We start from the raw sequence: 115,343 nt of genomic DNA on the forward strand, positions 1-115,343 counted from the left end.
TACAAGATTTAAAAACCTTACATCAGTTTTTTAGACAACTAATACAATCGGAAAGTTTATCATTTCAAGGAGAACCTTTACAAGGGTTGCAGTTAATGGGAGTATTAGAAACACGTGTATTAGATTTTGAAAATGTTATTATAACTTCTGTGAATGAAGGAGTTTTGCCTGCCAATCAGCAACAAAACACGTTTATTCCTTTTGATGTAAAGATTGAATTTGGGTTGCCAACCTACAGAGAAAAAGATGCGCTATTCTCCTACCATTTTTTCCGATTGTTACAACGTGCTAAAAACATTTACATTTTGTACAATACAGAGCATGATGTATTTGGAAGCGGAGAAAAAAGTCGTTTTGTAACGCAGTTAGAAATGATGCGAGACGATATTACCGAAAAAATAGTTAGTCCTAAAGTAGTAACATCGCCTGTTCAATTAAAAGAAATTCAGAAGGATGAAAAAGTTCTTGAACGCTTACAAGAATTAGCTCAAAAAGGGATTTCTCCATCAGCATTAACCAATTATTTGTACAATCCGATTGCCTTTTACAAACAGAAAATTTTAAAAATTAATGAACTAGACGACGTTGAAGAAACAGTTGCTGCAAATACGATGGGGACTGTTGTGCATGATACCTTAGAAGAATTATATAAACCCTTTGAAGGAAAATATTTGCAATTAGGAGATGTTGAAAATATGCAGAAGAAAACCAAAGAACTCGTAACTTTTTATTTTTCAAAACATTTTAAAAACGGAGATTTAACTACAGGAAAGAATCGATTAATTTTTGAAGTTGCAAATCGTTTTGTAGAGAATTTTTTACTAAAGGAAAAACAATTGCTGAAAGATGAGAATAACCAACTAAAAATAATTGCTACTGAGCAGGAATTGTCTTCAGAAATAAAGGTTGAAGGAATTGATTTTCCAATAAAAATAAAAGGAATTGTCGATCGAATTGATGAACTCAACGGTGTTACTAGAATTATTGATTATAAAACAGGAATGGTTGATAGCACGAACTTAAAAGTACTCGACTTTGAAGTGATACGCGATTTAAAATACCACAAAGCCATTCAGGTAATGTTATATGCGTTTTTATATACTCAACACACACAATTTAATTTTGAGAAACGATTGGCAGCAGGAATTATCTCCTTCAAAAACTTAAAAAGTGGCTTTTTACAGATGAATTTCTCATCTAATTATCGAAAACCTGATAACGCTATTACAGAAGAAAGATTAGAAGAATTTATAGCAGAAATAAAGAATCTGTTAACGGAATTATACGACCCGACAATCAATTTTATTGAGCCTACCGATTTACCTTATTAAATCTTTAAATAAACAATTTTCCAATCTTGGTCGTTACTTGTGTAGGTTTTTAAAGTTCTAAAACCAATCGCTTTATGTGCATTGATAGATCGAGTGTTTTTCTTATCAATTTCAGTAATGATAGAATCGTATATTTCAGAGAATTCTTCTTTCATTTTAGTATATAAACCTCTAAAAATTCCCTTTCCTCGGTAATGCTTGTCTATACAAACTTGCCCCATTAAAATATAAGGTTTAGCACCCTCTGAAGTAGTGTCTATTTCATCAAACATAGGAATGAGAATAGGGATGTCATTTCTGAAAATTTTAGACATGGATAAAGCATAACCAACAACAAGTCCGTTACTTTTTGCAATAATATGCGGATGTACATCATTCATTTTTTGCAGTAATTCCAAATCATGATGAACGGTAACAAAACCTTGTTCTTTTTTGTCTATTTCTGATAAATTATCAGGCAAGTTCTGTTGTTGCAACTTCAATATTTGAAGCAATTCTGTTTGATTAGAAGCTGTGGTAAACTCAATCATAATTTTAAAAATAGTGGAGCATATCGGAGTCGAACCGATGACCTTTTGACTGCCAGTCAAACGCTCTAGCCAACTGAGCTAATGCCCCAATAAAGATTGTTATGCATTTACATTATTAGAAATGACTTATTACCAAATATAGTGTTTTTAAGGGTGCGCATTCACCCAAACTCCACCATCTTCAAAAAATTCTTTTTTCCAAATAGGAACTGCTTCTTTTAAGGTATCTATAGCATATTGGCAAGCTTCAAAAGCCGCTTTTCTATGTGGAGAAGAAACAGTAATAATTACAGGAACATCACCAATCGTTAACAAGCCTTCCGCATGGTGAATAGCAATTTTTGTTACACTAAACTTTCCCAAAGCAGCATTCGCAATTTTTTGCATTTCCTTAATTGCCATGGGCTTGTAGGTAGAAAAATCTAGTTGAGTTACTTTTTTGTTTTGTGTAGCATTTCTTACAGTACCTACAAAAACAGCGATTCCACCACAAGAGGGATTAGCTACAAAATCGTAACATTCTTGTAAATTAAGTTTTTCAGAAGTTATTTTTATAGATGTTGTGTTCATATTAATAAGCATGTAAGTTTAACAAAGATATAAGATTGAAAGCTCAAAAAGAATAGAAACCAATCAGATTTAAATAATTATTTTTGTTTGCAGAAACAGAACACAACTTAAAATGAAAACATTGAACGATTTCAATTTCGAAAATAAAAAAGCATTAATTCGCGTAGATTTTAATGTGCCTTTAAACGATAGTTTTGAAGTAACAGACGATACAAGAATCCAAGCAGCAAAACCAACGATTATTAAAATATTAGAAGATGGTGGTAGCTGTGTGTTAATGTCGCATTTAGGGCGTCCGAAAGGAAAAGAAGATCAATTTTCGTTACGTCATATTGTTAGCAAGGTAACAGAAGTGTTAGGTGTACAAGTGAAGTTTGTTGATGATTGTATTGGTTCAGTAGTTGAAGAAGCAGTAACTAATTTAAAAAGCGGAGAAGTTTTATTGTTAGAAAACTTACGTTTTTATACAGAAGAAAAAGCGGGAGATGTTGCTTTTGCTGAACAATTAGCCAAATGGGGAGATGCGTATGTAAATGATGCTTTTGGTACAGCACACAGAGCACATGCATCTACTGCGATTATCGCACAATTTTTTCCAGAAAATAAATGCTTCGGAAATTTATTAGCAACTGAGATTGAAAGCATCGATAAGGTATTAAACAATTCAGAGAAACCAGTGACCGCTATTTTAGGAGGGGCGAAAGTGTCGTCTAAAATTGGTGTGATTGAAAATATTATTGAAAAAGTAGATCACATTATTGTTGGTGGTGGTATGACGTTTACGTTTATCAAAGCTTTAGGAGGTAAGATAGGAAACTCATTAGTTGAAGAGGATAAATTAGAGTTAGCATTAGAAATTTTAGCGAAAGCAAAAGAGAATAATACAGAAATCCATTTACCAGTAGATGCTGTTATTGCAGATGCTTTTTCAAACGATGCGAATACGCAAGTAGTAGATACAAACGAAATTCCTGATGGATGGATGGGATTAGATTGTGGATCTAAAACTGTTGAAAAGTTTGCTGAAGTTATCGCAAAATCAAAAACAATTTTATGGAATGGTCCTTTAGGAGTTTTTGAAATGGAAAAGTTTGCACAAGGAACCATTGGTTTAGGACATGCTATTGAAGAAGCAACTAAAAATGGAGCGTTCTCACTTGTAGGTGGTGGAGATTCGGTTGCTGCGGTAAAACAATTCGGATTTGCTGATAAAGTGAGTTATGTATCTACAGGTGGAGGAGCAATGTTAGAAATGCTAGAAGGACAAACCTTACCAGGAATTGAAGCTATTTTAAAATAATTCGTCATTTCGAGTGTTAGCGAGAAATCTCATAAAGGAGTAACTTTTTAAATTAAAGATTTCTCAATTGTACCTCTTTCGAAATGATCATTGGTTTACAGTAAATCTTTAATAATTACAGAATAAATGAAATACACAACACTACCCAATACCGATGTAAAAGTTTCTAAAATTTGTTTAGGAACAATGACATGGGGTCGACAGAATACTGAAGCAGAAGGTCATGAACAAATGGATTACGCCTTAGAGAAAGGGGTAAACTTTTTTGATACCGCAGAATTGTATTCTGTACCAGCAACACCAGAAACATACGGAGCAACAGAAAAAATTATTGGTTCTTGGTTTAAGAAAACAGGAAACAGAGAAAAAGTAGTGTTAGCGTCTAAAATTGCTGGAGGAGGCGATTACACAGCTCATATTAGAACAGGTGGCTTCAATAGAAAAAATATATCAGAAGCTATAGAAGGTAGCTTGAAACGGTTACAAACAGATTACATCGATTTATATCAATTGCATTGGCCAGATCGTGGAGTAAACTGTTTTGGAGTACGTGATTATCCGTATAAAACTTCTGCAGAAGAAGCTGAAAAGTATTTAGAGATTTTAGAAACTTTGAATGACTTCGTAAAACAAGGAAAGATAAAACATGTAGGTTTGTCTAACGAAACTCCTTGGGGAACGATGAAATATCTGCAAACAGCAGAACAGCATGGTTTACCAAGAATGGTTACGATTCAAAACTCGTACTCGTTAATTCATAGAGGATATGAAGTGGGAATGTCTGAGGTTTCTATGAGAGAAAATATTGGCTTACTGGCTTACTCTCCTTTAGCACAAGGAGTATTAACAGGAAAATATATTGATGGAAAAACTCCAGAGGGAGCGAGAGGAACCTTATTTCCAAGGTTTATCGCTAGATATAAAAATGAAGGTTCAGAAAAAGCGGTTTTAGAGTATCAAAAAATAGCCAATAAATATGGGTTGACGTTAACGGAATTATCGTTGGCGTATATTAATCAGTTACCATTTGTAACGAGTAATATTATTGGAGCTACTAAAATGAGTCAGTTAAAAGAGAATATCAATTCTATTAATATTGAACTGTCTGATGAGATTTTAGCAGAGATTGAAGCGGTGCATACAATGATTCCTAATCCAGCACCGTAATGTAAATAGAATTAAGACAAAAAAATCCGAAGTAATCTTACTTCGGATTTTTTATTTTTTGTTTAAAACTATTCATCAACTATTTTAAAAGAAGAAGCTTTAAATCGGTTATTTTCGATTTTTCCAATAACTTCTGCTTTTCTAACTACATTACAAAAACCGATATTTTTATCATGGGCATCACCATAATCATCTATGTGTGCACCATCAATAAAATAGGCTTGTCCATCTATTTTTACAGCTAAATCACACCCATGTTGGCTGTCTAAACCAAACTTACATTGACCGCATGAAGCTTCTGCTATTTGTGTTTTTTCTTTTGAGGTACTGCAGGAAGCGATTCCTAAGAATACTAAAATTAATAATTTTTTCATGTTATGAATTTGTGAAAATAAGCATAAAAACCCAGAATATATATTCTGGGTTTAGTTATTATATTTGAATTTCCTAGCTTTCTTCTTCACCTACAAGTTCTCCTTGTGTGGTTACAGAGCCAGTAGTTGCGTTTCCATATACAGGAGTTTCATTTCTTAGAATGTCAATTACTCTAGCAAAATTATCTGCTGTCATATATGGAGTTTCCTGTCTTTTCCCCTGAAATGTCGTAAAGTAAAACTTACCCAAATCAATTTTAGGATCCCATAAAGCTTGATATTCTTTTAGTTTTGTCCATCCTGTTGTTCCTTGTGCATAATGTGGCATAATATGTTAGTTTGAGGTTAATAGTAGTGTAAAGCTATCAAAAAACACAACTAACAAAGGTTACCTATTCCCCGTTTTTCATAGGGGATATACTCCTAATTTTTTAAGGATAAAATGACTTATTTACTAGATGATATAATTAGTATCCTATTTTTCCTCTAACTCTCTGTAGCACATCTTTGGCAATTAAACGAGCTTTTTCTGCTCCTACAGCTAAAGCTTCGTCAATTTCATGACGGTTTTCCATATAGTGACTATACTTAGCACGTACATCATCAAATTTGTCTAGAATTAATTCATAAAGAGCTTGTTTTGCATGTCCGTAGCCATACCCTCCATTTTCATAATTAGCACGCATTTGAGCTATTTGTTCTTCCGAAGCTAACAATTTATATATAGCAAAAACATTGTCACTATCTGGATCTTTTGGATCTTCTAACGCTTTACTATCTGTTTGAATAGCCATAATCTGCTTACGTAACTTTTTGTCTGGTAAGAAAATATTGATGAAGTTATTTCGAGATTTACTCATTTTTTCACCATCAGCACCAGGTACTAGTTTTGTGTTTTCATTTATCTTGGCTTGAGGTGGAACTAAGGTTTCACCAACTATGTTATTAAATCTGTTAGCAACATCACGCGTCATTTCTAAATGCTGTAACTGATCTTTTCCTACTGGAACAATTTCAGCATCATACAATAAAATATCCGCAGCCATTAACATTGGATACGTAAATAAACCAGCATTAACATCTGCTAAACGATCAGCTTTATCTTTAAATCCGTGTGCTAAGGTTAAACGTTGGTACGGAAAAAAGCAGCTTAAATACCAAGTTAATTCAGTAACCTCAGGAATGTCACTTTGACGATAAAAAACAGTTTTATTAATATCAATACCACAAGCAAGCCAAGTAGCTGCAACACTATAAGTGTTTTCGCGCAATTCATTTCCATCTTTAATTTGGGTTAAAGAGTGCATATCTGCAATAAATATAAATGATTCGTTTTTAGAATCATTAGCCATTTCAATTGCAGGTAAAATTGCTCCTAATAAATTTCCTAAATGTGGGGTTCCTGTACTTTGTACTCCTGTTAAAATTCTTGACATAAGTCTGTTTTGAAATATTATTAATAAGTGCTTGCTTAAGTCAACAAAAATAAGCTTAAAATTTATCAAACAAAAGAAATTACTACTTTCGCATTTTAAGTGGGTTTGGGTTTTAAAACTCCCTAAAAAGAGAAAAAGAAATATAAGGTTAATTGGTCAATTATAAATTAAAAAATTTGAAATACATATATTTTCCTATTCGTTTTATTTGGCGTGTTTGGTTTTATACGTTAATAGTAGTTTCAATACTAATAATGTTACCTTTTTTACTAGTTTTAACTTCAGATGAGAAGTATTACCCTACTTTTTGGAAAATGGTTAGAGTTTGGGCTTTCTTTTTAATTTATGGAATGGGATTTCGATTAAATATAGAAAGAGAACAGGAAATAAACTGTAATGAGAGTTACATGTTTTGTAGTAATCATGCATCATTTATTGATCCGTGGGTGTTAATAGCAATGAGTAAAAATCCAATAGTTTTTGTAGGGAAGAAAGAATTAGCAAAATTTCCAATTTTTGGTTTTTTTTATAAAAAAGTCGTTATTGTAGTTGATAGGAGTGATTTAGAAAGTAGAAAAAAAGTATATGAAGAAGCCAATAAGAGATTAAAAAATGGAACAAGTATTGCTATTTTTCCTGAAGGTTTAGTGCCAACAGAAGATGTAGTTTTAGCACCTTTTAAAAATGGAGCATTCAGTTTGGCTATTGAGCATCAAATACCTATTGTACCTCAAGTTTATTATGACGGGAAGCGTTTATTTTCATGGGATTTCTTTAAAGGGTCACCAGGTGTACTACGAGTAAAACAATGTAAATTCATAGAGACAAAAAATTTAATTACTCAAGATAAGAACAAGTTAAGGGAGCAGACTTATAATATAATATACAATGAATTAATTAATGATGAGTTGTATATGAAAGACACAAATCGTTCCATTCATGAAAGAAAGTTTAAATAACCATTACAGCAAAAAAGAGGAAAGATTAAACATACTTACTCATGGTTTTGGGCTATTATTAAGTATTATAGCCTTACCTTTTCTGGTACATAAATCATTCAATTACGATGGCTTATGGCAGATGGTCAGTTTTTTAATTTATGGATTTAGTTTAATAATTCTATATGCAGCATCTACCTTTTATCATGCAGCTAAAAAACCTAAGCTAAGACGAAAACTAAATATTTTTGATCATGCAGCTATTTATGTGTTAATAGCAGGAACTTATACTCCCTTTTGTCTGGTTACTTTGTCAGGAGAATTAGGTTGGTATATGTTTATCTTTGTTTGGGTGTTTGCATTTATAGGTGTTATATTAAAATTCTTTTTTACAGGGAAGTTTGATAGGCTTTCTACAGCATTGTATTTATTAATGGGTTGGCAAGTAGTTTTTTTGATAAAACCATTAATGGAAAGGTTGCATGAAGATGGGGTAATGTATCTTTTTCTTGGAGGTGTTTTTTATACCGTTGGAGCTATCTTCTATTCTATAAAAAAATTGAGCTATAATCACGCAACATTTCATGTTTTTGTTTTGCTTGGAAGTTTATCTCATTTCACATGTGTTTTGTTTTTTATTTAGTTTTAATGTTAAAAAAATAAATAAAAAATCATTTTAAAGTTAAATTTATATTAATTGGTAATTTATTATTTATATTGGTTACTATTGTATTAATTTAATTTGTTTTGTAGTTGTAGGTTTGTTAAGTAATTTAAAATCAATCAATTATGAAACAAAAAAATATTTTGTTCCCCTTCTTCTTTTTGTTGTTTTTCTGTGTTGAGGTTATGTTGGCTCAAGACTGTAAAGTTACAATTGAAAATCAAAAGGTATTTTCAAAATACCCTGAATCAAAGAAAGAGTTTGAGAGGTTCAACCACTACACAAAAAAAGTAGTTAGTAAAAAGCAAATTTCGCAATCAAATAGAGCGGGAGAAACGTACATCATTCCAGTAGTAGTACATGTTTATGGTGCTACTCAGCATGGATTAACTGTAACTTACGATAAGATAAAAGTAGCATTAGATAAGTTAAATGAAGATTTTAATGGACTAAATGATGACTTTAATACGGTAGACCCTGTTTTTTCTGGTAGAAGAGGTACACTTAGTATACGGTTTGCATTAGCTAAGATAGATCCTAATGGAGGGAGCACTAATGGTGTTGTATTCCACCCAGAAAAGGCTGGTTATGGGAATGGAGGTGGTTATGATGCTCAAATAGCTGCAGATGCCTGGGATAATTATAAGTACATGAATGTATATATTATGGGAGACTTATATGCAGATGGAAGTTCGACAAACTCAGGAGTTGCATGGTATCCTAACACAGCAATGTCTAATAATAATACAGCAAGAGTAGTTTATAATGGACGTTATATTCATGGAAATACCAATAAAGAGTTTGCATCAGTATTAACCCATGAGTTTGGTCACTGGTTAAATCTTATTCATACATTTGAAGGGGGTTGTAATGATCCCAATGGAGATTATGTAGATGATACTCCAAAAGAAGACACTAACTCAGGAGATGATGGTTGTAATGTTGGTGCGAGTGATTGTGGTAATTTAATTAACTATGAAAACTATATGGGCTATGATTCCGCATCAGGTTGTGCAAAAATGTTTACACAAGGACAAATAAATAGAATGTTAGTAGCATTAGATCATCCAGCTCGTAAACCCTTATGGCAACCATCTAACTTAGTAGCTACAGGAGTTAATTTGTCAGGAGGTTCACTTGTGGTAGATAATAATAAAGTTGAAGAAGCACTAACAAATAACGGTACAATTGTTAATGAGGTAAAGCACATTACATTAGAGGGAGGAACATTTGCTGTTGGATCTGGAAACCTGTCTCTTGGTACTCATTTTGACTTAAATCTTCCACAAGGAATATCAGCACAAATTTCGGTAGTTAATAACAGAAAGTTAAGTGTAAATTTTACAGGTAAAGCTCTGAACCATGTAAAAGCAAATAATTCAACTGGAATTATAACATTTAAAGATGCTGCAATTTCGGGAGGTACAACAGCCTTAAACTCAAATAAAGTAGCTTTTGAGTTTAGTTTTTATGACCCTTACAAAATAGTATATGTAGATAACCAGGATTATACCGCGAACTCAGGTAGTACTTGGACGTTTTTTAGGATAGAAGGAGCAGAAAATGATAATGCTTTCGGAACTTTTTTTGAAAACAACGCACTAAAATTGGAAACGTATCAAAAAGCGTTGGTATGTCAACCAGGAACAAGAAACCCAATACCATTAACACTCGATACTGAAATTAACCAGCAAAGTTCATGGGTGTCAGGAGGGGCTTACCCCGATTTGCATGTGATTAGAGATGTAAATTATACAGCTTGGGATGGTAAAACGGCATATATAGGGTTTCAATTTCAACTATATCCAGGAAAGTTAAATTATGGGTGGTTTAGAGTACAAGTGAATAATAATGGTTCTTCCTATTCACTTCTAGATTATGCGTATAGTACAGAACCCTATGGAAAAATTAAAGCAGGAAGTAAAGTTTATGGAGGTCAACCAACGTGTAATGATGGTATTCAAAATGGAGATGAAACTGGTGTTGATTGTGGAGGTACTTGTGAGCCATGTAACGTAGCTATTACTTACTGTGATTCTAATGGTAAAAATGCTAACGATGAATTTATTAGTAGAGTACAATTACATACAATAGATAATAGTTCTTCTAGTTCAAGCAATGGGTATGCTGATTATACAGCTTCTATATCTACTAATTTATTAAGGGGAGATAGTTATTCAGTAACAATAACTCCGAGTTGGAGAACAACAAAATATTCTGAAGGTTATAGTGTTTGGATTGATTATAATAAAAATGGAGATTTTACAGATCCAGGTGAACTGGTTTGGAGTAAATCAGCGTCTAAAGATAATATAGTTTCTGGACAATTTACTGTGCCTAACTCGGCAGTATTAGGAGATACTAGAATGAGGGTCTCAATGAAGTATAATGGTATAGCAACATCTTGTGAGTCTTTTAGTTATGGAGAGGTTGAGGATTATAAAATAATAATATCTGAGAATTCTTTGCCAACATGTAATGATGGTGTTCAAAACGGTGATGAAACTGGTGTTGATTGTGGAGGTTCATGTTTGCCTTGTGATACAACAGATAATATTGTATATGTTGATATAGATGACCTTACAGTCAGATCAAATGATACTTGGAAATTTTTTAGAATCGAATCAGGTGATGATACAGATTATGGTGCTTGGTATACAGGTAATACTTTACGATTAGTAACTTACGGTAAAGAATTGGTATGTAATGGAGTGAGTAATGAAGTGTCGTATTTAGAAGAAGGAGTAGTAATTGGAAGTTCAAGTAATTTCGTAACAGATTCACATAGTTTTTTAGTTAGTTCTTCTGATTATACTCTATGGAATGGAAAAACAGGATTTATAGGTTTTTCTTTTAAAATAAATGGAAATACACATTATGGATGGTTTCATGTTTCAGTAGCAAGTAATGGGCAATCTTACACACTAACAGATTATGCCTATAATAAAGCGGCAAACTTGCCAATTACAACCGTAAATAGAATTGGAGCTGTTGGAGCTCGTTATAATGAGTTAAGTAAAAATGTTACGCTTTATGCTGCTCCAAACCCTTTTGAATCACAAACAAAAATTAACCTTTCAGGTTTTTCTAAAAAAGAGGATATACAATTACATGTATACGATTTATTGGGGAGACATATTTATACTGAAAAGGTTAACTCCTCCTCAACATATGTAGTGATTGATGAAAGCATCTTAAAAAAAGAGGGGATGTATTTGTTGAAAATACAATCAGGAGAAGAAATAAAAACACTTAGTATTTTAAAAAAATAAAAAGATTATTAAAATAAAAAATGGTAAAATCATCTATTTTTAGATGATTTTACCATTTTTTATAGGGTAATTTACTTAGGTTAGAATTATAGTATTTAGCATCTCCAGTAACTTCCTTACCTAACCACTCAGGTTTTGTAAAACTTTCATTTTCATTTTCTAACTCAACTTCAGCAATAAGCAATCCATCATTATCCCCTAAAAATTCATCTACTTCAAAAATATGATTGTCAATTTTTACTAAATATCTATATTTCTCAATACTACCTTTTTCACATAAATCAAAAAGACTCTCAGCTTCTTTCTTATCAATTTCTTTTTCCCATTCAAATCGAGTAGTTCCATTAGCACTTGATGCCCCTTTGATAGTTAAAAAACCAGTATTATCTTTTAAGCGAACTCGTACTACTCTTTTTTTATCTGAATTTAAAAAACCTTGTTTTATGTAGTTTTTTTGAAAAGCTTCTTGTTTAAAGTCTGTAGATTTTACCAAGAATTTTCGCTCTATCTCTGTTGCCATACTAAAGGAATCAATTTTACACGAATGTACTATTTTTGTTGGTATTATTGGTATATCTTTGATTAATGATTTTAATAGTTAAACTTGGTTAAATGGCAGTAGTTACTACAAAAGCCATTGTTTTGAGCTCTCTTAAATATGGAGATACTAGTTTGATAGTAAAATGTTTTACTTTACAAGAAGGAGTAAAATCGTACATGATAAAAGGAGTGCTAAAATCAAAAAAAGGAAAGTTAAAACCTGCGCACTTTCAACCATTAACACAGCTAAACCTTACGGCAAACCATAGTAATAAAAGCTCATTGCATTCTATTAAAGAAGTGCAAGTGATTCATCCTTATGAAACTATTTATACTTCTGTTGTTAAGCAAACAATTGTATTATTTTTATCTGAAGTGTTATCATATATTCTACAAGAAGAGGAAGAAAATAATCCTTTATACAGTTATATTGAAACTTCTATAATTTGGTTAGATACACATAATGAGGTTGCAAACTTTCATTTACTATTTTTATTAAATTTATCTAGGTATTTAGGTTTTTATCCAGATACAACCAATATTGATAAAACAGCATTTAATTTGTTAGAAGGAGGTTTTACTGATACGGAATATGAAAAGCTAACTCTATCGGGAAAAAAATTACTTCTTTTTAAAGGTATATTAGGCATAAATTTTGATGCAATAAATTCAATTTCTTATTCAAAAAAAGAAAGACAAATTATTCTCCGAATTATAGTTCAATATTATGAATTACATTTGGAAGGATTTAGAAAACCTAAATCATTAGATGTTTTAGAAACCGTGTTTAATTAATATGAAAAACATAATTACTGTATTTTTTTTACTTTTAACTGTTACAATCTTTTCTCAAACTATTACTGTAATTGATTCTGAAACAGGAAAACCTGTAGAAGCTGTGGCAGTTTTTAATAAAAACAAAACAACATCTGCAATAAGTAATGAATTAGGTAAAATTGATGTTTCTAATTTTAAAAAAAATGAATTGCTTACGTTTGCTCATGTATCTTATGCTGGATACCAAGAAAAAATATCTGTAATAAAAAAGAATAATTACCACGTATATTTATCAAAAAACTCAGAACAGTTAGATGAGGTAGTTGTTTCTGTTTTTAAGAACAGAGAAAAAACCAACCGTATAGCAGAGCAAATAGCAGTGGTGTCTTCAAAAGAAATAGAAAAACTATCTCCACAGACTTCAGCAGATTTATTAGCGAGTGTACCTGGAATTAAAGTTCAAAAATCACAATTTGGAGGAGGGAGTCCTGTTTTACGTGGAATGGAAAGTAATCGAGTTCTTTTGGTGGTTGACGGTGTTCGTATGAATAATGCAATTTATAGAAAAGGACACTTACAAAACTCAATTACAGTAGCTCCAAACTTATTAGATAGAACAGAGGTTGTTTTTGGTCCGTCATCAGTAATTTATGGTTCAGATGCATTAGGTGGTGTAATTCACTACTATACTAAAACCCCGAAGTTATCAGAAAAAGGAAGTGAAATTAAAGGAAATACATTTTTAAGATATAGTTCAGCAAACAATGAAATAACTAATGTAGCTTCTGCTGAATTAAGATTTAAAAAATGGGCGTCTTTTACAAGTGTAGCTCATAGTAATTTTGGAGATTTAAAGATGGGAGAAAACCGTTCTCATGGTTTTGAAAATTGGGGTAAATTGCCTTTTTACTCTAACAATACTAATACTTTTTATAACGAGACACCGGTTGTTAATTCTAATCAAAACTTACAAAGAAATACAGGCTATAGTCAAACAGATGTATTACAAAAGTTTTATGTTCCTTTTTCAAAAAACACAGACTTTAAACTAAACTTACAGTATTCAACCTCTTCAAACATTCCTCGTATTGATAAGTTAACAGAGTTAAAAAATGGAAATTTAAAGTTTGCTGAATGGTATTATGGTCCACAAGAACGTTTGTTAGTATCTCCACAGTTAATTATAAATCCTAAGAAAAAATGGATGGATAATGGAACTATTACTTTAGCATACCAAAATATAAAAGAAAGTCGCATACAAAGAAAGTTTGGAAGCTTAGATAGGTCTTACAGAGAAGAAAAAGTTGATGTTTTTAGTTTAAATGGAGACTTTACAATACCCTTAGCTAAAAGAAGGAATTTAGGGTATGGAGTAGAAGTTACTTACAATGATGTAGCATCAAACTCTTACGGAAAAACATTACGTGTTAATGGTAATAAAATTGTTGGTTTTGATAATGACTTTACTGTACAATCTCGATATCCTGATGGAGGAAGCAGTTACTTAAGTTCAGCTTTTTATGTAGATTATCGTCAAGATATCAATGATAAATCAACATTAAATACAGGAATTAGAGGCACTAATACAATATTGAAAGCAAAATGGTTAGATGAAACGTTTATAGATATTCCTCAAAATGATATAAGGCTAGATAATCAATCGCTAACAGCAACGATAGGGTATGTATATAAGCCAAATAAAACTTGGCAATTAAACACGGTGTTATCCTCTGGATTTAGATCACCAAATATTGATGATGTAGGAAAAATAAGAGAGAAGAACGGTAAGGTAACTATACCGAATACAAGTTTAAAACCAGAACATGCATACAATGCTGAAATTGGAGCTCAAAAATATTTTAACAATAGAAAATTTAGGGTTGGGGCAAATGTGTATTACACTTTGTTGAATAATTACATTTATAGAGAAAATTTTGAACTAAATGGAAGTTCAACTATTGAGTATGACGGAGAAGACGGAGCTATTGTAGCTAATGTTAATAAAGGAACAGCTTATGTTACGGGTGCTACAGTTAGTTATCAAGGAAAGTTACATAGAAATTGGAATACTTCAGGATTTGTTACTTATACGTATGGAAAAACTTATGATACCAACGAGCCAATGTCGTCTATTCCTCCATTATTTGGTCGTTTTGATGTAAGTTATGTAAGCAAGAAGTTAGAAGGTGGAGCCAACTTAGTTTTTAATGCAAAAAAAGATATTTCAGATTATAATATAACTGAGGGTATTGATAACCATGAACAAACACCAATTGTAAATGCAGATGCGACTGAGGATATTGATAAATACTACGGAAGCCCTAGTTGGATGACTGTTGGGTTGTATGGGAAATATCAGTTCACAAAAAACATTGCTTTGCAAGCGCAATTGTCTAATTTGTTTGATGAACATTATAAAGAATTTGCTTCAGGGGTTTCAGCTGCAGGACGTAATATTTCAGTATCTTTGCTAACCAATTTTTAAGTGAAAATCCAAATGATTAATTTTTTCAGATTAGTAAGTTTATTAGAAGGGATATCTTATATTTTATTACTTTTTATTGCTGTGCCAATTAAATATTTACAAGGAAATCCAGAGTATGTTAAAATGCTTGGTATGCCTCATGGATTACTATTTGTTGGCTATATTGTATTAGCTATTATGTTAAAGTACGAGCTAAATTGGAATGGTAAAACTTTCGGAATCGTTTGTTTATTGTCTATTCTACCTTTCGGAACATTTTTCGTTGGAAAATACTTAAAAAAGGCTAAGGCTTAATAGTTTCTTTTATTAGGAAGAAAATAATTATCCTCCACTTACTGGAGGAATAATTGCGATTACATCATTCTCTTTTATTAGTATGTTGTCAGTAGCGTAACTTTCGTTAATAGCTACCGCATACGAACTCATTTTTTGTAGTTCAGGGAATTCTGCCACAAGAAATTTTTTAAAACTAGCAACCGTACTTTTGTTAGGTAGTTCAATTTCTAATGAAGAATTATCAACTAAATCTGTTGATATACCGAAAAATAGTAGAGTTATTTTCATATAACAAATCTACAATTTTATACCGAAAACTACTCTATTTTCAGATTTTCCATTAAAGTAAGAGCGAGCAAAATCTACACGTAAAAAGCGCCATTTTCCAATACCAACATTATCTAAACCAATAGCAAACTCAGAATAAGGTTTGTTACCCGCTGTAAATAATCCTTTTGCACCAGTAACTAAATGAAAGTTAAGTTTATTTAACAAAGGAACTTTGCTTAATAATGCTCCTTTAAAGTTATATTCTCCATGAAGTTCAGCATATTTATCATTAGAACTTAGTTTATAATAAGGAAGCATATAAAAGTTGTTCAAATAGTTGTCTTTTGGAGCTATTAACAAGCGATTTCCATTAAAATGAGCATAATCTATAAACGGAATGTCTTTTTTCTCTAAAAACACACCTCCCTTTGCTTTGTAAGCAAATTCACCCCAATTACCTAAATTTATTTGTTGATACAATTGAGAAAAAACCACATCAGAGTTCCATTCAGAGTTTCCTGATCCAAAGTTTTTTTGATAACCAATATATAGCGATGGATACTTACGACTTGGTATATTATATTTTCCATCAGGATATGATAAGTACTTTTGACCAAAACTAATGTTTGCTCCTAAAGAAAAAGTCCACATTTGATGCGGCGTAAAACCTGTAGAGAAATCTGTAGGATCTTGCGGATTATTAGAAGTGTAGTCTACATCGTCTTGCGGAAACATTACATAATCGGTTGTATTAAATAGTGGCTTTCTGTCTGCAAATTCTAAAGAAGAGAACATGCGTATTCCGTTAGTTACTTCCTGTGAAAAGATTGCTTTAGCAAATGTCTTTTCATAAATTTTTAAATAGTTTCGTTCAAAACCAATAGAACTTATTGTGTTCCAAAATTTAGAAATGGGTTGTTTAGAGTTGAATTGTGGTGTGGCAACTCCTCCAGAAATTGTTAAAACTGGTCGCGTAGTATTGTTCCAACGATAGTTGAAGTTGGCTGTAGGACGCACTTTTTTCTCTGAAAAACCATAATTAACATTAGCCCCAATACTAAAACGTTTTCCTTTTTTGTTAAGTGATTTTCGATAGTTAACACCTAAAGAAGAATTCCACCCTTGCACCGTATTAAAGTTAAGGCTTTCAATGGGGGAAGAAGTGCTTAACGACCACTTGTTGTAAGAATCTCGGTAAGTGTACCCAGAAAGAATATCTAACGGTTTAAACTTATTATTTTTAGTGTCTATAGAGTCTAAATATTTCTTCGATTTTCGAATAGTTTTTATGCTGTCTTTTAATTTGTAATCTGATATTTCTTCAGAAGTTAAAGTCACGGGACGAATTTCATTCCAATATACCGAATCTTTTTCTGTAGCATTTTCAGCAAACGAAAGTACTTCGTTACCAAAAGTATCTTCGGTAAAGTTAGGGTTGAAATTATAGTTAGAATAAGCAGCAGAAAAACGTCCATTAAAATGAAATCCAAATAAACCAGCTTTAAAATCTATAGTTTGAGTAACAGGTACCCAAGCTTTGTTTTTAGTAGAGAAATTATAGTTTTGTTTAATGTGTAGTGAATCTACAATTGGTAGGCTTATTTGTGCACCAGTGACAATAACATCGGCACCATAAATAGCCCAATCATCTTCAACTATATAGATGAAGCCACTAAAAACACGATCGTTTTTACGTTTTGGTAAAAGTTGAATTTTGTTAATGAGTTTTCCGTTTTTATCATAAAAAACACCAGTGAGTTTATAGTTGTAGTATCCAAAAGCACCATTAGCAATAGGAGAAATAACTTTAACATCAGCTAAATCAAAAGAATTTTCATAGAAGTTAAAATTTACTTCTTCTGCTTGATTAAAACTAATTCCGTTGTCTTGTCCACTAACTTTTGAAGCTATAATATGCTCTTTAAAGTTTTTAGGTCTTTTTTGAAATGAGATTTTAGATACGGTTTCAGACAGGTAAACGATGCCTGTTCTAGTAGAATCCAATCCACCACCCATGTCACCAATATCTTGTCCTAAAAACTTCTTCGGTAAATCTTTTACTTTAAATAAACCACGAGAATAAAAATCGGCAGTATACTCAGCAAATTTATCAGTATTTTTTGCTTTACTAGCAATAGCATTTCTAATAATTTTGTTAGCAGGGTTTTCTTTAGAAGATACTAAGACTTCATCTAAGGAAACTTCTTCTTCAGTTAAAACAATATTTAAGATAAAAGGAAAAGAGTTAATTTCAACTGTTTTTTTAACAGTTTTATAACCTAACATTTGAAATACTAGAGTGTGCTGTCCTGTTGAGTTAAAAGCTAATTCATAGTTGCCGTTTGTGTTGGTTGTAGCACCTGTAATAGTATTTTCTAAATATACACTTACAAAAGAGATAGGTTGGTTTTTAATATCGGTAACCTTTCCTGTAATTTGAGAAAAAACAATTGAAGAGAATGCTAAAAATAAAAATGTAGTTATGGTTTTCATAGTCAGTTAGTTGTTGGTGACAAACATAAAAGAAGAACTTTGTAAATTGTATTTAAGAAGTGTTAAATAACTTACAAAGTTCTCTTAATATATAATGTAAGACTATGAAAAAGAAATAATGTTACAAAAGATTACTTAACAGTATCTTTTTGTTTTTTCTTCTTCTTTCCGAACAAACCACCTAAAACATCTGTTACTTTTTTAACGGTTTCTTCTTTTTTGTTGGTTGTACTAGTGCTATCCTTCTTTTTGTTTCCGAATAAACCACCTATAGCGTTGTTTACTAACTTGTCTTTTTGTTGTTGAACTAATTTCTGGCTTAACTTAGTAACCGATGAAGATAAATCTGTTTTTACAGAAGGACTTGTCATGTTACCTGTAATATTAGCAGTAATAGGAACTGTTATGTTTTGTTGCTCTTTCGCGCTTAATTTTGCAAGTAATCCTTGTGCTTCATTACCTAAATATTTAGCAGGAACATTAAGTGTAACGTTGTAGTTCATTGTTTTATCAAATCCATGGTTACCTCCTACAGTAATACCAATATCTTTATACTTTAAATCAAATGGTTTTACAATTACATTACCTTCTTTAAAAGATAAATATGTCTTAATATCAGATAAATCTAGTTTTTTTAAATCAATAAAAGACAATTTATTGTTTAATAAACTAAGTGCTTTTGTTTTTTCAGGGTTAATGCTAGTTGTCAATAGTTCAGCTAAAGCATTACCAGAAATTGAGGTAAGGTTTGGAGTAAAATCGTCATTCAAACTTCCCATTAAATCAATGTCAGAATTTAATTTACCATTCATAGCTCCGGCAATAGGGCTTAATGATTGTAATAAGTCTAAGCTAGTAAATGATTGAGCAATGTCAAAAGATTTGATGCCTAACTTCATATCGAATGTAGGTTTCTTTTGCTGTGTATTAACTTCTCCGTTTAAAGCAATTTGACCATTAAAAATACCGGCATTCATGTTTTGTAAAATGGCTTTTTCGTCTTTTAAAAGCAATGTTCCTCTTACATTTTTCAAAGTCAAATTATCGTAATATACAGTTTTAGCGTTTGCAGAAACGGCACAGTCTAAAAATGCAGGAATTTTTAAAGACTCTTTAGGTGTGTCTTTTTTAGATGTTTCCTCTTTTTTTTCAATAGCTTCAGGGCTTTCTTGCATAAAATCGCTAACATAAAAATTGTTTGAGTTTAGCTTGAAGTTTCCTTGTAGTTTTTTGTCAGAAAGTAAAAAGCCTAACAGGTTTTTAATTGTTCCTGTAGCATTTAAATCACTTTTTCCTGAGGTAGCATCAAACTTACTTAAGGTAATGGTGCCAGGTGTAAAATTAACCACTGTATTTTTAATATGAAGTGGATTTACAACATCTTTTGAAGAAAAAATAAAGTCGCTCACCTCCATTTTTCCATTATTTTTAATACGACTTAAAGTATTGTTTTCAATCGCTTTCATGTCGAACTCCGTATGCAAATCAGCCTTTAAAATTCCGCTCAAATCATTTTCTAAATCAATAGGATATGCTTTATTAATATTAGCAAGGTTTAAAACACCTTTTAAACTAGCATTTACCTTTGGATTGGTAGTTAGATTATAGATATTTCCTTTTCCAGAAAAAGTATCCTGATCAATCTTAAAAGAAAGACCATTAATAGTAACAAACGTATTTTCGGTTTTACCAGTAGTGTTTTTTATTTGTGCATCAATATTAATGTTTTGAACACTTTTAGGTAAATCAGGATATTTAAATGAAGCATTATTTGACTTCATAGAAATGTCTAACTTTGGAATATGGTTGTCATCAATAATTCCGTTTACCTTTCCGTTAACACTAAAGTTACCAGTAGTGCTCACGTCAGCAATGCTTTTAGTATAGGCTTCAGGAATTAAACCTAAAAAGTTTTTAAAGTCAGAAGACGGAGTTTTGAAGTTGATATCAACCTCTTGGTTTTTCTCGTTAACTTGAACAAAACCGTCAAAAACCAATGGAAGACTATTTAGTTTAGCTTCATTTTTTAAGAAAGAAAACTTCATATTAGTTAAATCCATTCCTAAAATAGCATCTAATTCTATTTTTTGATTCTTTGCATAGGAATTACCATCCATTCCAAAAGAAACTAAAGTAGATGTTTGAGTATCTAGTTCTGTATTAGATTGAGAAAAGTCACCACTTCCACTATGGTTTAACTCAGCTAGTTCAAGGTTTAGTTTACCTTGCTCATCATTGTATTTTACCGTAGCATTGTTAATAGCATATGAATTAATAGATAGTCCAAAAGTAGATGGTTCTTCATTTTTTGCCTCTTCTGTCTCAGAAGGTTTTGCAATATCGTAGTTGGCATTTCCTTTTTTATCAACTAATACATTTACCAAAGCATCATCAATAGTAAATGATTTGATGTTTAGTTGTTCAGATGAGGCTTTAAAAAGTTCCGTAAGTTTTAATGCTAAGTTTACTTCTTTAGCATATACTAAAGTATCACCTTCAAAAGGAGCGTTGTTAATAACTGTTAGGTTAGATAATTGAACTGATGCATTTGGGAAATTTCTAAGTAGGCTTAAGCTAGAATCGCTAAAATCAACTTTGGCGTTTACGTTGTTGTTAATGGTAGTTTTTACCAAGTTCATCACTTTATCTTGAAATAGTAGGGGAATACTAACCAAAAGGATGAAGAAAAAAACTATAATACCTAATACTATTTTATATATCTTTTTCATAATGAATAAAGTTTGTCATGTAATACTAACGAACAAATTTCAACATTTATTTGTAAATAGAAAGTGAATAAAATTATAATTTTTCTTTTGGTAATTTTGCGGCGATAAAACCATGTATTTTGAATAAGAAACAGCAATACTCAAATTTTATAAAAGCACAAGCAAAACGCTTGGGTTTTTTAGGTTGTGGTATTGCAAAAGCTGATTTTTTAGAAGAAGAAGCACCTCGTTTAGAGCAATGGTTGCAAAATGGATATCACGGTGAAATGCATTATATGGAAAATCACTTTGATAAACGTTTAGATCCACGACTGCTGGTAGATGGTGCAAAATCGGTAATTTCCTTGTCGTACAACTATTTTCCTTCGGAAGTTCAGCAAGAAGGAAGTTATAAGATTTCTAAATATGCCTACGGGCAAGACTATCATCACATTATCAAAGATAAATTACGGGAATTATTACAGTTGATTAATGATGAAATAGGAGAAGTTTCTGGTCGTTGCTTTGTTGATTCTGCTCCTGTATTAGAACGAGCTTGGGCAAAAAAATCAGGGTTGGGTTGGAACGGGAAACACTCGTTGTTAATTCAAAAACAACAAGGGTCGTTTTTCTTTTTAGCGGAATTAATTATTGATTTAGAACTCGAATACGACGACCCTTTTAAAACAGATCATTGTGGTAGTTGTACTCGTTGTGTTGATGCATGCCCAACTCAAGCTATTTTGCCTAATAATACAGTTGATGGAAGTAAATGTATTTCGTATTTAACAATTGAGCTAAAGGATGCAATTCCGTCAGGATTTAAAGGAGAAATGCAAGATTGGATGTTTGGTTGCGATGTGTGCCAAGATGTATGCCCATGGAATCGTTTTTCACAACCGCACAAAGAAAGTCTATTTACGCCTCAAGAAAACTTACTGCAAATGACAAAACGTGATTGGCAAGAGTTAACACAAGAAACCTTTAGTAAAGTGTTTAAAAAATCGGCAGTAAAGCGTACTAAGTTTTCAGGGTTATTAAGAAATATTGACTTTATAAAATAATAAAACCGCTTTTCTAAGCGGTTTTATTTATGTTTTAAAGATTATTTAGGATTCGTCTCTCCAAAGAAAAACCAATTAAGTCCTTTTTTTAGCATTCCACTTTCTTTTACAGGAGTTTGTTTTTCTGTTTCTTTTGCGTTGACAGTTTCTCCTTCAAATAATTTTACAACAAAATCTTCATAAGATGCGTTAACCTCTTCTTGTAAGAAAGAATTAAAATATAATTCACTTGCTTTTTCACCTTTAACTTTTTCAATTTCTAATAGCGTTTTGTATAAAGGTTCAATTTTTTTTATAACGTTTTCAGGTAAAGATTTTCTCCTTCCAGTATATCCAGTGATTTTTCCGTTATCATCTTTTTCTACATCAAAATCAGTAATAACCCAGTAGTACCTACCTGTTCTTGTTAAGTTTTTAACAATAGCATGGAAATTATTTCCTTGCTTTAGGTTATCCCATAATATTTTAAAGACTACCTTAGGCATGTCAGGATGCCTAATAACGTTATGAGGTTCTCCTATAAGTTCTACTTTATTATACTCCGAAGCCTCTTCAAAGGTATCGTTCATATATAAAATAGTCCCTGCAGGATCTGTTTTACTAATAATTGTTTTTGATTTGTCCCATTTTATTTCCTCATCTATAACTTTAGAAGGTCTAAGAGAATTGTTTGTGTGCATTTTTTTTGTTTTAATAGTTATTCGGGGTGGTTTACTCAAAAAATAATCAACAAATATAAGGTTTTTGAAGTAGGAGTTTGCTTTGAAAGGATTTTTAGTTACGGTAAGAGAATGTAATTTTTATTTGGTCTAAAATATTAGTTATATGATAATAGAATTATGTTAGTTTTTTATTTTTTGATAATAGAATTGTATTATTAACTAACAATAAGGAGTAAATGTGAAAAAAAAGGATTGAAACAATTGTTTCAATCCTTTTAAAAAACATTTTAAGAGGGATTATTTAGGGGTAGTAAATTTATGTTGGGTTTGTTTCTCCAAAGAAAAACCAATTTAATCCTTTCTTTAAAGGGTTTGTTTCATTCTTAATTTTTTCAGCTTCTTCTTTAGAAAGCTCTTCATTAAACAAATCAACTACGAATTCATTATATGTTTTACCAACTTCTTCTTTTAAGTAGGCATCAAAATACATTTCACTAGCTTTTTCACCTTTAAGTTTTTCAATGTCTAAAAGTGTTTTATATATAGGTTCAATTTTTTTTACAACTCCATCAGGAACGGCTTTCCTTCTAGCGGTATACCCTACAATTTTACCCTCTTCATCTTTATCAATGGTAAAGTCGGTAATAACCCAGTAATATCTGCCGGTTCTTGTTAGGTTTTTAACAATTGCATGAAAGTTTTCACCTTTCTTAAGAGCGTCCCATAAAACTTTAAAAGCTACCTTGGGCATATCTGGGTGACGGATAATATTATGAGGTTCGCCAACTAACTCAATGGTACTGTATTCACAGGTGTTAGAAAAAACATCGTTAGCATATAAAATAGTTCCGTAAACATCAGTTTTGCTTACAATGGTTTTTGTTTTATCCCATTGTACTTCTTCGTTAATAATGTGTCTTTGTGTAGTTTCCATTTCTATTGGTTTAAGGTTAGGGCAAATTTGAGAAGAAAAAGAAAGACTAAATATGACTTTTATCAGGTTGTTAATTATTTTTTAATAATTTTATTCATGATGTTTATAATTCTCAAAAGTTAGGGTTAATAGCCAAAGGAGTTTAATGAGATAATATAACTTTTATAGGTAAGCAAGTTACTTTTACTTAACAAACAAAATGTATATTTGTAAGTTCAAACAAACAAGAACGAACCTATGAGAGATTCTAGAAAAAGGCATGAAGCTTTACTTTATCATGCCAAACCGAAGCCAGGAAAAATAGCAGTAGTACCTACCAAAAAATACGCAACACAACACGATTTATCATTAGCGTATTCACCAGGTGTTGCTGAACCTTGTTTAGAAATAGCGAAAGATAAAAACAACGTTTATAAATATACTTCAAAGAGCAATTTAGTGGCTGTTATTTCAAACGGAACAGCAGTTTTAGGGTTAGGTAATATTGGTCCTGAAGCATCCAAGCCAGTAATGGAAGGAAAAGGATTACTTTTTAAAATTTTTGCTGATATTGATGTTTTTGATATTGAAGTAGATGCTACTGATGTTGATAAATTTGTTGAAACAGTAAAAGCTATAGCTCCTACTTTTGGAGGAATTAATTTAGAAGATATTAAAGCTCCTGAAGCTTTTGAAATTGAAAGAAGATTAAAAGAGGAGTTGGATATTCCTGTAATGCACGATGATCAGCACGGTACAGCAATTATTTCAGCCGCAGCCTTAAAAAATGCATTAGAGATTAATGAAAAGAATATTAAGGATGTAAAAATTGTTGTGAACGGAGCAGGAGCCGCAGCAATATCATGTACGCGTTTGTATCTAGCTTTAGGTGCGAGTCGTGAAAACGTAATTATGTGTGATAGTAAAGGGGTTATCAGAAAAGATAGAGATAATCTAACATCACAAAAAGCGGAATTTGCTACAAATCAAGATGTAAATACTTTAGAGGAAGCAATGTTAAATGCCGACGTGTTTATTGGTTTGTCAAAAGGAAATGTGGTATCTCCTGAAATGCTTTTGTCAATGGCGAAAAACCCAATTGTTTTTGCAATGGCAAATCCAGAACCAGAAATTGAGTACGATTTAGCTATAGCGACAAGAGACGATATTATCATGGCAACAGGAAGGTCAGATCACCCTAATCAGGTGAACAATGTATTAGGTTTTCCTTTTATTTTCCGTGGAGCATTAGATGTACGCGCAAAAAAAATTAACGAAGAAATGAAGATGGCTGCTGTACATGCATTAGCAGATTTAGCAAAACAATCAGTGCCAGAACAGGTAAATATTGTATATGATGAAGTAAGCCTTTCTTTTGGAAAAGAATATATTATACCCAAACCATTTGACCCAAGGTTAATTTATGAAATTCCACCAGCAATAGCAAAAGCAGCGATGGACTCAGGAGTTGCTCAAGAACCTATCGATGATTGGGATAGGTATAGAGAGGAGCTGATGGATCGTTCAGGAACAGGAAGTAAAGAAGTACGCTTATTACACAACAGAGCTAAAAAGAATCCTAAGAGATTAGTGTTTGCTGAAGCAGATCATTTAGATGTTTTAAAAGCAGCACAGAGAGTTTATGAAGAAAAAATTGGAAAACCGATTTTATTAGGAAGAAGAGAAATTATTTTAGAACTGAAAACTGAGTTAGGATTTGATGCTGATGTGCCAATTATTGATCCTAAAACAGATGAGGAAGAAGAAAGAAGAAACCGATATGCTGAAATATTTTGGAAATCAAGACAACGTAAAGGAGTTACGTTTTTAGAGGCACAAAAATGGATGCGTGAACGCAACTATTTTGCAGCAATGATGGTGAATTCTGGGGAGGCAGATGCATTGATTACAGGATATTCAAGACCTTACCCGTCTGTGGTGAAGCCAATGTTAGAATTGATTGAAAAGGATCATGGAGTAACAAGAGTTGCAGCAACAAATATGATGTTAACGAAGCAAGGGCCTATGTTCTTAGCAGATACCACAATTAATATCAATCCAACAGCAAAAGATTTAGCTAAAATTACACAGTTAACATCTGTGTTGGCTAAAATGTTTGGGATGAAACCAAACGTTGCAATGTTAGGATTTTCAAATTTTGGATCATCAAAATCTGAAAGTTCAACTAAGATTAGAGAAGCAGTTTCTTACATTCACCGTCATTATCCAAATGTTGTAGTTGATGGTGAGTTGCAAGCAGATTTTGCTTTAAATCCTGAATTATTAGCAAAAGAGTTTCCTTTCTCTAAACTAAATGGAAAAAGAGCAAACGTATTAATTTTTCCAAATTTAGAATCGGCTAATATTACCTATAAGTTAATGAAAGCTGTTGATGAAGTAGAAACTATAGGGCCAATTTTACTTGGAATGAGTAAGCCAGTACACATTTTGCAATTGGGGGCAAGTGTAGATGAAATGGTAAATATGGCTGCAGTAGCAGTTGTAGATGCTCAAAACAAGGAAATGAAAGCAAAAAACAAAGTTTCTCAATAAGATAAGAGAAATTTTTTTAAAAGATAATTTTTTCTATTTTAGACCAATAGAAAAAAATAGCTAGATGATAACACAAATAAGGGGAAAACTTGTGGAAAAAAATCCTACATACGCTGTTGTAGATTGCAATGGAGTAGGATATTTAATGCATATTTCTTTAAACACATATTCATTATTACCAAACGATGAATATGTGTTGTTATATACACACTTATCCATTAGAGAAGATGCTCATACGTTGTATGGATTTTCAACAAAAACAGAGCGAGAAGTTTTTAGGTTACTAACTTCGGTTTCAGGAGTAGGACCAAGTACTGCACGAACCATGTTGTCTTCTATGACTTCACAAGAGGTTTCACAGGCAATAGCTTCTGGAGATGTAAAATTAATTCAAACGGTTAAAGGTATTGGAGCTAAAACTGCACAACGAGTTATTGTTGATTTAAAAGACAAAGTCTTAAAAACTTTTGATATAGATGAAGTTTCTGTGGTACAGAACAATACAAATAAAGAAGAAGCGTTATCTGCTTTAGAAGTTCTTGGGTTTGCACGAAAACAAGCTGACAAGGTAATAGGGAATATATTAAAAGAAACACCTGATGCTAGTGTTGAAAAACTTATAAAACAGGCGTTAAAAAACTTATAAAAAAGGTTGGAAAAAGCAGTTATTAATAGACTACTTACAGCACTTGCTATTTTAGTAAGTGTTGTTTCGTTTTCACAAAATACTCAAAAAAATAAGACAAGTAATGCTAAACAGGATACTGTTATTCCCCTTAAGTATAATTTTAAATATAACCAAAACGGAACACTTTATTTAAACAACCCTTCTCAAAAAGTAGTAACTTATGATAAGGTGTTGAATAAGTTTATGATTGTTGAAAAAATAGGAGATTACTATGTAGGTACCCCTATTTTTATGACACCTAAAGAGTATAATGAATACCGCTTAAAAAATGATTTAAAAGATTATTTTAAAGAAAAAGTAGACGCTACTAATCCTAAAAAGAAGGGCAGTGAGGCTGCTCGTAAAAACTTATTACCTAAATACTATGTAAATTCTAAGTTTTTCGAATCTGTTTTTGGAGGTAACACTGTTGAGGTAAACCCAACAGGACAAATAAATATTAAACTTGGAGGTGTATATCAAAACAATGAAAACCCTCAAATCTCTGTTGAAAATCAAAGCAGCTTTACATTTGATTTTGATCAACAAATTAGTGCGAGTTTACAAGCAAAAGTAGGTAAACGATTAACGGTAACGGCAAATTATGATACCCAATCTACTTTTGATTTTCAAAATATTATTAAATTAGAATATACTCCAACCGAAGATGATATTATTAGGAATATCGAGGCGGGTAATATTAGTATGCCGATTAAAAACTCACTTATTAATGGAGCACAATCGTTATTTGGGGTAAAAACAGAATTACAGTTTGGTAAAACATATGTTACAGCTGCATTCTCACAGCAAAATTCACAATCTAAAACAGTAGTTGCTGAAGGTGGAGCAACCATAGAACCATTTGAATTACGAGCATCTGACTATGATAATGATCGACATTTCTTTTTATCACAATATTTTAGAGAAAATTACAAAGAAGCTTTAGAGAATTATCCTTTAATTAACAGTCCTATAAATATTACTAGAGTTGAGGTTTGGGTAACTAATAGAAATCAAAACGTAACCGATTATCGTAGTATTGTAGCTTTTGCCGATTTAGGAGAATCTGATGATGCAAATGAAGTGAATCCAGCTGAAATAACAACAACACCTGGAGCTATATCAGTTAATTCTGAAATTATACCTTATAATGGAGTGAATAATTTAAGTTCTTTATTAACAGCAAATTCAGGTGGGATTAGAGATGTTGCAACTATTGATGCTGCAATTAATGGTATTGGTGTTCCAGCGAGACAAGGCTTTAACTATACATACTTACAAAATGCTCGTAAGTTACAACCTAATGAATTCAAACTACATCCACAGTTAGGGTTTATCTCGTTAAATAGACGATTAAATGACGGAGAAGTTTTAGCAGTAGCTTTTGAATATACTGTGGTAGGAGCCTCTAATAGTGAAACAGTTTTTAGAGTAGGAGAGTTTTCAAACGATGGAGTTGTTGCACCAGCAAACCTAGCAGTAAAATTATTACGTAGTGAAATTTTAAATACAGTTCGACCAGGAACAGCTACAGCAAATAGTCCCGGTGAGCCTTTTCCTACGTGGCGCTTAATGATGAAAAACGTATATGCTTTAGGAGCATTTCCATTACAACGTGAAGGTTTTCGTTTTGAGTTATTGTATCGTGATGATGAAACAGGAACCTTACAAAACACTTTACAAAATGCAGCAAATACAGCGTTAAAGAATGAACCATTATTAAGGTTACTGAATTTAGATAAATTAGACCAAAGTGAATATGCAGTTACAAATGGAGATGGTTTTTTTGATTATGTAGAAGGAATTACGGTAAATTCTGAAAGAGGATACATTTTGTTTCCTGAACCAGAACCATTTGGTGAAGATTTATTACTGAAATTAACCAATCCAACAGATCAAACAAAATACGGTTTCGAAGAATTATATTTAACTACTAAAATTCAAGCTAAAAATGAGTATCAGAACTTAGATAAATTCTTCTTAAAAGGATATTTTAAATCAGAAACAAGTAGAGGGATCTCTTTGGGGGCTTTCAATGTTCCAAGAGGGTCAGTTCGTGTTACAGCTGGAGGAAGACAATTGGTTGAAGGGATAGATTATGTGGTAGATTATCAATTAGGTCGTGTGCAAATTTTAGACCCAGGTTTAGAAGCTTCAGGAATTCCAATTAACGCATCTGTAGAAAATAATACATTTTTTAATCAGCAACGAAAAACATTTATAGGAATTGATGTTGAACATCGTTTTTCTGAAGATTTTATTTTAGGGGGAACTTTTTTAAATGTTAGTGAAAAGCCAATTACACCTAAGGTAAATTTAGGAGGAGAGCCTATAGATAATATTATGTTAGGTTTGAACTTAGACTATTCTTCAGAAGTACCCTATTTAACAAAACTAGCAAACAAATTGCCTTTCGTTGAAACTGAAGCTCCGTCAAATGTTTCGGTTAGAGCTGACATGGCATATTTGTTACCAGGATCTCCTAGTGGAATTAATGTAGATGGTACTGCAACTTCATATTTAGATGATTTTGAAGCTTCACAAATACCAATTAACTTAAACTCACCACAGCAATGGTTTTTAGCGAGTACGCCAGAATCTCAAGGTTTTGATGGAGGAACTTTTGGTTTAGAATACAATTACAAAAGAGGGAAATTAGCTTGGTACAATATTGATCAACTATTCTACGGAAGTGGAAACAGACCAAGTAATATTGATGAGAATGAATTGTCTAGAGATGAGGTACGTCAAATTCGATATAATGAATTATTTCCTAACACAGATTTAGACATTACACAACAAAACTTAGTTAGAACCTTAGATTTAGCTTATTACCCTGCAGAAAGAGGACCATATAACTATAATGAAAATGCAAGCAGTGTAACAGCTGAAGAGCGCTGGGGAGGTATTATGAGAGCATTAACCACGAATAATTTTGAGCAAGCAAATGTTGAGTATATTCAATTTTGGTTAATGGATCCGTATGAAAACTATTCAATTACAACTGAAGAAGGTTTGCCTGCAGGAATTAACCCAAATGACCCAACAAATCAAGTAGGGAAATTATTTATAAACTTAGGTAATGTTTCTGAAGATATATTAAAAGATGGAAGAAAGCAATATGAAAATGGGCTCCCTGCCGATGGACAAAAAGCTGACGGAGGTAATATCCAAACTTCTATTTGGGGAGATACCCCTATAAATCCTTCTATTTTATATGCTTTTGACTCTAGTAATGATGCAAGAACGAATCAAGATATTGGTTTAGACGGTTTAAGTGATGAAGAAGAAAGAATAAAATTCCCTGCATTTGCTGGACTAGATGACCCAGCGGGAGATAATTTCCAGTTTTTTAGAGGAGGAGAAATAGAAAACACTAATCCATCAGTTTTATCCAGATACAAAAACTTTAACGGTACAGAAGGTAACTCACCAACAGCGAGTCAGTCAAACGAATCATATCCAACATCATCAACCACCTACCCAGATACAGAAGACATCAATAAGGATCAAACAATGAATCCTGTGAATAGCTATTTTGAGTATGAGGTTTCTCTAAATAAAACAGATTTAGTATTAGGTCAAAATAATATTATTGATGTAAAAACACAAAATGTAACACTTTTAAACGGAGCAACAAGAACCACTAAATGGTATCAATTTAGAATACCTGTTAGAAATGTTACTGATGCTCAAAAAATTAATGGAATTACTGATTTTAATAGCATTCGTTTCATACGAATGTTTTTAACGCAATTCAAAATGCCAGTAGTATTACGTTTTGGAGAATTAGAATTGGTAAGAGGAGATTGGAGACGTTATACAAAAACATTACCAGATACAAACACTCCTCCTGAGGATTTAGATTCAAATAAATTAAACAAGTTTGAAGTAGGAGTAGTTAGCATTGAACAAAATCAAGACCGTTATAAACTGCCACCAGGAATTCAAAGAGAACGTTTGCAAGGAACCAATAGAATTCAACGTCAAAACGAGCAATCTGTAACGTTAAAGGTAACTGACTTAGAAGCTGACGAGGTTAGAACTATTTATAAAAATATTAGTATTGATATGCGTAGGTATAAAAAGCTGCGTATGTTTTTACATGCTGAAAATCAAAATAGCGTTACAGGCGCAAATGATGATGAAATGGTAGCAGTTATACGTTTAGGTACCGATTTAAACGATAACTATTACCAAGTAGAAAAGCCATTAAAAATATCTACATCAAACGCTTCATCTTTAGATGTTTGGCCTCAGGAAAATAATTTAGATATTCCATTAGAAGAGTTAGCTAACCTAAAAATTGAAAGACCAACAGGAAGCAATCTTACTGATGTGTATTCGTCGATAAGCTCTAATGGATTAAAAATTTCTGTGAGAGGAAACCCAACCTTAGCTCAAGTAAGAACGGTGATGTTAGGGGTTAAAAATACAGTTAGCGATAATAAAACTGTTGAAGTTTGGTTTAATGAATTACGTGCAGTAGGCTTTGATAACAAAGGAGGATGGGCAGCAGTTGTAAATGCAGATGCTAATATGGCTGATGTAATGGATGTGTCTTTAGCAGGAAGAATGTCAACCATAGGTTTTGGTAATGTAGAAGATCGTGTACAACAAAGAAGTATTGAGGATATAAAACAATATAGTGTAGCAACAAATATTCAGTTAGGTAAAATGATGCCTAAAAAATGGAACATGCAGGTGCCAATGAATTATAGCTATGGAGAAGAATTTAGAGATCCAAAATACGATCCACAATTTCAAGATGTAGAATTAGAAGACGCAATTGATAAAAACCCAAATAGTAAAAATGCTCAAGATTATACAAGAAGGAAAAGTATTAGTTTCATTAATGTAAAAAAGAATAGAAACCCAGAAAGTAAGAAGAAACCTAAATTTTATGATGTAGAGAATTTTTCAGCCTCATATTCACATAGCGAGGAGTTTCATAAAGATTACAATATTGAAAGTTATGTAAACAAAAATGTAATGGCTGGTGCTAGTTATAATTTCACTTTTGTTCCTTTTAGTATAGAGCCATTTAAAAAATCAGAAGGATTTAAAAGTAGGTACTTACAATTTATAAAAGATTTAAACTTTAATCCAGTACCTAAAACAATAGCATTAAACTCAAGAATTAACAGAAACTATAATAGTCAACAGTCAAGAAACTTGATTATTGACCCAGTGAATCCTTTACCTGCTCAACCAGAACTCATACAAAGAAGATTTTTATTTAATTGGGATTATACAATCGGTTTCGACTTAACTAAGTCATTACAATTAAACTTTAATGCGACAAACAATTATATATACGATAGTTTCGGAGAAGATGAACAATTAGAAGTTTACGATCAATTTTTCAGTATAGGAAGACCAGATAATTACCATCAAAAGTTAAATACAACTTATAAATTACCATTAAATAAGTTTCCATTCTTGAATTTTATCAATGCAGATTACGGATATACAGCTGATTTTGATTGGAAAGCAGGTTCACAAAGTTATATTGAGCAAGTTGGAAACATGATTCAGAATGCCAATACACATAATTTAAATACAAATATAGATTTCGGTCGTTTTTATAAAATTGTTGGTGTAGATAAACTATTGTTAAAAGGAACAAAAAAGCAACCAACTCAAAAAGGAACAGCTACATTAGGAGGAAATCAAGTAGCCCAAAAGCCAAAGCTTAAAAAGAAAGCTACTTTTGGTCAAAAATTAGGAAAGGGAGTATATGATGTGTTAACATCGGTAAAAAGAGCAAAAATTAGTTACTCTCAAAATAATGGAACTTTACTACAAGGATATAAGCCTTCAGTTGGATTTTTAGGAAGAAATGGTTTTGATGGAGGCTTAGCTCCAACTTTAGGATTTGTATTTGGTAGTCAAACAGATATTTTAAATACAGCAATTGAAAATGGATGGTTAATTACTAGAAACGCTGGAGATGAGTATTACAGTAAGAATTACTCTAAAACAAGATATAAAAAACTAGATTATAATGTGTCTGTAAAACCTTTTAGAGATTTAACTATTGATTTACGAGGGAACAGAATTCAAACAAGTAACTTAACACAGCAGTTAGATGTTGTTTCAAATGGTAGTGGAGGTTTTGAGCAAGACCCGAATATAAAACCTTTTGAAACAGGTAATTATAGTATTAGCCATTTTATGTTAGGAACTATTTTTACTGATAATGAAACATTATATCAAAACTTCTTAGATTATAGAAGCACTATTTCAAATAGACTATCGGCAGAAACAGGCTTGCCTAATACGGGTACAGCAGCGTATCAAACAAACGGACAGCAAGCAATGCTTCCAGCATTTATTGCTGCATATTCTGGTAATAGTCCGAATTCGGTAAGTACAGGAATCTTTAAAAATATTCCGATTCCTAACTGGACATTACGCTATAATGGTTTTATGAAATATAAATGGTTTAAGAAGAACTTTACTTCATTTACTCTATCACATGGTTACAAATCATCGTATACAATAGGTAACTATTCTAATAATTTACAGTATGATTCAAATAATAGAGAAACAAATACAAATACTTCTGGTAATTATCAACCAGAACTCTTAATTTCGTCCGCAACTTTAATTGATGAGTTTTCACCATTAATAAAAGTAGATTTTAGAATGAAGAATTCAGTTTCATTCAAAGGAGAGATAAGAAGAGACAGATCTTTAACATTAAACTTTAATAATAATACTTTAACAGATGTTAAAGGGACAGAATATGTTTTAGGGTTTGGATACAAGATAAGAGATGTTAAATTTGTCACTAGATTTACAGGAAAAAAAGAAACTTTAAAAGGAGATATAAATTTAAGAGCTGATATATCGTTAAGAGATAACTTAACATTGATAAGAAGTGTAGATGAAGAAAATAGTCAGATTACAGGAGGGGAGAAATTATTTGGATTAAAATTTATTGCCGACTATAATTTAAGCAGCAATTTAACAGCATCTTTTTATTACAATCACCAAACATTTGAATATGCAGTTTCTACCACTTTTCCAAGACAATCTATTAATGCAGGAATTAATTTAGTATACAACTTAGGAAATTAAAACAAACACAATAAAAAATCATTACAATGAACATTCCATCAGAATTAAAGTACACCAAAGACCACGAGTGGGTTAAAGTAGAAAATGGTGTAGCAACTATTGGTATTACTGATTTTGCACAAGGAGAGTTAGGAGATATCGTATACGTTGACGTAGATACATTAGATGAGGAATTAGATGCTGAAGAAGTTTTCGGTTCTGTAGAAGCAGTAAAAACAGTTTCAGACCTTTTTATGCCTTTATCAGGAGAAGTAGTAGAGTTTAATGAAGCTTTAGAAGATGAACCAGAATTAGTAAACTCTGACCCTTATGGAGACGGGTGGATGATAAAAGTAAAATTATCTGACGATTCACAAGTAGCAGATTTATTAAGTGCTGAAGCATATCAAGAACTTATTAAAGGATAAACTAACCATAATAGCAATACTAATAACTTTAAGTATTGCTATTATTAGTTTAGTAAAAATAGAAAAAGCACCTATACAAATTAACCATATAGATAAGCTAGAACATACCTTTGCTTATTTCGTGTTAAGTTTGGTATGGTTGTTAGCTTTAAAAACAACAAAAATTAATAAATATATTACTGTTTTTTGTTGTTTTTTTTACGGCATAATTATTGAGGTTCTACAAGTTACAACAACGTCATATAGATCAGGAGAGGTTTTAGATATAATGGCAAACACGACGGGTATTTTAATAGCTTTCATAGTTTATAACTTTTTTTTAAGAAAAATAAAGCTATTTAAAGATTAAGCTTGTAAAAGTTGAAATAAATTAATTAAATTAGCGAACTATTAAAAACATTTAGGATGGAAATCAAGAAAAATCCAAAATCAAACTTAGAGAACTATAGTAAACTATTTATGCAAATAGGTTTGGTTTTAGCTTTATTTGTAACGTATGTTGCTATTGAGAATAAGACATATGATAAAGAGTATGGAGAGTTAGGTATGGCTAACATGGCTACTGATATTGAAGAAGAAACTATTGAGCTTCAAATTGAGCCACCAAAGCCAAAACCAAATACACCTCCACCACCAGCTCCTGAAAAAATTGAAGTAGTAGAAGACGAAGAAGAGATTGAAGAAACAGTTATCGAATCAACTGAAACTGATGAATCTGAAGCTGTAGAGGTAGAAGATATTCAAGAGGTTGAAGAGGTTGAAGAAGTGGTAGAAGATGTACCATTCGCTATTATTGAGGAAGTTCCTGTATTTCCTGGTTGTAGTGGAACAAAAGCTCAAAAGAAAGCATGTTTGAATAAAAAGTTACAGAAGCATATTCAACGTAACTTTAATGCAGAATTAGCAAATGAATTAGGTTTATCTCCAGGTAAGAAAAGAATTTATGTACAGTTTAAAATTGATAAGGACGGTACTATTACTAGTGTAGCGGCAAGAGCTCCTCATCCAAGATTAAAAAAAGAGGCAGAAAGAGTTGCTAAGAAAATACCTAAAATGAAACCAGGTAGACAAAGAGGTAGACCAGTAAGAGTAGGTTATACGTTACCTATTACATTTAATGTAGAGTAGTGGAAACTTACTAAAAGATAAAAAAAGACAATCTAAAACGGATTGTCTTTTTTTATTGGCACGTTTCTTGTTTTTAACATAGTATTAACATAAAAAACAAATACTATGAAAACACCTAAGAAGCATGCTAAAAAGCAATTAGAAAAATTTTCAACTATTTTTACACAATTAGGCTTAGTGCTAACTTTGTTTGTCGTTTTTCTTGTTTTAGAGCACGAAACAGTTAAAGATACAGCGGTAGTTGAACCTACTAATGCACAAGATTATGAGAAAGTTTACACTTTTGACATTCCTGTTATTGTAAAAAGAGAAGTAAAAGAAATAGAAAAGCCAAAGCAAGAGCGTGTAATTAAAGAAGTATTTAAACCAGAAGTAGTAGATAATAATACGGAAAACACCACTGTAATAGATTTTTCTATAGATGAAAAACCTATTGATTTAAATCAAATTTCAGAGTTAAAAGAAACTGAAACTATAGAAGATAGTGATGATCCAATTTCAATTAAGAATGTCCAAAACACTCCAGTTTTTAAAGGTTGTGAAGGACTCTCAGAAGAAGAAAATATAAAATGTTTTGAAAGAAAAATGCAACAACATATACAGCGGAATTTTAACTCAGAATTGGCGCAAGATGTAGGATTAAATTCTGGTAAATATAAAATATTGACACAGTTTGTTATTGATAAGTTAGGTAATGTTACGGATATTCAAATTAGGGCACCACATACTAAATTAAAAAAGGAAACAAACAGAGTAGTAAATAAAATTCCAAAATTTACTCCAGGAAAACAGAATAATAAAGAAGTAAAAGTAAAATATACGCTACCAATTACTTTTAGAGTGGAATAAAAAGTAAAAACTCAGCCAACTGGTTGAGTTTTTTTTATTTTTGTTATATATGGATACAGATAAAATGTTTTTTGCACATGAGACAGCAGTTATTGATGATGGTTGTATAATTGGAGAAGGAACTAAAATATGGCACTTTAGCCATATTATGCCTAATTGTAACATTGGTAATAATTGTAATATTGGACAAAACGTAGTAGTGTCGCCTCAGGTTGTTTTAGGGAATAATGTAAAGGTCCAAAATAATGTTTCTATATATACGGGTGTTAGATGCGAAGATGATGTCTTTTTAGGACCCTCTATGGTTTTTACCAATGTAATTAATCCACGTAGCGCCATAAAAAGACAAGATCAGTATTTAGAAACAATTGTTAAAAAAGGAGCGAGTATAGGAGCAAATGCAACAATTGTATGCGGTAACAATATTGGAGAATACGCTTTTATAGGAGCAGGAGCAGTGGTAACTAAAGAAGTTAAACCTTATGCGTTAGTTGTAGGAAACCCATCAAAACAAATAGGGTGGATTAGTGAGTACGGACATCGGTTAAATTTTGATGATGAAGGTTTGGCTACTTGCCCAGAAAGTGGAGATAAATATATCTTGAAAAACAATGAGTTAAGAAAACTTTAAGTTAAAGTTTAAAAAAAGTGAAAAAACTTAAAAAAAATATTTGTGAAAAGAAAAATCTTATTTATATTTGAACAGTGGTTTTTAAACCACTTTCTTTTTCTTTTTCATAGCAATTTTTCCCACTCAATTTTGAGTGGGTTTTCTTTTTATAAAAACTTCCCAAATAAAGTAACTGTATAGAATAATGTATTCTAAAGTAATTAAACAAAGATTTTCTTTCCATGGAGAATTAGCATATGCCTGATAACTTAGAATAATAACTAAACTCCACAAAACAGCATAACGATATTGAGTAAATACAGATAAAATTAAAAGCGTTGCTATATACCAAGGATGCATTGTTGTTGTTGAAAAATAGTAGAAAGACAAAGCAAATAGCATACTTAGAATTAATTGTTTTGTTGACTTGTTCTTTTTGAAAAAAGTAAGAATTAATAAAAAGCAAACGGTAAGAATAGGTATTATTTTACCAATAATGGCAATCTCATTATAGCCTCTAAATTGATAACCAATTTCTCTAGCTAAATAGTAAAAACTAGCATTAAACTCAAAGCTTCTAAACCATAAACCAACAGAGTTAGTATAGTTTGAAATTAACTCTGGAGAATAGAAAGGAAGAAAAAGTAACACAATTGTTAGAACTACAGTTCCGTAAAAAAATGCTAATTTTTGTAATCCTTTAAGGAGTGAAAAATCATTTTTTACAAACCATTGAAAAAATAAAGGTAAAAAGAGTAAAGGAATGAGTTTTACAGAAACTGAACAAGCCATTAGTATAGCTGCTAAAAACCACTTCTGTTTATGTAGTGTATAAATACTCCAAACCAAAAAGAATAACATAACAGGTTCAAAATGTAAGTTTCCAGTAAGTTCAATTATAATAAATGGGTTTAAAACATATAGAAAAATGTTTTTAACGGGTAATTGTAATCTTTCTAAAAGCTTTTTTCCAAAGTATAAAATACCAATGTCAGCCAAGATAATAAGTGTTCGCATTACAATAACGCTCCAAATAATGCTGTTTTTAGCAAACAAGGCGGCTATTAAAAAGCAAAGTTGATTAACTGGAGGATAGTTGGTGTAATGACTACCATTTAAGGCTCCCATTCCTTCATACAAATCCTTAGCTTGGTTAATAGGGTAGTTATGCTGCTCAATAAATGTTTGAGGTAATGATAAATAAGGATTTATTCCTTCTAAAATCATACGTCCATCCCAAATAAAACGATAGAAATCTTGAGATAGATTAGGAATAGCAAAAAAGAAAACCAATCGAAATAAGACCGAAATTCCAGCTAAATGAGCAAACGATAATTCTTTATCTTGTAAAAGAGCAAAATAACAAGTAAATAGGCTAATCCAGAGAAAAAGTAACTTGTTAAATTCGGTACGTTCAATTGTATAAGCAAATAAAAAATAAAGAAGAACACTAACAAAGGTTAGTATAATTGAGCTATATTTTTTAAAAAAAGACATTTAAGCTTTTGAGAAAATCGATTTAAAAAAGACATATCCAAAACCAACAAATAACATTAAATGAAAAGGAAACAAACCAAAGTCTCCACCCTGATCACCAACAGTAAAAGCACTATACATACCAAAAGCAAAGTATAAAGCTAATAAACCTTCTATGATTACATGTAAAGAGGGTCTTTTACGAATATATTTATTGTTTTTCCAACTATCTTTTAATGACTTAATATTGAATTTAGGGGTTCTTACAAATTCACTTTTTTTACCTAAATGACCTTCTAAAACAGCAATTGTATTGTGTAAAGAGAAGCCCATGGCAATAGAGAAAAAAGCGAAAAAGGCGCCAATATATTTGATAAAATTCCAGAAACCTCCTCCGTAAGTCCTTTTATACATAAACCAGTAGCAGATAAAGAAAATAAAGGTGCTTACAATAAAAAAGCTCATGACTATAAAGTAAATTTTTAAATGAGCATATTCATTTTTAATATACAACATAGGTATACTTAAAACAGCTACTAAAAAGATACAAGTAAACATAGAGCTATTTAGTAAGTGTAGCGTTCCATGAAGTTTTGTTTTAAAGGGAATAGTAGAACTTGTAATAATTCTCTTCAACATTTTTTGAAAATTCTCTGCTCCTCCTTTGTTCCATCTAAATTGTTGTGAACGAGCAGCGCTAATAACTACAGGTAATTCAGCAGGAGTAACAACATTTTCTAAATATTTGAATTTCCAATTCTTTAATTGTGCACGGTAGCTTAAATCTAAGTCTTCTGTTAAAGTATCTCCCTCCCAGTTTCCAGCATCGTAAATACATTCTTTACGCCAAATACCTGCAGTACCATTAAAATTAATAAAATGTCCTTGGCTATTTCTGCCTACTTGTTCTAAAGTAAAATGAGCATCTAAAGCAAACGCTTGAATTTTTGTTAAAGTTGAATAATTTCTATTAATATGTCCCCAACGAGTTTGAACTACACCTATTTCAGGATCTTTAAAATACGGAACGGTTTCCAATAACCAATTTTCCTTAGGTAAGAAATCGGCGTCAAAAATAGCAATAAACTCACCTTTGGCCGTTTTAAGTCCTTCCTTTAGGGCGCCAGCCTTAAATCCTTGACGGTTTTCACGTCTAATATGTTGAATGTCTAAACCTGTTTTTTGAAGCTCTTTAATTTGTTTAGCTGTGCTCTCAATTGATTCATCGGTAGAATCATCTAATACTTGAATTTCTAACTTTTCGCGTGGATATTCTAATTGAGCAATGTTGTGTAATAAACGCTCCATTACATATAGCTCATTATAAACAGGTAGCTGTATTGTTACATACGGAACTTTGTTAATGTCAGATAAATCTAATTTGGGTGTGCTTTCCTTTTTTTTCTGAGCTTTCAAATAGTTGATAAGCAGGTTTAACTGAGCTATAGCGTATAACAATATAAGTACTAATGATATAGTGTATAGCGTAATTATTATATATTCTAAAACCATTATTTAAAGCTATATTTAAAGATCCAACCTAAAATTTTTATGCCGGCTAATATACTACCTTTTACAGTTCCTGAAACCTTTGAAACGCCAATTCTATTTCTATATTTCATAGGAATTTCTGTATAAGTTAATTTTTGTTTCAAAGCCTTTAATTGCATTTCTACTGTCCAACCATACGTTTTGTCTTCCATGTTTAATGCTAGTAGTTTATCATATTTTATTGCTCTGAAAGGACCTAAATCAGTGAATTTTGCACCAAAAAACAACTTCATTAAAGTAGTTGCTAGCCAATTACCAAAAACTTGTTGAGGAGTCATAGAACCCTTTTCACGTAGTCGTTGTACACGAGCACCAATTACAAAATCAATGTTATCATTCATTATTGGAGCAACAAGCTCAGTAAGTTGTTCAGGATAATCAGAATAATCTCCGTCTAAAAAAACAACGATATCTGGCTTTTCGTTTTTAATAGAAATATATTCCATCCCTTTCAAACAAGCATATCCGTAACCTTTTCTATTTTCAGAAAGTACTGTTGCTCCTGCGTTTTTAGCAATGGTTTCAGTATTATCTGTTGAATTGTTACTAATAACAATTACCTCGTCTACTATGGAAGGAATGTCATTGATTACATGGGCAATGGAATCTTGTTCGTTATATGCGGGGATGATAACTTTTATAAGTGGATTCATTAATTATTTTAAGTCGTTGAGATTGTTTTCTTTTGCAAAAGAAGACAAATTATTCCATTCTTTTAGCTTTAGTCCTTCTTTAAACTTTATAGCTTTTGTTACCTTATGTTTTTTGTATAATAAACAGTAACCGTTTTTTTTATTGTTTTTGATTTGACATTTTTGATAAATACCTCCTCTATTATTGTAAAAGACCCACCATTTGTTTGGTAATCCATTAATAAAATGTCCTTCCTTTTTTTTAAAAGAGTTTTCATAATAAAAATGCCAATACTTAACAGGAAGGTTATTTTTAAAACTTCCTTCTTTTTTAATGTTTCCATTTTTGTAATAAAAAATCCAATAATCGGTTTTTTTATTATTTTCAAGCCAGCCTTCTTCTTTTAATGTTCCTTCTTCATAAAATGATTTATGATATGTTTTTTGCCCAACTAAAGAGAAAGTAATAAAAAAGCATAGTATGAAAACATTATTTTTCATTTACCAATTTCATTAAATCAACATCGTTACCTAATAAAACCTCTGTTGGGTTGATACGTCCTTTTTCCGGACCATTTTCTAACTTTAATACTCCTCTAGGGCATACTGCCGAACAAATACCACAACCAACACAACTTGCACGCACTATATTTTCTCCTTTTTGGGCATATGCACGTACATCAATACCTTGTTCACAATACGTAGAACAATTTCCACAAGAAATACATTGTCCGCCATTGGTAGTAATTCTAAATCGAGATTTAAAACGTTGTACAATTCCTAAATAAGCGGCTAACGGACAACCGAAACGACACCAAACACGGTTTCCAAAAATTGGATAAAACCCGGTACCAATAACTCCTGCAAACCAAGCTCCTATTAAAAAGCTGTAAGTATCTTTAATCCATTGAGAGTTGATTCCTAGGAAAGATTGAGTTCCAGTAAAGTAACAGTATAACGTTACAACGGTCATTATTAACGAAAATACCAAAACACTATGTATTAACCAGCGCTCTAGTTTCCATGCATTCATACTTTTGTTAGAATGCTGACGGTATGGATCACCTAAAGTTTCAGCTAAACCACCACAACCACAAACCCAAGAGCAATACCATCTTTTTCCGAAGAAATATACCATTACAGGAACAATGATAAGCGTAAGTACAATACCCCAAACTAAAATAAATAAACCAATAGCTCCGCTATTTCTTAAACTATCTAAATTCCATTCAAAAAAGAAATCATAGTCTAACGGAAAAGCATTTTTAAAATCATACCCAGGCATATTTAAACTGGTCATGATTTCTGGGATAAGGAAGGCAAATACAATTTGAAAGAATAAGACAGAAGTTGTTCTTATAACTTGGTATTTGTTGTGTCTATACTTTATATACATTCTCACTCCCATTGTAAGCATAATCACACAGTATAAAAAACCGTATACAAACCACTGGCTTGCCTCACCGCCGTTTAAAAATTTACTGATAGGATCTAATATAAAAGTCCAGTTAACCACATAATCAGGAAAAAAATAAAGCAACAAGTAAAAAACAACTAAGTAAATTAAAACTAACCAAGCTATCCATCCTCGATTTGTACTAGCTTCTAAATAAATACCATTATTCTTTATTCCTTTTGGACCAAGTAAAATAAAATTAGGAAGTACAAATAACAGTGCTCCCAAAATACCTAAACCAAAAGTGAGTAACCATAGCAAACTTGAGTTGTTTCTAACAAAACCATTTCCAGCTTTTTTAGCTAACTCATAACTTAAGGTATGGGGTTTCCCATAAATTAAATATTGGTATTGTTCACCTTTTTTATCCCAATTTTTTTCAGCGTCGTATTTAGCAATTAGAGTATTATAATGATTGTTAGATGCTTCATAAGCATTTCTAACCCGACTAGAAAATTCAAAAATATTAAAGCTTTCATCGGTAACAATAGCTTTACTGAGTTCCTCTTTTATGATTTCGCTTTTATATCCTTTTTCAGTAATAAATGAATCTAGTTCTGATTGATTTAAATTAAAAGAACCCGTAAAAATTACTCCTGAAAAAATGATTAACCCTATTAAGAATAGAAGTAGACCTGTTTGTTTTATTATTTTCATCCTAAACTCTGCTGAAAATTCGTTTCCAGCTTTTCTTTTTTAATTGAATATTGGTGTTGTTTTCTTTGTTGAATTTTGCTACAATTTCTGATTCGTGAAGTTTATAGAATTCTGGGTCGAAGTTTGCATCTGCTAAATGTTCTAAAGTATAAGTTACAGACTGCTTTTTATTCAAAATTTTGTCAAAAAACTCATGACGCATTCGTATCCCTAATGTATTTATACCAAGGAATTCTTGCGTGTTTTTATCATAGTTAATTCGAATACATTTTTTACCACTTTCGTGCTCCCAGTAAAAATGAGCTTCATTTGCTTTAGGTTGCGGCCATACCCAACCATAAGTTTGGTATTCAATATCAATAAATTTTGCTGAGTTAAACCAGTGCCCTGGTTTGTATTGAATTCGATTGCCACAAATAGTTTGTGCAACAGTTTCTCCCATCATTCTACCAGTGTACCAAACAGCTTCAATAGGACGACGTAAACCAATTGCTTCATGTTGTTCTGCACAATCTCCAATTGCATACACATCTTTGATATTGGTTTCTAAAAAACGATTGACTTTAATTCCTCTACCAAGTTCAATTTCAGAGCCTTTTAAAAAGTCAATATTAGGAGAAACACCAGCAGTCAAACCAACAACATTACACGGTATTTCTTCACCAGTCTCTTCAACAATTACAGATGTAACTTGCCCGTTTTTATCTGATTTTATTTCTTTTAGGTTTACACCTAAGCGTAAATCGATATGATTTTCTATAATTTCACGATTTATCATGGCAGATTCTCCCTTGGGTAACACTTTGTCCCAAAAACTATTTTCACGAACTAAAAAGGTAACAGGGATATTTCTGCTATGAAGCATTTCGGCAAGTTCAATTCCAATTAAACCTCCACCAACAATAACAGCTCTTTTACATACTTTGTTGTTTGGAGCATATTGTTCAAGAGCCTCTAAATCTTGTTTATGATACATTCCCATAACACCTTTTAAGTTTTGTCCAGGCCAACCAAACTTGTTAGGTTTAGAGCCAGTGGCTATAATTAACTTATCGTAAGACAGTTTTTCTCCAGTGCTAAAGGCTATTTCTTTTTCTGATGAATGTACTTTTGAAACAAAACCTTTTTTGAGATTGATTCTGTTTTTTTTCCAAAACCAAGATTCGTAAGGTTGTGTATGTTCAAATTTCATGTGTCCCATGTACACATACATTAAAGCTGTTCTTGAAAAGAACTCATCAGTTTCAGAAGAAATAAGGGTGATTTTTTTGTCTGATAATTTTCTGATATGCCTTGCGGCTGTAACTCCAGAAATTCCATTACCAATAATAACAACGTGCTCCATAAATGTTGATTTGCTGTTTAGGTCGTTGCTAAAGTTAAGAACTTAATAAAGGAATTGAATTTAGAATGATTTTAAATAAAAGGGCTTTGTAAGAGAAGTTTTTTTTAAGCGACTTAAGATCTATATAAAAAATTAACCTTATGAAACGACAATTAGTAAGCCTTACAGTTTTACTGTTTTTTGTAGTGCAACTTTCAAATGCTCAAGATGATAAAGCAGAAAAATCAAATATTCAAACATATACACCATCTAAGCTTTTAAATAATGGTCAGTGGGATATTAAATGGTTTAATAACCTATATACAGAAACAAAATTTGCCGATGCAGATGGTAATACCAAATCGAAAGCAAGAGAGAATTACTTTACTTCAACGTTGGAAGCTTTCACTGGAATTTCTAAAAATAACCGTATTAACGTAGGAGCAATTGTAGAGTTTCGTTCCAACACAATTGGAGGACGTCAAGCATTATCAGTATTTAGTTTAGAAGATAATCCAAACTCTGAAAGAAAAGGAATTACATCAATTGCACCAGCTATTAAGTTTCAACCATTAAAAAATGTAGGAAATTTTTCCGTTCAATCAGCAATACATATTCCTTTGGTGAGTAATGAAACAGAAAATGGTGTCTTTTTAGACCAAACAGCGTGGACTTTTCAGAATCGATTTTTTTACGATTATACTTTTTCTAGTGGAAAATGGCAGTTATTTACAGAGTTAAATACGGAGTACAATTTTGGTGATGAGGATAGCTTTGCGAACAATACTTTTTTGTTAACTCCTGGTGTTTTCTTTAGTTATTTTCCCAACGAAAAGTCTACCGTATTAGTGTTTTCTCAACATTCACAAAGATTTGGAGATTTTACACAAGATTATACAGCTTTAGGTTTGGGAGGAAAATATCAATTAACCAGTGTTTTAAACTTGGAGGTTTTGTACAGTAACTTTGTTAGAGGAAACAACAATGGGCTAGGACAAAGTTTTAATGTAGGATTAAGGGCATTATTTTAAAAATAGTAAATTAGAGGAGTAATGAAAACTCTAAAACTCCTTTTTATAATAAGTTGTGTTTTTTTGGTAAGCTCTTGTACGAGCCAATCAAAAAAGATAAACGGTGTTAGTTTTGTTGCTTCTTCAAAGAAGATAACAAGTAAACATATTAATGATGTAAAAAAGGTATCAGCAAATTATGTAACGTTGATGCCTTTTGCTTTTGTTAAAAGCTTGTCTTCTCCAAATGTAATTTATGACTCCAAAAAGCAATGGTTTGGAGAGACAAAAGAAGGTGTAAAACAATATGCCAAAGAGTTTCAACAAAGTAAAATAAAGATTATGTTGAAACCACAAATTTGGGTTTGGAATGGGGTGTATACAGGAACTATAAAAATGAAATCTGAAGATGAATGGAGAGAGTTAGAACAATCGTATGAAGATTTTATCCTCGTTTTTGCCAAAGTAGCAGAAGAAATTAATGCAGAAATTTTTTGTATTGGAACAGAATTGGAGCAGTTTGTAATAAACAGACCAGAATACTGGAAAAAACTCATTAAAAAAATTAGAAAGGTATACTCTGGAAAATTGACCTATGCAGCAAATTGGGACGAATTTAAGCGAGTAGACTTTTGGGAGGATTTAGACTTTATAGGAATTGATGCTTATTTTCCGTTAAGTGATCAAAAATCCCCAACTCTTAAAGATTTTGAAAAAGGTTGGCAACCTCACAAAAATGAAATTATTCAGGTTCAAAGTAAGTTTAATAAGCCTGTTTTATTTACCGAGTATGGATACAGAAGTGTAAATTTTACTGGAAAAGAGCCATGGAAATCAGATAGAATAGAAGGAGATATCAATTTAGAAAACCAACAAAAAGCATTACAAGCTTTGTATAATCAATTTTGGAAAGAAGATTGGTTTGCTGGTGGTTTTGTTTGGAAATGGTTTCATAATCATAAAGAAGTTGGAGGGGAAGATAACAATAGGTTTACACCTCAAAACAAACCAGCAGAATTGACTATAAAAAAGATGTATGAAAATAGTAAATGAAAAATATAAAAATAAGTATCTATTTTTCTTGAAGACAATAATTCTTGCAACATTTTGGTTGTCTGTAAACTGTTATTCACAAGAAAAAAGTATAGAAAAAATTACTTTTTCAGGAGCTAAAAAAACGAAAGCACATGTTTTAAAGAAAATACTGAAATCAAAAGAAAATAAAGTGCTTGATTCAATGGTATTAAAAGAAGATATGATTCGTTTGAAGCGCTTACCAGCAATTTCTAATGCGTATTTTAAAGCATCATGTTCTGAGGGTAAATGTAATGTTGTTGTAACTGTAGAAGAGAACTTTACAATAATTCCAGAAGTTAATTTTCACAAAACGATCAATCAAAAATTAGCCTACAGAATAGGAGTGGGTGAGTATAACTTTTTGGGAAGGAACATGACCTTAGGTGCGTTTTACCAATACAATGGTTTTGATTCTTATGGAATTAACTTTAGGGCTCCTACGTTATTTTCAGCAAAATGGGGAGTGTCATTAAGTCATCAAAACTGGACGAGTGAAGAACCACTTTATTTTGGTAGTGAATCAGCCAATTATAAGTATCAGAATATCTCTTATGAAGCTTTGGCTTTATACCAACACAATTTTAAAAATCAGTTTCAATTTGGAATTAATTTTTTTGAGGAAAAGTATAATTATTTAAGAGGAAGTACTTCATCGGATGTTCCTACTGAGTTAAATGTAGATAAAAAGCTACTGAAGCTAATTTATGTTTTTGATAATCTAGATTATAATTATCAATACATTAACGGAATAAAAAATGAGTTTCATGGACAATATGTAACTTCTGAAAATGAATATCAGAATGATTTTTTAATTTTTTGGAATGACTTTTTTTACTTTAAAAGAATAGGTGAAAAAGGAAATTGGGCAAACAGATTGCGTTTTGGTTTGTCATCTAATGATGATACTCCATTTGCTCCATTTGCTTTAGATAATAATTTGAATTTACGAGGAGTTGGTATTTTAGTTGATCGAGGTACTGGAAGTATTGTTTGGAATACCGAATATAGGCATACGCTGTATGAAAAAAAATGGTTTGTTATTCAAAGTAATGTGTTTGTAGACGCTGGAACATGGCGTAATCCAGGAGGAAGTTTTGATGATTTTATCAATAGTGATAATATGAAAGTTTATTCAGGTATAGGTTTACGTTTCATTAATAAAAAAATATTCAATGCAATTTTTAGAATTGATTATGGGCATGGGCTTACAAAGAATGGATCAAAAGGATTTGTGTTTGGTATAGGTCAATATTTTTAATCACAGATAGCCTAGAGTTTAATCTCGAATGAGTTGTTTATTTGCATAAAAAAAAACGAGGTTGTGAAATACAAACCTCGCTTTTTAAGCTATTCTTATGTAGAAAAACGTTTTATTTTTTCTTTGGGTGTACTAACTTCATTTCTTCAATTAAGTGTTTTGCTCCTGCATATTTATCTACAATAAATAATACATAGCGAACATCAACCATAATATTTCTACAAATTTCAGGGTCGTAATTCATATCACTCATCGTTCCTTCCCATACACGGTCGAAGTTTAATCCAATTAAGTTTCCGTGTGCATCAATAGCAGGACTACCAGAGTTACCACCTGTGGTATGATTGGTTCCTAAGAAACAAACAGGAACTTTTCCGTTTTTATCAGTGTATTGTCCAAAATCTTTAGCGTCGTATAAATCGCGTAACTTTTGAGGTACATCAAATTCATAATCACCAGGAACGTATTTTTCAATAACACCATCTAAATAACTTACAGGATTGTAGTATACAGCATCTCTAGGAGAGTATCCACGAACTTGACCGTAAGTAACACGTAAAGTGCTGTTAGCATCAGGAAAATAGCGTGTATTTGGTAATGCTTCCATTAATGCTTTCATGTATGTTTTTTGTAACGCTGTAATTGGCTGGTTTTTCTGTTGAAACTCAGGATTTATTTTTGTGTAAAACTCTTCAATCATAGGCTTAGCATATTGGTAAGCAGCATCTTTGTTTAAGTTTTTTACCACCTTTTTAGCGTCTCCTTCTAATAATTGTAAAGCTTTATTTAAATCAGTAAAATTTGTTTTGTCATAAATAGAAGCATCTACATTAGTAGGATTGTATAAAGGCATTACATTTTTAAACACTCCTTTATCAACATTTACATCAAAGTTTTTATGAATTCCTTTAATTCGATTTACCAAAGAAGTTCTAGCTTCTTCAAACTTTTTAGGTTTATTTAAAGCTACTTGTTCTAACTGATACGCTCTAAAAGTCATTTGCATCAACTCGTTGGTAACTAAGAAAACTTCAATAAAGTTTCTTCTTTTAATATTAATATCAGCAAAGTCTATATATAATTTTTCAAACTCAGGAAGAATATTTCCGTAGGTTTTTTCTAATCCTTTTTCTTTTAATGCTTTTTTGAAAGTAGCTTCAAAAGCTTGACGCTCTGCGATAGCATTACTCTTTTTAATTCCTAGGTTTTCACCAATCCATTTTTTCCAAGCATTTGCAATACGTGCTTGTTTTGAAGCATATTTAATACGAACAGCATCACTAGCTTTCATTTGTGCATCAATTTCTTTTAATGCAGCTTCACGAATAGCAATGTTACTCGGATTAAACTCTTGTGTAATATGTTTAATAGCAACAGCGGGTAAATATTCATTAGTACGACCTGGGAAACCAAAAACCATAGTAAAATCACCTTCTTCAATTCCATCTAAAGAAACTGGTAAAAAGTGCTTTGGTTTGTAAGGAACGTTGTCTTTGCTGTATTTAGCAGGACGATTGTTTTTATCAGCATAAATTCTGAATAATGAAAAATCTCCTGTATGACGAGGGAAAACCCAGTTATCGGTATCACTACCAAATTTTCCAATACTACTTGGTGGTGCACCTACTAAACGAACGTCTTCAAATTTTTCTGTAACAAATAAGAAATATTGATTGCCTTTGTAAAATGGCTTTATTTTAACACCTTGCCATGTTTCTTTTTGTACTGTTTTTTGAATTTCGTTGATGTTTTTATCAATAGTCGATTGTTTTTCACGTTCAGTCATAGTATCAGTAACCCCATTCAATGCTTTGGTAGTTACATCATCAATACGAACAATAAATTCAACATATAGCCCTTTATTAGGTAATTCTTCTTTTTTATTCATCGCCCAAAAACCATCTTTTAGGTAATCATTTTCTAAAGAAGAGTGTGATTGAATTTGCCCAAAACCACAGTGGTGATTGGTTAAAATTAATCCTTCAGGAGAAATCACTTCGCTAGTACAACCTCCGTTAAAATGCCCAATAGCATCTTTTAAACTTGAGTTATTTACATCATAAATGTCTTTAGCGGTAAGTTTACTTCCTAAAGAGGTCATTTCTTGTTCATTCATTCCTTCTAAAAGAGAAGGAATCCACATACCTCCTTGCTGTGCAGTAACTTGAACGACAATAAATAAGAATAGAATTTTTATATACTTCATCTGTTTATTTTTAAAAAGCTAAAGATACAAATTGGCAGCAAAACAGCTAATTGAAAGTATTAAGTAATAGGTTAAAAAAGACTTAAAATGTTATTTTTTTCCTATTGGATATATTTCTTGGTGAATAAAGTCTTTAGGGAATTTTTCATCCCCGTCAAAACCTAATTCAATATCACGCCCATTGTAAGGAATGTAGTCAGTTTTAAAAATGTAATCCCATATGCTTAGCGTAATTCCAAAGTTTACTCCCATTTTTCTGCCTTCAGGAAGCTCTTTTGCATGATGCCAAATATGCATTTTTGGATTGTTCAGAATATATTTTAACCAACCGTAATCCCAGTTAATATTGGCATGATTAAGATGACCAATAGTAATGTTGAAAAAATGAACAATAGCAACGTCTTGTGCTGTAAATCCGCCCATAATAGCAAGCGGAATATACTTCATAGAGTTATATACTACGGGTTCCATCCAATGGTAACGTAAGTGGGCAGCAAACCCCATTTGTTTTACGGAATGGTGCACTTTATGAAAGTTCCATAAAAATTCATATCGATGTAATAATGTATGAGTGAACCACTGTACAAAATCAATACTAATAAAAAATACTAAGAGTCTCGCCCAATAAGGAAATGTGTTGATGTCGAATAATTGAAAATTAGCAACCGATAATCCAACCAAACCTAAAATATCATTAAAAAACTGCTCTGCTGTATTTGATAAGGCAATAAGAACGATGAGGTTTAGTAAAAAGAAATTGAAAAACATGTAAAAAGTATCTAGCCAAAAATCTTTACGAAATAAAGGTTGGTTTTTGCGCCAAGGAAAGATAATTTCTAATCCCCAAACAATAAGAGAAATTATAATTAAACCATAAAAATAATTTTCCCATTGAATTTCAAACAAAACAGATTGTTTTAAGTAGTTCCAATAACCAGTGTAGGAGTTTTTTACGATTTCTAGGTATCTTTCCATAGGAGCTATAAATTTCAGCAATAAAAATAATGAATTAATGATTTATAATTTTAAATAAATCTCGTCCTTTCCATAGTCGTTCTTCTTGGGGCAAAATTTCCATATTGTCCCAAAAACCTGTAAGTAATGTTTGTGCATAAGCAGGAGGTAGCTGTTGTTCAGTCATTAATGTATTTGCTTTTTTATAATTATAAGAAAGAGTATGAAAAGAGTATGAAAAACCATTAGTGTCATTTAAAATGGCATACCAAACATGTGGTTTTGCATTGTTAGCAGGCATGCCAATAACTCCCGGGTTTAACCAAAGAAGCGAGTCTTTTTCATCTGTAAAAGGAAGTCCGGAATGTCCAGCAACAATTACATCGCAATTAGTTTCATTGAATGATGAAATTTTATTTTTCCATGGAGTAGATTTAAAAATAAATTCAGAAATATAATGGTATGAACCATGTACCATGAAAATCTTTTTATTTGCATAAGTAAAAGAGATATAATTGGGTAGGGTTTGCATCCAATTAATTGAAGCTTCCGAAAGTTGGTTTTGAGCAAAAGGATACCACGCTTTTGAAAAAACATCACAACGAGAACCTTCTGTAAAATCACAACCACAATTAACCTCTCTATTTCGTAACTGTTGTTCTACATTTCCAATAATACTATGTGCTCCCCAGTTTATAAAGGTTTGTACTGTTTCTTCTGGTTGTGCACAATAGCCAACAATATCACCTGTGCAAAAACAGTTTTCAGGTGCTATATTTTCCTTTTCAGCGACTTTAATTAAAGCTTCTAAAGCTTGTAGATTACTGTAAATACCCCCAAACAAAAGTACTTTTCCTTTAACGGTATTTATGTATGTTGTTTTTGTATCCATAACGGAATTAAATAAAGAGTAAAACAAAGAATACTTCCCCAAACATTGCTCCAAAGTAAATTGGCATACTTGCCAGAAGTAAAAATTAACAAAGAAGGAAAGGCATCAAAAACTAATAAAAATCCAATGATAATACCAGTGCCTACAGATAAGTAGTAACTAATTTTAGGAGGTTTTAACTTCCATAATATAAAAACTGGAGCTAGTCCAATAACCATAGTACCGCTAATAGTGGTTGCTGATAAAATTGAAGCGTTTAAGAACACAGGAAGAGTTCCTATAATAGCAATGAGTAGCATTATTATTCTACCAAATGAAACAGAGGGGTTAATGTTTAAATCAATAGCAAAAAGCTTAGCTGTTGATGAAAATGTAGAATCTAAGGTAGATGCAGCTGAGGTAATCATAATAAAATTAACAACTAATAACATTCCAACACCTAAGGTTTTACTAAAAGCAACAGCTGCTTGACCATTAAGGCCATTGATTTTTCCAAAGATACCTACAAAACTAAATAAAACAATACATAAAAACCCAATAACAGTAGCCCAAAGAAAGCTTTTTAGGGTTGTTTTCGGATTACTTATAAAACCACGATCGGTTAACACTGGGTCGTGAAAAGGATAGCTAAACGATTGTAAAAAAGCAGCGATAGCTAAGTTCCCTCCTAAAGCCATCGTCCACTTACCAGAATTTGAAACGGTTTCGTAATTTATACCTTTAGTAGAGTAAATATTCCAAAGAATAATTGCCAAAAGTACAGAGAAAAATAACATTTGAATTGCATCGGTAAAAATACTACTACTCAAACCTCCTTTTAAAGCGTAAGTCAAGGTTAAAAGTGTAAAAACCACAATAGAAGTGTAGTATGAAGAGCTACCTACAGCTCCAAAATAAGAACCAATAACCATGGTGTTTGACCAAACTTCGTTAAATAGTCTAATGAGAATTAAAATTGAAAATACAAGAATAGCGGTATTACCAAATCGAATACCTAAAAAGTCATGAATGCTTTTAAAACCTCCTTTGGTACGTAGTTGATATATAATTATTCCAGCAACGGCAAACGAAAGGTAATACAGTGCATACGCAACCCCTCCTACAAGTCCAAACTGTAAGCCTAAATTAGCGGCATTGGTAATACTTTTAGCAAAAATCCAAGAGATGACTAAGCTACCTGTGAGTAATAATGTATTAGGTGCTTTTTTATTGTGTGTAGCTTTAAAGAAAGTTTGATTGGTTTGGGCAAAAGGTGCTAATATTAAAAATACTAAGCTGGTACTAAGTAGCAAACCCCATTGCCAAATGTATATTATTTCTTTCATTGGTTGTACATGTTCTGAGAAAATTTTAATTTCTTACTTTAGTTATTCCACCAAACACCAAAATTAATACTATTACCATTAGTAGCTTGAGCAGCTAATTCGTAATTTATCTTATTTAAAGAGGCTTCTTCTGCAGGATAGGGCATTCTTACAGGAATTAAATTGTTATTTAAACTTGCTGAAATAGGGTTCAGATTAGGAAACCCAGTTCTACGATATTCTATCCACCCTTCATAGCCGTTAATAATATTAGCAATCCATTTTTGTGTAATAATTTGCTCAAGGGCTTTTGCGTCGTCAAAACTAGCAGTTGTTGTAAGGTAATCATTAGGTATGTTGGTGTTCCAGTAACTAAAGGCTTGTTCGGTAGCTAATTCGTATAGTAATTTGGCATCGTGGGTAATAAGACCTTTATGAGCTGCTTCTGCTAATAAAAAATTAGTTTCCCAAGCGGTCATATAATTGGCTTGCAAATTTCCGGAATGTTCTCTAAAAATGAAGCCAGCTAATGAATAATTTCCCAATGAAATAGTGGTTTTTGAAGCATCTATTCCGTTAATTAACCCGTTGTAATTGTTGGGAGGAGTACTGGAAGGTCTAAAAAAAGTTTGAATTCTAGGGTCATTTAGCTCTTTTAAAATTTCTTCAATAGTTTTAGACATTACAAAGTTGTTAAAATCTCCTACTCGTAAACGCGCCATTCTAAAGTTATTAGGCTCTCCGTCTGTAAAATTAAAAACAGCATTTTGAGCATTGTTGGCAATGTAGTTGCCATCGGTTACAATTTCTTGAAGTTCTTTTCTTGTATCTTGTTTTGATGAAATACGGATGAGTGCTTTTATTCGTAATGAGTTGGCAAATAAAATCCAGCTATCTAGATTTCCGTTGTATAAAACATCGCCTGTTAGCGGTAAATTACCCGTGTAATTTTTAATTGCTATTATTCCCTTTTTTAAACTATCTAAAATACCTCCATCTGCTAAGTAAATAGCTTCTTGTGTGTCGTATTTGGGAGTAACAGTTTTGTTATCTCCATTAAAAGCATCACTATAGGGAACATCTCCAAAAAGATCTGTCAAAGTCATAGCCATATATGCCTTAAAAATTAAAGCAGGGCCTTCATACACTTTAAATGTTGGATTATTTTTGGCTTTGTTTAGGATAATTTCATTGTCTCTTAGATTAGTGTAAAATACAGGCCATGGATTCCCACCTAATTGTGGTGATTTTAAAGCATGACGATCAAATAAATTAAAATCTAAAGCAGTAAGTTGCTGACTTAATAAATTACCTGCAACAAAACCTTCATACGACATTGCCTCTCCATAATTGTAAATAACTTTACGAAATAATAAACTGGGTTCTACATCAACAGGAAAGTTGGGATTTGTATTTATTTTTTCAAAATCACTAGTACAACTTGTTATAAGTGCTAATAGGAAGAGAGATATGTAATTTTTCATGATATTGTTTTTTAGAAGTTTACACCTAGTTTAAATCCGAAGCTTTTGGTGGTAGCATACGACATATCTTCTACACCACTAACAATTCTATTTCCCTGCACTGCTAGTTGCTCTGGATCAAAATGAGGAATGTTACTAATTGCAAATACATTTTTACCTATAAAAGAAAGAGTTACATCAGCTCCATTTTTAACGAAACCAAAGGCATTGTTTTTTAAATTGAAGGTATAACTGAAGGCAAATTGTCGTAACTTTAAATAAGAGGCGTCATAGACATTGTTTTCTTCATGATTTCTGTCGTAAAATTGTCTGTAATAACTTTCGGGAGTTATTGCAGTTGTATTTGGGGTGTATATTGGGTTTTCTGGAGTGCCAGTATTTACAATCCCTTGTGGAATAATACCCGATGTTGGTCGGTAAGTTGTTTCTTTTAACTGACCAGCAACTCCTGCTAAAGCTAAGGTTCTTGAAACTAATTCTCCCCCTTGTCGCCAATCAAAAAGGAAGTTTAAATTCCAGTTTTTGTACGAAAAACTATTGTTGAGTCCCATTGTAAAGTCAGGATTGTAATTTCCTAGTTTTTTAAGTGTAGGGTCTGCAATAAAATTTCCTTCTGATGTTAAGACAAAATCACCTTTTTCATTTTTTAAGTAACCAGTTCCGTAAAAATCACCAATGCGTCCGCCTTCTTCTACTTGAAACCAAACTGTTTGATCTGGATTGTTGTATACTCTTGAATACGCCAATGTAATTCGTCCACTGTTTTGAGGTAACGATTCAATGGTGGCAACATTTTTACTAAAGTTCACAGTAGTATTCCATTTGAAGTTATTGGTTTTAAAAGGAGTGGCATTTATAACAAGCTCTACCCCTTCAGAACGTACTTTTCCGCCATTAACTACTTGTTGTTTAAAACCTGATGAAATAGGAATTGGAAGTGATAAAATTTGATCTTTGGTAAGTGCGTTGTAATAAGTAATATCAAAAGTTAAGCGATCATTAAAAAAACGAAAATCAGCCCCTATTTCAAAAGAAGTTGTTTTTTCTGGGCGTAAGTTAGGATTGGCAATAAAATTTTGACTTGTAAATGCTGGTTGTGAATGTACATTTGTTGTGGGTATAAAAGTTCTTGAGGTTTGATATGGATTGGTGTCGTTACCAACCTGAGCAATGCTCGCACGAATTTTAGCAAATGAAACCGTTGTAGGAAGGGGAAATAATTTGCTTAAAATGACGCTGGTAGAAACCGAAGGATAAAAGAAAGAAGTATTAGTGGTGGTAATTGGAGTAGCAAGCGCGCTAGACCAATCATTTCTACCTGTAATGTCTAAAAAGAAAATACTTTTATACCCTAATTTTATTAAGCCATATAAACTGTTGATTCTTTTTTCTGATAAAAAATTAAAAGTTTCAATGGGAGAAGCAGCGTTGTTAAAGCTAAAAATACCGGGTTGTGCTAATTGTGTAGTTTGTGTTTGTTGTGTACTAGCTTTTTGATCAAGACGATTTCCTCCTAAGGAAATGTCAAGAGTAATATTATTAACTTTAGGGGTATAATTAATTAAAAAATCGGTGTTAATTTCTCTATAGGTTACTTTGTGTTCAGCATATGCACCATTCCTAAACCGATTGGAACTAAAGTTTCTTAAAAAACGCCTGTTTTCACTAGAGTAATCCATTCCTGTTCTTAGTGTTAGGTTTAGGTTGTTGGTAATTTGTTGTTTTGCTGAAATATTACCAAAAACACGGTCTCTGTTAAATTCATTTCTATTTTCGTGTAATATGAAATATGGGTTGTCAAAAAAAGTATAGTTGAACGAATATTGTTGTTTACCCTCCAATCCTGGTTGCCAATAATTTTTTAAACTGTTAATGTTTAACGATCGAGGCCCCCAAGCTACTAATGAATAATTCACGTTTTCAGATCCGTATCCATTAGAAGGTCTGTTATCACTATTGCTATTTACGTAATTAACATGCGAAGTAATGGTAGTGTTTTTTGAAGGGATGAATTGCAAATTAGTAGCAATTGTTTTACGATGTAAATTAACACCTGGTATAATTGATTCACTGTTAACATCGGTCAATGACAAACGATAATTCCCTTTGTTAAATCCCGATGCTATGGCAATGTTATTAATCGCTGTAATACCTGTTTTATAAAAATTTATTAAGTTGTTAGGGTGTGCTATAAATGGAGTGGGGGTGATAGGAAGTCCATTGTACAAAGCAGTATCACCTCCTCTAACGGTAGTGCCATCGGGTAGAGATACTGGACTGTCAAATTGAGGAATTAAAGTACCTTGGTTTAATCTTGGTCCCCAACTGTAGGAAATATTGTCGTTAGTTCCTCCACCTAACCCATTAACAAATTCAAAACGTCCAGAATTTCCTTGTCCGTATTCGTTTTGAAACTGAGGAAGTTGGAAAGCTGTGTCAATAAATAAAGAAGAATTAACACTCATTTGAAAAGCATTGCTTCCTTTTTTTGTGTTGATGATAATAACTCCATTAGAAGCTCTAGTACCATATAAAGCAGCAGCACTAGCTCCTTTTAATACAGAAACAGAGGCAATATCATCGGTGTTCACTTCCATAGCACCGTTACCAAAATCAGCTTCTTGAAAACCTGCAGCTGCCTCATTAGTATTATTAAAAATAGTATTATTGTTTATGGGGGTACCGTCTACAATAAAAAGTGGATTGTTATTGGTGAAAGATTGTTCGCCTCGTATAACGATTTTTGAAGATGAGCCAACGCCAGTAGCCCCACCACTGGTAATGTTAACACCCGCTAATTTTCCTGATAAATTATCTAAAAAATTTACCGATTTAACTTCTGAAATATCTTTCTGTTGGATGCTTTGAATAGCATATCCTAGCTCTTTAGACTCTCTTTTTTTATTTAAAGCAGTAATAATTATTTCGTCTAACCCTGTATTTTCTTCTTGTAAATAAATAGATATACTCTTTTGATTCCCAACTTTAATTTCTGCTGTTTTATAGCCTATAGAAGAAAAAATTAGTATATCGTTTTTGCTCTTTATTTTTAAAGAGTAATTGCCACTATTATCTGTAACCGTTCCTTTCGTGGTGTTTTTGATAGTTACGTTAACAAAAGGAATGGGAGTTCCATTGTTTTTTGAGGTTACTTTTCCTCTAATTGTATATTGAGCATTCGCAAAGGTGGTTAGGCATAATAACAACCCCAGTAAGATTTGTTTCATGTATTTTATAAATTTTGTTTCATATTGAGAATCATCAAAGAGTAAATAAAAAGCGAAGCATTTTACTACTAAATGAATGATTGTTATGATATTGTTGTACTTAAGAAAAAATGGAAGTTCTTTGTGAAGTTGTAGGAGAACCTTTGTTGTAAAGTACTGAGGTGTATTGATATCTGTATGTGTATGAGGTGTTGTAAAAACTTTTTCTCAATAAGAGAAGTATCTTATTAATTAGATATTTTAGGAAACTGTTCGTTGAATAACGATTTAAAAAATAGATTAAATCGTTTTCTGAATCAATATCTTTTAAGTATGCGAGTTGTGATACAGAATGTTCGTTTTTTTCAAGTATTTTTTTTAGCGTACTAAATAAATCGGGAGTTTTCCAAGGAAGTGTTGCAAAACTTTTCTTGTTAAAATGTTTTTGATTAATGGCGAGTAAATAAATGCCTCCATCTATTGAAGGACCTAAAACAGGAAGGTCGTTTTGAAGATGGTCAATAGCCTTTTGTAAGTGGGAAGCGTTTAAATTTGGACTGTCATTTCCTACAACAATTATGTTATGAAACCCTTTGGCAAAAGTGTTTTCTATAGCGTTTGTAAAACGCTGACCAAAAGTAGCTCCTATTTGGTGAGTTTCATTACAAATACATATTTGAGTGTTTGTTTTTGAAGCTTCAAAAACAATCTTTTTATTTAAATAGTCAAATAACTGTTCCCCTTTTTCTAAAAACTTATTTTCAGCCTCTCTTTTAGAAGAGTTTGCAAAAATAAGAATAGCTATATTGGGTTGTTTTGACATTTATGGACTTTCCATTAATTAGAATAAAATGGAAAAGTCGAAAGAAATATATTTGCATTACAAAAAAAAGCCGCTAATTAAATTAGCAGCTTTTTAAAGCAAGTAGGCTATTTATTTTTTATTAGCTTCTTTAATATATTTTTCTAAAGCCATAGTCATTGAAGGTGTTTCTGGTGTCGGAGCAGCAATATCTACACGTAAACCTCTATCTTCAACAGCTTTAATAGTAGTGTTTCCAAAAACAGCTATTCGAGTATTGTTTTGTTTGAAATCAGGAAAGTTTTCAAATAAACTATCAATCCCTGATGGACTAAAGAATACCAAAATATCATAAAAAACATTTTCTAAATCAGATAAGTCACTGACTACAGTTCTATATAAATCCGCACGTTTCCAGTTAACTCCCAATTTATCTAATTCTTCAGGAATTAAAGATTTTAATTTATCAGAAGAAGGAAGTAAAAACTTCTCGTCTTTATGTTTCTTGATTAATTTAGTTAACTCAGGAAATGTTCTATTACCAACATAAATTTTACGTTTACGGTACACAACGTATTTCTGTAAATAATAGGCTACAGCTTCAGATTGACAGAAGTACTTCATATCATCAGGGACAGTAAAACGCATTTCTTCAGCGATTCTAAAAAAATGATCAACAGCATTTCTACTGGTAAGTATAATGGCTGTGTAATTGTTTAAATCAACTTTTTGAGCTCTTACTTCCTTTACAGGTATTCCCTCGACATGAATAAACGATCGAAAGTCAACCTTAACCTTTTGCTTTTCTGCCAAGTCAAAATATGGCGATGTTTCTGTTTTTGGTTTTGGTTGAGAGACTAAAATAGTTTTAACTTTCATAAACTTTCTCTTTATTACGTAGTTGTTGTTTTATAAAGAATTAATAGCGGTGCTATTTCAAGGGTGCAAAAGTACAAAATAAAATAAAACAACTTACTAATTACAAGTTTTTTATTATTTGTTAAAATTAAAAAGACCCTAAAAACAAGCAAGATACAGAAAGAATAAATTAAGAAAAGTTTATTTGTAAAAGTGTATTGATACAGTATGATAATGGGAAATAACCAAATGCTAAGAACATATAAATAACCCGATTTTGTATATAAAAAATAGTTTACGGTTTTAGATAAACCAAGAATATTTGCCAATGCATAATCTAAAAAAAAACGAACAGAAAAATATACAGAAACAAACAAGAAGAGTCCTAAAAAAGCTAGAAAACTATGAGAATATATTTCTGAGACTAAAGTGAAAAATAAAAATAAAGAAATAACAATTATAGAAAAAGAAAACAGTAACAATTTAAAAGGTGTGAAAAAAGAAACACCTTCTTCCATTCTTTTATGAAAAAAACCAGGAGTTACAAAAGCAATAGTATATCCATATAACTTAGTAGGTTTTAGTAGCTTCATCATAGCCAATAATACAATAGCTAGTATGATAACTAAAGTAATCCAATTATCATTATATACAACTCTTTCTATTGCTTTCAATTGTTTTTATACTTTTTTAATTAACACAAAATTAGTAATAAATAAATGTATCTTTGCCCAGATTTATATGAAAATTACATGAAGTCAGACGCTTTAATCATAATTCCTACGTATAATGAAAAAGAAAACATTGAAGCTATTATTCGAGCAGCCTTTAGTCAAGAAAAGGTGTTTCATGTGTTGGTTGTAGATGATAGTTCCCCTGATGGAACTGCAATAATTGTAGAAAAGTTACAAAAAGAATTTCCTAATCAGCTTTTTATTGAAAAAAGAAAAGGGAAAAGTGGATTGGGAACTGCGTATATTCATGGTTTTAAATGGGCAATTTCTAAAAAATACAATTATATTATAGAAATGGATGCTGATTTTTCACATAATCCAAAAGATCTTATCAAATTATACAATGAATGTGTTAATAATGGAGCAGATGTAGCTATTGGTTCAAGATATTCAGTAGGGGTAAATGTTGTTAATTGGCCAATGAGCAGAGTGTTATTGTCTTATTTTGCATCAAAATACGTACGGTTAATAACCAGAATGCCTATTCATGATACGACAGCTGGTTTTGTATGCTATAAAAGAAAAGTTTTAGAGACAATTAAGTTAGATAAAGTTAAATTTGTAGGATATGCTTTTCAAATTGAAATGAAATACAAGGCATGGAAGCACAAATTCAATATCAAAGAAGTCTCAGTTATTTTTACTGATAGAGTCTTAGGAAAGTCTAAATTAAGTAAAGGCATAATCAAAGAAGCTGTTTTTGGAGTGATAAAAATGAGAATTAACGGATTACCGAAATAGGAGAATGACCACAATTACGACAAGAGAAGCAAAAAAAGAAGATTTAGAAATCTTGTTAGGGTTTGAACAGGGTGTAATAGAAGCTGAAAGACCTTTTGATTCATCACTGAAGGAAGGAAAAATTAGTTACTATAATCTGAAAGAAATGATTTTTGCTGACAATGTACATTTAATTGTGGCAGTATCTGGAGATGAAATTGTGGGGTCAGGTTATCTCAGAATAGAAAAATCTAGAAGTTATCGTAAAAATGAACATAATGGATATATTGGTTTTATATATGTAAAACCTAATTTTAGAGGTAAAAAAATAAGTGCTTTAATTTTGAATTCGTTAAAAAATTGGGCAAAAAGCAAAGAAATACGAGAGTTAAGACTTGATGTTTACAACGACAATTTATCAGCAATAAAGGCGTACGAACGCTTTGGTTTTAACAAAAGTTTGATTAACATGAAAATGGAAATTTAGTAGAAAATGAAACAATCATATTTAATTAAAAACGCACAAATCGTTAACGAAAACAAGGTTTTTAAAGGCGATGTTTTAATAGAAGGAGAATTTATTAAGGAAATAGGAGAAAACATAATTCCTACAGGTGATGTATTAATGGTAGATGCAGAAGGAAAGTTTTTAATTCCTGGTATGATTGACGATCAAGTACATTTTCGTGAGCCAGGTTTAACACACAAAGCAAATATAGCTACAGAAAGTAAGGCTGCAATTGCAGGAGGAATTACTTCTTTTATTGAAATGCCAAATACAGTACCTCAAGCAACAACTCAAGAATTATTAGCTGATAAGTTTGAAATTGCAAGTAAAACATCGTATGCTAACTATTCATTTATGTTTGGTGGAACTAATGACAACTTAGAAGAATTGTTAAAAACGAATCCAAAAGACGTTGCGGGAATTAAACTATTCTTAGGCTCTTCAACAGGAAACATGTTAGTTGATAATGAAGAAGTATTAGAAAAAATATTTTCATCAACTAAGATGTTAATTTCTGTGCATTGTGAAGATGAAGCAACCATTAGGAAAAATACAGAAGAGTACAAAGCAAAATATGGTGATGATATTCCTGTAAAATACCATCCGTTAATTCGTAGTGAAGAAGCTTGTTATTTATCATCTTCAAAAGCAATTGAATTAGCAAAGAAAACAGGAGCACGTTTACATATTTTCCACTTATCTACAGAAAAAGAAACGCACTTATTTCGAAATGATATTCCGTTAGAGGAAAAACAAATTACGGCAGAGGTTTGTGTACATCACTTATGGTTTACCGATGCAGATTATGATAAAAAAGGAACACACATTAAGTGGAATCCTGCTGTGAAAACACAAAAAGATAAAGATGGATTATGGAAGGCGTTGTTAGATGATAGGATTGATATCATTGCAACCGACCATGCACCGCATACCTTAGAAGAAAAGGATAATGTGTATACAAAGGCACCTAGTGGAGGTCCATTAGTACAGCATGCAGTTCCAGCTATTCTAGAAAAGGTGAAAGAAGGAGTGCTGTCAATAGAAAAAGCAGTAGAAAAGATGAGCCACAATCCCGCAAAAATCTTCAAAGTTGAAAAAAGAGGATTTATAAAAGAAGGTTTTTATGCTGACTTGGTTTTAGTTGATGCAGATAAGAAATGGACGGTAGATAAAGAGAATGTGTTATATAAATGCGGATGGTCTCCGTTTGAAGGTGTTGAGTTTTCAAATCAAATAACACACACTTTTGTAAATGGTAACTTAATGTATAACGAGGGAGTTTTTAACGAAGAAATTAAAGGGAAACGATTATTATTTAACAGATAAATGAAGTCTTTTTTTTACATATGTATTGGTTTGTTTTTGGTGTCGTGTACAAGTAATACGATATATAAAAAGCCTGATAATTTAATTCCGAAAGATTCTATGATTTCGTTACTAACCGATATGTATATTGCTTCTTCTGCCAAAAATCAAAAAAATAAGTTTTTAAAGAGAGAAAAAAACTATATGTTTTTGGTATACGAAAAGTATAGAATTGACAGTACTCGCTTTGATGCTAGTAATACATATTACACTTCTATGGTTGATGAGTATACTGAAATTTTAAATAAAGTAAAAAAGAACATTGATTCATTAGACGTTTTATATAGAAAAAAGCAAGAGGTTCAAGATTCAATAAAAGGAATTAAAAAGGAAGGAAAATTAAAAAGAGATACAGTTTTAGATAAAGAACTATTATTGAATGACCTTCCTAAAGAATTAATAAAAAGAGAAGATAGAGAGTTTGAAAAAAAGGACTTAAAGAAAATTAAGTAACTTACTTTTTAAACTCTTTAGAAACTCTAGCAATTACATCATTAACAGGTTCAAAATCAAAATCAAGTTGTTCTATAATTTTTTTAGAAGTATAGAACGATTTGTTGTGAGCAGATTTTGCAGAGTTTTTAGTTAGTAAAGGTTCCTTACCAGTAAGCTTTGTTAAAAGCCAGTCGATTTTCCAAAATATTGAGGTAACAAACTGTCCTACTTTTTTTGAAGGTCTTTTTTTATTTAGGTTATCAGCAATACTAAATAAAACATCTTTAAACGATTTGTTTTCTGAAACAAGAATAAAACGTTCATTTTTTATGTTAGAATTCATTAGATCTATCATAGCCTTCACCACATCATTTACTCCAACAAAGCCAGTAACACCTTCAGTGTAAAAGTTAAATCCATTACTTATTTGAGTAAACATTTTACCAGAGCCTTCATTCCAAAAACCTCCTCCTAAAATTACACCAGGATTCACAATTACTACACTTAAATCTTCTTGGCTACCTCTCCAAACTTCCATTTCAGCACCATACTTGGTAATTGCATACCCATGATTTTCATCAGTATCAAGCCATTCGTTTTCTTCGTTAATTGGCTTACCATTAATAGCATTACCAACCGCAGCGATGGAACTTACAAAACAGAATTTATCTACGTTAGCATCAATAGCAAAGTTGATTAAGTTGGCAGTTCCTTCAATGTTTACCTGACGCATTTTTCTATAATCTTTTGGGTTAAAAGAAACCAATGCAGCACAATGATAAACCTGTGTGATGTTATCAAATACAGGTTCTAGGGAAGGAATATCAGTAATGTCAGCTTGTATCCACTCAATTTTAGAAAAATACTGTTGCACATTATCTGTATAAAAAGAAAAGATTTTCTTAAGATATTCACGCTTTTCTTCAGTTCTAAAAATAGCTCGAATCTTGTCGTTTTTTTGGCTTAAATGATATAATAAATGTGAGCCTACTAAACCTGTTCCTCCTGTAACTAAAATCATAAAGCGAATTTAGTTTATTTTGGTTGATAAACTTATCTTTGCTTCTTTAAAAATAGAATAAAATGACCAAGAATTTAGTAGAAGAATTACAATGGCGTGGAATGATTCACGACATTATGCCAGGAACCGAAGAACAACTTCAAAAAGAAATGACGTCGGTTTATATTGGCTTTGATCCAACTGCAGATTCGTTACACATTGGTAGTTTAGTTCCAATTATTTTACTAGTTCACATTGAAAAAGCAGGGCATCAGCCAGTAGCTTTAGTAGGAGGTGCAACAGGTATGATCGGTGATCCAACAGGAAAATCAGATGAGCGTAATTTATTAAATGAAGAAGCTTTAGCTAAAAACGTAGCAGGTTTAAAAAGAACATTGGGGCGCTTTTTAGACTTTGATAACGGAGCTAAAAATTCTCCTTTATTAGTAAACAATTACGATTGGATGAAGGATTTTTCATTTATCGAATTTGTACGTGATGTTGGTAAGAGAATCACTGTAAACTACATGATGGCAAAAGATTCTGTAAAAAAACGTATTACAGGAGAAGCGGGTAACGGGATGAGTTTTACAGAGTTTACGTATCAATTAATTCAAGGGTATGATTTCTATCACTTATATAAAACCTTAAACTGTAAATTACAAATGGGAGGTTCTGACCAATGGGGTAATATTACCACAGGTACCGAACTAGTTCGTAGAATGACACCAGGTGAAGATGCAAAAGCATTTGCAGCTACTTGCCCATTAATTACAAAAGCTGACGGTTCTAAATTTGGAAAGTCTGAAGGAGGAAATGTTTGGTTAGATGCAGATAAAACGTCAGTTTACAAGTTTTACCAATTTTGGCTAAATACTTCGGATGAAGATGCTGAAAAGTATATTAAAATATTTACGTTTTTAGATAAAGAAACTATTGATGCTTTAATTGCTGAACATAAAGAAGCACCACACCAAAGAGCATTACAAAAGAAGTTAGCTGAAGAAGTAACAATTTTCGTACATTCTAAAGAAGAGTTAGATAAAGCGATTGCTGCTTCAAATATTTTATTTGGAAAGTCAACAGCTGACGACTTAAAGAATTTAGATGAACAAACCTTTTTAGATGTGTTTGATGGTGTACCGCAAGCTGAGGTAACATCGGAAGACATAGCTGAAGGCTTAGATATGATTGCAGCCTTAGCCGCTAAAACTGGATTCTTAAAATCAAACGGTGATGCAAGAAGAGCTTTAAAAGAGAATTCAATATCAGTAAATAAAGAAAAAGTAAGTGAAGACTTTGTTATCACTTCAAAAGACCTTATTGCTGATAAATACGTGTTATTACAAAGAGGTAAGAAAAATTACTTTTTATTAAAGGTAGCATAAAGAAAATCGTAGGCAAAAACTAAAAAAGCCCTTAAAAGAAATTTCTTTTAAGGGCTTTTGTTTATAATATATAAACAAACGTGAGAAAATAGTTGTTAATTACGAAACTGCTTTTAAATCAAATGTTAAAGGGCACCTTTTACAATTAACACCTTTCTTTTGATATTTGTTACAGCATTTACTTTTAGGCTTAATACAATTACTTGTACATGCGGAGCTGCAAAAAGTAACTTTTTCTAGTCTCTTAATAGAAGTTTTAGAGGTAACTTTCTTGGTTTCAGTATAAAAAACAATCATTATTCTTCAATAAAATCTTTGCAAAGATAAGTTTTTTATTTAGAACAAATTAAAATAAAACAAAAAACATGTATTTTTATTATTGATTATAAGTAGGGATAATCGTATCTTTGCGTGAGAAAAAAGTCCTTTTTTTGATAAAAAAACTAAGCATATATTTTTTTGTTGCACTCTACATGATAGCCATGTTGCGCCCAATAGCTCCTTTTGTTGAGTATGCAATAAATTATGATTATATATCAAAAGTTTTATGTATTAATAAAGATAAGCCAGAATTAAACTGTAACGGTAAGTGTCAGTTAATGATGGAGCTTGAAAAACAACAAGACGACGACTTTAAATCGCTACGAATCTCGATGGAAGAATATCCTATTGGGTTTGTTTCTATTCTTAATATAAATTTAGAAGAAAAACAGTTTGTAAAAGAGAAAGAAACATTTTCTTATAAAAAAAACTATCACTACTTATTTAATAAAGAAGTATTTCATCCTCCTATTATTTAATCTTCATAATTGGCTAAAATTACTACTAATTGGTTACAAATAACGTAATCAAAAGAGTAGACTATTGTAAAATAAAAACAAGATTAAAACACAATTTACAGGCAAAAACTTTAATGATGCTCAGCATTGTTAAAGAAGTACTGTAGTATATAAAAATTAAAAGATGAAAAAAATATTAGCTATCATAGCTTTTGCTATGGTGTTCACTTCATGTAGTGACGATGAAATAATTAATGATAAATTAGAAGGAAAAAACGAAGTAGTAATAGAATTCGATAACGGTTTTGCTGAAGACAAGCTTTTATTAGGGACTTCAACATACACGAACGGAAATGGAGAAGTATTAACTGTAAATTCTTTCGATTATATCGTAAGTAACTTTGTGCTTGTAACAGAAGAAGGAGAAGAATTTGTATACCCTAAAGAAGAAAGTTACTTTATAATTAGTGAAGGAGGAGGAGACAAACCTAAGAAAATTCAAATATCACTTAAAGACGTACCAGCAGGAAAGTATACAAAAGTTAAATTCGGAATTGGTGTAGATCAAGAACGATTTAAAGAAGGACAAGCTGTTCAGCAAGATTTCTGGACTTTAGCAGAAAAATACAATTTAACTTGGAGTTGGCAAGCGGGTTATAAGTTTGTGGTTTTAGAAGGAAATTACAAAGAAAACACTACTAGTGATGAAAAACAATATATGCTTCATATTGCAAGTAGAGGAACAACAGTAGATTTATATAAGGAAGTAGAATTACCTATGGATGCTGCTATTGTGAGTAAAGAACAATCACCACAGTTGCATATTAAAGTAGATGCCAATACAATGTTAGATGGTAAATCTAAAATTAAACTTTCAGAAGGTGCAACTATTATGGGGGGAGATAAAGCAGCTACCATAGCAGAAAACTATACTGAGATGTTCATGGTTCACCATGTACATCATACAAACCATCATTAATTAACACATCTAATCAAAAAGAATAGGGTGAAAGTTCACTCTATTCTTTTAAGTGTAATAGGCTAATTGAAAAAAATTAGCTATTAATACCGTATGTAATGAAAAAAATAATGATTGTCTTGCTAGTATGCTCTTTTTTTAGTTGTAAGCAGGAAGATGTGTATACTAATGTTGAATTAGCTTTTGAACAACCGAGCAACTTTCCTGAGCCTCATTATAATTTAAGCTCAAACCCAATTACAGAAAAGGGATTTGAGTTAGGGAAAAAGCTTTTTTATGAAGGAAAACTATCATCAGACGGAGTAGTTTCTTGTGCTTTTTGTCATCAACAAAAGTTTGCGTTTACACACCATGGGCATCAATTAAGTCACGGTGTAGAAGATAGAGTAGGGACTAGAAATACGCCTCCAATTCAAAATATGGCTTTCCAAAAACAGTTTTCATGGGATGGAGCTGCTTTTCACTTAGATATATTTCCAATAATACCAATTACCAATCCCGTTGAAATGGACGAAACAGTAACCAATATTTTGGAAAAACTACAACAAGATACAGCTTACCGAAAGTTGTTTAGTCAAGCTTTTGAAGATGGAGAAATCAATGCTGACAACACGTTTAAGGCGATGTCTCAATTTATGTTAATGATGGTTTCAGCCAATTCAAAGTACGATAAATATGTTCGAGTGGAAAAAGGAGGAGAGTTTTCTGAGCAAGAAAAAAAAGGATTAGAGCTTTTTAAATCAAAATGTGCTTCTTGTCATACATCTGACTTGTTTACAGATGATGCTTTTAGAAATAATGGTTTACCAATAAACCCAGAAATTAACGATTTAGGAAGAATGACGGTTACCTTATTAGAAGAAGATAAATACAAGTTTAAAGTGCCTAGTCTAAGAAATATTGAACTTACTGCTCCGTATATGCATGACGGTCGATTTGGGTCTTTAAAATCAGTATTGAATTTTTATGCAACAGGAGTTCAAGAAACCCAAAACCTAGATCCAATTCTTAAAAATGAGAATGGAACAATCGGAATAGCATTAAACGAGCAAGAAAAAGAAAACATTATAGCCTTTTTAAAAACATTAACAGATGAAGAATTTATCACAGATAAAAGATTTGCCGAATAAAGTACTACTCATATTAGTATTATTAATTTCAGGACAAATACAAGCGGACACATTCCCTAAGCGATATGAGCTATTTTTAGACTGCGATGCTTGTGGTTGTAGTAACAGCGGAGGTAGTTTAGGAATGGGAGGAATAATAGATAATAATTTTGTTGGTGTACGTTATTTACACCAAAAATACCAATCAAAAGATGGGATTTTTAACAACTCTCCAATTATAAATGAGTATTTTAATACAGTACAAGTTTGGTCTCGAATTCCAATTATTAAAGAGTATTTAGAAGCCCAAATTTTTATTCCTTTTCATTTTCATTCAAGAGACTATGTTGATAAAACAACAGCTATTGAAGGTTTAGGAGATATATCTTTTTTAATTAATTATACTGTTTTAAATAAAAATACAGGAAGTTATAAAGAAGAAAAAGATAAGGTTATATCTTCTAATCATTTATTAAAAGTTGGTGGAGGGTTAAAGTTACCAACAGGAACTTACAACGAAGCAATTAATAATTCAATAAACCCTAGTTTTCAATTAGGAACAGGAAGTGTTGATGTAATAACGAACCTTCAGTACGTATTTAAGAGAAATAATTTTGGAGTTACAAATTATCTTAATTATTACATAAAAACTACAAATAAAGAAGAATATCGATTTGGAAATCAATTTAATTTCAATAGTACTTTCTTTTATGCTTTTAAAGATAGTAAGCAAAATAGTTTTGTGCCTTCAATAGGAGTTTCAGGAGAATTCTATGAAAGTAATAAAATGATTGGATTAAAAGTTAAAAATACTGAAGGTCATGCATTGTTTTCTAGCTTAGGTGCCGAGTATAATGCAAAAAAATTAACAGTAGGAGCCTTAGCAATGTATCCAATACAGCAAAATTTAGCACAAGGAACTATAGAAGTAGAATATAGAACATCTATTTACTTGAATTACAATTTTTAAGAAAATTATTCTTTGCTTGTTTAGAGTCAAAAAATAGGATTGTTTTAAAAAAAGAGTGAATTTTACGTAAGGATTCTTAAATTTGATGACAAAACCCTCAATTAATAATTAAAAATAAGAACATGAAAAAATCAATTTTATCAATTATCGTGCTCGCTGTAGCTCTAGTTTTTTCAAACGAAGTAACAGCTCAAAAATTTGCGAATTTAGATAAAAGTCCAATGGATGCAGCTGCTTTTCCTAGTAGTTATAGAATTTCAGATAAAAAAGTAAAAGTTGTTTATAGCCGTCCACAATTAAAAGGAAGATCGTTAGCAAAACTAGCTCCTATGGGAAAAGTATGGAGAACAGGGGCGAATGAAGCAGCTGAAATTACATTTTATAAAGATATAACTTTTGGAGGTAAAAAAGTAAAAGCAGGAACCTATACCTTATTTACAATTCCAGGGGAAAAAGAATGGACTCTTATTTTAAATACAGCTAAAAATGTTTGGGGGTCTTACTTTTATAACGAAAGTGAAGATGTAGCTAGAGTTACTGCTCCTACTTCTAAGTCGGACGAAACAATTGAAGCTTTTTCAATTGTTTTTGAAGGAGAAGATGATACATTTAACATGTACATTGGTTGGGACAACGTTATTGTTACTGTTCCTATAAAAGGATAAGCAAAAGAAATTTCAGAAATAAGAAAAGCATAACTAATTTGGTTATGCTTTTTTTGTTTAAAATAATCTAAGAAATATTATTGCTCTAGTTTGTATTTTAGCTCAATATCTGGATGCATTTGGTAAGTGTAAACAATTGAATTAAATAGGAAAGGATGTTCAATTCCCATTTCAAGAGGAATTGTTAAAGAAGACTCGTTTCTTATTAGCCAGATATTATCATAAATATGCACCAATGTGTCTAATAGTAAGTAATTGTACTGTTCTATATTTAATGATTTTACAGCTACTTTTTTATCGGGTAGTTGAGTAGAAACAATATCAGATTTGTTTAATGAAATAACCTCTCTAACATTTATAATGGTGTCAATTTCTTCAGTTATATGTTTAGAATCTGTAATTGAATTAACCGATAAGCTCATTTTTATCAAAACATTTTCTGGAATTACAGCAATATCTTCTGATAGTTGAGGTAGTAGATTAAATAAAATAGGAACATAACACTCTCTGTACAACAAAGCATCCAATGTTTCACTAAAGAGTATATGAAACTTTTCAGGTTCAGGTATTTTAAAAGTAACAGCGTCTGCAGTATAATAGTTCGTTACATAATTGGTAAGTTTTAATTTTTGAATAAGGATTTTCGCATATTTTAAAGACTTATCATTAATTTCTAGTAAAGAAAACTGTATTTCTTCAGGACTAAAAAGCGGAGCAATTAGAGTAACAAACGGAGCATAAGGCCCACAACCAGCATAAAAAATATGAATTGTTTCATTAGGATGGTCTTGTTGCTTTTTTTTAATTGCCATTACCATAGCCTTTAAAAACTTCACAGTTCGTTTATAATCTAACAAACACTGTGCAGCATGGTTTAATCCTAAAGCTTTTCCTTTTGAAGTTGTTATGGCTGCTAAGTGCTCTATATGATTTTCAAATCCAGTGAGCTGAGTTAATTCTTTAAAGTAAGTATGTATTTCGTTTATTAAATTTTCAATTTCAGATTGTTCAATAGAGTCTTTAAGTAAAGTAGATACTTTTTCTTTAATATCTAAAGCCGTTATATTTTCGTTCATAGTAGGTTAGTTGTTAAGTTTCCTAAATTATAAAAATATAGCCAAGTAAGGCTAGCTACACCAAGCTTTTTTGAAACTTAAATTAAATCGCTCATTACTCAAAAACAATCAGTAAAGACATTTTAAAACGTTTATAAACATACAATTAATATCTTCCAGAAAGTATTTTACCAATACGTTTACAATTAACTTTAAACTTTAAAAAATGTCTACAAATTACACAACGCTATCCGTTACAAATCAAACCTCAAAACCAGTAGAGGTTTACGTAACTTTTGCAGCATCAAATGCTGCTAATAAATGCTGTCCATCTCCTGTTGGAGTGTCAGATTTTAGTTTTTTAACCAAAGTGAATAAACTCATGGGAAAATTTGAATTAGGAGCTAAGGATACTAAAGAGTTTGATCCGAAAGGAGAATGTTTTAGTGGAAATATTTGTTTTTATATAGAACCACAGTGTCCTGTAAAAGGAGCAGACTTTAACCACGGAGCACAAGGAACGAGTATTGCAGAGTTTACATTAAACCCAAATACCTCATGTGCTGAAGCTTTTGATATAAGCTGTGTTAATGGAATAAATAGCTTTATTGCCATGGAGGTAGACAAGGATGGGGGGTGGAATTACGGACCAAATAAAACACCTATTAGTAGAATTTATAATAAAAAGTTACGGAAAAACTCAGGTAATCCAGGAGTGTTTCCTGTAAACTGCACCGATTGTATTCAATTAAAAGGCGATAAACCATGCCCTACATTACCTTATGGACCACCTCAAAAAGAAAGGATATGTAACATTCAGCGATCGGAACGTGGGGGAACATTAAAAGTAATTTTAACAGATACATCATTAGGATAATATAATAAACTCTCTCTTATTTCAATTTTAAACCTTGCAAACCTTATAAGGCTTGTGAGGTTTTTTGTATTTATTTAAGTTTTCATGCTGTATTAAAAGAACTAAACTTTTTACTTATCAACAATAACTGTAAATTTGCATCCTTTAAAACAAGCGATTACAAATGCAATACAATCACCAAGAGATAGAAAAAAAGTGGCAAAAGTACTGGGCAAATCAAGGTACATTTAAAGCTGAAAATAATTCTGATAAACCAAAATATTATGTGTTAGATATGTTTCCTTATCCATCAGGAGCAGGATTACACGTTGGGCATCCGTTAGGATATATCGCATCTGATATTTATGCACGTTACAAGCGTCATAAAGGGTTTAATGTATTGCATCCACAAGGATATGACTCTTTCGGGTTGCCAGCTGAACAATATGCGATTCAAACAGGACAACATCCAGCAATTACTACCGAAACGAATATTAAAACTTACCGTCGTCAGTTAGATAACATTGGGTTTTCATTTGATTGGTCTCGCGAAGTTCGTACTTCAAATCCTAAGTACTACAAATGGACACAGTGGATTTTTATTCAACTATTTAACTCTTGGTATAATAAAGACACTGATAAAGCAGAAGATATTGCAACCTTAGTAGCTAAGTTTGAAGCAGAAGGAAACGCGAATGTAAATGCCGTTTCTGATGAAGATATTACTATTTTTTCTGCGGAAGAATGGAAAAACTTCTCTGACAAAGAACAACAAGAAATACTATTACAATACCGTTTAACATTCTTATCTGATACTGAAGTAAACTGGTGTCCAGCACTAGGAACGGTATTAGCAAACGATGAAATTGTAAACGGAGTTTCAGAACGTGGTGGACATCCAGTAGTTCGTAAAAAAATGACCCAGTGGTCTATGCGAATTTCTGCCTATGCACAACGTTTGTTAGACGGATTACAAAATATTGATTGGCCACAACCATTAAAAGATTCTCAAACCAACTGGATTGGTCGCTCGCAAGGTGCCATGGTTTCTTTCGATGTGGATGGTCACGATGCTAAAATAGATGTATTTACAACACGTCCTGATACTATTTTTGGAGTGTCTTTTATGACCTTAGCTCCAGAGCACGATTTAGTAGCGAAAATTACCACTGCAGAACAAAAAGAGGCTGTAGAAGCTTACGTAGAAGCTACAGCAAAACGTTCAGAGCGTGATCGTATGGCAGATGTAAAAACTATTTCAGGAGTGTTTACTGGTGCGTATGCGTTGCACCCGTTTACAGGAAAACAAGTGCCAATTTGGATTGGTGATTATGTATTAGCAAGCTACGGAACAGGAGCTGTTATGGCGGTACCATGTGGTGACCAACGTGATTATGATTTTGCAAAACACTTCGGGTTAGAGATTCCGAATATTTTTGCAGACGTTGATATTTCTGAAAAGGCAAACGATGCTAAAGATGGAATCAAATTAACCAATTCTGATTTTTTAGACGGTTTAAACTATAAGAAAGGAATGAAAACTGTAATCTACGAATTAGAAAAACGTGGATTTGGTTACGGAAAAATAAACTATCGTTTACGCGATGCAGTATTCAGTCGTCAACGTTATTGGGGTGAACCGTTCCCAGTATACTACAAAGACGGAATGCCGCAAATGATTGATGCAAAGCATTTGCCAATCGTATTACCAGAAGTTGAGAAATATTTACCTACTGAAGACGGAAAACCACCGCTAGGAAATGCTGAGGTTTGGGCATGGGATGTTGAGAAGAATCAAGTAGTTTCTAATGAATTAATAAACCACACTAGCGTGTTTCCTCTAGAACTAAACACAATGCCAGGGTGGGCAGGAAGTTCTTGGTATTTTAACCGTTATATGGACTCAAACAACGAAGGGGAATTTGTTAGTAAAGAAGCGGTTGACTATTGGAAGCAAATAGATTTATATATTGGAGGTTCTGAGCATGCCACAGGACACTTATTATACGCGCGTTTTTGGCAAAAATTCTTATTTGATAGAGGGTTGTTACCTGTTGATGAATTTGCGAAAAAACTGATTAACCAAGGTATGATTTTAGGAACTTCTGCTTTTGTATATAGAGTAGAAGGAACAAATACATTTGTTTCTAAAGGGTTAATAGGAGATAAAAAAGTACAACCTATTCATGCTGATGTTTCATTGGTAAATTCTTCTGATGAGTTAGATGTTGAAGCATTTAAGAAACATCCATTAAATGTTGATTTTAAAGATGCTGAATTCATTTTAGAAGAAGGTAAATATATTGTAGGTCGTGAGGTAGAAAAAATGTCGAAATCGAAATACAATGTGGTAAATCCAGATTTGATTTGTGAAGAATACGGTGCGGATAGTTTACGTTTATTTGAAATGTTCTTAGGGCCGTTAGAGCAAACCAAACCCTGGAAAACATCTGGTATTTCAGGAGTGTATTCTTTCCTAAAGAAATTATGGAAATTATTTACTGATGAAAACGGTATCAACGTTTCTGATGCTGAACCAACTAAAGACGAGTTAAAAACCTTACATAAAACCATTAAAAAAGTAGAAGAAGATATTGAGAACTTCTCGTTCAATACGTCAGTTTCTACCTTTATGATTGCGGTAAACGAGTTGACTGCTCAAAAGTGTAATAAGAGACAAATTTTAGAACCTTTATTAGTGCTAATTTCTCCGTATGCTCCGCATATTGCAGAAGAATTATGGAGTCAGTTAGGGCACAATGAGTCTATTGCAACTGTAGCTTTTCCGAAATTTGAAGAAAAACATTTAGTTGAAAGCTCAAAGAACTATCCAGTTTCTTTCAATGGAAAAATGCGTTTTACTTTAGAATTACCGTTAGACATGAGCAAAGATGAAATTGAGAAAACAGTCATGGCACATGAAAAAACACAACAACAATTACAAGGAAGAGAGCCTAAAAAAGTAATTATTGTTCCAGGAAAAATTATAAACATTGTAGGGTAAGCTAACCTTATAAATATAGAAAACCCACAAGCAATTAATTTGTTTGTGGGTTTTTATTTTTAAGCTAAATTCGCAACCTATAAAAACAAATTAAAATTTAAACAAATGAAAAAGATTTTTAAAATTAGCTATGCGGTTTTGATGTGCCTAACTCTAGTAATGAGTAGCTGTTCTGATAGCGATAATGACCTAACTGGAATTGCAAACACAAAATTATCAGGAAAAGTATTTGGAACAAGTTTTACGGCCAAAGGAGGTAAAGCATTTATGTCTGGAAATAATGAACTTTCAGTAAATGTAACCAATATTCAAGCAGATTGCACTTCTGATGTTCTCAACTACGAATTAAAAATTACAACTTATGTGAAAGCAGAGTTAGGAACTTATAATAATGTGAATGTAGTTTTTAATAAGAAAGGAGCGAATCCTTTAAATTACCTTCAAGGAGCTGTTGAGGTTGTAAGGTTAACAAGTAATGAAGTTACCTTAAAAATAAAAGCAAATTCAAGTTCAGATAATTCAATAGAAGGCTTTTTTACGGTTCCTTTTTGTGAGTAACAATAACAATAAACTATTTATTTAGTGCTTTTTTATTTTAGGTTATATTAGCGCTTATTAAAAAATAATAAATATTCAATAAATGAAAAATTTTTTCAAAATTAGTTATGTAACTTTAGTATGTTTAACATTGGTAATGACTGGTTGTTCAGATGATGATAATACGGACAACATAGGTACTCCAATACCCAGTACTATTTTAAAAGGAAAGGTATATGGAAAAGATTTTACTGCTAAAGGAGGGAAGTCATTTGCATCAGGAAAAGATGGAGAAGTTTCAATTAATATTACAAACGAAGAGGTAGGTTGTGATTCAGATATTTTTGATTATAAGTTAGAAGTTTCTTTATTAGTAGAAGGTAAAGTAGGAACGTATAATGATGTAAATGTTGTTTTCAAAGATGGAGAAGGAAACTTAGTTAATGTTTTGGGATCAAATGTTGAAGTTGTAAGTATTTCAGATTCTAAAATTAATTTAAAAATAGAAGCTAAATCAATCGATAAACAAAATAAAGTATCTGGTTCATTTGAAGTAGAATACTGCAAATAGAGTTTTTAAAATATAATTTAGAAAGACTTTTACATTTATGTAAAGGTCTTTTTTTATACGACAAAACCAAAAACTTTTCTCAAATTTGCTTTCCAAAAAATAAAACATGAAAAAAGTATCTCTCACCAGCTCTTGGGTTTTTGCAATAATTCCAATCGGAATTTTCTTTTTTGTAGTATTTCCTCAGTTACAAAACATGTATGAATCATTTCATAAGAGAGAAATTGAAGTACAACAAAGTGCACGAAAACTGGACTCATTACAACAACTTACTAAACCTACAAGAGAAGATTTAAACAATATAAAACGTCTAGAAATTACAGTTCCAATTCATCAGTTGAGTATAGATAAACAACGGTACACCTATTATAAAACAGGCGGAATGCTGGCAGTATTAGCTTTTATGTTTATTGGTATGTTTGGTTCTAGTTACTGGGCAAAAAGAAAGAAAAACTCGTCAAATAATAAACAGATAGAATTTTCTTTTGAAGATTTTACAACAGACGCTATAGGTCAATACATTTCTTGGGATCCAGTTAAAGGGTCAGGGAGTAATTTTTTAAGCGAACGTTTACGAAAAACGAGTTCTGGATATAAAATTACTTCGAGTACTTATATGAAATTTATGGCTTGGAGTTTCTTTTTGATGGGATTAAATTATGTGGCTTGGTCTTATATAGAGTTTTTTGAGTTTTCAAAAGAGCCATTAACCTTTATGCAAGGAGGAAAAATGTTTTTCATCTCAGGAGGTCCCTTTGTATTAATAGGAGTTTTTTTATTGTTTTCATTTGGAGCTAAAGCTTTTTTAAACTCACAAAAAAGAAAGGTATTAGTAGATGGTGAAATTATATCTTTTCAGCAAGTATATGCTTTACAAGTTTTATCAAAATTTATTCAAGGAAACAAGTCTGGAGGTTACCATTGTTACGAGGTGAATTTAGTTACTCAAAGTGGAGAACGTTATAACTTGTTAAATCATGGAGATAAAGAATACTTGTTGAGCGATATGGTAAAAATAAGTAGATTTTTAAAAGTGCCTGTTTGGAATAATGGTGTCATTTAAAATAATTTATAGAGTAATTAACAAACTTTTACTAATTTACACGAATACAAATCGTAAAAAACACTATTATTTTATCCTGTAAAAAAAAATCATCCAATATACGCTACTTTTCTTCAGTAAGGGAGATACCTGAAAATGTTTGGAAAGAGCTTGACTGTGTAGATAATTTATATTTTCAGCCAGCGTATTTAGAAGCTTTAGAAAAGAACAATCAACAAATACAGTTTTCTTATATTTTATTATTTGATGAAAACAAAGAAGCAATAGCCTTTGCTACTATTCAATTGGTAGATTTTTATTTAGAAAGTGTTCAAAATAATTTACAATCGGTTGTAGAATGGATACGATGTATAGGGAGGAAACTACATTTGTTGTCTCCTCAAAAACCATTTAAAATACTTACATGCGGTAATACTTTTGTAAGTGGAGAGCACGGAATATTTATTAAACCAAATAAAGATAAAAAGCGAATTGTAAAACAGCTAGCTAAAGCTATTGTAGCCTTTGAAAAAGACATTTCAAAAGAAACAATTGATGCTTTTATGTTGAAAGATTTTGTAAACGAATCGCTTTTTATTACCGATGCATTACATAGTGTAGGATATAATTCGTTTAATGTAGATCCAAATATGATGTTAACGTTAGATGATAATTGGAATACTTTTGATGATTATTTAGCAGCATTAAAAACAAAGTATAGAGTAAAAGCAAAAAAAGCGTTACAGAAGAGTAAAGACTTACGAACGGAAGAAGTAAGTATTGATGTTTTGAAACAATTATTGCCAAGTGTGACGTCATTGTATAAAAATGTATCAAACAAGGCAAGCTTTAATTTAGGGTATTTTAATATAGAAACGTATATATCTTTAAAAGAAAATTTAAAAGATAACTATGTTATTAAAGTATATTGGTTAGGAACCAAGTTAGTTGGGTTTTTGTCAGGAATAAAAAATAAAAACTCATTAGATGCCCATTTTGTAGGAATTGATTATACCGTAAATAAAACCTATGCTATTTACCAACGAATGCTATATGATTATATATTATTGGGTATAGACTATAATATAAAAACGATAAATTTTGGAAGAACAGCTAGCGAAATAAAAAGTTCAGTAGGAGCAACACCACAGGACTTAACAATTTATTTACGGCATAGAAAAAGCATTCCAAATCGTATTTTAAGCTTATTTTTGAACAGAATTCAACCAACAGAATTTAGGTTAATAAAGCCTTTTAAAACAAAACAAGTATAAAGAATTAACCCTTTTTACTGTATTAACAAATGAAAAACACACAAGAATTATTAAATATACTTACCCTTGACGATTTAGGTGAAGGGAATTTTAATGGAGTAAGTAGAGATATAGGAAGTCCAAATGTTTTTGGAGGCCAAGTATTAGCACAAGCACTAAATGCAGCGTATAGAACGACACCTAAAGAACGTATATTACATTCGCTACACTCGTATTTTTTAGAGGCAGGAAATTTAGAGTTGCCTATAACTTACAATGTGCAAACTATTCGTGATGGAGGTAGTTTCTCTACACGTAGAGTTACAGCACATCAAAAAGATAAAACGATTTTTATACTGTCTTGTTCTTTTCATAAAGAAGAAGAAGGATATGAGCATCAAATGCCTATAAAAAAAGACTTAAAACAACCTGAAGAGTTGTTGAGTTGGACAGATATGTTAGATCAATTTGGAGCTTTTTTACCAAAGAAAATGAAAGATTTTTTAAGTATTGAGCGACCTATTGATTTTAAACCAGTGCAGATCGTAAATCCGTTAGACCGAAAAGATTTACCTCCAGTAGTAGATGTTTGGTTTAAATTAAAAGGAGAAGCTTCTGATTTATCGTTAGGAATTAAACAACAAATATTAACGTATATATCAGACTATAATATTTTAACGGCTTGCTTAAACCCAAATGCAAGTGTAGCTAATTTCGGAAACACACAAATGGCAAGTTTAGATCATTCGATGTGGTTTTACCGCGATTTTGATTTTAACGATTGGATGTTGTTCTCGGTAGAAAGCCCAAACACTAATGGTGCAAGAGGTTTTGCTTGTGGAAATATTTATACAAGGGAAGGTAAACTGATTGCTTCGGTAGCACAAGAAGGTTTAATGCGCCCCATGAAGAAGAAGGAATAATTATAGTTTATAAAAATAGAGAAATAAAAAAGCCGAGGTAATCCCTCGGCTTTTGTTTGATTAAGCTTCTATTTCTGCTGATTTTGTACTAATATGAAACTCTTCGTAGGTTTCTAGTAAACTCATTAATCCAGAAACTAAATCTTGTGTCTCTATTAAAATACTAAAGTATAATGTAGTATTTTTTGGACTTGTTTCGTCTGTTCTAATACGATCTACTTGTTTTTCAATAGATTTAGATACATCCTTTAATAATTCTTTCTTTTCATTAATAATATGCTCTAAATTATCAAAGCTTCTATTTTCAAAAGTATCTCCAATATCAGTTAATAACTTAGAAAGTGTATTGTCAATACTCTTAAGATCTTTAATTTGCCCTTTTTTAAGGTGTTTGTGATTGTTGTTAACGTGCTTATAAGTAGCTCTAGATATATAACTAATAGACTGAGCAACGTCTTGCAAATACCCTAAAATTAAAATATAAAACCTACTTGCTTGTACTGAAGTATCGTCTAACGACTTAATAAAATAGAAAACTCCGTCTTTTAAGTTATCGATTTCATCGTTTAACTTAGTAACGTGCTTATCAGTTTTACGTAATTTTATTAAATCGTGAGTAGCAAGATCTTTTACAACGCTTGAGTATAATTTGTTAATACGATGAGCAACACCAGCAATATGATCTGAGCTTTCTTCAATCACTCCGTTAATAGTGATTAATTCTGCTCTTTCCATATGTACTTGTTTCTTTTCTTCTTTAGATTTTTTTCTGTGTTGTAATGTGTTTCTTGCAATTAAAAGAGCAACCACCAATAACAATACAGGAATCATTACCATATCCCAGCTAATTAAATAAGCTACTAAAGCTGCAGTTAAGAAAGCTGTAATGGCTGTTAAGAACCATCCTCCAATAACATTAATTACACCAGCAACTCTATAAACGGCACTTTCACGCCCCCAAGCTCTATCAGCTAAAGAAGTACCCATTGCTACCATAAACGTTACATAAGTAGTTGATAAAGGTAACTTCATAGAGGTTGCAATAGAAATTAAAATACCAGCAACAATTAAGTTTACAGATGCTCTTACTAAATCGAAAGCAGGCATTTCATAGGTTTTGTCTTTAGGTAATTCAATTACAGGTTTTTGAAACTTAGAATCTATAAAGTTTAAAGTTTTCTTAGGTACAATAAAACTAACAACCGCATTAATTCCCATAGCACTTCGTACTACAATTCTTGATAATGGATTTGGTTGAAACTTTTCATGCCCATCTCCTTGACGTGATAAATCGATACCAGTTTTAATAACATTTCTCGCTTTACTAGAAGTCCACAAAGTAACCACCATAATAGCTCCAGCTAACAATAATAACCATACGTTAGAAGGTACTTTTTTAGCTAAAATCCCCATAGAAAAAGCATCAGGAGCAACACCAGATACTTCCCAAGCTTGGTATGAGTTCCAAGCAGCAATTGGTACACCAATAAAGTTTACTAAATCGTTACCAGAGAAAGCCATAGCTAAAGAGAAAGTACCAATACCAATAATTAATTTTAAAATATTAACTTTTAAAAACTGTATTAATATATGAGATATTACACTCCAAAAAATAAAGCTTCCAGTAATAATGAGCAATGTATTTCCTTCAATTAAATGTTTAACATCACTATAAAAAGGTGTTCCTTTCATCCCTTTTATAATTATGAAATAAGTAATTGCAGTAATAGCAAAACCACCAAATAAAGAGTTGATATAGGTAGGTCTTTTCTCAAAGTTAAATGAATAAATTAAACGAGAAAAAAACTGTACTATAGCACCAACAGAAAATGCTACTACAACAGAGAGTAGTATACCATTTATAATTTGAACTGCTTTTTTATGATTTATATAATTCCATATATCAGAAATTGAGTGTGAATCATTAGCAGATATTTTAATTAACGAAATGCAAACTGCGGCTCCTAATAATTCAAATACAATAGAAACAGTAGTTGATGTAGGCATACCCAATGAATTAAAGATATCTAATAGTAAAATATCAGTAATCATAACTGCCATAAAAATAAACATGATGTCTTGAAACATAAACATGTTAGGATTAAATATCCCCTTACGCGCAACTTCCATCATTCCGCTTGAAGTAACTGCTCCAAAAAATACTCCAACACTCGCAATTATCATAATATTTCTTACTTTAATTGCTTTAGAACCGATTGCTGAATTTAAAAAGTTTACAGCATCGTTACTAACTCCAACAACCAAGTCTACAATAGCTAAAACAGCCAAAGCGACTAGCATCAAAATATATGGATCTCCCATTTTTTAGTTTTTAATTAAGTTTTGCAAATTTAGTTACACAAGAATGCTCTCATGTTATGTTTATGTTATCATTTAAAGGTGTATGTCTACCTGTAATCTATACATTAATTGATTAGTAGCTGTCGCTATATCTAAGTAACTAATGTCGGTTTGTACTTTTAATTTATGACCAACAATATACTTTGATAATCCTATTGTATATTGATTTTCAGTTCCTTTTCCTGTGATTTTTTTATCTAAAGAAATATTAGTAAAACGACCAGATATTTCCCAGTTTTTAGAAAACAAATATCCTGATTGAAGGTTTAAACCACTTCCTACTTGTACAATTTCTCCAGTAAGTGTGCCGTCTGAGTTTTTTGCGAAAGGATCTTCGGCGTCTCGGTATGAATATTCTCCCATAAAAGAGAATCCTTTATACTTGAACATAGCATCCATAAAAAAGGTTGATATGTTTGTTTGATAGTATCCTTCGTCATTAACCATATAAGTACCTTGGTTACTTCTAGTTTTTACGGCATTGTTATTAAAGTCGTAACTCATACCAATAGCAAGTTTAGGTGTTTGTTCTCTTTTTAAATCTCCACCAATATAATCTCCTTTACCTTCAAATTCCCCAAAAGGTAAAAAACCCAAATGAGCAGTATATTGATGTCCTCCTAGGTTGCCTACAGTAACATTTCTTCCTTCACCTTGAGAAAAGGCTAGTGCTTCTTTTACAATAAACTTGTCAGATAAATTAAAATGGTGTTTTAATTGTACCCCCATATCTCTATCAATATTAAAACGGCTGTTTAATAGAGAGCGATCTACTAATTGCATATCACCTGAAGAAATAATACGCTCGCGGTTGCCAGGTAGTTTGGTTTGCCCAAACCATAATTCAAAATTTTGAAAGAAATTCCACTTTATAACAGCATCTAAAATATATCTTGGTGCGTTTCCTGTATGTTCAGAAGCGCCACTAATATCTCTATTAGATAACCCAAGCTCCATTTTGTATTTTAATTTAGGGGAAAAAGCAAACCCTTTAAGTTTTAAACGAGCTCTTCTTACTAACATTGAAGATGTTGGGTTGTATAAACCATCTTTGTTAGAATCCCATTCGGCAGTTGCTAAGAATTGCATTCTGGCACTCATTTTCATAGACCAAGTACTATCTTTCCCTATGATATTAAATAAGCCATTACCAAATTTTGAGTCTTTTCCTTGTTGTGCATATATATGCGCCAACATAAATATACTTACAGCTGTAAGTATTTTTTTGTAATACATTAAGGATAATTTATTAGTTTTTGTCGAGACAAATTACTAACCCTAATGTTAACTTAAAGTTAAGCAAATATTAAAAAAACTGCCTTGTTTTCAAGGCAGTATATGGTAAGTCAAATAAATAGTCGACAAAAACTAATAAATTTATATTGACCATACACCTCAAGTTAGAGGTAATTCAAAAGTATTTCTCTTTTTTAATGTAAATATTAAGTGTAATTTAATAAATTGTTATATGATGTAACACCTGAAGTTAAGAAAGAGTTAAGGTTTTAAATGTAGTTAGTTATTTTTTTAGGTCCTTCAAGAACTGTTCTTGTTATCTGCATGGTACCATCTTTATTAGTAATTACATGCCATTTAATAAGAGTTATTTCATTGTTTTCAATTTCTAAACCAGTAATGCATCTTGGGTGTACACAACTACCATCGTTAAAATGTGGAAGCTCGTTTTCTGATGGAAATCGAGGACGGTGTGTGTGTCCTGTAACAATCATTTGGTTATTATTGTTTTTAATCCATTTTTCCAAACGTTTCTCTACCTTTATGAGCTCTTTAAAGTTTTGAGCGGGACTTGTAGGGTCTTTAATTCCATGTATTTGTAGTGGTCGCCATAGTAAACGAACTAAAAACCTACTTAATTTCCAAAAAGTATAGTTAAACCAATCTGCTTGATGACCGTGAAGTAAAAAAATAGATTTCCCATTTTCTTGTATCAATTTAATTGCTTCTGAAAAGGAAGCATTGGGCATTAATTCTTTCTTTTTTCCGTCAATGGTATCGTAATAAGAGTTAAAGTTTTTAGCAACGTTTTTAGGTTTTCTGTAATTCATATCATGATTCCCCCAAATAAAATGTAGTTTGTTTTGTTGATGAAACTTTTGAAGTAATAAGTAGATGTTTTTATTTGCATTGAAAATATTTGCAAATTTATTTTCCCAAAGCTCATCACCATCTCCTAATTCTATATAAGTAAATTCTTTTTGTAAATATTGAGATAATGCATAGTGATATATTTTTCGATTGTGAGCAAAATCATCAGCAAAACTGTTATCACCTCTATGGCAATCAGAAAATAAAATGTATTTAGAATCCTTGTTTAAAGGTAGTTCTTTTGCTTTCTTAAAAGCTTTGGTTATCCTATGTTTTGAAAACATTTGTAGCAAAAATTTGTGTGTATATAAAGATGCAAAAAAAGGAATATACTGCAAAACTGGTTGAGCGATAGAATGAATAAATTTTAGAATTAAGTTTATAACTAAAAGATAATTAAAAAAAATAATTTTTGTTATATGATGTTAATTTTTAATAACTTACGTAAAATTTTAAATTAATATTAATACCCTTCAAAAATGAAAAAAAAGTATTTTCTACTTTCGCTACTATTGCTGTGCCTTAGTTTTTCTACTATTTACAGCCAAAAAAAGATGTTTTATGGTACCATTGAAACTAAAGACGCCTTAAAACTGCAAGAAGTTGCTCCTTCTGATATTAAAATTATTTCCTCTGCTAATGGCTTCAGTGCTGTTAAGTTAAGTGATTATGCGGCAGAAAAGTTACACCATATGATTTTAACTCATGGTCCTGGGTTTATTTATGAGTCTTCTGAAAAAGATGCTTTACAAACAATTCAGAAGCTACAAAGTAAAAAATCGCATTATAAAAGAGCTTCTTACACTATTAGTGAAGACCAACTTGTAAATCAAAGTTTGGGTTTGGTGAATAATACAAATATTGCGAATCAAATAGTAGAGCTTGAAAACTATGGTACTAGATATCATACTACACAAAAGGCAAAAGATGCTGTTCTGGATTTAAAACAGAAATGGGAAACCATGGCTAGTGGCAGGTCTGATGTTAGTGTGAGAATAGTTAATCACAATAGTACCACAATGCCTTCGGTTGTTATGACTATTCAAGGAAGTGATCTTCCAAATGAATACGTAATAATAGGTGGTCATATTGATTCTGTTAGTCCAGAAAGAGAAACGAATGCTCCTGGTGCTGATGATAATGCTTCTGGTATTGCTACGATTACTGAAATGGCAAGAGTACTTTTTGAAATGAATTTTGAACCAAAAAGAACTATAGAGTTTATGGCATTTGCTGCCGAAGAAGTTGGCTTAAGAGGTTCAAAAGAAATTGCTCAGGATTATAAAAATAGAAATGTTAATGTGTTGTCGTATGTGCAGTTTGATATGACGAATTACAAAGGGTCACCAAAGGATGTTTATATTTCTGATGATAGTTATAATAGTAGTACCCTTAATGCTTTTTTAGCTAGCCTTATGGATCATTACAATGCTTCAGGAAGTCATCAATTTACTTACGATTATACACGATGTAATTATGGTTGTTCAGATCATTATAGTTGGGCACAACAAGGGTATGATGCAGCTTTTCCTTTTGAAGCTTCATTTAATGGTTCGAGTCCATATATTCATACAGTGAACGATACGTCTGACCGATTTCCAACTGCAAATGCTACGCATGCGGCAAAATTTGCGAAACTTGGTTTAGAGTACTTAATTGAAGTAGCTAAAAGTAAAGGAAGCGTTAGTGTACCAACGTATTGTGAATCAAAAGGAAATAATGTAAATGATGAATATATTCAGAATGTAACACTTGGGGCAATTAATAATAATTCAGGAGCTACAAATGGATATCAAGATTTTACTAGTATTTCTACTGATTTAGAACGAGGTAGCTCTAATACAATTACTATTACTCCTAAATGGACAGGTACAGTTTATAAAGAAGGATATACTGTTTGGATTGATTATAATCAGGATTCTGATTTTGAAGATAACGGAGAGCAAGTGTGGGTTAAAAGTGCTTCTACTGATAATTCAGTTAATGGAAGCTTTACTGTACCTACTACTGCAAAATTAGGTGTCACAAGAATGAGAGTGTCAATGCGATACAATAATACTCCTGCTTCTTGTGGTTCATTTGATTATGGTGAGGTTGAAGATTATACTATAAATATTGTAGAAGGAGATGGAGGAACAAGTACAAATATTTGTGATGGTGTGCCTCAATATGATTCTTCCCAAAACTATCAGGTTGGTGATAAGGTTGTTTATTTTAATGTTTTGTATGAGAGAACTTCAAATGGATGGAATAATATAGGAAATTGTGGTAGTGCTAAAACCGATAATTTAAATGTAAGGCAAGTTTTAGTAAATGATAAAGATGTAATTGTCTTTTCACCTAACCCTATTGAAGGAAATTCTATAGTTTTACAAGTAAATAATGAGTTGTGGAAAAATAGAGAAGTTGTTATTTATAATGCAAATGGAAGGTTACTTAAAAAAGTAAAAGTGAACTCTATGAGTAATAATGTAGATGTTTCAAAATTATCAGCAGGAATTTATTTTGTGTCTTTAGAAGACACAGGAAAAATGTATACTAAACAATTAGTTAAAAAGTAATTTTAAAAGGAAAATAAAAAAAGCCCAAGGTTTTAACCTTGGGCTTTTTTTATCAAAAAAGGGATTATCTCACTCCAGGTGTAAAAGCACCAGGGGCATCTTGAGGTGCATTTGTAGTACCTGCATCTCCTGTGTCATTCCAAATATCCCATTCTGCAAATGTATATGTTGGGTTTCCTTGTGTTACTGAAGCTTTGCGGTAAGCTCTACCATCTTCAAATTCGTGATTTGTACCAGATCCATCTTCCCCAATAACTCCAAAGATATCGATTACAGTTCCGCTTGGATCTACTAGCTCTAATTGGTCGTCTCCGTTAGAATCTGCTGCTGCAGAAGTAGACTCCATGTCAGCAGTAACACCATATATACTTGAGAGTTCTGCAGCATTTTTGGCAATTACAAAAGTACTAGTTCCAGCTATGGTTTTACCAGATAAGTCAATTGAAGATGTTGATGAAGTAGCATCATTTGTATATCTTCTAATTGTCCAACCTGTTAAGTCTATTGGATCTGTTCCAGAATTATATAACTCTATAAATCTAGCATTAGCATTATTGTTAGGGTCTGCTAATTCTGAAAAGAAAATAGCATTAGTAGTAGTACCTCCACATGTAACATAGTCTTCTGTAAAATTAAGATCAGTTTCGTTTCTTAAATAGATTTGAGGAGTACCTTCAAAAACAGTCATAATACCTGTTATAGCCCCTTTTTTATCATTTACATTATTGTTAGCAAAAGTTGCCTCTTTTCTAACATAAGTGGTTAAAGGAGTACCATCACATTCAGTGATTAACTCGTTATTTCCATTATAAATTTTGGTATTGTCTTTAAACTGTACTCCATTAATTTGTACTAATTTACTTTCGTAATCACCAGTTAAAGCCTGAGCGAAAGTGATAGTTTCAGGGGTTGGTAAAGTACCTGCTGTAGATTTAATAATACTAGAAGGAGTAATGTTTAATTGTAATAAATCGTTATATTCACTTAGTTTAGTTCCTCCAACAGCGATTTCTACTTCGTCTCCTAAGTTTAAGTTATGATCTCCACTAAAACGTAAAGCAATACCAGCAGTAGCATCTTGAGCAAATGCACTTAAGGGGTGTAAGTTACCAGCAGCTAAATCAGAAGTAATAACTACTTTTATTTTTAAGTTTTTTGTAATTGTTGCTTCTCCACTACCTTTATAAAAGGCTTTAACTTCATTTAAAGTAGCGTCAATAGGAGGTGCATTACAACCATATTCATCAGTAAAGTTAATATCATTAGTGTTTCTAAGAATTAATTGATAGTTACCAGCAAATTCATCTAAAATAGCAGTAATGCTACCTTTGTTATCAGGGATATAGTATTCTTTGAAGCTAACAAATTTACTTGTTGAAATATCAATTTTTTCAAAAGTTTCACAAGAAGTCATGGTTCTTGTAATATAACTATTGTCTTCAGGGTAAGCATACTGTAATCCTTTTGTTTCAGATTGTAGGTTTTCAATTTTAACTAAGGTATTGATTTGATTTTTAGTTAACTCACCAATTGTTAAAGTAGTTGGTATAATATCAACGATTTCAGAAGACCTATCTATTTTACTTATATAATCGTTAGCGCTTATTCTATCAGTATGATTACCAGTACCTTTGATACCTATTTCAAAAGCTGAATATGGTTTGCTTAAGGCTAAACCTTTTAGTTTTACATATATTTTTCTTCCTATATTATATCTAGCACCTAAGTTAGCATCATCAATTTTAATTACAACTCCTACTGTGGGATTTTCAGGCTTGTCTTGAATAACTAATTCTTTATAGAAATTTCCTTCTCTGTCGTCAGAAACAACATAACCAAAGACAGTGGTGTCGTCATTAAATTCAACTATATTACCGTTATATTGTGCTATGACTTCGTCTAAAGACTTTAAGTTTTCGTACTGTTTGTCTGGTCCAATAGTTGGTAATTCAAAATCATTATTGTCAACACATGAAGCAGAAATTGCAATAAAAAGTATTGCAAAAATCTTGTATAAATTTATTTTTTTCATTTTGAGTGTTTTTTAGAATCTATAATTTAAGTTTAAGAAATAAGTAGTACCCCTACCGTACCAGTATTTATTTCCAAAGGTTGGTGTCCCGTTAGCGTTATCGTCGCGTAATTGGTGATAATTTGCATTTCTTCCTTGCTCGAAACCACCTGTTTTATATTCTTCGTTGAATAAGTTACTAACACTAGCAAATAAACCAATGTATTTACCATCGCCTACTTTCCATGATTTTCCCCCGATGGCATTTACAACTATATAATCATCAAATTGCTCTTGAGTTAATAATTGTCTAGCTAACACTGGGTCGTAATCTGCAAAAGCAGCTCCGTCTGCATCACTTATAAAATTAGCAGTTCTTCTAATAGGAGAAACATCTACATAAGCTTCATCCATATAGTTTGCTGTAACACTAACAAACCAATAATCTGGGTCTCTATATTCAAAACCAAAAGAGTAAGCCTTATGAGGTCCAGCAGCAAGTTTATAATTTTTAAGAGAAGCAGGTCCCATATCTCTTTTACCATCAACGAAACCTTCTGTATTAGCGTTTTCGGTAGTAATTACAAGATTTGGGTTATTATTATAGGTGTACTGACCAATGTTTGCAGCCCCTTTTAATTTAATTGTAGGAGTAACTTGCGCTTCAATCCCAAACTCAACACCAAAATGTCTTTTATCTATACCAGTTAAGATTTCTTGAATAAATGCCGAAGTATCTCCTCCAATACCATCAGCAAAGAAGAATGAAATTTCAGTAGCATCTTTAATATCTGTATAGTAACCTGTAACTCTTGAAGTAATTAAAGGGCTTCTAAAAACATAGCTAACATCTCCAGATAATATTTTTTCACTATTTAATTCAGCAACATCAGCAACTGTAACATTGTTAGCTCTTGAGTTGGCAAAAGAGTTACGCAGAGAAGGTGCTTTTGTAATATAACCTCCGTTTACATCAATTAAGTGACGACCAGAAATTTTATAGGTTAATCCTCCTTTAGCACCGTAGTTAAAGAAATCTAACTTATCTGATTTTCCGTAAGAGTTAGTTGGAAAGTATCCGTTTTGGAATAAACCTTCTCTTTGGTGTGTAGTATTGTTCGCTTGTCCTGCTATATAAAAATCAACTTTGTTGTATTTGAACTGTAACTGAGCAAAACCGCCATATACTTCAGAATTGAAGATATAGTTGTATTTAAAGCGGTCTCCTAGTCCAATTGTTCTATTAGGAGTTAAAAGATTGCTTTGTTGTTGGTTAAAATTATCACCAAAAGTATTTACATCTAAATAACCTACAGCTCCAAGCATGTCTATTGGAGAAGCAAAGTTTTCAGACTTTAACTTTCTATACTCACCACTTGCAGTTAGTGTAATATTTTCATTTAACTCTGAAGATAAAATCATATTAGCTGTTAATTGCTGATCATCGTTTCTATCTTCATATAAAATTACACGAGCATTTTCTGGACTACCTTCGTTTCCAATATACAATTCATCCCAATCAATTTGTCCATCATTTTGGAAACCAGTTAATGATTTGTATGCATTTTCATAATCTGGTCCATTAGGATCTGATAAATACCAGCTTGGTAACTTTCTGTAATACGTAGGATCAGGATTGTTAGCACCGTTATAATCTAAACGACTGTTACCTATTTCTCCAAACTGAAAACCAATATTAGTGTTTAATGTAGTGTTTTCAGAAAGGTTCCAATAGTGGTTCAACATAACAATTGGTTCGTATAATCTCTTAACTCTTGAGTTTCTGTTTTTGTCTCCTTGTTTTCCCCAATATGAGTTATAACGAATTCCTTTAATATCAAAAACCTCTTGAGTATTTGGTGAAGATTTTCCTCTTTCGTTCTCTGCAGCAATCACAGTTAAGTTTAAGCTATGAGCATCGTTAATTTGCTTTTCAAGTGACAAAAAGATGGAGTTGGCATCGTAAAAAGTACCATCAACATACCCTTCGTTACCAGCTCTTCTACTACCAGAAACAGTTATTGCCCATCCATTAGCTAATAAACCTGAAGAATATGTTGCCATTAGACGGTGGTTGTAACTTCTATTAGAAGAAGCATAAGAAATACGTCCACCTTCACTATATTCAGAAGCTCTTGTGTTAATATTTGTAGAACCTAAAACACCACCAAAAGCATAGTTTGAAGGAGTTAGTCCATTACTAAACTCTTGGTTACGCAATACATCGTTTAAACCTCCCCAGTTACTCCATTGAGGTCTTCCGTTGTATAGTTTGTTCATTTCAATTCCATTAATCAAAACTTTACCGTTTTCAGAATCTAAACCACGTACTCTGTAAAAAGAGCCACTCCATTCAAAAGCGGCAGTACGTAAATATACATCTCTAGAGGCTTGTAGTAAACCAGAAATGTTATCAGCAGCACTAGTATCATCATTTAACTCATCATCTGTAATAGTGATGGTGCTTAAATCTTGATCTTCAGATAAATCTTCATACATAAAGATTGTGCCTAAATTTACTGTTTTTCCAGATAGTTCAACTGGAAAATTTTGGGTTTCATACCCGTTTAATGATACCGTTACAATTTGTCTTCCGTTTGGTAAACCATTTAGTGTAAAAGCCCCGCTGGCGTCTGTAGTACTCGAGACGCTTACTTCTTTTATACTTACAGAAACACCTTGCATAGGATTTTCAGAATCGCCGTTCATTACAATCCCCTTTACAATGTTCTGTGCATTCAAGCCAAATAAACCTGAAAAAAGCAATAACATTGTTATCGTAAAATTTTTCATAAATGATTGTTTGTAAAATATTTAAATACATTTGTTTCCCATAGCTAAAAAATAAAGCGAAAGGGAGGCAAAACTACGAAAATTCTAATTGTGTTAATATTAAGTTAAAGTTACTAAAAATGGTTTTATGTAAATTATAGATTTTGGCTTGAAAATTGTTTTTACTTTTGTTGCGTAAAATTTATTAAATGAGAAATATAGCTTTATTTTTAGTCTTAACTCTTGTTGTTTTTTCTTCATATGCGCAACAAGGAGCAAAAAAATATAAAATAAGAACTGTTGGTTTTTATAATTTAGAAAACCTTTTTGATACCGAAAATGATCCTGAAAAGAATGATGAAGCAAGTCCCATCATGGAAATGAAAGGAGATAAAGAAGAGGTATATATAGATAAAATAGATAAACTTGGAGAAGTTATCTCACAGTTAGGAGCTGAAAAGACAAAAACGAGTCCAGTAATTTTAGGCGTTGCTGAGGTTGAAAACAAGAAAGTTTTAGAAGATTTAGTAGCATCGGAAAGGTTAAAAAAGAAGCGTTATAGTATTATTCATTTTGACTCTCCTGATAAAAGAGGGATTGATGTTGGGTTGTTGTATCAACCACGTTATTTTAAGCCAATTCATTTTGAGGTTTTTAATCCTAATATTTACAGTCAAAACAGAAAGGTATATACACGCGATATTTTATTAGTATCGGGTTATTTAGATGACGAATTAATACATGTTATTGTAAATCACTGGCCATCTCGAAGAGGAGGGGAAGCGAAGAGTAGACCATTGCGTGAAAAAGCCGCTTATAAAGTGAAGCAAATTATAGAAAAAATTAAGCTGAACGACCCAAATCCAAAAGTGTTAATTATGGGTGATTTTAACGATGATCCTATTAACTCTAGCTTTAAATCTGTTTTGCAAACTAAAAGTAAGAAGAAAAACGTTAAAGAGGGAGATATTTATAATCCTTATGAAGATATGTTCCGTCGTGGATTTAATACATTAGGGTATAGAGATAATATTAATTTATTTGATCAAATTATGTTTACTTCTCCACTATTAGATAAGGGAGAAAAAGATTTTTTAACCTATAAAATGTTTAAATCAGGAATCTTTAATAAACGTTTTTTAACACAAAAAAGTGGTCGTTATAAAGGGTATCCTTTCAGAAGTTTCTCTTATGGAAAGTATACAGGAGGATATAGTGATCACTATCCGGTATATATGTACTTAATTAAAGAAGATAAATAATTATAGAAGGCTTGCTAATTTTGCAAGCCTTCTTAATTTCTACATAGCTCATTTAGATAATTATTCATTCTTAGTTGAAATAGTGTGCCTTTTAAAAGGTCGTCTATCTGCCACAGTTCGACTGAAGAAACTGCCATGCTAACTTTATTAGAAGGTGTTTGTAGTAGAATGGATCTACAGTCTTTACCTTTACTACAAGTAGCGCAGTTTTTTTGAAGTTTTGAATCAGTAACTTTTTCTAAAAATAATTCAATTTCTTCTTCAGTTAAATGAAACCCTGTATCTCTAAATATTAATTGAACTAGCTTAGAGTTGTTATCTTTCCAGTGAAATGAAATACCTATGTTGTTGTCGTATATTTTAGTAATTCCGTCCATAACTATATTTTATTACCGTAACAAATATATAAGATTATTTGGAATTATTCTAAATAAAAGTAGCAGCTATTTTAAGTCTTTTAAAATCAATTGTATAGTTGTGTGTCCGTTCCATGTGTTTTCATCTAAAGTATATACAATGTCAAAATCGTTTTGAGCGATGGCTATTTTATTTCCTAGACCAAAACCTATGGCATTATATGTTTTTTGGTCTGAACCATAAATAAGGTTTAGTTTTAAATGACTTTTGTCTGCGCCAACTTGTTTACCATACCCATTATCTCTTACTGCTGAAGTAGTAAAAATTGGTTTCATGTTTAGCGGACCAAAAGGTGCCATTTGTTGGACTATACGGAAAAACTTAGGTGTAATTTCTGATAGGTCAAGCTCAGCATCAATAGTGATTTCTGGAGTTAACAAGTCTTTATCAATAGTGGTTTTCACTACTTCTTCAAACTTATTTTTAAAATTTTGATATTGCTCGGGTAATAAAGTTAAACCCGCTGCATATTTATGTCCACCAAACTGTTCAATAAATTCTGAGCATTCTTCTAAAGCATTATATACATCAAATCCTTTTACTGAACGAGCTGAGGCAGCCAATTTTTCACCACTTTTAGTAAAAACCAAGGTAGGTCTGTAGTAAGTTTCTGTTAAACGAGAAGCTACAATACCAATGACTCCTTTGTGCCAATTTTCATCAAAAACTACTGTGGTGTATTTCTCTTGCTCGTTGTTATTTTCAATTTGAAGTAAGGCTTCTTGTGTAATTGCTTTGTCCAGCTCCTTTCTGTCAGAATTGAACTTTTCAATTGCAGCAGCAAACTCAACTGCTGAATCAAAATCCATTTCGGTTAATAATTCGACAGCATAGTTTCCATGTTTCATTCGTCCAGCAGCATTTATCCGCGGAGCAATGATAAAAACTACGTCTGTAATGGTAAGTTCTTTTTTTTGCAATTGATGAATAATAGCCTTAATACCATTTCTAGGTTGTGAATTAATGACTTGTAATCCATGATAAGCTAGAACTCTATTTTCCCCAGTCATCGGAACAATATCAGCTGCAATTGCAGTAGCTACTAAATCTAAATATGGAATTAAATCGTCAATTGTTTGATTTCTTTTTGAAGCTAATGCTTGAATTAATTTAAAACCAACACCACAGCCACACAGTTCATCATATGGATAGTTACAATCCATTTGCTTAGGATTTAAAATAGCAACTGCTTTAGGGATTTCATCTCCAGGTTTGTGGTGATCGCAAATAATAAAATCAATATTTTTTTCAGTAGCATAGGCAACTTTATCAATAGCTTTAATTCCGCAGTCTAAAGCTACGATGAGAGAAAACCCATTGTCTTCAGCAAAATCAATTCCTTGAAAAGAAACACCATATCCTTCTTCATAACGATCAGGAATGTAGGTTGCAATATTAGGATGTATTGTTTTTAGGTAAGAAGATAGTAAAGAAACAGCTGTAGTTCCGTCAACATCGTAATCGCCAAAAACTAAGATATTCTCGTTGTTTATTATAGCTTTTTCTATACGCTGCACAGCGATTTCCATATCCTTCATTAAAAAAGGATCATGTAAATCACTTAACCAAGGACGAAAAAAATGTTTTGCATCATCAAAGGTTTCTATTCCACGTTGTACTAAAATTTTAGCCAAGGTTGTATCGATAGATAATTCTTTGGCTAACTGTTTTACTTTAAAGGTGTCTGGTTGCGGTTTTAATGTCCAGCGCATAGCAATTTTATCGAAAATAGATTAGTTATTATGTAAGTGAATAGCAGTAGTTACATCAGCAAATTTTCTAAACATTTCCATAACACCACAGTATTTTTCTATCGATAAATCTACTGCTTTGTTAATTTTTTTTTCGTCTAAATCACTACCGTAAAAATGATAATCCACTAAAACTTTATGGTAATATTTTGGGTGCTCTTCAGTTAATTCACCAGTAACAACAATTTTAAAATCATCAATTTTTACACGCATTTTTTCTAGCATAGGTACGATATCTAAACCAGAACAGCCTGCTAACGATGAAAGCATCATAGCTTTAGGTCGTAATCCAGAATTATTGCCACCATGCTCTTCAGAAGTATCAATAACTATTGAGTGTCCACTAGGGTTGTCACTTTCAAATTGCATGTTTTCTTTCCAAACGGTTGTAACTGTGTTTGTTGCCATATCTTGATAATTTTTTGTTTATTGCGTAAGTAAGTCTCTGTGTATTTCGACTTAGTACATTTAAATAGTAACACAAACTTACAGTAAAAAGTTAGTATTAAAAACTTAAAAAATAAATCTATGCCTTTAGTAACTCCTTTAGATCCGAATCATGATGCGGAAACGAAACAATTATCTGATTTTTATAATGAAACCTTAGGTTTTTGTCCGAATTCAGTGTTAACCATGCAGCGACGACCAGAAATTTCCAAAGCATTTATCAATTTAAACAAAGCAGTAATGGCTAATCACGGTCGCGTAACTTCTGCTTTAAAACGGATGATTGCTTGGGTAAGTAGCAATGCTACAGGTTGTCGTTATTGTCAAGCACATGCAATTCGTGCTGCTGAGCGTTATGGTGCAGAACAAGAACAACTGGATAATATATGGGAATATAAAACACACTCTGCCTTTTCTGATGCTGAACGTGCTGCGTTAGATTTTTCATTGGCAGCTTCAATGGTTCCAAATATGGTGGATGAAAAGATAAAAGAAGAATTGTATAAATATTGGGATGAAGGTGAAATAGTTGAAATGTTAGGTGTGATTTCTCTTTTCGGGTATTTAAATCGTTGGAATGATTCTATGGGAACAAGTATTGAAGATGGTGCGGTTGAAAGTGGTGAACAGTATTTAGGAAAACATGGTTGGGAGAAAGGAAAGCATGTGTAAATTAGATAGAACTATTAGAAAATAGAAAAGCTCGCAATTGCGAGCTTTTCTATTTAATATTTAATCGGATTACTTTTTTAGTAAATCTCTAATTTCTGCTAATAGTTCTTCTTGACTAGGTCCCTTTGGAGCTTCTGGAGCAGGTTCTTCTTTTTTCTTCATAGCATTTACTGCTTTTACCACCATAAACATAACAAAAGCTACAATAATAAAATCAATAACATTTGTTAAAAACTCACCATACATTATAGCAACTTCGCCTGTTACTTTACCAGCTTCATCAGTTACTCCTTCTTTAATTACATACTTTATGTCCTTAAAATCAGCTTTAAAAATAAGTCCAATTAAAGGAGAAACAATTCCTCCAGTGAAAGAAGTTACCACTTGCTTGAAAGCAGCACCCATTACAAAACCTACTGCAATGTCCACTAAATTTCCTTTCATTGCAAAGTCTTTAAACTCTTTGAGCATTCCCATATTTTTGATTTTTAATAGTTAATTGAACTGAAAAATATAAAAAAATTAGCTTTTAACCAATCTTTTTATACGTTGAGATAAGGCAGTAAGTATTTCATACGAAATAGTTTCACACTTATGAGCCATATATTCTACGTGTTGTTGATGGTTGAAAATAATGACCTCGTCACCTTCATTACAATCAATTTTAGTAACATCAACCATTATCATATCCATACAAACATTTCCAATAATAGGAGCTGGTTTATTGTTAATGAACACAAATCCATTTTTATTTCCTAACTTTCTTGATATACCATCTGCATGTCCTATAGGAATGGTAGCGCTTCTTGTAGGTCGACTAGCAACAAAAGCTCTATTGTATCCAACTGTTTCACCTGGTTGAACTAAATTAATTTGAGAAATTATAGATTTAAGCGTATGTGTATTTTTAAGTTGAGCAGTTTCTTGTTCATCATTTCCAAAACCATATAAACCTATGCCTAAGCGAACCATATCAAATTGAGCTTGTGGATAATTGATAATACCAGATGTATTTAAGATATGTATCATAGGTTGGTATCCTAAGTGCTCATAAACTTGTTTTACTATGTAAGCAAAGTTATTTATTTGACCTATGGTGAATTCTTGTTCGTTTAAATCTTCACTAGCCGCTAAATGAGAAAATATAGATTCAACTTTTACATTGTTTGATTTTTTTAGCTCTGCTACAATAGTTGGAACGTCAGTATGCCAAAAGCCTACTCTATTTAATCCTGTGTTAAATTTTAAATGAACAGGGTAATTCATTAAAGGCTCTTCATCTGCAAGTTTTAAAAAAGCATCAAAGATTTTAAAATTATATAGATTAGGCTCTAAGCGATATTTAACAATATCTTTTAAGTTTTGAATTTGAGGGTTTAAAACCAAGATAGGCGTTGTAATTCCAGCCTCACGTAAAGCCATTCCCTCATTAGAATAAGCAACAGCAAAATAATCAACATGGTCTTGTACAATTTTAGCAATTTCAGTAGACTCACTTCCGTAACCAAAAGCCTTGACAACAACTAAAATTTTTGTAGTAGGTTGTAGCTTCTGTTTAAAATAAGCTAAATTGTGTAGTACAGCTTTAGTATTAATTTCTAATACGGTAACATGATTGTTATTCATTAGTGCTTTCTTTTTTATTTTGTGTTTCGTGTTCCTTCATGGCTTTGTAATAAGCAGCTCTGCTTAGTGGTTCATACTCTTGAGTTTCGCCCAAAAAAACTAGATCTTCACTTTGTGCTTTTCTATAACTATAATGGGCTAAGTTTCCTGTACGAGTGCATACGGCATGTACTTTAGTAACATATTCTGCAGTAGCCATTAACGCAGGCATTGGTCCAAAAGGTTTACCCTTAAAATCCATGTCCAAACCTGCAACGATAACACGAACTCCTCTATTTGCTAAGTCGTTACAAACAGCTACAATTTCGTCGTCAAAAAATTGGGCTTCGTCTATTCCAATAACATCAACATCATTGGCTAATAATCTAATATTAGAAGATGCAGGAACAGGTGTTGAACGAATACTGTTTTTATTGTGGGAAACTACTTCCTCCTCATCGTATCTTGTGTCAACTGCAGGTTTGAAAATTTCAACACGTTGTTTAGCAAACTGAGCACGTTTAAGTCTACGAATTAATTCTTCGGTTTTCCCCGAAAACATTGAGCCACAAATTACCTCAATCCAACCAAATTGTTCTGTATGATTTACTGTATTTTCAAGAAACATTTTGTAATTTTAAGCTCTAATTATTGATTTTTGTATTACTTTCGAATGAGGAACAAATTTATTAAAATTTAACAGCAAAAATTAATATCAAACGACAACTTATGCACAAAAAACTAGCATCAGATTTAACCAGTTTAGCACACAGTATTTTACAGATGAAAAATAGAGAAGATGTGTTTGAGTTAAAGCAAAAGGCATATGAGGTTTACGAAAAACTTTCGGTTTTAGCGTATGTAGAAGAATACATAAATAATACTCCTAATCCTACAAAAACTAAAGAGGAACTGTTAAAAGATGTTTTACTTGCCGAAGAAAAAAAGCAAGCTGAAGCTGTTGAAGAAATTTTACCTAAGATAGAAGAGGTAAGTTTAGAGACAAAGAAAGAAGTTGTAGATGATTTGGATGCTGAGGTTGAAAAAAAGAAAGAACCAATTCAAGAAGAGGTAAAAGTAGAGAAGTCTACAGAAGAAAAGATACAAAAGGAGGAACAAGAGTCTATAGAAAGTAGGGAAGTACATCACTTAGAAGAAGACTTAAAAGAAGGTTTTGAGCAAGAAGCAGATGAAATAGTTGAAAAAGTAATAGAAGGAATTAATGAAGAAATAATTACTAATGAAATCATTGAACAGCCTTTTGATGAATTAGAAGAACTGTTACATAGTGATGGAGAGGACGTAAAAAATGATGTAAAAGATGTTGGGGATAGGAAAACTCCTACTTTAGAAGATGAGTTGCAAGATACTATATCAGTTGATGTAATTACAGATTTATTTACTAAGGCGGCACCTAAGAAAACAATTAATGATCACTTTCTAAATACAATTCAAATTGATTTAAATGATAGAATTGCTTTTGTAAAACACCTTTTTGAAGGAAATCAAAATGATTTTAATAGGGTTATTTCTCAATTAAATACTTTTAAAACAGAAAAAGAAGCAAAAAAATTTATTAATAAAATGATTAAACCAGATTATGATTGGTCTGATAAAGAAGAATATGAAAATAGATTATTTCAAATCATAGAAAGAAGATTTGCTTAAAACATAATTAAGATTAATAACAGAAATATGGAGCAGAAGTATATTTTTTGCATGAAGTGGGGTACACTGTATGGAGCAGAATATGTAAACCGATTATACTCGATGGTGAAACGAAATTTAAGCTATGATTTTAAAATGGTTTGTTTTACTGATGATAAAAAAGGAATTGTTGGAGAGATTGAATGTTATGAAATACCTGAAATGAATATTCGTACGGATATTCCAGAAAGAATGTGGAAGAAACTAACAACTTTAAAAGAAGATCTTTATGGTTTAAAAGGAACGGCTCTTTTTTTAGATTTAGATATAGTTATTGTTGATAATATCGATTGTTTTTTTGAAGTAGATGGAACTTTTAGAATAATTAAAGATCATAGTTGGAGAAGTTGGAGAATTACAGGAAATTCATCGGTATATAGATTTCAAATTGGGAAACATGGGTATGTATTTAATGATTTTTTGGAGAAGTTTGAAGAAATAAGAAAAATACATAGGAATGAGCAAGAATATTTAACTCATAGTATTAATGATAGAGGGTATTTAGAATATTGGCCAAAAGAATGGTGCCCCAGTTTTAAATATGATTGTGTATCTAGATTTCCTTTAGCTTTTTGGAAAACACCAGCTATACCTAAGGGAGCAAAAATTATTATTTTTCATGGGGAAATTAACCCACATAAAGCAATAAAAGGTGGTAGAGGAAAATGGTATAGATATGTAAAAGCTGCTCCTTGGGTTGAGAAATATTGGAAATAAAAAGAAAAGTGCACTTAATAGTGCACTTTTTTATACTTTAAATGTTAGCATTGGTCGCATAGCACTTTTAGAGAGGCTTTTAGTAATGCTGCCATTAAAAATATGAGATAAGCCACTTCTTCCATGCGTAGCTAAAGCAATTATATCTGCGTTAATTTTATTAGCAAAATGAAGAATTCCTTTCTCAACAGAAGAGTCATTGTAAATATTAATAGTGTAATTTTCTAAACCATATGTGTCTGTAATTTTTTTAATTCTTTCGTTAGTGTCTTGAGAGTTTTCAAATTTCTGGGGAGTGTTTATTTTTAGTAAATGTATTGTACAATCAAAATTATTACTAAAATCAAGAAATCGTTCAAAAGCCTTATTTTTTTTAGGTTTAAAGCTAGATGCAAAGACGATATCTTTTGGTGTAAAACTGTCGTTATTCTTTTTTGTAACAATGACAGGTATTTCAGAGTTTCGTACAACTTTTTCAGTGTTAGACCCAATTAAGATTTCTTCAAGGTTTGTATGCCCTTTAGATCCCATAATGATTAAATCTGTACTGTTTTTTTTAGAATAATCTCTAATACCTTCAAATGGACTTTGAAATCTGATAGCATGTTTAACATTTTTAATTTTAGGAAAAAAATCCTTTTTGTAATCCAGGAGTCTGTCACGAACCTTTCTAATATATAACATGCTTTCTGGAATACTAAAGTTAGTTCCAGCCCCCATGTCAACGATTCCTGTAGGAAGTTCAACCATATGAAGTAAGTGTACTTCACTGTTGGCTTTGCTAGCTATTTTAGAAGCTAGTTTCGAAGCATATTCAGAAGACTTCGAAAAATCAGTAGGTACTAATATTTTTTTCATAATAAGAAAGTTTTAAGAGAGATAGTTTCTTAAAGATACAAAAAACAATGTTATAAAGAAAGAGGGTTGATATTTGTGTGTTAATGAATAACTTACTATATTTGCACCAAATTTATTAATCAGATAGATGAAGGGGACATTAGTCCCCTCTTTTTATACCTAAGATGAATCAAGAACGAGTTAGAGAATTATTACAAGAAGCCTTAGAAGAAAACAAATCTTTATATTTAATAGATTTACAATTCTTGTCGGATAACAAAATAAAGGTAATAGTAGATGGAGATTCAGGTGTGCCACTAAGTGAATGTATTCGTATTAGTAGGAATATAGAGCATAATTTAGATAGAGAAGAAGAAGATTTTTCGTTAGAAGTGACAACACCAGATATTGCACATCCAATAGCTGTAAAACGTCAGTATAAAAAGAATATCAACCGAATTCTAAAAGTTAAAACAGCAACAGAAGAATTTGAAGGAACGTTAACTGAGGTAACAGAAGATACCATTACCCTATTTTGGAAAGCAAGAGAGCCTAAGCCAATAGGTAAAGGAAAGCATACGGTAGAAAAAACAAAAATACTAGCGTATCAGGATATTAAAGAAGCAAAAGTGAAGATCATATTTTAATTAGAGAATGAAATGGAAAATATTGCGTTAATAGAATCATTTTCGGAGTTTAAAGATAATAAAAGTATAGACAGAGTAACATTAATGTCTATCTTAGAAGAAGTATTTCGTGCAGCCTTAAAGCGTAGGTTTGGGTCAGATGAGAATTTTGATATCATTATAAACCCTGATAAAGGAGATTTAGAGATTTGGAGAAATCGAGTGGTGGTGGCAGATGGAATGTCTGAAGATGATAATGAGGAAATAGAACTTGCAGAAGCAAGGAAAATTGAACCAGATTTTGAAATTGGAGAAGATGTTTCTGAAGAAGTAAAGCTAGTAGATTTAGGTAGACGTGCTATTTTAGCATTACGCCAAAACTTAATTTCTAAAATTCACGAGCACGATAGTACAAACGTTTTTAAACAATTTAAAGATTTAGAAGGAGAAATTTATAGTGCAGAAGTACACCATATTCGTCATAATGCTGTAATTTTGTTGGATGATGAAGGAAATGAGATTGTTTTACCAAAGAGTGAACAAATTCGTTCAGACTTCTTTAGAAAAGGAGATGCAGTTAGAGGAGTGATAAAATCTGTAGAGTTACGAGGTAATAAACCCGCTATTATTTTATCAAGAACTTCACCAGCGTTCTTAGTGAAATTATTTGAACAAGAAATCCCTGAAGTTTTCGATGGTTTAATTACTATTGAAGGCGTAGCAAGGATTCCTGGAGATAAAGCAAAAATAGCAGTAGATTCTTACGATGATAGAATAGACCCTGTTGGAGCTTGTGTTGGTGTAAAAGGATCTCGTATTCACGGTATTGTTCGTGAATTAGGAAACGAAAATATTGATGTAATTAACTATACAAAGAACGAACAGTTATTTGTAGCAAGAGCCTTAAGTCCTGCAAAAGTAACTTCAGTAGACATTGAAATGTTTGATGAAGAAAAGAATGGTAAGAAAGGACGTGTTAATGTTTTGCTGAAACCAGAAGAAGTATCAAAAGCAATTGGTAGAGCTGGTGTAAATATTCGTTTAGCAAGTGAGTTGACAGGTTACGAAATTGACGTTCAAAGAGAAGGTATTGAAGAAGAAGATGTTGAATTAACAGAATTCTCTGATGAAATTGAAGCTTGGGTAATTGAAGAATTCAAGAAAATAGGTTTAGATACAGCAAAGAGTGTCTTGGAAAAAGATGTATCAATGTTAGTACAAAGAACAGATTTAGAGGAAGAAACAATTTTAGATGTTCAACGAATTTTAAGAGAAGAATTCGAAGATTAAATATAACACAAAAAAGGAAGCTAGTGTCCTAATATAGGAAACTGTATAAAATCTAGCAAAAAGAAGAAAAAGAGCATAACTATACGTACTAGAGACGTGTAAAGTGTGTTTTTTCAATAAAAAGTATAAAATAATATATGGCTGAAGGCAAAAAATTAAGACTAAATAAGGTTTTAAGAGAACTAAACATTTCTTTAGATAGAGCTGTTGAACACCTAGCTAAAAATGGCTATGAGATTGAAGCTCGCCCTACTACCAAAATATCAGATGCAGAATATCAAATTTTATTTGATGGTTTCCAAACTGATAAATCTAAAAAGGTGGCCTCTAAGGAAGTGAGCGAAGAAAAGAAAAAAGAGAAAGAGGCAATTCGTCAGCAATTAGAACAAGAGCAAGAAAGAAAGAGATTAGAAGAGGAAGCTAAAAAACAAGAAGTTTTAAAAGCCAAAGCTGAAAAGTTAGAACTTAAAACAGTAGGTAAAATAGATGTTGAAACTGGTAAGGCTATTGAAGAAGTAGCTGAAGAGGTAAAACCGGAGCCTACTAAAAAAAAGGAGAAAATAGAGGAACCAAAGAAAGAAGAGCCTATTAAACCAGTTCAAGAAACTAAAAAAGTTGAAGAACCAGTTAAGGTCGAAGAGAAAAAGCCAGAGCCTCCTAAAACTGAAAAACCAAAGGAACAAACAGTTAATACTCCTAAAAAGGAAGTGAAGAAAGAACAGCCTAAAGAAGTTAAAAAGACTGTTGAAAGTAAGGTTAAAGAGGTGAAGCAACCAGTAAAGGAGGTAGAAATAACTCCAGAAAATGCTGAGAAAATTAAAACTCAGTACAAAAAATTAGAAGGTCCTAATTTTACAGGTCAAAAAATTGACTTAAAACAATTTGAAAGACCAAAAAAGAAGAAACCTGAAGCTAATAAGGCTGATGGAGATAAAAAGAAGCGTAAAAGAATTAGCAAACCAGGAAGTCCTGGAACAGGCGCTAAACCTCAAGGAAATAACCGAGGAGGTCAAAACCGAGGAGGCCAGAGAGGTGGTAACCGAGGAGGTCAAAGAGGTAGAAGACCAGCAGCTGCTCCAAAAGAAGAACTAACAGAAGCACAAATCCAAAAACAAGTTAGAGAAACTTTAGAAAAACTTCAGGGTAAATCTAAAAAAGGAAAAGGAGCAAAATACCGTAGAGATAAAAGAGATGCCCACCGCCAGCAAAGTGAAGCTGAATTACAGGCAGCACAAGCAGAGAGTAAGGTGTTGAAAGTAACAGAATTTGTTACGGTTAGTGAAGTAGCAACTATGATGGATGTTCCCGTTACCCAAATTATTTCTACATGTATGATGTTAGGAATGATGGTAACGATGAATCAACGATTAGATGCTGAAACATTACAAATTGTAGCAGAAGAATTTAACTATACTGTAGAGTTTGTTGGAGCTGAAGTTGAGGAATCTATAGAAGAAGTTGAAGACAAGCCAGAAGATTTAATAACTCGTGCACCTATTATCACAGTGATGGGACACGTAGATCACGGTAAAACATCGTTGTTAGATTACATCCGTAACGCGAATGTTATTGAAGGTGAATCAGGAGGTATCACACAACACATTGGTGCTTACGCAGTGAAGGTAGGAGAACATAAAATAGCTTTCTTAGATACTCCAGGTCACGAAGCCTTTACAGCAATGCGTGCTCGTGGTGCTCAAGTAACGGATTTAGTTATTATTGTAGTAGCTGCAGATGATGATGTAATGCCACAAACAAAAGAGGCGATTTCTCACGCACAAGCAGCAGGAGTGCCAATTATCTTCGCAATAAACAAGATAGATAAGCCTAACGCGAATCCAGATAATATTAAAACACAACTTTCTTCTATGAATTTATTAGTAGAAGATTGGGGAGGTAACATTCAGTCGCAAGAAATTTCTGCTAAAACAGGACAAGGGGTTGATGAGTTATTAGAAAAAGTATTATTAGAAGCGGAAGTATTAGAGTTAAAAGCAAACCCTAATAAAAACGCAAACGGAGCTGTAGTAGAAGCTTTATTAGATAAAGGTAGAGGATATGTATCTACAATATTGGTACAAGCAGGTACATTAAAAATTGGAGATTATATCTTAGCCGGAAAGCATAGTGGTAAAGTAAGAGCTATGTTTGATGATAAAGGAAGGAAAGTAAAAGAGGCAGGACCTTCTACGCCAGTATCAATTTTAGGTTTAGATGGTGCACCACAAGCAGGTGATAAGTTCAATGTATTTGAAGATGAGCGTGAAGCTAAGCAAATAGCAGCAAAACGTTCTCAATTACAACGTGAACAATCTGTTAGAACACAAAAAACATTAACACTTGCAGAAATTGGTCGTCGTATTGCATTAGGAGACTTCAAAGAGTTAAATATCATCTTAAAAGGAGATGTTGATGGTTCGGTTGAAGCGTTAACAGATTCGTTCCAAAAGCTATCTACAGAAGAAATCCAAGTGAATATTATTCACAAAGGAGTTGGAGCAATTACAGAATCTGACGTATTATTAGCAACAGCTTCAGATGCAATTATCGTTGGATTTAACGTACGTCCGCAAGGAAATGCGCGTTCGGTAGCAGATAGAGAAGAAGTTGATATCAGAACTTATTCAATCATCTATGACGCTATCAACGACCTGAAAGATGCAATGGAAGGAATGTTGTCTCCTGAAATGAAAGAAGAAGTTCTTGGTAATGTTGAAATTAGAGAAGTTTATAAAATTTCTAAGATTGGTAACATTGCAGGATGTATGGTGATGACAGGGAAAATTACAAGAGACTCTAAAGTTCGTGTAATTAGAGATGGAATTGTAGTTCATGATGGTGTGTTAGCTTCATTAAAACGTTTTAAGGACGATGTTAAGGAAGTAACTAAAGGATACGATTGTGGTCTTCAAATTAAAGGATATAACGATATTAAAGAAGGAGATACATTAGAAGCATATACTGAAGTAGCAGTTAAGAAAAAGCTTAAATAGCTATTTAATATAATATAGTATAAAAAGACACCTAATTTAGGTGTCTTTTTTATATTTAGTATTTAAGCAGATATTTTACTTGTTTATCACTAGTTGTTTTTAAAGTGTTAATTATTATTCATAATTAATGTTTTTAAAATGTTTGCAAAGGTTATAAACCCTTTGTGGATTATTATTTTAATGATACTTGTATATACATGTTTACAGAAGATCAAAAAACTAGAATAGGTGTGTAGTATTTGTTACAGTAGAATTTAGAGTCTACTATAGCAGACTAATTTATTTTAATACGAAATTCATATATTAAGACGTTCTTTATTTAAAAGAGCGTCTTTTTATTATGATTAACTAGAAAGTAAGAATAGATGAAATACCTAAAAATAATAACTCCTGTAGTATTTTTATTAATGATGAACTGTGCTGCAGCACAAAATAAAATAAAAGAGTTTGATAAAATAGCTTATGAAGCTCAAACAAGAGGAAGTATAGTGCAGTTAACTATCGAAGGAAATAACTTATCGTACAAAATAAATCAAAAAGAAGGGAGTAAAAAAGTAACTAAAGAACAATTAGAAGAATTAAACACTATAGTAAATGAGTTGAATTTAGAACAAATAAGCGATTTACAAGCACCAAGTGAAAAAAGAATAACAGACGCAGCTTTGCATGCGAAGTTTACTATTAAAATAGCTAATAAGGAATATAGGTCAAGTACATTTGATGCAGGTAACCCACCAAAAGAATTAAAAAAGCTGGAAGGTTTTTTATACAACCTTTCTGAATTGAAATAAAAAAAGCGCCTCAAGGCGCTTTTTTATATGATGATTAGAACCATCCTTTCTTATTTACTTGATAGGTTTCAACAAATTCTTCATCTGATTTTGTTAGATAAATAATTCCTTCAATTAAACCAATAATACTACTTACAAAGCCACCAAAACCACAAGTTAACACAGTTACCAATAGCATTATTATTCCTTCTTTTGTATATCCTAACACAAATTTGTGAATTCCAAATACCCCTATGATTATTCCTAAAATACCAGCTAATACACGTTTACTTTCTTGATTAGGAACAGTATTCCCGTTTTCATCAATTACATCCATTTTTTTATTTTTTTATTTATTAGACGGTGCTAAATTTATAAAAAAGCTTCGTCTTTTGGCTCCCATAATTCAATTTTATTTCCATCTAAATCTACAACCCATCCAAACTTACCATAATCATACTCCTCTATTTTATCCATCACTGTAATTCCTTTTTCTTTTAACTCTTCTAACAACTCCACTAAGTTTTCTACTCGGTAATTGAACATAAAATCTTTTTTAGACGGTTCAAAATAGTTTGTATCATTCGCAAACGGACTCCATTGTGTTGATGCCTTCTTACCTTCGTTATCCTTCCACCAAAACGTACAACCCCAGTCATCTGTGTTAAAACCTAAGTTGTTTTTATACCAATCTTTCGTTGCTTTCGGGTCTTCTGTTTTAAAAAAAACTCCTCCTATTCCTATTACTTTACCTTTTTTCTTCATTTTATTTCTTTTTTACAACTGATTCGTAGATAGAAATCCATTCATCTACAGTCATTTTTGTACATAATTTAGTAATTAATTTATACGGAATATCATCCAGCTTTTTAAAACGAATACAACTTTTTCCCATATCTAATTTCCTTTTTGAATACTTAGGATATTCTGTCACAAACCAATCGTATAACTCTTTTTTAGCATAAATTCCGCTATGATATAGATTTATTGAGTTTTTTTGTGAAGCTAAATTCATAAAAGGAAGTGGTAATTTTGGATTACAATGATAACCATCGGGATATTTTGAATGTGGAACATAATACCCAATCATATTATAATTGATTCCTTCTTCAAATCCTTTAGGTAGGTTTTCCTTAATAAGCTTACGAAGCTTTTGTAAAACTTCTTGTCGTTCTTCTGGGACTTGAGAAATATATTCTTCTACTGTAGCTGCTTCATATTTCATGTTACATGATTTTGAAGTATCAAGTTAACAAAATTTTTCTTTAATTTTATCTACAATAGTCTGCGCTAACTTTTCTTTACTTTCTATGGTCCAACCAGCAACATGAGGAGAAAGCAACACATTTTCTGCTTTTATTAAATACTGAAATGCCTCGGGCATTTCTTGGTTTGTAAATAGGTTTTCAAACGATTTTTTTTCATACTCTAATACATCCAATCCTGCTCCTAAAACTTTTCCTGATTGTAAAGCGACTACTAAATCTTTTGTTACTACTGATTTTCCTCTGGCAGTATTTAACAACCAAAATGGTTTTGAAAAACCATTAATAAAGTCTGAATTAACCATATTCATCGTTAATTCTGTTTGTGGAGTATGTAAACTTAAAACATCAGTTCTTTTTTGAAGTTCTTCTAAAGAAACTTGTTTACAATTATTATCACCAACATTCGGCTTAATATCGTAACATATTACTTCCACATCGAAACCACGGAGTTTTTTAGCAAAGGCTTTCCCCATATTACCATAACCGATGATTCCAACAGTTTTTCCATCCAATTCTACACCTCTATTTTCTTCTCGTAACCATTTACCTTCTCGTACCTCTTTATCTGCTTTATTAAGCTTGTTAAACAAAGAAAGTAACATTCCTAACGTATGCTCTCCTACTGCATTTCGATTTCCTTCTGGTGCTGATATTAAGTGTACTCCTTTCTTTTCAGCATAATCACAATCAATGTTTTCTAATCCAGCTCCTACTCGTCCTATAAATTTAAGGCTTGTTGCTTTATCTAAAAATTGTTTATCAATGGTAAATCGACTACGAATAATAACTCCATCATACAAATGAATTTTAGCTTCAATTTCTGATTTTGAAGAGATATAATCTTCATAGTTTTCAAAACCTAAATTCTTTAGTTTATTTATTAACAGAGAGTGATTAGTGTCTAAATGAAGTATTTTCATTTTAAAAATATAATCTTAAACAAAAAAGTCTCCCAAAAGGAAGACTTTTACATTAATACTGTTCTTCTTCGTTTGGAAAGTCTTGACTTTTAACATCTGTAATGTACTGTTCAAATGCATTTGTCATTCCTGTATATAAATCTAAGTACCTACGTAAGAAACGAGGATTAAACTCATGTGTCATTCCTAACATATCGTGAGTTACTAATACTTGTCCATCTACACCTGCACCTGCTCCAATTCCTATAACTGGAATTGTTAAAGCTTCAGCAACTTTTTGTGCTAACTTAGCAGGAACTTTTTCTAATACAATAGCAAAACAACCTAATCTTTCCAACATTAAAGCATCTGTCATTAACTTTTCTGCCTCAGCTTCTTCTTTTGCTCTTACTGTATAAGTTCCGAACTTATAAATAGATTGAGGTGTTAACCCTAAGTGCCCCATTACAGGAATACCTGCATTTAAAATTCGTTTAATAGAGTCTTTTATTTCTTTTCCTCCTTCTAGTTTTATTGAGTGTGCTCCACTTTCTTTCATAATTCGAATAGCCGAACGTAATGCTTCTTTAGGATCTGATTGGTAACTTCCAAAAGGCAAGTCAACCACTACTAAACAACGATCTATTCCTCTTACTACAGAGCTTGCATGATATATCATTTGATCTAATGTAATAGGCAATGTAGTTTCATGACCAGCCATTACATTTGATGCTGAATCTCCCACTAAGATTACGTCTATTCCTGCACCATCAACAATTTTTGCCATAGTATAATCGTAAGCCGTAAGCATTGAGATTTTTTCTCCATTTGCTTTCATCTCAACAAGAGATTTAGTGGTAATTCTTTTATATTGTTTTTTTGCTACTGACATTTCTTTTTTTTTTATGGATTGTAAAAATACATAATTATTATTCACTTGTTTTATTTATTATATTTTCATAATCTCTTTAATTTACTTTTTTTAATGCCGTTAATCTTCTGTTAATTAAATTTTAGCCTTTTATTTTTTTAATAGCTTTACCTAACTAAATCAAACTAACGTGCAAAAGGTTTTTACTTTATTAATTGTTTTTGCTCTTACAACTGTGATAAGTGCACAAGAAAGCTCAGAAAAAAAAGTCATTAAAAAAACTATTGAAACTTTTTTTGAAGGACTTCATAAAGGTGATAGTACATTAGTAAGCTCAACTCTTAATTCTACAATTAACATTCAAACTACTTTTACTAATAAGGAAGGTAAAAAAGTTTTAGTTACAGAAAGTAAATCTAAACTGCTTGCTAATATTGCTAATAAAAAACCAGAACATACTTATTTAGAAAGATTAGTATCATGGGATATTAAAGTGGATGGTAATTTAGCTTCTGTATGGACTCTATACGAATTTTACCTAAATGATAAGTTTAGTCATTGTGGAGCAAATTCTTTCCAACTTTTTAATAATAATGGAAAATGGGAGATTATATACTTAGTTGATATGAGACGTAGAAACAATTGTAAAGCCCTTAAACAATAGTTTTATGAAAAAAATTGGATTTCTTTTTTTATTTGTTTCTTGCTTTAGTTTTGCTCAAGAACCTGAATTATTTCATCCAGAGTTATTTAGTGATTTACCAAACGTCAGAGATTTTTCAATAAGCAAAAATCAAGATGAATTTTATTTCACTGTTGAAAGCTACTTGAAAGAATATTCGTTTATAGCTTTTTCAAAAAAAGTAAATGGAAAATGGCAGAAACCTGGAGTTGTTAACTTTTCTGGTAGGCATAAAGACTTAGAGCCCTTTTTGTCTCCTGACGGATTGAAGCTTTTCTTTGCTTCTAACAGAAAGAATAATACCTCTGGTGAGGTAAAGAAAGACATGGATATTTGGTATGTAACACGTGAGTCTTTTTCTCATGATTGGTCTAAGCCTATAAATATTGGGTCGCCAGTTAATACTCCTGCGGATGAATTTTATCCGTCAGTGACAAAAAAAGGAGACCTATTTTTTACTGCAGAATATGAAAACTCTAAAGGTAAAGAAGATATTTATGTAAGTAGACTTATTAATGGTGTTTACTCCAAACCTGTTTCTCTTGGTCCTGGAGTAAATTCTGAAAAATACGAGTTTAATGCCTTTGTTGCTCCAGATGAAAGTTTTATCATTTTCACTTCGTATGGAAGAAAAGATGATTTAGGTAGAGGTGACCTATACATAAGTAAAAAAGGAAGAAATAACGAATGGTTAGCTTCTAGGCATTTAACAAATATTAACTCTAACAAATTAGATTACTGCCCTTTTGTAGACCTTTCAAGTAATAAAATTTATTATACAACAAATAAAAGTAAAATTTCAAATAAGTTAAGTAAAAAGAAAAGTTTAGATGAAATAATTAATTTTATTAAAAATACTCCTAATGGACTAAGTAGAATTTATGTTACTTATTTCCACAAAAAATAACTTATCTTTGATTTAATGAATCTAACAAATCCTTCAAATACTTTATCTCCTGATAAATGGGTAGACAACTATGCAGATTATTTATTCAATTATGCTGTTGTTCGTGTAAATAATTCAAACATAGCTAAAGATTTAGTGCAAGAAACTTTTTTTGCAGGATTAAAATCTGCTAAAAACTTTGAAGGAAAGTCTACAGAACGAACATGGCTAGTTTCAATCTTAAAGAGAAAAATAATCGATTATTATCGAAAAATAAATTCTAAAAAAGGACAAGCTGAAGTTAGAATGAGTTTTTATGATAGTGGAGAAAATGAAGGAAACTGGATTGAGGAGCGAGTACCACAAACATGGGATAATGATGCTGATAGGAATATTGAAAATGAAGAGTTAAAAAATCAATTAGATAAATGTATTGATGGCCTTCCTGAAAAATATGCCATGGTTTTTAAAATGAAAACAATTCAACAATTTGAAACTGAAGATATTTGTAAGGAGTTAGATATTTCTCCGTCCAATTTATGGGTTATAATACATAGAGCAAGAACACAGTTAAGAAGCTGTATGGAAAAGAACTGGTTTAATAAGTAAAAAAATGTTTAAATTTTTAAAAATTACATGTGATGAAGCTACTACCATTTGTGACAAAAGTCAATATGGAGAAGCTTCTATATATGAAAGAATGCAACTTACTTGGCATTTATTAACTTGTAAGATTTGTGCCTTGTATACAAAACAAAATAGAAAAATGTCTGATATCTTCAAGTTAAAATCAGAAGATTGTAAAAAACATACCGCTTGTTTATCAAGTAAAGACAAAGAAAAATTAAAAGAACAGTTAAGTAAATTTAATTAGACAATTTTGGTTTTTTAAAGAACCATTTTTTGATTTTTTGTTAGATTGAAACGGAATTTATTATAGTGATAAATTCCGTTTTTTTAATTTTGCCCATTAAAAACAACCTACATGAACTTTTTACCCGAAGAATTAGATAATTATGTTGTTAAACATTCTCAAGCAGAACCAAAAATACTACAAGAACTAAGTAGAGAAACTTGGCAAAAGGTTTTAAATCCTCGCATGTTAAGTGGAGCTTTTCAAGGAAGAGTTTTATCTATGATTTCAAAATTAATTCAACCTAAATCAATTTTAGAGATTGGTACATACACAGGGTATTCTGCTTTATGCTTGGCTGAAGGACTTTCAAAAGATGGAATGATTCATACGATTGATAAAAATGAAGAGTTAGAGGAGCTCCAACATAAATACTTTCAGCAATCTGACCATAAAAACCAAATAACTCAATATGTTGGTAATGCTTTAGATATAATTCCAACTATAGATTCCAAATTTGATTTAGTATTTATCGATGCAGATAAATCTAACTATGTAAACTATTTTCGCTTGATTATTGAAAAAATGAATAAAGGAGGTGTTATTTTATCTGATAATGTACTTTGGAGCGGAAAAGTAGTTGAGAAGTTAAATCCTAAAGATATAGACACTAAAGTTCTTTTAGAGTATAATAGACTTTTAAATGAAGATAGTCGTTTAGAAACTGTATTACTGCCTATAAGAGATGGGTTAACTATTAGTAGAATTGTTTAAAACATAGTTGATAAGGAATATAGCTCAAGTACATTTGATGTAATAACCCCACCAAAAGAATTAAAAAGCTAGAAGGTTTTTATATAAACTTTCCGATGTAAAAGAATAAACAAAAAAAACCGAGCAATTTGCTCGGTTTTTTTTATTTAAAGAAAGGATATTAATTCTTTTTATAAATTTTACTTTTTTTACCGTCTTTATCAATAAAATAGAAACCTTCGGATAGGCTTTTAATAACATCAGTTTCTTCTGTTTTATTGTTGATAGTAGTTTCTTTAACCTTATTCCCGTTTACATCATGGATAGTCAACTGAGTAGATGTTTTAGAAGAAGAGGAGTTAACGCTAGCGTAAGCCTGATTGTTACTCTCATTAGATTCAGACGTATTTCCATGGTAATCTGCTATAGCATGTAAATAATTAAAGCTTGAAAGGTTATATCCTAAGTAATTATCCCATATATATATTTCTGAGCACATCTCTTTAGTTTGGTTTGGAGCTATGCTTAACGAAGAGCTAGGATAAGGAAGGTTAGCTACAATACTTGAACTGTTCAAGCTCGAGCTGTTTGTTAGAATTAAAGCTGTATTATTAATTGTACCGGTTGCAGCTCCTATGTTTTTAATATTAACACAGAATTTATGGTTTTGGTTGGTTCTTAGAGTTAATGCTCCAGATGTGTCTGTACTCGTATAGGTTCCTCCTGCATTGATAGACATACTAGCGACAACAAAATCAGGGTCACCAACAGGACATCCATTGTTAGAAGAAGGACCTGCTTGGTTAGGGCAGTTGTCTTGCCAGTTTTGTACCCCATCACCATCTGAGTCTCTATTGTCTTGTGAGTCGCATGCATCACCAATTCCATCATTATCCATATCATTTTGATTTGCATTTGAAGTGTTAGGACAGTTGTCTTCAGTATCATTTATTCCATCTCCATCGGTGTCTGTATTACAAGTAATATCTATTATATCACTAACATTGCTCTCATTTATGAACTCATCAGCATCTTGATCTGAACTATCCTCAGCCTGTATTATTTTTCCATAAAAATTTTGACCATCTACATCTTGAAAATAGTAAACTTCATTTATTTCTAATTTAGAAACTAAATATATATTTAGTTTATGGTGTTTCGAACCTAGATCATTACAAAATGATTCAGTTGCAACAGAAATTGAGTTTCCTAAATCTTTAACTCTGTGGTATTTGTATGATTGACCAAAACAGAATAAAGGAATAGTGAATAAAAATAATAATGTAATTTTTTTCATAGTTTTTATATTTTATAATTAATCATTATAAAAATCAAGTTTTTTTCTTATTCATAAGTTAACCTGGGATTATCAAAAAGTAAATAAATAGAAATAAAAAACCGAGCAAATTGCTCGGTTTTTAATAAATGATATACTAGGTAAGCTATTATAATCCAGCTTCTTTCCATGACCAAGTTGAAACATCAACTTTAGTTCCTGTTTTATAATCAGCTGTAGTAGAGGCAGCTTCTCCGTCAATTACAACGTTAGCTAAAGGACCACCATCTTTCATGTCAATATTTTTGTCATATCCTTCTAACCAAATATTAGTAATAGTAGCTCCTGATGTCTTTTTAAACTGTAGAGCGGTACCACCAACAGTTGAAATAGCTGTTAAGTTTTCAAACTGAGGATTGTTGTTTACTTTATCTCCTTCAAAAGCAGTTGAGAAACCGGCAATAGTGTGAGAAATGTAAGTATTCGTTACTTTTCCGTTCCATCCTTCTGTCCAATCTACAGAATCATCTTCATTATTTTCTAAGTATAGGTTAGTTGCAGAAACAGTTCCTCCAAAAAATTCAACTCCATCATCAGCACCGTTAATTACAGCGATATTTTCAACAACAGTTCCAGACCCTACTGAGTAGAAAGAAACTCCGTTATATTGAGATTCAGTGTTAATTTGAGCACCAGTACCTTTAATTACTAAGTTTTTAATAACTCCAGAGTTATCGTCATCTTGAGTACCACCGTAGATAAACCCTCCAACTTCAGCTGTAACATCTGTACCTGCAGAAGTTGTTGCTTTACCACAAATAGTTAAACCACCCCAATCTCCTGGTTTTCCAGCAGCAGAAGCCATTACTACAGGAGCATCAACAGTTCCATTAATGTTGATTTTTCCACCTTGTAAAACAGCTATATATACATCAGTTCCTTTTGGATCAACAATAATTTTTGTACCCGCTTCAATATTTAACGTAGCTCCGTCTTTTACGATATAAGATCCAGTTAAGTTATAAGTCTTATCAGAAGTTAATGTTACGTTTCCTGTAACTTCACCTACTAAAGGAGTAATTTCAACAATTTCACCATTGATAAATGACCAGCTAGAGATATCAACTTTAGTTCCTGCTTTGTATTCAGTATCTAATTTTGCAGCTTCTCCTTCGATAATAACGTTTGCTAAAGGGCCACCGTCTTTCATATCGATATTGTCATCATATCCTTCTAAGAATAAGTTTGTAATAGTAGCACCAGATTGCTTTTTAAATTGTAAAGCAGTACCACCAACAATTGATTTAGCTGTTAAGTTAACTAACTTAGGGTTTTTGTTGTCTTTGTCAGCCTCTACAACAGTTGAGAAACCAGCTTTTGTATTTACTACATAAGAGTTTTCAACTGTACCATTCCATCCTTCAGTCCAGTCAATAGCATCATCTTCTAAGTTTTCTAAATATATATTTTTAGCAGAAACAGTTCCTCCAAAGAATTCAACTCCATCATCAGCTCCATCAAATACAGCAATGTTTTCAACTGTAGTTCCAGAACCTACTGAATAGAAAGAAACTCCATTGTATTGAGATTCAGTGTTAATTTGTGCACCAGTACCTTTAATTACTAAGTTTTTGATAACTCCTGAGTTATCATCATCTTGAGTACCACCATAAATAAATCCACCAACTTCAGCAGTAACATTTGTACCTGCAGTAGTGGTAGCTTTACCACAAATAGTTAAACCACCCCAGTCACCTGGTTTACCATCACTAGAACTCATAACTACTGGGTTGCTGTTAGTTCCGTTAATGTTAATTTTTCCACCTTGTAAAACAGCAAT

99 protein-coding genes and 1 tRNA gene (2 of these 100 only partly in view) are annotated in these 115,343 nt (G+C 31.8%); 52 read left to right on the forward strand and 48 right to left on the reverse strand.

Annotation, left to right across the window (positions count from 1 at the left end; translation table 11 throughout):
- Positions 1-1,331: the end of a PD-(D/E)XK nuclease family protein gene (locus tag ABHQ57_RS02885; protein WP_389862222.1), read on the forward strand. It extends 1,426 nt beyond the left edge of the window; the window shows 1,331 of its 2,757 coding nt (coding positions 1,427-2,757); the start codon falls outside the window, past its left edge; the stop codon is at positions 1,329-1,331.
- Here ABHQ57_RS02885 and ABHQ57_RS02890 read toward each other — a convergent pair.
- The 3 genes from ABHQ57_RS02890 to ABHQ57_RS02900 form a co-directional block, all read right to left on the reverse strand.
- Positions 1,328-1,861, reverse strand: a complete 534-nt coding sequence (locus ABHQ57_RS02890) for a GNAT family N-acetyltransferase (RefSeq protein ID WP_389862225.1) — start codon at positions 1,859-1,861, stop codon at positions 1,328-1,330. The two genes, ABHQ57_RS02885 and ABHQ57_RS02890, sit on opposite strands and share 4 nt — an antisense overlap.
- 14 nt (positions 1,862-1,875) lie before the next feature.
- Positions 1,876-1,949, reverse strand: a tRNA-Ala gene (locus tag ABHQ57_RS02895).
- A 59-nt stretch (positions 1,950-2,008) separates the two neighbouring features.
- Positions 2,009-2,431, reverse strand: coding sequence for a molybdenum cofactor biosynthesis protein MoaE (locus ABHQ57_RS02900; RefSeq protein WP_389862228.1), 423 nt, complete (start codon positions 2,429-2,431; stop codon positions 2,009-2,011).
- Between the two features lie 112 nt (positions 2,432-2,543).
- Here ABHQ57_RS02900 and ABHQ57_RS02905 point away from each other — a divergent pair, with 112 nt between their 5' ends.
- Together ABHQ57_RS02905 and ABHQ57_RS02910 are read left to right on the forward strand one after the other, a co-directional pair.
- Positions 2,544-3,731, forward strand: coding sequence for a phosphoglycerate kinase (locus ABHQ57_RS02905; RefSeq protein WP_047787919.1), 1,188 nt, complete (start codon positions 2,544-2,546; stop codon positions 3,729-3,731).
- A gap of 126 nt (positions 3,732-3,857) precedes the next feature.
- A complete protein-coding gene (locus ABHQ57_RS02910; RefSeq protein ID WP_389862232.1) occupies positions 3,858-4,898 on the forward strand; it encodes an NADP(H)-dependent aldo-keto reductase in 1,041 nt (346 codons plus the stop codon).
- Positions 4,899-4,966: 68 nt separating this feature from the next.
- Here the strand turns inward: ABHQ57_RS02910 and ABHQ57_RS02915 are convergent, their stop codons facing one another.
- The 3 genes from ABHQ57_RS02915 to trpS all read right to left on the reverse strand — a co-directional run bounded on the left by ABHQ57_RS02915 (position 4,967) and on the right by trpS (position 6,708).
- On the reverse strand, positions 4,967-5,272 hold the full coding sequence (locus ABHQ57_RS02915; protein ID WP_389862235.1) for a DUF6370 family protein: 306 nt from the start codon (positions 5,270-5,272) through the stop codon (positions 4,967-4,969).
- Between the two features lie 73 nt (positions 5,273-5,345).
- Positions 5,346-5,600, reverse strand: coding sequence for a hypothetical protein (locus tag ABHQ57_RS02920; RefSeq protein WP_047787916.1), 255 nt, complete (start codon positions 5,598-5,600; stop codon positions 5,346-5,348).
- Positions 5,601-5,739: 139 nt separating this feature from the next.
- On the reverse strand, positions 5,740-6,708 hold the full coding sequence (trpS, locus tag ABHQ57_RS02925) for a tryptophan--tRNA ligase (RefSeq protein WP_281980111.1): 969 nt from the start codon (positions 6,706-6,708) through the stop codon (positions 5,740-5,742).
- A 176-nt stretch (positions 6,709-6,884) separates the two neighbouring features.
- Here trpS and ABHQ57_RS02930 point away from each other — a divergent pair, with 176 nt between their 5' ends.
- From ABHQ57_RS02930 to ABHQ57_RS02940, 3 genes are all read left to right on the forward strand, one after another.
- Positions 6,885-7,667 carry a lysophospholipid acyltransferase family protein gene (locus ABHQ57_RS02930; RefSeq protein WP_389862239.1) on the forward strand — a complete coding sequence of 261 codons (783 nt, stop codon included), beginning with the start codon at positions 6,885-6,887 and terminating at the stop codon, positions 7,665-7,667.
- Complete coding sequence (locus ABHQ57_RS02935) at positions 7,648-8,289, forward strand: hemolysin III family protein (protein WP_389862242.1); 642 nt, start codon at positions 7,648-7,650, stop codon at positions 8,287-8,289. The genes ABHQ57_RS02930 and ABHQ57_RS02935 overlap by 20 nt, the downstream gene beginning before the upstream one ends.
- 146 nt (positions 8,290-8,435) lie before the next feature.
- Positions 8,436-11,582: a M43 family zinc metalloprotease gene (locus tag ABHQ57_RS02940; RefSeq protein WP_389862245.1), complete on the forward strand. Its 3,147-nt coding sequence runs from the start codon at positions 8,436-8,438 to the stop codon at positions 11,580-11,582.
- Between the two features lie 49 nt (positions 11,583-11,631).
- Here the strand turns inward: ABHQ57_RS02940 and ABHQ57_RS02945 are convergent, their stop codons facing one another.
- Entirely contained in the window at positions 11,632-12,102 is a 471-nt protein-coding gene (locus ABHQ57_RS02945; RefSeq protein ID WP_073182265.1) for a CYTH domain-containing protein, read from the reverse strand.
- 92 nt (positions 12,103-12,194) lie between these two features.
- Here ABHQ57_RS02945 and recO point away from each other — a divergent pair, with 92 nt between their 5' ends.
- The 3 genes from recO to ABHQ57_RS02960 are packed head-to-tail and all read left to right on the forward strand — an operon-like array spanning position 12,195 to position 15,678.
- Entirely contained in the window at positions 12,195-12,917 is a 723-nt protein-coding gene (gene recO, locus ABHQ57_RS02950) for a DNA repair protein RecO (RefSeq protein ID WP_159611031.1), read from the forward strand.
- Between the two features lies 1 nt (position 12,918).
- Entirely contained in the window at positions 12,919-15,384 is a 2,466-nt protein-coding gene (locus tag ABHQ57_RS02955) for a TonB-dependent receptor domain-containing protein (protein WP_389862248.1), read from the forward strand.
- A 12-nt stretch (positions 15,385-15,396) separates the two neighbouring features.
- Positions 15,397-15,678, forward strand: a complete 282-nt coding sequence (locus ABHQ57_RS02960; RefSeq protein WP_253679386.1) for a DUF3817 domain-containing protein — start codon at positions 15,397-15,399, stop codon at positions 15,676-15,678.
- 27 nt (positions 15,679-15,705) lie between these two features.
- Here ABHQ57_RS02960 and moaD read toward each other — a convergent pair whose 3' ends face one another.
- The 3 genes from moaD to ABHQ57_RS02975 form a co-directional block, all read right to left on the reverse strand.
- A complete protein-coding gene (gene moaD, locus ABHQ57_RS02965) occupies positions 15,706-15,948 on the reverse strand; it encodes a molybdopterin converting factor subunit 1 (protein ID WP_124587700.1) in 243 nt (80 codons plus the stop codon).
- 9 nt (positions 15,949-15,957) lie between these two features.
- The gene (locus ABHQ57_RS02970; RefSeq protein ID WP_073182260.1) at positions 15,958-18,423 is read right to left on the reverse strand and encodes a DUF5686 and carboxypeptidase regulatory-like domain-containing protein; all 2,466 of its coding nucleotides are present in this window, start codon (positions 18,421-18,423) and stop codon (positions 15,958-15,960) included.
- A 131-nt stretch (positions 18,424-18,554) separates the two neighbouring features.
- Positions 18,555-21,152, reverse strand: coding sequence for an AsmA-like C-terminal region-containing protein (locus ABHQ57_RS02975; protein WP_389862253.1), 2,598 nt, complete (start codon positions 21,150-21,152; stop codon positions 18,555-18,557).
- A 119-nt stretch (positions 21,153-21,271) separates the two neighbouring features.
- On the opposite strand from ABHQ57_RS02975, the gene queG reads away from it, so the two are divergent.
- Entirely contained in the window at positions 21,272-22,195 is a 924-nt protein-coding gene (gene queG, locus ABHQ57_RS02980) for a tRNA epoxyqueuosine(34) reductase QueG (protein ID WP_047787905.1), read from the forward strand.
- A gap of 41 nt (positions 22,196-22,236) precedes the next feature.
- Here queG and ABHQ57_RS02985 read toward each other — a convergent pair whose 3' ends face one another.
- Together ABHQ57_RS02985 and ABHQ57_RS02990 are read right to left on the reverse strand one after the other, a co-directional pair.
- Entirely contained in the window at positions 22,237-22,875 is a 639-nt protein-coding gene (locus ABHQ57_RS02985; RefSeq protein WP_047788346.1) for a PAS domain-containing protein, read from the reverse strand.
- 298 nt (positions 22,876-23,173) lie between these two features.
- A complete protein-coding gene (locus ABHQ57_RS02990; protein ID WP_047787904.1) occupies positions 23,174-23,791 on the reverse strand; it encodes a PAS domain-containing protein in 618 nt (205 codons plus the stop codon).
- Between the two features lie 237 nt (positions 23,792-24,028).
- Here ABHQ57_RS02990 and ABHQ57_RS02995 point away from each other — a divergent pair, with 237 nt between their 5' ends.
- The 8 genes from ABHQ57_RS02995 (at position 24,029) to ABHQ57_RS03030 (ending at position 37,091) form a co-directional block, all read left to right on the forward strand.
- Positions 24,029-26,323: an NADP-dependent malic enzyme gene (locus tag ABHQ57_RS02995; RefSeq protein WP_159509195.1), complete on the forward strand. Its 2,295-nt coding sequence runs from the start codon at positions 24,029-24,031 to the stop codon at positions 26,321-26,323.
- Between the two features lie 64 nt (positions 26,324-26,387).
- Positions 26,388-26,969, forward strand: coding sequence for a Holliday junction branch migration protein RuvA (gene ruvA / locus ABHQ57_RS03000; RefSeq protein ID WP_047787902.1), 582 nt, complete (start codon positions 26,388-26,390; stop codon positions 26,967-26,969).
- Between the two features lie 6 nt (positions 26,970-26,975).
- On the forward strand, positions 26,976-34,076 hold the full coding sequence (gene sprA / locus ABHQ57_RS03005; RefSeq protein WP_167712766.1) for a cell surface protein SprA: 7,101 nt from the start codon (positions 26,976-26,978) through the stop codon (positions 34,074-34,076).
- A gap of 26 nt (positions 34,077-34,102) precedes the next feature.
- Positions 34,103-34,483 carry a glycine cleavage system protein GcvH gene (gcvH, locus tag ABHQ57_RS03010; RefSeq protein WP_167712768.1) on the forward strand — a complete coding sequence of 127 codons (381 nt, stop codon included), beginning with the start codon at positions 34,103-34,105 and terminating at the stop codon, positions 34,481-34,483.
- A complete protein-coding gene (locus tag ABHQ57_RS03015) occupies positions 34,449-34,832 on the forward strand; it encodes a VanZ family protein (RefSeq protein ID WP_082118582.1) in 384 nt (127 codons plus the stop codon). Before gcvH ends, ABHQ57_RS03015 begins: the two co-directional genes overlap by 35 nt.
- 56 nt (positions 34,833-34,888) lie before the next feature.
- Positions 34,889-35,611, forward strand: a complete 723-nt coding sequence (locus ABHQ57_RS03020) for an energy transducer TonB (RefSeq protein ID WP_047787899.1) — start codon at positions 34,889-34,891, stop codon at positions 35,609-35,611.
- Between the two features lie 105 nt (positions 35,612-35,716).
- Positions 35,717-36,460: an energy transducer TonB gene (locus tag ABHQ57_RS03025; RefSeq protein ID WP_167712771.1), complete on the forward strand. Its 744-nt coding sequence runs from the start codon at positions 35,717-35,719 to the stop codon at positions 36,458-36,460.
- A gap of 49 nt (positions 36,461-36,509) precedes the next feature.
- Positions 36,510-37,091, forward strand: a complete 582-nt coding sequence (locus tag ABHQ57_RS03030; RefSeq protein ID WP_047787897.1) for an acyltransferase — start codon at positions 36,510-36,512, stop codon at positions 37,089-37,091.
- 123 nt (positions 37,092-37,214) lie between these two features.
- On the opposite strand, the gene ABHQ57_RS03035 is transcribed toward ABHQ57_RS03030, so the two are convergent.
- Genes ABHQ57_RS03035 through ABHQ57_RS03060 form a run of 6 tightly spaced genes read right to left on the reverse strand, consistent with a single transcriptional unit; the run spans position 37,215 to position 44,187 of the window.
- The gene (locus tag ABHQ57_RS03035; protein ID WP_167712773.1) at positions 37,215-38,567 is read right to left on the reverse strand and encodes a mannosyltransferase; all 1,353 of its coding nucleotides are present in this window, start codon (positions 38,565-38,567) and stop codon (positions 37,215-37,217) included.
- Complete coding sequence (locus ABHQ57_RS03040) at positions 38,568-40,058, reverse strand: cellulose synthase family protein (RefSeq protein WP_167712775.1); 1,491 nt, start codon at positions 40,056-40,058, stop codon at positions 38,568-38,570.
- Positions 40,058-40,750, reverse strand: coding sequence for a glycosyltransferase family 2 protein (locus tag ABHQ57_RS03045; RefSeq protein WP_047787894.1), 693 nt, complete (start codon positions 40,748-40,750; stop codon positions 40,058-40,060). Before ABHQ57_RS03045 ends, ABHQ57_RS03040 begins: the two co-directional genes overlap by 1 nt.
- A 3-nt stretch (positions 40,751-40,753) precedes the next feature.
- Entirely contained in the window at positions 40,754-41,230 is a 477-nt protein-coding gene (locus ABHQ57_RS03050) for a toxin-antitoxin system YwqK family antitoxin (RefSeq protein ID WP_167712777.1), read from the reverse strand.
- A complete protein-coding gene (locus ABHQ57_RS03055) occupies positions 41,220-42,842 on the reverse strand; it encodes a 4Fe-4S dicluster domain-containing protein (protein WP_167712779.1) in 1,623 nt (540 codons plus the stop codon). The genes ABHQ57_RS03050 and ABHQ57_RS03055 overlap by 11 nt, the downstream gene beginning before the upstream one ends.
- A 1-nt stretch (position 42,843) precedes the next feature.
- Entirely contained in the window at positions 42,844-44,187 is a 1,344-nt protein-coding gene (locus ABHQ57_RS03060; RefSeq protein ID WP_167712781.1) for an NAD(P)/FAD-dependent oxidoreductase, read from the reverse strand.
- 140 nt (positions 44,188-44,327) lie between these two features.
- Here ABHQ57_RS03060 and ABHQ57_RS03065 point away from each other — a divergent pair, with 140 nt between their 5' ends.
- Genes ABHQ57_RS03065 through ABHQ57_RS03075 form a run of 3 tightly spaced genes read left to right on the forward strand, consistent with a single transcriptional unit; the run spans position 44,328 to position 47,511 of the window.
- Positions 44,328-45,197 carry a transporter gene (locus ABHQ57_RS03065; RefSeq protein ID WP_167712782.1) on the forward strand — a complete coding sequence of 290 codons (870 nt, stop codon included), beginning with the start codon at positions 44,328-44,330 and terminating at the stop codon, positions 45,195-45,197.
- A gap of 21 nt (positions 45,198-45,218) precedes the next feature.
- Positions 45,219-46,229 carry a glycoside hydrolase family 113 gene (locus tag ABHQ57_RS03070; RefSeq protein ID WP_073182249.1) on the forward strand — a complete coding sequence of 337 codons (1,011 nt, stop codon included), beginning with the start codon at positions 45,219-45,221 and terminating at the stop codon, positions 46,227-46,229.
- Positions 46,213-47,511, forward strand: a complete 1,299-nt coding sequence (locus ABHQ57_RS03075) for a POTRA domain-containing protein (protein ID WP_083574778.1) — start codon at positions 46,213-46,215, stop codon at positions 47,509-47,511. The genes ABHQ57_RS03070 and ABHQ57_RS03075 overlap by 17 nt, the downstream gene beginning before the upstream one ends.
- Before the next feature lie 112 nt (positions 47,512-47,623).
- Here the strand turns inward: ABHQ57_RS03075 and ABHQ57_RS03080 are convergent, their stop codons facing one another.
- From ABHQ57_RS03080 to ABHQ57_RS03120, 9 genes are all read right to left on the reverse strand, one after another.
- On the reverse strand, positions 47,624-49,717 hold the full coding sequence (locus ABHQ57_RS03080) for a S46 family peptidase (RefSeq protein ID WP_073182248.1): 2,094 nt from the start codon (positions 49,715-49,717) through the stop codon (positions 47,624-47,626).
- A 90-nt stretch (positions 49,718-49,807) separates the two neighbouring features.
- Positions 49,808-50,692: a sterol desaturase family protein gene (locus tag ABHQ57_RS03085; RefSeq protein ID WP_167712784.1), complete on the reverse strand. Its 885-nt coding sequence runs from the start codon at positions 50,690-50,692 to the stop codon at positions 49,808-49,810.
- A gap of 34 nt (positions 50,693-50,726) precedes the next feature.
- Entirely contained in the window at positions 50,727-51,563 is an 837-nt protein-coding gene (locus ABHQ57_RS03090) for a metallophosphoesterase (protein ID WP_159611003.1), read from the reverse strand.
- On the reverse strand, positions 51,539-52,888 hold the full coding sequence (locus ABHQ57_RS03095; protein WP_159611001.1) for a sodium:solute symporter: 1,350 nt from the start codon (positions 52,886-52,888) through the stop codon (positions 51,539-51,541). Before ABHQ57_RS03095 ends, ABHQ57_RS03090 begins: the two co-directional genes overlap by 25 nt.
- Before the next feature lie 38 nt (positions 52,889-52,926).
- Positions 52,927-54,351 (reverse strand): SusD/RagB family nutrient-binding outer membrane lipoprotein, encoded by a 1,425-nt coding sequence (locus ABHQ57_RS03100; RefSeq protein ID WP_167712785.1) that lies wholly within the window; start codon positions 54,349-54,351, stop codon positions 52,927-52,929.
- Positions 54,352-54,362: 11 nt separating this feature from the next.
- A complete protein-coding gene (locus ABHQ57_RS03105; RefSeq protein WP_167712787.1) occupies positions 54,363-57,578 on the reverse strand; it encodes a SusC/RagA family TonB-linked outer membrane protein in 3,216 nt (1,071 codons plus the stop codon).
- A gap of 100 nt (positions 57,579-57,678) precedes the next feature.
- Positions 57,679-58,380: a DUF2064 domain-containing protein gene (locus ABHQ57_RS03110; protein WP_167712789.1), complete on the reverse strand. Its 702-nt coding sequence runs from the start codon at positions 58,378-58,380 to the stop codon at positions 57,679-57,681.
- Positions 58,381-58,491: 111 nt separating this feature from the next.
- Complete coding sequence (locus ABHQ57_RS03115) at positions 58,492-59,238, reverse strand: uroporphyrinogen-III synthase (protein ID WP_047787881.1); 747 nt, start codon at positions 59,236-59,238, stop codon at positions 58,492-58,494.
- A gap of 14 nt (positions 59,239-59,252) precedes the next feature.
- On the reverse strand, positions 59,253-59,891 hold the full coding sequence (locus ABHQ57_RS03120) for a DUF4271 domain-containing protein (protein WP_167712791.1): 639 nt from the start codon (positions 59,889-59,891) through the stop codon (positions 59,253-59,255).
- Positions 59,892-59,969: 78 nt separating this feature from the next.
- Here ABHQ57_RS03120 and ABHQ57_RS03125 point away from each other — a divergent pair, with 78 nt between their 5' ends.
- From ABHQ57_RS03125 to ABHQ57_RS03140, 4 genes are read left to right on the forward strand one after another with little or no spacing between them, the layout of a single operon-like run.
- A complete protein-coding gene (locus ABHQ57_RS03125) occupies positions 59,970-60,692 on the forward strand; it encodes a polyprenol monophosphomannose synthase (RefSeq protein WP_073182240.1) in 723 nt (240 codons plus the stop codon).
- A 4-nt stretch (positions 60,693-60,696) separates the two neighbouring features.
- Entirely contained in the window at positions 60,697-61,158 is a 462-nt protein-coding gene (locus ABHQ57_RS03130) for a GNAT family N-acetyltransferase (protein ID WP_159610994.1), read from the forward strand.
- A gap of 6 nt (positions 61,159-61,164) precedes the next feature.
- Positions 61,165-62,505, forward strand: a complete 1,341-nt coding sequence (locus ABHQ57_RS03135; RefSeq protein ID WP_167712793.1) for a dihydroorotase — start codon at positions 61,165-61,167, stop codon at positions 62,503-62,505.
- The gene (locus tag ABHQ57_RS03140; RefSeq protein WP_167712795.1) at positions 62,506-62,997 is read left to right on the forward strand and encodes a DUF4296 domain-containing protein; all 492 of its coding nucleotides are present in this window, start codon (positions 62,506-62,508) and stop codon (positions 62,995-62,997) included. It begins immediately after the preceding gene.
- Between the two features lies 1 nt (position 62,998).
- On the opposite strand, the gene ABHQ57_RS03145 is transcribed toward ABHQ57_RS03140, so the two are convergent.
- Entirely contained in the window at positions 62,999-64,000 is a 1,002-nt protein-coding gene (locus ABHQ57_RS03145) for an SDR family oxidoreductase (protein ID WP_167712797.1), read from the reverse strand.
- A gap of 62 nt (positions 64,001-64,062) precedes the next feature.
- Between ABHQ57_RS03145 and tyrS the strand changes: the two genes are divergently transcribed.
- The 6 genes from tyrS to ABHQ57_RS03175 all read left to right on the forward strand — a co-directional run bounded on the left by tyrS (position 64,063) and on the right by ABHQ57_RS03175 (position 69,869).
- Positions 64,063-65,367, forward strand: a complete 1,305-nt coding sequence (gene tyrS, locus ABHQ57_RS03150; RefSeq protein WP_047787874.1) for a tyrosine--tRNA ligase — start codon at positions 64,063-64,065, stop codon at positions 65,365-65,367.
- A 431-nt stretch (positions 65,368-65,798) separates the two neighbouring features.
- Positions 65,799-66,167, forward strand: coding sequence for a hypothetical protein (locus ABHQ57_RS03155; RefSeq protein WP_231128371.1), 369 nt, complete (start codon positions 65,799-65,801; stop codon positions 66,165-66,167).
- Between the two features lie 163 nt (positions 66,168-66,330).
- A complete protein-coding gene (locus tag ABHQ57_RS03160; RefSeq protein WP_073182234.1) occupies positions 66,331-67,125 on the forward strand; it encodes an MbnP family protein in 795 nt (264 codons plus the stop codon).
- Between the two features lie 98 nt (positions 67,126-67,223).
- Positions 67,224-68,255, forward strand: a complete 1,032-nt coding sequence (locus tag ABHQ57_RS03165; protein WP_167712799.1) for a cytochrome-c peroxidase — start codon at positions 67,224-67,226, stop codon at positions 68,253-68,255.
- A complete protein-coding gene (locus tag ABHQ57_RS03170) occupies positions 68,218-69,204 on the forward strand; it encodes a transporter (RefSeq protein ID WP_167712801.1) in 987 nt (328 codons plus the stop codon). Before ABHQ57_RS03165 ends, ABHQ57_RS03170 begins: the two co-directional genes overlap by 38 nt.
- Before the next feature lie 122 nt (positions 69,205-69,326).
- Positions 69,327-69,869 carry a DUF2911 domain-containing protein gene (locus ABHQ57_RS03175; protein ID WP_159488601.1) on the forward strand — a complete coding sequence of 181 codons (543 nt, stop codon included), beginning with the start codon at positions 69,327-69,329 and terminating at the stop codon, positions 69,867-69,869.
- A gap of 77 nt (positions 69,870-69,946) precedes the next feature.
- On the opposite strand, the gene ABHQ57_RS03180 is transcribed toward ABHQ57_RS03175, so the two are convergent.
- Positions 69,947-70,945, reverse strand: coding sequence for a phytanoyl-CoA dioxygenase (locus ABHQ57_RS03180; RefSeq protein ID WP_167712803.1), 999 nt, complete (start codon positions 70,943-70,945; stop codon positions 69,947-69,949).
- 205 nt (positions 70,946-71,150) lie between these two features.
- Here ABHQ57_RS03180 and ABHQ57_RS03185 point away from each other — a divergent pair, with 205 nt between their 5' ends.
- From ABHQ57_RS03185 to ABHQ57_RS03215, 7 genes are all read left to right on the forward strand, one after another.
- Positions 71,151-71,801, forward strand: a complete 651-nt coding sequence (locus ABHQ57_RS03185; protein WP_159488597.1) for a hypothetical protein — start codon at positions 71,151-71,153, stop codon at positions 71,799-71,801.
- 163 nt (positions 71,802-71,964) lie between these two features.
- A complete protein-coding gene (gene leuS / locus ABHQ57_RS03190) occupies positions 71,965-74,784 on the forward strand; it encodes a leucine--tRNA ligase (RefSeq protein WP_167712805.1) in 2,820 nt (939 codons plus the stop codon).
- 105 nt (positions 74,785-74,889) lie between these two features.
- Positions 74,890-75,342, forward strand: coding sequence for a hypothetical protein (locus tag ABHQ57_RS03195; RefSeq protein WP_167712807.1), 453 nt, complete (start codon positions 74,890-74,892; stop codon positions 75,340-75,342).
- A gap of 82 nt (positions 75,343-75,424) precedes the next feature.
- Positions 75,425-75,892 carry a hypothetical protein gene (locus ABHQ57_RS03200; RefSeq protein ID WP_047787864.1) on the forward strand — a complete coding sequence of 156 codons (468 nt, stop codon included), beginning with the start codon at positions 75,425-75,427 and terminating at the stop codon, positions 75,890-75,892.
- A gap of 106 nt (positions 75,893-75,998) precedes the next feature.
- Complete coding sequence (locus tag ABHQ57_RS03205; protein WP_159488589.1) at positions 75,999-76,955, forward strand: hypothetical protein; 957 nt, start codon at positions 75,999-76,001, stop codon at positions 76,953-76,955.
- Between the two features lie 284 nt (positions 76,956-77,239).
- Entirely contained in the window at positions 77,240-78,208 is a 969-nt protein-coding gene (locus tag ABHQ57_RS03210; RefSeq protein ID WP_231128372.1) for a peptidogalycan biosysnthesis protein, read from the forward strand.
- 29 nt (positions 78,209-78,237) lie between these two features.
- On the forward strand, positions 78,238-79,110 hold the full coding sequence (locus ABHQ57_RS03215) for an acyl-CoA thioesterase II (protein WP_159610976.1): 873 nt from the start codon (positions 78,238-78,240) through the stop codon (positions 79,108-79,110).
- A 60-nt stretch (positions 79,111-79,170) separates the two neighbouring features.
- On the opposite strand, the gene ABHQ57_RS03220 is transcribed toward ABHQ57_RS03215, so the two are convergent.
- The 3 genes from ABHQ57_RS03220 to ABHQ57_RS03230 all read right to left on the reverse strand — a co-directional run bounded on the left by ABHQ57_RS03220 (position 79,171) and on the right by ABHQ57_RS03230 (position 83,861).
- Positions 79,171-81,432, reverse strand: coding sequence for an inorganic phosphate transporter (locus ABHQ57_RS03220; RefSeq protein ID WP_167712808.1), 2,262 nt, complete (start codon positions 81,430-81,432; stop codon positions 79,171-79,173).
- Between the two features lie 72 nt (positions 81,433-81,504).
- Positions 81,505-82,707 (reverse strand): porin, encoded by a 1,203-nt coding sequence (locus ABHQ57_RS03225; protein WP_167712809.1) that lies wholly within the window; start codon positions 82,705-82,707, stop codon positions 81,505-81,507.
- Positions 82,708-82,976: 269 nt separating this feature from the next.
- On the reverse strand, positions 82,977-83,861 hold the full coding sequence (locus ABHQ57_RS03230; RefSeq protein ID WP_073182224.1) for a metallophosphoesterase: 885 nt from the start codon (positions 83,859-83,861) through the stop codon (positions 82,977-82,979).
- 195 nt (positions 83,862-84,056) lie between these two features.
- Between ABHQ57_RS03230 and ABHQ57_RS03235 the strand changes: the two genes are divergently transcribed.
- Positions 84,057-86,138: a M20/M25/M40 family metallo-hydrolase gene (locus ABHQ57_RS03235; protein WP_389862286.1), complete on the forward strand. Its 2,082-nt coding sequence runs from the start codon at positions 84,057-84,059 to the stop codon at positions 86,136-86,138.
- 64 nt (positions 86,139-86,202) lie between these two features.
- On the opposite strand, the gene ABHQ57_RS03240 is transcribed toward ABHQ57_RS03235, so the two are convergent.
- Both ABHQ57_RS03240 and ABHQ57_RS03245 read right to left on the reverse strand, forming a co-directional pair.
- On the reverse strand, positions 86,203-88,170 hold the full coding sequence (locus ABHQ57_RS03240) for a DUF5689 domain-containing protein (RefSeq protein WP_167712812.1): 1,968 nt from the start codon (positions 88,168-88,170) through the stop codon (positions 86,203-86,205).
- A gap of 12 nt (positions 88,171-88,182) precedes the next feature.
- On the reverse strand, positions 88,183-90,942 hold the full coding sequence (locus tag ABHQ57_RS03245) for a carboxypeptidase-like regulatory domain-containing protein (protein ID WP_167712814.1): 2,760 nt from the start codon (positions 90,940-90,942) through the stop codon (positions 88,183-88,185).
- Between the two features lie 188 nt (positions 90,943-91,130).
- Between ABHQ57_RS03245 and ABHQ57_RS03250 the strand changes: the two genes are divergently transcribed.
- Positions 91,131-92,183 (forward strand): endonuclease/exonuclease/phosphatase family protein, encoded by a 1,053-nt coding sequence (locus ABHQ57_RS03250; RefSeq protein WP_159610964.1) that lies wholly within the window; start codon positions 91,131-91,133, stop codon positions 92,181-92,183.
- A 32-nt stretch (positions 92,184-92,215) separates the two neighbouring features.
- Here the strand turns inward: ABHQ57_RS03250 and ABHQ57_RS03255 are convergent, their stop codons facing one another.
- The 3 genes from ABHQ57_RS03255 to ABHQ57_RS03265 form a co-directional block, all read right to left on the reverse strand.
- On the reverse strand, positions 92,216-92,560 hold the full coding sequence (locus ABHQ57_RS03255) for a hypothetical protein (RefSeq protein WP_047790766.1): 345 nt from the start codon (positions 92,558-92,560) through the stop codon (positions 92,216-92,218).
- A gap of 66 nt (positions 92,561-92,626) precedes the next feature.
- A complete protein-coding gene (gene recJ / locus ABHQ57_RS03260; protein WP_167712816.1) occupies positions 92,627-94,312 on the reverse strand; it encodes a single-stranded-DNA-specific exonuclease RecJ in 1,686 nt (561 codons plus the stop codon).
- A gap of 21 nt (positions 94,313-94,333) precedes the next feature.
- Positions 94,334-94,759, reverse strand: coding sequence for an OsmC family protein (locus ABHQ57_RS03265; protein WP_073182218.1), 426 nt, complete (start codon positions 94,757-94,759; stop codon positions 94,334-94,336).
- A gap of 120 nt (positions 94,760-94,879) precedes the next feature.
- Here ABHQ57_RS03265 and ABHQ57_RS03270 point away from each other — a divergent pair, with 120 nt between their 5' ends.
- On the forward strand, positions 94,880-95,470 hold the full coding sequence (locus ABHQ57_RS03270; RefSeq protein WP_167712818.1) for a carboxymuconolactone decarboxylase family protein: 591 nt from the start codon (positions 94,880-94,882) through the stop codon (positions 95,468-95,470).
- Positions 95,471-95,539: 69 nt separating this feature from the next.
- On the opposite strand, the gene mscL is transcribed toward ABHQ57_RS03270, so the two are convergent.
- Genes mscL through ABHQ57_RS03285 form a run of 3 tightly spaced genes read right to left on the reverse strand, consistent with a single transcriptional unit; the run spans position 95,540 to position 97,703 of the window.
- Positions 95,540-95,941, reverse strand: coding sequence for a large-conductance mechanosensitive channel protein MscL (gene mscL, locus ABHQ57_RS03275; protein ID WP_196781614.1), 402 nt, complete (start codon positions 95,939-95,941; stop codon positions 95,540-95,542).
- A gap of 51 nt (positions 95,942-95,992) precedes the next feature.
- Positions 95,993-97,096, reverse strand: a complete 1,104-nt coding sequence (alr, locus tag ABHQ57_RS03280; protein WP_167712820.1) for an alanine racemase — start codon at positions 97,094-97,096, stop codon at positions 95,993-95,995.
- Complete coding sequence (locus ABHQ57_RS03285) at positions 97,089-97,703, reverse strand: thymidine kinase (protein WP_073182215.1); 615 nt, start codon at positions 97,701-97,703, stop codon at positions 97,089-97,091. Before ABHQ57_RS03285 ends, alr begins: the two co-directional genes overlap by 8 nt.
- A 101-nt stretch (positions 97,704-97,804) precedes the next feature.
- Between ABHQ57_RS03285 and ABHQ57_RS03290 the strand changes: the two genes are divergently transcribed.
- On the forward strand, positions 97,805-98,743 hold the full coding sequence (locus tag ABHQ57_RS03290; RefSeq protein WP_167712822.1) for a hypothetical protein: 939 nt from the start codon (positions 97,805-97,807) through the stop codon (positions 98,741-98,743).
- A 51-nt stretch (positions 98,744-98,794) separates the two neighbouring features.
- Positions 98,795-99,499 carry a glycosyltransferase gene (locus tag ABHQ57_RS03295; protein ID WP_231128373.1) on the forward strand — a complete coding sequence of 235 codons (705 nt, stop codon included), beginning with the start codon at positions 98,795-98,797 and terminating at the stop codon, positions 99,497-99,499.
- A gap of 30 nt (positions 99,500-99,529) precedes the next feature.
- Here ABHQ57_RS03295 and ABHQ57_RS03300 read toward each other — a convergent pair whose 3' ends face one another.
- On the reverse strand, positions 99,530-100,357 hold the full coding sequence (locus tag ABHQ57_RS03300) for a universal stress protein (RefSeq protein WP_073182213.1): 828 nt from the start codon (positions 100,355-100,357) through the stop codon (positions 99,530-99,532).
- Between the two features lie 164 nt (positions 100,358-100,521).
- On the opposite strand from ABHQ57_RS03300, the gene rimP reads away from it, so the two are divergent.
- The 4 genes from rimP (at position 100,522) to ABHQ57_RS03320 (ending at position 106,036) form a co-directional block, all read left to right on the forward strand.
- On the forward strand, positions 100,522-100,983 hold the full coding sequence (rimP, locus tag ABHQ57_RS03305) for a ribosome assembly cofactor RimP (RefSeq protein ID WP_047790702.1): 462 nt from the start codon (positions 100,522-100,524) through the stop codon (positions 100,981-100,983).
- Positions 100,984-100,995: 12 nt separating this feature from the next.
- On the forward strand, positions 100,996-102,252 hold the full coding sequence (nusA, locus tag ABHQ57_RS03310) for a transcription termination factor NusA (protein ID WP_047790701.1): 1,257 nt from the start codon (positions 100,996-100,998) through the stop codon (positions 102,250-102,252).
- A 137-nt stretch (positions 102,253-102,389) separates the two neighbouring features.
- On the forward strand, positions 102,390-105,245 hold the full coding sequence (infB, locus tag ABHQ57_RS03315; RefSeq protein ID WP_167712825.1) for a translation initiation factor IF-2: 2,856 nt from the start codon (positions 102,390-102,392) through the stop codon (positions 105,243-105,245).
- A gap of 365 nt (positions 105,246-105,610) precedes the next feature.
- Positions 105,611-106,036, forward strand: a complete 426-nt coding sequence (locus tag ABHQ57_RS03320; RefSeq protein WP_167712828.1) for a hypothetical protein — start codon at positions 105,611-105,613, stop codon at positions 106,034-106,036.
- 34 nt (positions 106,037-106,070) lie between these two features.
- Here the strand turns inward: ABHQ57_RS03320 and ABHQ57_RS03325 are convergent, their stop codons facing one another.
- The 5 genes from ABHQ57_RS03325 to panB are packed head-to-tail and all read right to left on the reverse strand — an operon-like array spanning position 106,071 to position 109,074.
- Complete coding sequence (locus ABHQ57_RS03325; RefSeq protein ID WP_159488561.1) at positions 106,071-106,352, reverse strand: TM2 domain-containing protein; 282 nt, start codon at positions 106,350-106,352, stop codon at positions 106,071-106,073.
- A gap of 35 nt (positions 106,353-106,387) precedes the next feature.
- On the reverse strand, positions 106,388-106,780 hold the full coding sequence (locus ABHQ57_RS03330) for a VOC family protein (protein ID WP_073182209.1): 393 nt from the start codon (positions 106,778-106,780) through the stop codon (positions 106,388-106,390).
- A 1-nt stretch (position 106,781) separates the two neighbouring features.
- Positions 106,782-107,240: a DUF1801 domain-containing protein gene (locus ABHQ57_RS03335; RefSeq protein WP_159488559.1), complete on the reverse strand. Its 459-nt coding sequence runs from the start codon at positions 107,238-107,240 to the stop codon at positions 106,782-106,784.
- Positions 107,241-107,264: 24 nt separating this feature from the next.
- Entirely contained in the window at positions 107,265-108,203 is a 939-nt protein-coding gene (locus ABHQ57_RS03340) for a 2-hydroxyacid dehydrogenase (protein ID WP_159488557.1), read from the reverse strand.
- A 52-nt stretch (positions 108,204-108,255) separates the two neighbouring features.
- Positions 108,256-109,074, reverse strand: a complete 819-nt coding sequence (gene panB / locus ABHQ57_RS03345) for a 3-methyl-2-oxobutanoate hydroxymethyltransferase (RefSeq protein WP_159488605.1) — start codon at positions 109,072-109,074, stop codon at positions 108,256-108,258.
- Between the two features lie 169 nt (positions 109,075-109,243).
- Between panB and ABHQ57_RS03350 the strand changes: the two genes are divergently transcribed.
- The 5 genes from ABHQ57_RS03350 (at position 109,244) to ABHQ57_RS03370 (ending at position 112,248) form a co-directional block, all read left to right on the forward strand.
- Positions 109,244-109,717 (forward strand): nuclear transport factor 2 family protein, encoded by a 474-nt coding sequence (locus ABHQ57_RS03350; RefSeq protein WP_167712830.1) that lies wholly within the window; start codon positions 109,244-109,246, stop codon positions 109,715-109,717.
- Positions 109,718-109,721: 4 nt separating this feature from the next.
- Positions 109,722-110,642: a PD40 domain-containing protein gene (locus tag ABHQ57_RS03355; protein ID WP_167712832.1), complete on the forward strand. Its 921-nt coding sequence runs from the start codon at positions 109,722-109,724 to the stop codon at positions 110,640-110,642.
- Positions 110,643-110,657: 15 nt separating this feature from the next.
- The gene (locus ABHQ57_RS03360) at positions 110,658-111,230 is read left to right on the forward strand and encodes a sigma-70 family RNA polymerase sigma factor (RefSeq protein ID WP_047790691.1); all 573 of its coding nucleotides are present in this window, start codon (positions 110,658-110,660) and stop codon (positions 111,228-111,230) included.
- Between the two features lie 4 nt (positions 111,231-111,234).
- Entirely contained in the window at positions 111,235-111,495 is a 261-nt protein-coding gene (locus ABHQ57_RS03365) for a hypothetical protein (RefSeq protein ID WP_047790690.1), read from the forward strand.
- A gap of 111 nt (positions 111,496-111,606) precedes the next feature.
- A complete protein-coding gene (locus tag ABHQ57_RS03370; protein ID WP_159488550.1) occupies positions 111,607-112,248 on the forward strand; it encodes an O-methyltransferase in 642 nt (213 codons plus the stop codon).
- A 160-nt stretch (positions 112,249-112,408) separates the two neighbouring features.
- Here ABHQ57_RS03370 and ABHQ57_RS03375 read toward each other — a convergent pair whose 3' ends face one another.
- Complete coding sequence (locus ABHQ57_RS03375) at positions 112,409-113,524, reverse strand: thrombospondin type 3 repeat-containing protein (RefSeq protein WP_167712834.1); 1,116 nt, start codon at positions 113,522-113,524, stop codon at positions 112,409-112,411.
- Between the two features lie 148 nt (positions 113,525-113,672).
- A protein-coding gene (locus ABHQ57_RS03380) for a hypothetical protein (protein WP_167712836.1) crosses the window boundary here: on the reverse strand, positions 113,673-115,343 show its 3' portion. It continues 282 nt past the right edge of the window; the window shows 1,671 of its 1,953 coding nt (coding positions 283-1,953); the start codon falls outside the window, past its right edge; it ends in the stop codon at positions 113,673-113,675.

Origin of the sequence: Tenacibaculum sp. ZH5_bin.1 (genome assembly GCF_042865525.1) — a bacterium.
Lineage (GTDB): Bacteria > Bacteroidota > Bacteroidia > Flavobacteriales > Flavobacteriaceae > Polaribacter > Polaribacter mesophilus.

Excerpts from the sequence above, each read along its gene's own strand:
- ABHQ57_RS02905 (WP_047787919.1), top strand. The coding sequence starts at position 2,544 with ATGAAAACATTGAACGATTTCAATTTCGAAAATAAAAAAGCATTAATT.
- ABHQ57_RS03030 (WP_047787897.1), top strand. The coding sequence starts at position 36,510 with ATGGATACAGATAAAATGTTTTTTGCACATGAGACAGCAGTTATTGAT.
- ABHQ57_RS03235 (WP_389862286.1), top strand. The coding sequence starts at position 84,057 with ATGAAAAAAAAGTATTTTCTACTTTCGCTACTATTGCTGTGCCTTAGT.
- ABHQ57_RS03170 (WP_167712801.1), top strand. The coding sequence starts at position 68,218 with ATGAAGAATTTATCACAGATAAAAGATTTGCCGAATAAAGTACTACTC.
- ABHQ57_RS03295 (WP_231128373.1), top strand. The coding sequence starts at position 98,795 with ATGAAGTGGGGTACACTGTATGGAGCAGAATATGTAAACCGATTATAC.
- ABHQ57_RS02955 (WP_389862248.1), top strand. The coding sequence starts at position 12,919 with ATGAAAAACATAATTACTGTATTTTTTTTACTTTTAACTGTTACAATC.
- ABHQ57_RS02920 (WP_047787916.1), bottom strand. The coding sequence starts at position 5,600 with ATGCCACATTATGCACAAGGAACAACAGGATGGACAAAACTAAAAGAA.
- ABHQ57_RS03220 (WP_167712808.1), bottom strand. The coding sequence starts at position 81,432 with ATGGGAGATCCATATATTTTGATGCTAGTCGCTTTGGCTGTTTTAGCT.
- ABHQ57_RS02915 (WP_389862235.1), bottom strand. The coding sequence starts at position 5,272 with ATGAAAAAATTATTAATTTTAGTATTCTTAGGAATCGCTTCCTGCAGT.
- ABHQ57_RS02940 (WP_389862245.1), top strand. The coding sequence starts at position 8,436 with ATGAAACAAAAAAATATTTTGTTCCCCTTCTTCTTTTTGTTGTTTTTC.
- ABHQ57_RS03145 (WP_167712797.1), bottom strand. The coding sequence starts at position 64,000 with ATGATTTTAGTTACAGGAGGAACAGGTTTAGTAGGCTCACATTTATTA.
- ABHQ57_RS03110 (WP_167712789.1), bottom strand. The coding sequence starts at position 58,380 with ATGTCAAAACAACCCAATATAGCTATTCTTATTTTTGCAAACTCTTCT.
- recO (WP_159611031.1), top strand. The coding sequence starts at position 12,195 with ATGGCAGTAGTTACTACAAAAGCCATTGTTTTGAGCTCTCTTAAATAT.
- ABHQ57_RS03100 (WP_167712785.1), bottom strand. The coding sequence starts at position 54,351 with ATGAAAAATTACATATCTCTCTTCCTATTAGCACTTATAACAAGTTGT.
- ABHQ57_RS03065 (WP_167712782.1), top strand. The coding sequence starts at position 44,328 with ATGAAACGACAATTAGTAAGCCTTACAGTTTTACTGTTTTTTGTAGTG.
- ABHQ57_RS02975 (WP_389862253.1), bottom strand. The coding sequence starts at position 21,152 with ATGAAAAAGATATATAAAATAGTATTAGGTATTATAGTTTTTTTCTTC.
- rimP (WP_047790702.1), top strand. The coding sequence starts at position 100,522 with ATGAATCAAGAACGAGTTAGAGAATTATTACAAGAAGCCTTAGAAGAA.
- ABHQ57_RS03085 (WP_167712784.1), bottom strand. The coding sequence starts at position 50,692 with ATGGAAAGATACCTAGAAATCGTAAAAAACTCCTACACTGGTTATTGG.
- ABHQ57_RS03230 (WP_073182224.1), bottom strand. The coding sequence starts at position 83,861 with ATGTTTTCAAAACATAGGATAACCAAAGCTTTTAAGAAAGCAAAAGAA.
- ABHQ57_RS03035 (WP_167712773.1), bottom strand. The coding sequence starts at position 38,567 with ATGTCTTTTTTTAAAAAATATAGCTCAATTATACTAACCTTTGTTAGT.
- ABHQ57_RS03375 (WP_167712834.1), bottom strand. The coding sequence starts at position 113,524 with ATGAAAAAAATTACATTATTATTTTTATTCACTATTCCTTTATTCTGT.
- ABHQ57_RS03205 (WP_159488589.1), top strand. The coding sequence starts at position 75,999 with ATGAAAAAAGTATCTCTCACCAGCTCTTGGGTTTTTGCAATAATTCCA.
- ABHQ57_RS02935 (WP_389862242.1), top strand. The coding sequence starts at position 7,648 with ATGAAAGAAAGTTTAAATAACCATTACAGCAAAAAAGAGGAAAGATTA.
- moaD (WP_124587700.1), bottom strand. The coding sequence starts at position 15,948 with ATGAAAATAACTCTACTATTTTTCGGTATATCAACAGATTTAGTTGAT.
- ABHQ57_RS03225 (WP_167712809.1), bottom strand. The coding sequence starts at position 82,707 with ATGTATTACAAAAAAATACTTACAGCTGTAAGTATATTTATGTTGGCG.
- ABHQ57_RS03215 (WP_159610976.1), top strand. The coding sequence starts at position 78,238 with ATGAAAAACACACAAGAATTATTAAATATACTTACCCTTGACGATTTA.
- ABHQ57_RS03115 (WP_047787881.1), bottom strand. The coding sequence starts at position 59,238 with ATGAAAGTTAAAACTATTTTAGTCTCTCAACCAAAACCAAAAACAGAA.
- ruvA (WP_047787902.1), top strand. The coding sequence starts at position 26,388 with ATGATAACACAAATAAGGGGAAAACTTGTGGAAAAAAATCCTACATAC.
- ABHQ57_RS03135 (WP_167712793.1), top strand. The coding sequence starts at position 61,165 with ATGAAACAATCATATTTAATTAAAAACGCACAAATCGTTAACGAAAAC.
- ABHQ57_RS03335 (WP_159488559.1), bottom strand. The coding sequence starts at position 107,240 with ATGAAATATGAAGCAGCTACAGTAGAAGAATATATTTCTCAAGTCCCA.
- ABHQ57_RS02910 (WP_389862232.1), top strand. The coding sequence starts at position 3,858 with ATGAAATACACAACACTACCCAATACCGATGTAAAAGTTTCTAAAATT.
- ABHQ57_RS03090 (WP_159611003.1), bottom strand. The coding sequence starts at position 51,563 with ATGGATACAAAAACAACATACATAAATACCGTTAAAGGAAAAGTACTT.
- ABHQ57_RS02990 (WP_047787904.1), bottom strand. The coding sequence starts at position 23,791 with ATGGAAACTACACAAAGACACATTATTAACGAAGAAGTACAATGGGAT.
- alr (WP_167712820.1), bottom strand. The coding sequence starts at position 97,096 with ATGAATAACAATCATGTTACCGTATTAGAAATTAATACTAAAGCTGTA.
- ABHQ57_RS03055 (WP_167712779.1), bottom strand. The coding sequence starts at position 42,842 with ATGAAAATAATAAAACAAACAGGTCTACTTCTATTCTTAATAGGGTTA.
- infB (WP_167712825.1), top strand. The coding sequence starts at position 102,390 with ATGGCTGAAGGCAAAAAATTAAGACTAAATAAGGTTTTAAGAGAACTA.
- ABHQ57_RS03370 (WP_159488550.1), top strand. The coding sequence starts at position 111,607 with ATGAACTTTTTACCCGAAGAATTAGATAATTATGTTGTTAAACATTCT.
- mscL (WP_196781614.1), bottom strand. The coding sequence starts at position 95,941 with ATGCTCAAAGAGTTTAAAGACTTTGCAATGAAAGGAAATTTAGTGGAC.
- ABHQ57_RS03040 (WP_167712775.1), bottom strand. The coding sequence starts at position 40,058 with ATGGTTTTAGAATATATAATAATTACGCTATACACTATATCATTAGTA.
- ABHQ57_RS03070 (WP_073182249.1), top strand. The coding sequence starts at position 45,219 with ATGAAAACTCTAAAACTCCTTTTTATAATAAGTTGTGTTTTTTTGGTA.
- ABHQ57_RS02960 (WP_253679386.1), top strand. The coding sequence starts at position 15,397 with ATGATTAATTTTTTCAGATTAGTAAGTTTATTAGAAGGGATATCTTAT.
- recJ (WP_167712816.1), bottom strand. The coding sequence starts at position 94,312 with ATGCGCTGGACATTAAAACCGCAACCAGACACCTTTAAAGTAAAACAG.
- ABHQ57_RS03025 (WP_167712771.1), top strand. The coding sequence starts at position 35,717 with ATGAAAACACCTAAGAAGCATGCTAAAAAGCAATTAGAAAAATTTTCA.
- ABHQ57_RS03125 (WP_073182240.1), top strand. The coding sequence starts at position 59,970 with ATGAAGTCAGACGCTTTAATCATAATTCCTACGTATAATGAAAAAGAA.
- leuS (WP_167712805.1), top strand. The coding sequence starts at position 71,965 with ATGCAATACAATCACCAAGAGATAGAAAAAAAGTGGCAAAAGTACTGG.
- ABHQ57_RS03245 (WP_167712814.1), bottom strand. The coding sequence starts at position 90,942 with ATGAAAAATTTTACGATAACAATGTTATTGCTTTTTTCAGGTTTATTT.
- ABHQ57_RS03080 (WP_073182248.1), bottom strand. The coding sequence starts at position 49,717 with ATGAAGTATATAAAAATTCTATTCTTATTTATTGTCGTTCAAGTTACT.
- ABHQ57_RS03290 (WP_167712822.1), top strand. The coding sequence starts at position 97,805 with ATGCACAAAAAACTAGCATCAGATTTAACCAGTTTAGCACACAGTATT.
- ABHQ57_RS02995 (WP_159509195.1), top strand. The coding sequence starts at position 24,029 with ATGAGAGATTCTAGAAAAAGGCATGAAGCTTTACTTTATCATGCCAAA.
- tyrS (WP_047787874.1), top strand. The coding sequence starts at position 64,063 with ATGACCAAGAATTTAGTAGAAGAATTACAATGGCGTGGAATGATTCAC.
- ABHQ57_RS03060 (WP_167712781.1), bottom strand. The coding sequence starts at position 44,187 with ATGGAGCACGTTGTTATTATTGGTAATGGAATTTCTGGAGTTACAGCC.
- ABHQ57_RS02985 (WP_047788346.1), bottom strand. The coding sequence starts at position 22,875 with ATGCACACAAACAATTCTCTTAGACCTTCTAAAGTTATAGATGAGGAA.
- ABHQ57_RS03255 (WP_047790766.1), bottom strand. The coding sequence starts at position 92,560 with ATGGACGGAATTACTAAAATATACGACAACAACATAGGTATTTCATTT.
- ABHQ57_RS03265 (WP_073182218.1), bottom strand. The coding sequence starts at position 94,759 with ATGGCAACAAACACAGTTACAACCGTTTGGAAAGAAAACATGCAATTT.
- ABHQ57_RS03130 (WP_159610994.1), top strand. The coding sequence starts at position 60,697 with ATGACCACAATTACGACAAGAGAAGCAAAAAAAGAAGATTTAGAAATC.
- ABHQ57_RS03095 (WP_159611001.1), bottom strand. The coding sequence starts at position 52,888 with ATGAAAGAAATAATATACATTTGGCAATGGGGTTTGCTACTTAGTACC.
- ABHQ57_RS03270 (WP_167712818.1), top strand. The coding sequence starts at position 94,880 with ATGCCTTTAGTAACTCCTTTAGATCCGAATCATGATGCGGAAACGAAA.
- ABHQ57_RS03160 (WP_073182234.1), top strand. The coding sequence starts at position 66,331 with ATGAAAAAAATATTAGCTATCATAGCTTTTGCTATGGTGTTCACTTCA.
- ABHQ57_RS03330 (WP_073182209.1), bottom strand. The coding sequence starts at position 106,780 with ATGAAGAAAAAAGGTAAAGTAATAGGAATAGGAGGAGTTTTTTTTAAA.
- ABHQ57_RS03105 (WP_167712787.1), bottom strand. The coding sequence starts at position 57,578 with ATGAAACAAATCTTACTGGGGTTGTTATTATGCCTAACCACCTTTGCG.
- ABHQ57_RS02890 (WP_389862225.1), bottom strand. The coding sequence starts at position 1,861 with ATGATTGAGTTTACCACAGCTTCTAATCAAACAGAATTGCTTCAAATA.
- ABHQ57_RS03195 (WP_167712807.1), top strand. The coding sequence starts at position 74,890 with ATGAAAAAGATTTTTAAAATTAGCTATGCGGTTTTGATGTGCCTAACT.
- ABHQ57_RS02945 (WP_073182265.1), bottom strand. The coding sequence starts at position 12,102 with ATGGCAACAGAGATAGAGCGAAAATTCTTGGTAAAATCTACAGACTTT.
- ABHQ57_RS03045 (WP_047787894.1), bottom strand. The coding sequence starts at position 40,750 with ATGAATCCACTTATAAAAGTTATCATCCCCGCATATAACGAACAAGAT.
- ABHQ57_RS03020 (WP_047787899.1), top strand. The coding sequence starts at position 34,889 with ATGGAAATCAAGAAAAATCCAAAATCAAACTTAGAGAACTATAGTAAA.
- trpS (WP_281980111.1), bottom strand. The coding sequence starts at position 6,708 with ATGTCAAGAATTTTAACAGGAGTACAAAGTACAGGAACCCCACATTTA.
- nusA (WP_047790701.1), top strand. The coding sequence starts at position 100,996 with ATGGAAAATATTGCGTTAATAGAATCATTTTCGGAGTTTAAAGATAAT.
- ABHQ57_RS03175 (WP_159488601.1), top strand. The coding sequence starts at position 69,327 with ATGAAAAAATCAATTTTATCAATTATCGTGCTCGCTGTAGCTCTAGTT.
- ABHQ57_RS03355 (WP_167712832.1), top strand. The coding sequence starts at position 109,722 with ATGAAAAAAATTGGATTTCTTTTTTTATTTGTTTCTTGCTTTAGTTTT.
- ABHQ57_RS02970 (WP_073182260.1), bottom strand. The coding sequence starts at position 18,423 with ATGAAAACCATAACTACATTTTTATTTTTAGCATTCTCTTCAATTGTT.
- ABHQ57_RS03320 (WP_167712828.1), top strand. The coding sequence starts at position 105,611 with ATGAAATACCTAAAAATAATAACTCCTGTAGTATTTTTATTAATGATG.
- ABHQ57_RS03340 (WP_159488557.1), bottom strand. The coding sequence starts at position 108,203 with ATGAAAATACTTCATTTAGACACTAATCACTCTCTGTTAATAAATAAA.
- ABHQ57_RS03250 (WP_159610964.1), top strand. The coding sequence starts at position 91,131 with ATGAGAAATATAGCTTTATTTTTAGTCTTAACTCTTGTTGTTTTTTCT.
- ABHQ57_RS03165 (WP_167712799.1), top strand. The coding sequence starts at position 67,224 with ATGAAAAAAATAATGATTGTCTTGCTAGTATGCTCTTTTTTTAGTTGT.
- gcvH (WP_167712768.1), top strand. The coding sequence starts at position 34,103 with ATGAACATTCCATCAGAATTAAAGTACACCAAAGACCACGAGTGGGTT.
- ABHQ57_RS03240 (WP_167712812.1), bottom strand. The coding sequence starts at position 88,170 with ATGAAAAAAATAAATTTATACAAGATTTTTGCAATACTTTTTATTGCA.
- ABHQ57_RS03180 (WP_167712803.1), bottom strand. The coding sequence starts at position 70,945 with ATGAACGAAAATATAACGGCTTTAGATATTAAAGAAAAAGTATCTACT.
- ABHQ57_RS03185 (WP_159488597.1), top strand. The coding sequence starts at position 71,151 with ATGTCTACAAATTACACAACGCTATCCGTTACAAATCAAACCTCAAAA.
- panB (WP_159488605.1), bottom strand. The coding sequence starts at position 109,074 with ATGTCAGTAGCAAAAAAACAATATAAAAGAATTACCACTAAATCTCTT.
- ABHQ57_RS03140 (WP_167712795.1), top strand. The coding sequence starts at position 62,506 with ATGAAGTCTTTTTTTTACATATGTATTGGTTTGTTTTTGGTGTCGTGT.
- ABHQ57_RS03075 (WP_083574778.1), top strand. The coding sequence starts at position 46,213 with ATGAAAATAGTAAATGAAAAATATAAAAATAAGTATCTATTTTTCTTG.
- ABHQ57_RS03365 (WP_047790690.1), top strand. The coding sequence starts at position 111,235 with ATGTTTAAATTTTTAAAAATTACATGTGATGAAGCTACTACCATTTGT.
- ABHQ57_RS03360 (WP_047790691.1), top strand. The coding sequence starts at position 110,658 with ATGAATCTAACAAATCCTTCAAATACTTTATCTCCTGATAAATGGGTA.
- ABHQ57_RS03300 (WP_073182213.1), bottom strand. The coding sequence starts at position 100,357 with ATGAAAAAAATATTAGTACCTACTGATTTTTCGAAGTCTTCTGAATAT.
- ABHQ57_RS03200 (WP_047787864.1), top strand. The coding sequence starts at position 75,425 with ATGAAAAATTTTTTCAAAATTAGTTATGTAACTTTAGTATGTTTAACA.
- ABHQ57_RS03325 (WP_159488561.1), bottom strand. The coding sequence starts at position 106,352 with ATGGATGTAATTGATGAAAACGGGAATACTGTTCCTAATCAAGAAAGT.
- ABHQ57_RS02900 (WP_389862228.1), bottom strand. The coding sequence starts at position 2,431 with ATGAACACAACATCTATAAAAATAACTTCTGAAAAACTTAATTTACAA.
- ABHQ57_RS03050 (WP_167712777.1), bottom strand. The coding sequence starts at position 41,230 with ATGAAAAATAATGTTTTCATACTATGCTTTTTTATTACTTTCTCTTTA.
- ABHQ57_RS03285 (WP_073182215.1), bottom strand. The coding sequence starts at position 97,703 with ATGTTTCTTGAAAATACAGTAAATCATACAGAACAATTTGGTTGGATT.